This window comes from Curtobacterium sp. MCLR17_036, from assembly GCF_003234445.2.
Lineage (GTDB): Bacteria > Actinomycetota > Actinomycetes > Actinomycetales > Microbacteriaceae > Curtobacterium.
The window spans coordinates 1-110,750 of record NZ_CP126269.1 but is presented as its reverse complement, the minus strand read 5'-3'; the positions used below and the strand labels follow the sequence as shown (position 1 = coordinate 110,750).

Annotated in this window: 110 protein-coding genes, 6 tRNA genes and 1 pseudogene (1 of these 117 running past the window's edge); 57 read left to right on the top strand and 60 right to left on the bottom strand. The window is 72.2% G+C overall.

Features of this window, described 5'->3' with window-relative positions; genetic code table 11:
• The 7 genes from DEI99_RS00580 to tilS form a co-directional block, all read right to left on the bottom strand.
• Positions 1 to 159, bottom strand: the beginning of a protein-coding gene (locus DEI99_RS00580; RefSeq protein WP_111042511.1) for a DUF3180 domain-containing protein. Its footprint begins 333 nt before the window's first position; the window shows 159 of its 492 coding nt (coding positions 1–159); the start codon lies at positions 157 to 159; the stop codon falls past the left edge of the window.
• A complete protein-coding gene (gene folK / locus DEI99_RS00575; RefSeq protein WP_111042512.1) occupies positions 156 to 707 on the bottom strand; it encodes a 2-amino-4-hydroxy-6-hydroxymethyldihydropteridine diphosphokinase in 552 nt (183 codons plus the stop codon). The genes DEI99_RS00580 and folK overlap by 4 nt, the downstream gene beginning before the upstream one ends.
• Complete coding sequence (gene folB, locus DEI99_RS00570) at positions 704 to 1,093, bottom strand: dihydroneopterin aldolase (RefSeq protein ID WP_111042513.1); 390 nt, start codon at positions 1,091 to 1,093, stop codon at positions 704 to 706. The genes folK and folB overlap by 4 nt, the downstream gene beginning before the upstream one ends.
• A complete protein-coding gene (folP, locus tag DEI99_RS00565; protein ID WP_111042514.1) occupies positions 1,090 to 1,983 on the bottom strand; it encodes a dihydropteroate synthase in 894 nt (297 codons plus the stop codon). Before folP ends, folB begins: the two co-directional genes overlap by 4 nt.
• Positions 1,984 to 1,992: 9 nt before the next feature.
• Positions 1,993 to 3,978, bottom strand: coding sequence for an ATP-dependent zinc metalloprotease FtsH (ftsH, locus tag DEI99_RS00560; RefSeq protein ID WP_071258178.1), 1,986 nt, complete (start codon positions 3,976 to 3,978; stop codon positions 1,993 to 1,995).
• Positions 3,979 to 4,133: 155 nt separating this feature from the next.
• A complete protein-coding gene (gene hpt, locus DEI99_RS00555) occupies positions 4,134 to 4,685 on the bottom strand; it encodes a hypoxanthine phosphoribosyltransferase (protein WP_017887686.1) in 552 nt (183 codons plus the stop codon).
• Between the two features lie 9 nt (positions 4,686 to 4,694).
• Positions 4,695 to 5,714: a tRNA lysidine(34) synthetase TilS gene (gene tilS, locus DEI99_RS00550; protein ID WP_111042515.1), complete on the bottom strand. Its 1,020-nt coding sequence runs from the start codon at positions 5,712 to 5,714 to the stop codon at positions 4,695 to 4,697.
• A 64-nt stretch (positions 5,715 to 5,778) separates the two neighbouring features.
• Between tilS and DEI99_RS00545 the strand changes: the two genes are divergently transcribed.
• Positions 5,779 to 6,270, top strand: coding sequence for an inorganic diphosphatase (locus DEI99_RS00545; protein WP_111042516.1), 492 nt, complete (start codon positions 5,779 to 5,781; stop codon positions 6,268 to 6,270).
• A 153-nt stretch (positions 6,271 to 6,423) separates the two neighbouring features.
• On the opposite strand, the gene DEI99_RS00540 is transcribed toward DEI99_RS00545, so the two are convergent.
• Positions 6,424 to 7,884, bottom strand: a complete 1,461-nt coding sequence (locus tag DEI99_RS00540) for a C40 family peptidase (protein ID WP_111042517.1) — start codon at positions 7,882 to 7,884, stop codon at positions 6,424 to 6,426.
• A 34-nt stretch (positions 7,885 to 7,918) separates the two neighbouring features.
• Complete coding sequence (locus DEI99_RS00535) at positions 7,919 to 9,196, bottom strand: peptidoglycan DD-metalloendopeptidase family protein (protein ID WP_111042518.1); 1,278 nt, start codon at positions 9,194 to 9,196, stop codon at positions 7,919 to 7,921.
• A 258-nt stretch (positions 9,197 to 9,454) separates the two neighbouring features.
• Between DEI99_RS00535 and DEI99_RS00530 the strand changes: the two genes are divergently transcribed.
• The 3 genes from DEI99_RS00530 to DEI99_RS00520 all read left to right on the top strand — a co-directional run bounded on the left by DEI99_RS00530 (position 9,455) and on the right by DEI99_RS00520 (position 9,731).
• Positions 9,455 to 9,527, top strand: a tRNA-Glu gene (locus tag DEI99_RS00530).
• Positions 9,528 to 9,580: 53 nt separating this feature from the next.
• Positions 9,581 to 9,657 (top strand) — tRNA-Asp (locus DEI99_RS00525).
• Position 9,658: 1 nt separating this feature from the next.
• Positions 9,659 to 9,731, top strand: a tRNA-Phe gene (locus DEI99_RS00520).
• Between the two features lie 170 nt (positions 9,732 to 9,901).
• On the opposite strand, the gene DEI99_RS00515 is transcribed toward DEI99_RS00520, so the two are convergent.
• Entirely contained in the window at positions 9,902 to 10,912 is a 1,011-nt protein-coding gene (locus DEI99_RS00515; RefSeq protein ID WP_071258221.1) for an aldo/keto reductase family protein, read from the bottom strand.
• A gap of 480 nt (positions 10,913 to 11,392) precedes the next feature.
• On the opposite strand from DEI99_RS00515, the gene DEI99_RS00510 reads away from it, so the two are divergent.
• Positions 11,393 to 12,385 carry an NAD-dependent epimerase/dehydratase family protein gene (locus DEI99_RS00510; protein ID WP_111042519.1) on the top strand — a complete coding sequence of 331 codons (993 nt, stop codon included), beginning with the start codon at positions 11,393 to 11,395 and terminating at the stop codon, positions 12,383 to 12,385.
• Between the two features lie 102 nt (positions 12,386 to 12,487).
• Here DEI99_RS00510 and rocD read toward each other — a convergent pair whose 3' ends face one another.
• Together rocD and ddaH are read right to left on the bottom strand one after the other, a co-directional pair.
• Positions 12,488 to 13,717, bottom strand: coding sequence for an ornithine--oxo-acid transaminase (gene rocD, locus DEI99_RS00505; RefSeq protein WP_111042520.1), 1,230 nt, complete (start codon positions 13,715 to 13,717; stop codon positions 12,488 to 12,490).
• Entirely contained in the window at positions 13,717 to 14,619 is a 903-nt protein-coding gene (gene ddaH / locus DEI99_RS00500) for a dimethylargininase (RefSeq protein ID WP_111042521.1), read from the bottom strand. The genes rocD and ddaH overlap by 1 nt, the downstream gene beginning before the upstream one ends.
• 234 nt (positions 14,620 to 14,853) lie before the next feature.
• Between ddaH and DEI99_RS00495 the strand changes: the two genes are divergently transcribed.
• The 7 genes from DEI99_RS00495 to DEI99_RS00465 all read left to right on the top strand — a co-directional run bounded on the left by DEI99_RS00495 (position 14,854) and on the right by DEI99_RS00465 (position 18,995).
• Positions 14,854 to 15,291 carry an Lrp/AsnC family transcriptional regulator gene (locus tag DEI99_RS00495; protein WP_071258236.1) on the top strand — a complete coding sequence of 146 codons (438 nt, stop codon included), beginning with the start codon at positions 14,854 to 14,856 and terminating at the stop codon, positions 15,289 to 15,291.
• 10 nt (positions 15,292 to 15,301) lie between these two features.
• Positions 15,302 to 15,685 carry a hypothetical protein gene (locus DEI99_RS00490; RefSeq protein WP_146247162.1) on the top strand — a complete coding sequence of 128 codons (384 nt, stop codon included), beginning with the start codon at positions 15,302 to 15,304 and terminating at the stop codon, positions 15,683 to 15,685.
• Positions 15,686 to 15,688: 3 nt separating this feature from the next.
• Positions 15,689 to 16,519: a nitroreductase family protein gene (locus DEI99_RS00485; protein WP_111042523.1), complete on the top strand. Its 831-nt coding sequence runs from the start codon at positions 15,689 to 15,691 to the stop codon at positions 16,517 to 16,519.
• On the top strand, positions 16,516 to 17,277 hold the full coding sequence (locus DEI99_RS00480) for a YqjF family protein (protein ID WP_111042524.1): 762 nt from the start codon (positions 16,516 to 16,518) through the stop codon (positions 17,275 to 17,277). The genes DEI99_RS00485 and DEI99_RS00480 overlap by 4 nt, the downstream gene beginning before the upstream one ends.
• Positions 17,278 to 17,340: 63 nt before the next feature.
• A complete protein-coding gene (locus DEI99_RS00475) occupies positions 17,341 to 18,336 on the top strand; it encodes an SDR family oxidoreductase (protein WP_258369520.1) in 996 nt (331 codons plus the stop codon).
• Positions 18,333 to 18,674 carry a hypothetical protein gene (locus DEI99_RS00470; RefSeq protein WP_111042526.1) on the top strand — a complete coding sequence of 114 codons (342 nt, stop codon included), beginning with the start codon at positions 18,333 to 18,335 and terminating at the stop codon, positions 18,672 to 18,674. Before DEI99_RS00475 ends, DEI99_RS00470 begins: the two co-directional genes overlap by 4 nt.
• A gap of 123 nt (positions 18,675 to 18,797) precedes the next feature.
• On the top strand, positions 18,798 to 18,995 hold the full coding sequence (locus DEI99_RS00465; protein WP_111042527.1) for a hypothetical protein: 198 nt from the start codon (positions 18,798 to 18,800) through the stop codon (positions 18,993 to 18,995).
• A gap of 139 nt (positions 18,996 to 19,134) precedes the next feature.
• Here DEI99_RS00465 and DEI99_RS00460 read toward each other — a convergent pair whose 3' ends face one another.
• Positions 19,135 to 22,704 (bottom strand): proline dehydrogenase family protein, encoded by a 3,570-nt coding sequence (locus tag DEI99_RS00460; protein WP_111042528.1) that lies wholly within the window; start codon positions 22,702 to 22,704, stop codon positions 19,135 to 19,137.
• A 128-nt stretch (positions 22,705 to 22,832) separates the two neighbouring features.
• Here DEI99_RS00460 and DEI99_RS00455 point away from each other — a divergent pair, with 128 nt between their 5' ends.
• Positions 22,833 to 23,309, top strand: coding sequence for a MarR family winged helix-turn-helix transcriptional regulator (locus DEI99_RS00455; RefSeq protein ID WP_111042529.1), 477 nt, complete (start codon positions 22,833 to 22,835; stop codon positions 23,307 to 23,309).
• Positions 23,310 to 23,363: 54 nt separating this feature from the next.
• On the opposite strand, the gene DEI99_RS00450 is transcribed toward DEI99_RS00455, so the two are convergent.
• Complete coding sequence (locus DEI99_RS00450) at positions 23,364 to 24,218, bottom strand: NAD(P)H-binding protein (RefSeq protein ID WP_111042530.1); 855 nt, start codon at positions 24,216 to 24,218, stop codon at positions 23,364 to 23,366.
• 86 nt (positions 24,219 to 24,304) lie between these two features.
• Between DEI99_RS00450 and DEI99_RS00445 the strand changes: the two genes are divergently transcribed.
• The 5 genes from DEI99_RS00445 (at position 24,305) to DEI99_RS00425 (ending at position 29,453) form a co-directional block, all read left to right on the top strand.
• Entirely contained in the window at positions 24,305 to 25,063 is a 759-nt protein-coding gene (locus DEI99_RS00445; protein ID WP_220037168.1) for a TetR/AcrR family transcriptional regulator, read from the top strand.
• Positions 25,064 to 25,200: 137 nt separating this feature from the next.
• Entirely contained in the window at positions 25,201 to 25,920 is a 720-nt protein-coding gene (locus DEI99_RS00440) for a GntR family transcriptional regulator (RefSeq protein WP_111042533.1), read from the top strand.
• Complete coding sequence (locus DEI99_RS00435; RefSeq protein WP_111042532.1) at positions 25,917 to 26,918, top strand: ADP-ribosylglycohydrolase family protein; 1,002 nt, start codon at positions 25,917 to 25,919, stop codon at positions 26,916 to 26,918. Before DEI99_RS00440 ends, DEI99_RS00435 begins: the two co-directional genes overlap by 4 nt.
• A 70-nt stretch (positions 26,919 to 26,988) precedes the next feature.
• Positions 26,989 to 28,515 (top strand): purine-cytosine permease family protein, encoded by a 1,527-nt coding sequence (locus DEI99_RS00430; RefSeq protein WP_284180906.1) that lies wholly within the window; start codon positions 26,989 to 26,991, stop codon positions 28,513 to 28,515.
• Positions 28,515 to 29,453 carry a PfkB family carbohydrate kinase gene (locus tag DEI99_RS00425; protein ID WP_284180905.1) on the top strand — a complete coding sequence of 313 codons (939 nt, stop codon included), beginning with the start codon at positions 28,515 to 28,517 and terminating at the stop codon, positions 29,451 to 29,453. Before DEI99_RS00430 ends, DEI99_RS00425 begins: the two co-directional genes overlap by 1 nt.
• Here the strand turns inward: DEI99_RS00425 and DEI99_RS00420 are convergent.
• The 4 genes from DEI99_RS00420 to DEI99_RS00405 form a co-directional block, all read right to left on the bottom strand.
• Entirely contained in the window at positions 29,443 to 30,147 is a 705-nt protein-coding gene (locus DEI99_RS00420) for an alpha/beta hydrolase (RefSeq protein ID WP_284180904.1), read from the bottom strand. The genes DEI99_RS00425 and DEI99_RS00420 overlap by 11 nt on opposite strands.
• A 102-nt stretch (positions 30,148 to 30,249) precedes the next feature.
• Positions 30,250 to 31,548, bottom strand: coding sequence for an LCP family protein (locus tag DEI99_RS00415; RefSeq protein ID WP_284180903.1), 1,299 nt, complete (start codon positions 31,546 to 31,548; stop codon positions 30,250 to 30,252).
• 89 nt (positions 31,549 to 31,637) lie between these two features.
• Positions 31,638 to 32,363, bottom strand: coding sequence for a tyrosine-protein phosphatase (locus tag DEI99_RS00410; RefSeq protein WP_284180902.1), 726 nt, complete (start codon positions 32,361 to 32,363; stop codon positions 31,638 to 31,640).
• Between the two features lie 50 nt (positions 32,364 to 32,413).
• Complete coding sequence (locus tag DEI99_RS00405) at positions 32,414 to 32,620, bottom strand: hypothetical protein (protein WP_284180901.1); 207 nt, start codon at positions 32,618 to 32,620, stop codon at positions 32,414 to 32,416.
• Positions 32,621 to 32,819: 199 nt separating this feature from the next.
• On the opposite strand from DEI99_RS00405, the gene DEI99_RS00400 reads away from it, so the two are divergent.
• Positions 32,820 to 33,677 carry an NAD-dependent epimerase/dehydratase family protein gene (locus tag DEI99_RS00400; RefSeq protein ID WP_111043096.1) on the top strand — a complete coding sequence of 286 codons (858 nt, stop codon included), beginning with the start codon at positions 32,820 to 32,822 and terminating at the stop codon, positions 33,675 to 33,677.
• Positions 33,678 to 33,705: 28 nt separating this feature from the next.
• Here the strand turns inward: DEI99_RS00400 and DEI99_RS00395 are convergent, their stop codons facing one another.
• Entirely contained in the window at positions 33,706 to 34,686 is a 981-nt protein-coding gene (locus tag DEI99_RS00395) for a DNA-3-methyladenine glycosylase family protein (protein ID WP_181434549.1), read from the bottom strand.
• A 71-nt stretch (positions 34,687 to 34,757) separates the two neighbouring features.
• Here DEI99_RS00395 and DEI99_RS00390 point away from each other — a divergent pair, with 71 nt between their 5' ends.
• The 6 genes from DEI99_RS00390 to DEI99_RS00365 all read left to right on the top strand — a co-directional run bounded on the left by DEI99_RS00390 (position 34,758) and on the right by DEI99_RS00365 (position 40,652).
• Positions 34,758 to 35,786 (top strand): 6-phosphofructokinase, encoded by a 1,029-nt coding sequence (locus tag DEI99_RS00390; protein WP_071258299.1) that lies wholly within the window; start codon positions 34,758 to 34,760, stop codon positions 35,784 to 35,786.
• Between the two features lie 119 nt (positions 35,787 to 35,905).
• Positions 35,906 to 36,880, top strand: a complete 975-nt coding sequence (locus DEI99_RS00385) for an MDR family oxidoreductase (RefSeq protein ID WP_111043097.1) — start codon at positions 35,906 to 35,908, stop codon at positions 36,878 to 36,880.
• A gap of 82 nt (positions 36,881 to 36,962) precedes the next feature.
• A complete protein-coding gene (locus DEI99_RS00380; RefSeq protein WP_111043098.1) occupies positions 36,963 to 37,631 on the top strand; it encodes a GntR family transcriptional regulator in 669 nt (222 codons plus the stop codon).
• Between the two features lie 5 nt (positions 37,632 to 37,636).
• On the top strand, positions 37,637 to 38,950 hold the full coding sequence (locus tag DEI99_RS00375) for a GntR family transcriptional regulator (RefSeq protein ID WP_111043099.1): 1,314 nt from the start codon (positions 37,637 to 37,639) through the stop codon (positions 38,948 to 38,950).
• The gene (locus tag DEI99_RS00370) at positions 38,947 to 39,732 is read left to right on the top strand and encodes an ABC transporter ATP-binding protein (RefSeq protein WP_111043100.1); all 786 of its coding nucleotides are present in this window, start codon (positions 38,947 to 38,949) and stop codon (positions 39,730 to 39,732) included. Before DEI99_RS00375 ends, DEI99_RS00370 begins: the two co-directional genes overlap by 4 nt.
• A gap of 152 nt (positions 39,733 to 39,884) precedes the next feature.
• On the top strand, positions 39,885 to 40,652 hold the full coding sequence (locus DEI99_RS00365; protein ID WP_181434550.1) for a hypothetical protein: 768 nt from the start codon (positions 39,885 to 39,887) through the stop codon (positions 40,650 to 40,652).
• An 81-nt stretch (positions 40,653 to 40,733) separates the two neighbouring features.
• On the opposite strand, the gene hemL is transcribed toward DEI99_RS00365, so the two are convergent.
• The 11 genes from hemL to hemE form a co-directional block, all read right to left on the bottom strand.
• A complete protein-coding gene (gene hemL / locus DEI99_RS00360) occupies positions 40,734 to 42,065 on the bottom strand; it encodes a glutamate-1-semialdehyde 2,1-aminomutase (protein ID WP_111043101.1) in 1,332 nt (443 codons plus the stop codon).
• Positions 42,062 to 43,117: a porphobilinogen synthase gene (gene hemB, locus DEI99_RS00355; protein WP_284180900.1), complete on the bottom strand. Its 1,056-nt coding sequence runs from the start codon at positions 43,115 to 43,117 to the stop codon at positions 42,062 to 42,064. Before hemB ends, hemL begins: the two co-directional genes overlap by 4 nt.
• On the bottom strand, positions 43,114 to 43,893 hold the full coding sequence (locus tag DEI99_RS00350) for a uroporphyrinogen-III synthase (protein WP_284180899.1): 780 nt from the start codon (positions 43,891 to 43,893) through the stop codon (positions 43,114 to 43,116). Before DEI99_RS00350 ends, hemB begins: the two co-directional genes overlap by 4 nt.
• Positions 43,894 to 43,947: 54 nt before the next feature.
• Entirely contained in the window at positions 43,948 to 44,976 is a 1,029-nt protein-coding gene (gene hemC, locus DEI99_RS00345) for a hydroxymethylbilane synthase (RefSeq protein WP_111042919.1), read from the bottom strand.
• On the bottom strand, positions 44,973 to 46,208 hold the full coding sequence (locus tag DEI99_RS00340) for a ferrochelatase (RefSeq protein ID WP_181434531.1): 1,236 nt from the start codon (positions 46,206 to 46,208) through the stop codon (positions 44,973 to 44,975). The genes hemC and DEI99_RS00340 overlap by 4 nt, the downstream gene beginning before the upstream one ends.
• A complete protein-coding gene (gene hemQ, locus DEI99_RS00335; protein ID WP_111042918.1) occupies positions 46,205 to 46,948 on the bottom strand; it encodes a hydrogen peroxide-dependent heme synthase in 744 nt (247 codons plus the stop codon). The genes DEI99_RS00340 and hemQ overlap by 4 nt, the downstream gene beginning before the upstream one ends.
• Positions 46,949 to 47,018: 70 nt before the next feature.
• Entirely contained in the window at positions 47,019 to 47,249 is a 231-nt protein-coding gene (locus DEI99_RS00330; RefSeq protein ID WP_111042917.1) for a DUF3618 domain-containing protein, read from the bottom strand.
• A 32-nt stretch (positions 47,250 to 47,281) separates the two neighbouring features.
• A complete protein-coding gene (locus tag DEI99_RS00325; RefSeq protein WP_071258368.1) occupies positions 47,282 to 47,740 on the bottom strand; it encodes a phage holin family protein in 459 nt (152 codons plus the stop codon).
• Positions 47,737 to 47,991 (bottom strand): hypothetical protein, encoded by a 255-nt coding sequence (locus tag DEI99_RS00320; RefSeq protein ID WP_071258371.1) that lies wholly within the window; start codon positions 47,989 to 47,991, stop codon positions 47,737 to 47,739. Before DEI99_RS00320 ends, DEI99_RS00325 begins: the two co-directional genes overlap by 4 nt.
• 99 nt (positions 47,992 to 48,090) lie before the next feature.
• On the bottom strand, positions 48,091 to 49,428 hold the full coding sequence (locus DEI99_RS00315; protein ID WP_111042916.1) for a protoporphyrinogen/coproporphyrinogen oxidase: 1,338 nt from the start codon (positions 49,426 to 49,428) through the stop codon (positions 48,091 to 48,093).
• Complete coding sequence (hemE, locus tag DEI99_RS00310) at positions 49,425 to 50,549, bottom strand: uroporphyrinogen decarboxylase (protein WP_284180898.1); 1,125 nt, start codon at positions 50,547 to 50,549, stop codon at positions 49,425 to 49,427. Before hemE ends, DEI99_RS00315 begins: the two co-directional genes overlap by 4 nt.
• 38 nt (positions 50,550 to 50,587) lie before the next feature.
• On the opposite strand from hemE, the gene DEI99_RS00305 reads away from it, so the two are divergent.
• A complete protein-coding gene (locus DEI99_RS00305) occupies positions 50,588 to 51,910 on the top strand; it encodes a glutamyl-tRNA reductase (RefSeq protein ID WP_111042914.1) in 1,323 nt (440 codons plus the stop codon).
• Between the two features lie 17 nt (positions 51,911 to 51,927).
• The gene (locus DEI99_RS00300) at positions 51,928 to 52,338 is read left to right on the top strand and encodes an NUDIX hydrolase (protein WP_258369624.1); all 411 of its coding nucleotides are present in this window, start codon (positions 51,928 to 51,930) and stop codon (positions 52,336 to 52,338) included.
• Positions 52,339 to 52,341: 3 nt separating this feature from the next.
• Here DEI99_RS00300 and DEI99_RS00295 read toward each other — a convergent pair whose 3' ends face one another.
• Positions 52,342 to 52,617, bottom strand: coding sequence for a hypothetical protein (locus DEI99_RS00295; RefSeq protein WP_111042913.1), 276 nt, complete (start codon positions 52,615 to 52,617; stop codon positions 52,342 to 52,344).
• 99 nt (positions 52,618 to 52,716) lie between these two features.
• Between DEI99_RS00295 and DEI99_RS00290 the strand changes: the two genes are divergently transcribed.
• Together DEI99_RS00290 and DEI99_RS00285 are read left to right on the top strand one after the other, a co-directional pair.
• Positions 52,717 to 53,406: a DUF4232 domain-containing protein gene (locus DEI99_RS00290; RefSeq protein WP_111042912.1), complete on the top strand. Its 690-nt coding sequence runs from the start codon at positions 52,717 to 52,719 to the stop codon at positions 53,404 to 53,406.
• Between the two features lie 43 nt (positions 53,407 to 53,449).
• A complete protein-coding gene (locus tag DEI99_RS00285) occupies positions 53,450 to 53,869 on the top strand; it encodes a GNAT family N-acetyltransferase (protein WP_258369623.1) in 420 nt (139 codons plus the stop codon).
• Positions 53,870 to 53,876: 7 nt separating this feature from the next.
• Here the strand turns inward: DEI99_RS00285 and DEI99_RS00280 are convergent, their stop codons facing one another.
• Both DEI99_RS00280 and DEI99_RS00275 read right to left on the bottom strand, forming a co-directional pair.
• Positions 53,877 to 54,815: a serine hydrolase gene (locus tag DEI99_RS00280; protein ID WP_111042910.1), complete on the bottom strand. Its 939-nt coding sequence runs from the start codon at positions 54,813 to 54,815 to the stop codon at positions 53,877 to 53,879.
• Entirely contained in the window at positions 54,815 to 56,779 is a 1,965-nt protein-coding gene (locus DEI99_RS00275) for a M13 family metallopeptidase (protein ID WP_111042921.1), read from the bottom strand. The genes DEI99_RS00280 and DEI99_RS00275 overlap by 1 nt, the downstream gene beginning before the upstream one ends.
• Before the next feature lie 80 nt (positions 56,780 to 56,859).
• Here DEI99_RS00275 and DEI99_RS00270 point away from each other — a divergent pair, with 80 nt between their 5' ends.
• The 3 genes from DEI99_RS00270 (at position 56,860) to DEI99_RS00260 (ending at position 60,878) form a co-directional block, all read left to right on the top strand.
• Complete coding sequence (locus tag DEI99_RS00270) at positions 56,860 to 58,197, top strand: uracil-xanthine permease family protein (RefSeq protein WP_111042909.1); 1,338 nt, start codon at positions 56,860 to 56,862, stop codon at positions 58,195 to 58,197.
• Positions 58,198 to 58,332: 135 nt separating this feature from the next.
• On the top strand, positions 58,333 to 59,667 hold the full coding sequence (locus DEI99_RS00265; protein WP_111042908.1) for an MATE family efflux transporter: 1,335 nt from the start codon (positions 58,333 to 58,335) through the stop codon (positions 59,665 to 59,667).
• Positions 59,664 to 60,878 (top strand): lipopolysaccharide biosynthesis protein, encoded by a 1,215-nt coding sequence (locus tag DEI99_RS00260; RefSeq protein ID WP_284180897.1) that lies wholly within the window; start codon positions 59,664 to 59,666, stop codon positions 60,876 to 60,878. The genes DEI99_RS00265 and DEI99_RS00260 overlap by 4 nt, the downstream gene beginning before the upstream one ends.
• Before the next feature lie 88 nt (positions 60,879 to 60,966).
• On the opposite strand, the gene DEI99_RS00255 is transcribed toward DEI99_RS00260, so the two are convergent.
• Together DEI99_RS00255 and DEI99_RS00250 are read right to left on the bottom strand one after the other, a co-directional pair.
• Positions 60,967 to 61,248 carry a hypothetical protein gene (locus tag DEI99_RS00255; RefSeq protein ID WP_111042679.1) on the bottom strand — a complete coding sequence of 94 codons (282 nt, stop codon included), beginning with the start codon at positions 61,246 to 61,248 and terminating at the stop codon, positions 60,967 to 60,969.
• Positions 61,249 to 61,428: 180 nt separating this feature from the next.
• Entirely contained in the window at positions 61,429 to 62,589 is a 1,161-nt protein-coding gene (locus tag DEI99_RS00250; RefSeq protein WP_111042680.1) for a substrate-binding domain-containing protein, read from the bottom strand.
• Between the two features lie 92 nt (positions 62,590 to 62,681).
• Here DEI99_RS00250 and DEI99_RS00245 point away from each other — a divergent pair, with 92 nt between their 5' ends.
• The 4 genes from DEI99_RS00245 to DEI99_RS00230 all read left to right on the top strand — a co-directional run bounded on the left by DEI99_RS00245 (position 62,682) and on the right by DEI99_RS00230 (position 66,824).
• Positions 62,682 to 64,040: an MFS transporter gene (locus DEI99_RS00245; RefSeq protein WP_111042681.1), complete on the top strand. Its 1,359-nt coding sequence runs from the start codon at positions 62,682 to 62,684 to the stop codon at positions 64,038 to 64,040.
• A gap of 9 nt (positions 64,041 to 64,049) precedes the next feature.
• Positions 64,050 to 64,745 (top strand): endonuclease NucS, encoded by a 696-nt coding sequence (gene nucS / locus DEI99_RS00240; protein ID WP_284180896.1) that lies wholly within the window; start codon positions 64,050 to 64,052, stop codon positions 64,743 to 64,745.
• A gap of 166 nt (positions 64,746 to 64,911) precedes the next feature.
• Positions 64,912 to 65,568 (top strand): HAD hydrolase-like protein, encoded by a 657-nt coding sequence (locus tag DEI99_RS00235; protein ID WP_071297586.1) that lies wholly within the window; start codon positions 64,912 to 64,914, stop codon positions 65,566 to 65,568.
• Positions 65,565 to 66,824, top strand: coding sequence for an MFS transporter (locus tag DEI99_RS00230; RefSeq protein ID WP_111042683.1), 1,260 nt, complete (start codon positions 65,565 to 65,567; stop codon positions 66,822 to 66,824). The genes DEI99_RS00235 and DEI99_RS00230 overlap by 4 nt, the downstream gene beginning before the upstream one ends.
• A gap of 118 nt (positions 66,825 to 66,942) precedes the next feature.
• On the opposite strand, the gene DEI99_RS00225 is transcribed toward DEI99_RS00230, so the two are convergent.
• On the bottom strand, positions 66,943 to 67,776 hold the full coding sequence (locus DEI99_RS00225; RefSeq protein ID WP_111042684.1) for an NmrA family NAD(P)-binding protein: 834 nt from the start codon (positions 67,774 to 67,776) through the stop codon (positions 66,943 to 66,945).
• Positions 67,777 to 67,813: 37 nt separating this feature from the next.
• The gene (locus tag DEI99_RS00220; RefSeq protein ID WP_111042685.1) at positions 67,814 to 68,440 is read right to left on the bottom strand and encodes a nucleoside/nucleotide kinase family protein; all 627 of its coding nucleotides are present in this window, start codon (positions 68,438 to 68,440) and stop codon (positions 67,814 to 67,816) included.
• A gap of 72 nt (positions 68,441 to 68,512) precedes the next feature.
• On the opposite strand from DEI99_RS00220, the gene DEI99_RS00215 reads away from it, so the two are divergent.
• Entirely contained in the window at positions 68,513 to 68,719 is a 207-nt protein-coding gene (locus DEI99_RS00215; RefSeq protein WP_258369562.1) for a VOC family protein, read from the top strand.
• 6 nt (positions 68,720 to 68,725) lie between these two features.
• Here the strand turns inward: DEI99_RS00215 and DEI99_RS00210 are convergent, their stop codons facing one another.
• On the bottom strand, positions 68,726 to 69,166 hold the full coding sequence (locus tag DEI99_RS00210) for an NUDIX hydrolase (protein ID WP_111042686.1): 441 nt from the start codon (positions 69,164 to 69,166) through the stop codon (positions 68,726 to 68,728).
• A gap of 91 nt (positions 69,167 to 69,257) precedes the next feature.
• Positions 69,258 to 69,848, bottom strand: a complete 591-nt coding sequence (locus DEI99_RS00205) for a TetR family transcriptional regulator C-terminal domain-containing protein (protein ID WP_181434506.1) — start codon at positions 69,846 to 69,848, stop codon at positions 69,258 to 69,260.
• A gap of 243 nt (positions 69,849 to 70,091) precedes the next feature.
• Here DEI99_RS00205 and DEI99_RS00200 point away from each other — a divergent pair, with 243 nt between their 5' ends.
• A complete protein-coding gene (locus DEI99_RS00200) occupies positions 70,092 to 70,907 on the top strand; it encodes a sugar phosphate isomerase/epimerase family protein (protein ID WP_181434507.1) in 816 nt (271 codons plus the stop codon).
• On the top strand, positions 70,904 to 72,019 hold the full coding sequence (locus DEI99_RS00195) for a Gfo/Idh/MocA family protein (protein ID WP_111042689.1): 1,116 nt from the start codon (positions 70,904 to 70,906) through the stop codon (positions 72,017 to 72,019). The genes DEI99_RS00200 and DEI99_RS00195 overlap by 4 nt, the downstream gene beginning before the upstream one ends.
• Positions 72,020 to 72,082: 63 nt before the next feature.
• Here DEI99_RS00195 and DEI99_RS00190 read toward each other — a convergent pair whose 3' ends face one another.
• From DEI99_RS00190 to DEI99_RS00180, 3 genes are all read right to left on the bottom strand, one after another.
• Entirely contained in the window at positions 72,083 to 72,724 is a 642-nt protein-coding gene (locus DEI99_RS00190) for a TetR/AcrR family transcriptional regulator (RefSeq protein WP_111042690.1), read from the bottom strand.
• 95 nt (positions 72,725 to 72,819) lie between these two features.
• Positions 72,820 to 73,374 carry a MarR family winged helix-turn-helix transcriptional regulator gene (locus DEI99_RS00185; RefSeq protein ID WP_111042691.1) on the bottom strand — a complete coding sequence of 185 codons (555 nt, stop codon included), beginning with the start codon at positions 73,372 to 73,374 and terminating at the stop codon, positions 72,820 to 72,822.
• An 18-nt stretch (positions 73,375 to 73,392) separates the two neighbouring features.
• Entirely contained in the window at positions 73,393 to 73,575 is a 183-nt protein-coding gene (locus DEI99_RS00180) for a hypothetical protein (RefSeq protein WP_111042692.1), read from the bottom strand.
• Positions 73,576 to 73,725: 150 nt separating this feature from the next.
• Here DEI99_RS00180 and DEI99_RS00175 point away from each other — a divergent pair, with 150 nt between their 5' ends.
• The 4 genes from DEI99_RS00175 to DEI99_RS00160 all read left to right on the top strand — a co-directional run bounded on the left by DEI99_RS00175 (position 73,726) and on the right by DEI99_RS00160 (position 77,402).
• Positions 73,726 to 74,412 carry an SDR family NAD(P)-dependent oxidoreductase gene (locus tag DEI99_RS00175; protein WP_111042693.1) on the top strand — a complete coding sequence of 229 codons (687 nt, stop codon included), beginning with the start codon at positions 73,726 to 73,728 and terminating at the stop codon, positions 74,410 to 74,412.
• A gap of 260 nt (positions 74,413 to 74,672) precedes the next feature.
• Positions 74,673 to 75,884: a sensor histidine kinase gene (locus tag DEI99_RS00170; RefSeq protein WP_111042694.1), complete on the top strand. Its 1,212-nt coding sequence runs from the start codon at positions 74,673 to 74,675 to the stop codon at positions 75,882 to 75,884.
• Positions 75,881 to 76,552: a response regulator gene (locus DEI99_RS00165; RefSeq protein ID WP_111042695.1), complete on the top strand. Its 672-nt coding sequence runs from the start codon at positions 75,881 to 75,883 to the stop codon at positions 76,550 to 76,552. The genes DEI99_RS00170 and DEI99_RS00165 overlap by 4 nt, the downstream gene beginning before the upstream one ends.
• 94 nt (positions 76,553 to 76,646) lie before the next feature.
• Entirely contained in the window at positions 76,647 to 77,402 is a 756-nt protein-coding gene (locus tag DEI99_RS00160; protein WP_111042696.1) for an SDR family NAD(P)-dependent oxidoreductase, read from the top strand.
• A 12-nt stretch (positions 77,403 to 77,414) separates the two neighbouring features.
• Here DEI99_RS00160 and DEI99_RS00155 read toward each other — a convergent pair whose 3' ends face one another.
• Positions 77,415 to 78,425: a matrixin family metalloprotease gene (locus DEI99_RS00155; protein ID WP_111042697.1), complete on the bottom strand. Its 1,011-nt coding sequence runs from the start codon at positions 78,423 to 78,425 to the stop codon at positions 77,415 to 77,417.
• A 128-nt stretch (positions 78,426 to 78,553) separates the two neighbouring features.
• Between DEI99_RS00155 and DEI99_RS00150 the strand changes: the two genes are divergently transcribed.
• Positions 78,554 to 79,438, top strand: a complete 885-nt coding sequence (locus DEI99_RS00150; RefSeq protein WP_220037174.1) for a phosphotransferase — start codon at positions 78,554 to 78,556, stop codon at positions 79,436 to 79,438.
• A 17-nt stretch (positions 79,439 to 79,455) separates the two neighbouring features.
• Here DEI99_RS00150 and DEI99_RS00145 read toward each other — a convergent pair whose 3' ends face one another.
• A complete protein-coding gene (locus DEI99_RS00145) occupies positions 79,456 to 80,394 on the bottom strand; it encodes an SDR family oxidoreductase (protein WP_111042698.1) in 939 nt (312 codons plus the stop codon).
• 126 nt (positions 80,395 to 80,520) lie between these two features.
• On the opposite strand from DEI99_RS00145, the gene DEI99_RS00140 reads away from it, so the two are divergent.
• Positions 80,521 to 81,366, top strand: a complete 846-nt coding sequence (locus DEI99_RS00140; RefSeq protein WP_111042699.1) for a helix-turn-helix transcriptional regulator — start codon at positions 80,521 to 80,523, stop codon at positions 81,364 to 81,366.
• A gap of 28 nt (positions 81,367 to 81,394) precedes the next feature.
• Here the strand turns inward: DEI99_RS00140 and DEI99_RS00135 are convergent, their stop codons facing one another.
• Positions 81,395 to 82,213: an SDR family oxidoreductase gene (locus DEI99_RS00135; RefSeq protein ID WP_111042700.1), complete on the bottom strand. Its 819-nt coding sequence runs from the start codon at positions 82,211 to 82,213 to the stop codon at positions 81,395 to 81,397.
• Between the two features lie 374 nt (positions 82,214 to 82,587).
• Between DEI99_RS00135 and DEI99_RS00130 the strand changes: the two genes are divergently transcribed.
• From DEI99_RS00130 to DEI99_RS17195, 3 genes are read left to right on the top strand one after another with little or no spacing between them, the layout of a single operon-like run.
• Positions 82,588 to 84,354 carry a pectate lyase-like domain-containing protein gene (locus DEI99_RS00130; protein ID WP_111042702.1) on the top strand — a complete coding sequence of 589 codons (1,767 nt, stop codon included), beginning with the start codon at positions 82,588 to 82,590 and terminating at the stop codon, positions 84,352 to 84,354.
• A gap of 14 nt (positions 84,355 to 84,368) precedes the next feature.
• On the top strand, positions 84,369 to 85,016 hold the full coding sequence (locus tag DEI99_RS00125) for a glycoside hydrolase family 16 protein (protein WP_349774918.1): 648 nt from the start codon (positions 84,369 to 84,371) through the stop codon (positions 85,014 to 85,016).
• A 12-nt stretch (positions 85,017 to 85,028) separates the two neighbouring features.
• On the top strand, positions 85,029 to 85,208 hold the full coding sequence (locus tag DEI99_RS17195; protein ID WP_349774917.1) for a glycoside hydrolase family 16 protein: 180 nt from the start codon (positions 85,029 to 85,031) through the stop codon (positions 85,206 to 85,208).
• A 78-nt stretch (positions 85,209 to 85,286) separates the two neighbouring features.
• On the opposite strand, the gene DEI99_RS00120 is transcribed toward DEI99_RS17195, so the two are convergent.
• A complete protein-coding gene (locus DEI99_RS00120; RefSeq protein WP_181434508.1) occupies positions 85,287 to 85,445 on the bottom strand; it encodes a hypothetical protein in 159 nt (52 codons plus the stop codon).
• A 213-nt stretch (positions 85,446 to 85,658) separates the two neighbouring features.
• Positions 85,659 to 85,745 (bottom strand) — tRNA-Leu (locus DEI99_RS00115).
• Between the two features lie 86 nt (positions 85,746 to 85,831).
• Here DEI99_RS00115 and DEI99_RS00110 point away from each other — a divergent pair.
• From DEI99_RS00110 to pknB, 7 genes are all read left to right on the top strand, one after another.
• On the top strand, positions 85,832 to 86,512 hold the full coding sequence (locus DEI99_RS00110) for an FHA domain-containing protein (RefSeq protein WP_111042704.1): 681 nt from the start codon (positions 85,832 to 85,834) through the stop codon (positions 86,510 to 86,512).
• Positions 86,509 to 87,060, top strand: a complete 552-nt coding sequence (locus DEI99_RS00105) for an FHA domain-containing protein FhaB/FipA (RefSeq protein WP_284180895.1) — start codon at positions 86,509 to 86,511, stop codon at positions 87,058 to 87,060. The genes DEI99_RS00110 and DEI99_RS00105 overlap by 4 nt, the downstream gene beginning before the upstream one ends.
• 6 nt (positions 87,061 to 87,066) lie before the next feature.
• On the top strand, positions 87,067 to 88,431 hold the full coding sequence (locus DEI99_RS00100) for a Stp1/IreP family PP2C-type Ser/Thr phosphatase (RefSeq protein WP_111041740.1): 1,365 nt from the start codon (positions 87,067 to 87,069) through the stop codon (positions 88,429 to 88,431).
• Positions 88,428 to 89,858, top strand: coding sequence for an FtsW/RodA/SpoVE family cell cycle protein (locus DEI99_RS00095; protein ID WP_111041741.1), 1,431 nt, complete (start codon positions 88,428 to 88,430; stop codon positions 89,856 to 89,858). The genes DEI99_RS00100 and DEI99_RS00095 overlap by 4 nt, the downstream gene beginning before the upstream one ends.
• Positions 89,855 to 91,309, top strand: a complete 1,455-nt coding sequence (locus tag DEI99_RS00090; RefSeq protein ID WP_071258555.1) for a peptidoglycan D,D-transpeptidase FtsI family protein — start codon at positions 89,855 to 89,857, stop codon at positions 91,307 to 91,309. The genes DEI99_RS00095 and DEI99_RS00090 overlap by 4 nt, the downstream gene beginning before the upstream one ends.
• The gene (locus DEI99_RS00085; protein WP_111041742.1) at positions 91,306 to 93,084 is read left to right on the top strand and encodes a protein kinase domain-containing protein; all 1,779 of its coding nucleotides are present in this window, start codon (positions 91,306 to 91,308) and stop codon (positions 93,082 to 93,084) included. The genes DEI99_RS00090 and DEI99_RS00085 overlap by 4 nt, the downstream gene beginning before the upstream one ends.
• A gap of 120 nt (positions 93,085 to 93,204) precedes the next feature.
• Positions 93,205 to 95,040, top strand: a complete 1,836-nt coding sequence (gene pknB, locus DEI99_RS00080) for a Stk1 family PASTA domain-containing Ser/Thr kinase (protein ID WP_258369391.1) — start codon at positions 93,205 to 93,207, stop codon at positions 95,038 to 95,040.
• A gap of 137 nt (positions 95,041 to 95,177) precedes the next feature.
• Here pknB and DEI99_RS00075 read toward each other — a convergent pair whose 3' ends face one another.
• Positions 95,178 to 95,822, bottom strand: coding sequence for an anthranilate synthase component II (locus DEI99_RS00075; RefSeq protein WP_071297568.1), 645 nt, complete (start codon positions 95,820 to 95,822; stop codon positions 95,178 to 95,180).
• A gap of 80 nt (positions 95,823 to 95,902) precedes the next feature.
• On the opposite strand from DEI99_RS00075, the gene DEI99_RS00070 reads away from it, so the two are divergent.
• Positions 95,903 to 96,157, top strand: coding sequence for a cell division protein CrgA (locus DEI99_RS00070; RefSeq protein WP_071258594.1), 255 nt, complete (start codon positions 95,903 to 95,905; stop codon positions 96,155 to 96,157).
• A 530-nt stretch (positions 96,158 to 96,687) separates the two neighbouring features.
• Here DEI99_RS00070 and DEI99_RS00065 read toward each other — a convergent pair.
• Both DEI99_RS00065 and DEI99_RS00060 read right to left on the bottom strand, forming a co-directional pair.
• Positions 96,688 to 97,542 (bottom strand): rhomboid family intramembrane serine protease, encoded by an 855-nt coding sequence (locus DEI99_RS00065; RefSeq protein ID WP_111041744.1) that lies wholly within the window; start codon positions 97,540 to 97,542, stop codon positions 96,688 to 96,690.
• Positions 97,543 to 97,549: 7 nt separating this feature from the next.
• The gene (locus DEI99_RS00060; protein WP_071258603.1) at positions 97,550 to 98,089 is read right to left on the bottom strand and encodes a peptidylprolyl isomerase; all 540 of its coding nucleotides are present in this window, start codon (positions 98,087 to 98,089) and stop codon (positions 97,550 to 97,552) included.
• 116 nt (positions 98,090 to 98,205) lie between these two features.
• Between DEI99_RS00060 and DEI99_RS00055 the strand changes: the two genes are divergently transcribed.
• Positions 98,206 to 98,778 (top strand): hypothetical protein, encoded by a 573-nt coding sequence (locus DEI99_RS00055; RefSeq protein ID WP_111041745.1) that lies wholly within the window; start codon positions 98,206 to 98,208, stop codon positions 98,776 to 98,778.
• A 474-nt stretch (positions 98,779 to 99,252) separates the two neighbouring features.
• On the opposite strand, the gene DEI99_RS00050 is transcribed toward DEI99_RS00055, so the two are convergent.
• From DEI99_RS00050 to dnaA, 10 genes and pseudogenes are all read right to left on the bottom strand, one after another.
• Positions 99,253 to 99,325 (bottom strand) — tRNA-Ala (locus tag DEI99_RS00050).
• A gap of 32 nt (positions 99,326 to 99,357) precedes the next feature.
• Positions 99,358 to 99,434 (bottom strand) — tRNA-Ile (locus tag DEI99_RS00045).
• A 75-nt stretch (positions 99,435 to 99,509) separates the two neighbouring features.
• Complete coding sequence (locus DEI99_RS00040) at positions 99,510 to 99,917, bottom strand: DUF3566 domain-containing protein (RefSeq protein WP_071258606.1); 408 nt, start codon at positions 99,915 to 99,917, stop codon at positions 99,510 to 99,512.
• Positions 99,910 to 102,582: a DNA gyrase subunit A gene (gene gyrA / locus DEI99_RS00035; protein ID WP_071297566.1), complete on the bottom strand. Its 2,673-nt coding sequence runs from the start codon at positions 102,580 to 102,582 to the stop codon at positions 99,910 to 99,912. The genes DEI99_RS00040 and gyrA overlap by 8 nt, the downstream gene beginning before the upstream one ends.
• 114 nt (positions 102,583 to 102,696) lie before the next feature.
• Positions 102,697 to 104,700, bottom strand: coding sequence for a DNA topoisomerase (ATP-hydrolyzing) subunit B (gyrB, locus tag DEI99_RS00030; RefSeq protein WP_111041746.1), 2,004 nt, complete (start codon positions 104,698 to 104,700; stop codon positions 102,697 to 102,699).
• 133 nt (positions 104,701 to 104,833) lie between these two features.
• A complete protein-coding gene (locus tag DEI99_RS00025) occupies positions 104,834 to 105,334 on the bottom strand; it encodes a DciA family protein (RefSeq protein WP_111041747.1) in 501 nt (166 codons plus the stop codon).
• 254 nt (positions 105,335 to 105,588) lie between these two features.
• Positions 105,589 to 106,752: pseudogene (recF, locus tag DEI99_RS00020) on the bottom strand (DNA replication/repair protein RecF); the annotation flags it as partial.
• Positions 106,753 to 106,783: 31 nt separating this feature from the next.
• Complete coding sequence (gnd, locus tag DEI99_RS00015) at positions 106,784 to 107,671, bottom strand: phosphogluconate dehydrogenase (NAD(+)-dependent, decarboxylating) (protein ID WP_111041748.1); 888 nt, start codon at positions 107,669 to 107,671, stop codon at positions 106,784 to 106,786.
• A 71-nt stretch (positions 107,672 to 107,742) separates the two neighbouring features.
• The gene (dnaN, locus tag DEI99_RS00010) at positions 107,743 to 108,888 is read right to left on the bottom strand and encodes a DNA polymerase III subunit beta (RefSeq protein WP_111041749.1); all 1,146 of its coding nucleotides are present in this window, start codon (positions 108,886 to 108,888) and stop codon (positions 107,743 to 107,745) included.
• A 407-nt stretch (positions 108,889 to 109,295) separates the two neighbouring features.
• Complete coding sequence (gene dnaA, locus DEI99_RS00005; protein WP_071260312.1) at positions 109,296 to 110,750, bottom strand: chromosomal replication initiator protein DnaA; 1,455 nt, start codon at positions 110,748 to 110,750, stop codon at positions 109,296 to 109,298.

The following is a 110,750-nucleotide window of genomic DNA, read 5'->3' as shown; positions in this document are numbered from 1 at the left end:
CACGACGGCGACGCCGATGAACGCGAGCGTGACGCCGAGCGGCACGGCGAGCAGGAGCGTCGGCGCCTGGCGCGAGGCGAGCACGGCGTCGATCGCGTACCCGGCGACGCCGGTGACCACGGCGAGGGCGAGCAGGGTGGAGAGTCGGGTCGGCTTCATGCGCTGGTCACGTTCCGTTCCGGTGCGGAGGCCCGGGTCGGCTCGGCGAGCAGGCGCGGCTCGTCGACGCGCTCGGTGTCGTCCCCCAGTGCGGCGAGCAGGTCGGCCACCGGCCCGGCACCGGGCAGGACGGCCGCGGGGTCGGCGTCGAGCCACGGCGCGAGCACGAACGCCCGTTCGGCGGCCCGCGGGTGCGGCACCGTGAGGGTCGCCGTGTCGATCCGGAGGTCGTCGACGGCCACGACGTCGAGGTCGAGCGTGCGGTCGCCCCAGCGGACGTCGCGGGTGCGGCCGTGGGCGTCCTCGATGCCGTGCAGGGCGTCGAGGAACGCCTGCGGCTCGAGGTCGGTGTCGACGATCACCACGGCGTTGCGGTAGCGGGGCTTCGCGTCGTCCGGGCCGTCCAGCGTGACGGCGACGGACTCGACCTCGTGGCTCGACGCCACCGGGCGCACGCCGGGCAGTGCGGCGACGGCCTCGGCAGCGGCGCGCAGGGTGCTGCCCCGGTCGCCGAGGTTGGCGCCGAGAGCGACCACGACGCGGCTCACGCCGCCCCCTCGACCGGCGCGTCGATGCCGCGGGTGCGGCGGATGGTGATCGACACGTCGGTGAACGGGACGGTGATCGGCGCCTGCGGCTTGTGCACCGTGACCTCGGTCGCCAGGGCGGCGCGGTGGGTCAGGACGACGGCGGCGATGCGCTCGGCCAGCGTCTCGATGAGGTCGACCGGGTCGCGCTCGACCTCGGCGACGACCTGCTCTGCGAGGACCCCGTAGTGCACGGTGGCGTCGAGGTCGTCGCTGCCGGAGGCGGCTCGGGCGTCGAGCTCCACGGCGACGTCGACGACGAAGTCCTGGCCGTCGGCGCGTTCGTGGTCGAAGACGCCGTGGTTGCCGCGGGCGCGGACCCCGACGAGGCGGATGGTGTCGTTCACGAGCGAGCTGCCCTCCAGGCGTCCCAGACGTCGAGCACGGCACGGGTCGGTGCCGGGTCGTGCACGCGCACCCCCCACGCGCCCCGTTCCGCGGCGAGCAGGCTGATGGCGGCGGTGGCGAGGTCGCGCTCGCGCGGAGCGGCTCCCTCGGGGCTCCCGACTCCGTCGAGGAACCGCTTGCGCGACGCGGCGACGAGCACCGGCAGGCCGATCGAGGCGAACCGCTCGTAGCCGGCCAGGATCTCCCAGTTCTGCGCGCCCTGCTTCGCGAAGCCGAGGCCCGGGTCGATGACGACCTGCTCCTGGCGGACCCCGAGGACGATGAGCTCGGCGACGCGCATCTCGACCTCGCGCCGGACCTCGTCCACCGCGTGCGTGTACTCGGCGTTCCGGTACATCCGGTCGCTGTGCCCGCGCCAGTGCATCACGACGAACCGGGTACCGGTGTCCCGGACCACGCGGACCATGTCCGGGTCGGCGAGTCCGCCGGAGACGTCGTTCACGATCGCTGCGCCGGCCTCGACCGCGCGTTCGGCGGTGGCGGCGTTCATCGTGTCGATGCTCACCGGGATGCCCTCGGCCACGAGCTGCCGCACGACCGGCAGCACGCGTTCCTGCTCGACCGCCAGCGGGACCCGTTCGGAGCCCGGACGGGTGGACTCGCCACCGACGTCGACGATGTCGGCACCGGCGGCGACGAGGTCACGGGCGTGGGCGACCGCGGCGTCGTACGCCTGGTGCAGCCCGCCGTCGCTGAACGAGTCGGGGGTGACGTTGAGGATGCCCATCACCCGGGTGCCCGCCGCGCTCGGCACCCGGGTCGCGGGTGCCGAGCGCGGACGGCTCACCTCGGCGAGCCGACGTGCACGTCGCGTCGGGAGGTCGGACATGCCGGCCGCCTAGGCGGGTGCGATGCCCGGGTTGCCGAACGGACGGTGACGCGGGGCCTTCGACGGCTCGCGGTCATCCGGCTCGACGGCGGTGTTCGCGGCCTTGCCGGAGGCGATGGCGGGCAGGTCGCTCACCGGGCGCTTGTCGCTGGAGAGCCACTGCGGGCGCTCCGGCAGCTTGCGGACGTCCTTGAAGATCTCGACGAGCTCGGGGGCGTCGAGCGTCTCCTTCTCGAGGAGCTCACCCGCCAGGCGGTCGAGGATGTCGCGGTTGTCGTTGAGCACCTGGTAGGCCTCGTCGTGCGCGGCCTCGAGCAGGGCACGGGTCTCGGCGTCGACCGTCTCGGCGATGTTCTCCGAGTAGTCGCGACCGGTCCCGCCGCTCATGTCGCGGCCGACGAACGGCTCGCTCGACCCGGAACCGAGCTTGACGGACCCGACCGCACGGCTCATGCCGTACTCGGTGACCATCTTGCGTGCGGTGCCGGTGGCCTTCTCGATGTCGTTCGAGGCGCCCGTCGTCGGGTCGTGGAAGACGATCTCCTCTGCGACGCGACCACCCATGGCGTAGGTGAGCTGGTCGAGCAGCTCGTTGCGGGTGACCGAGTACTTGTCCTCGAGCGGGAGCACCATCGTGTAGCCGAGCGCACGGCCTCGCGGCAGGATCGTGATCTTCGTGACCGGGTCGGTGTGGCGCATGGCCGCGGCCGCCAGGGCGTGTCCGCCCTCGTGGTAGGCCGTGATGAGGCGTTCCTGATCGGACATGATCCGGGTGCGGCGCTGCGGGCCGGCCATCACGCGGTCGACGGCCTCGTCGAGGGCGCGGTTGTCGATGAGCTGCGCGTTCGAACGGGCGGTCAGCAGCGCGCCCTCGTTGAGGACGTTCGCCAGGTCGGCACCGGTGAAGCCCGGCGTCTTGCGGGCGAGCAGCTCGAGGTCGACGCTCGCGGCGAGCGGCTTGCCCTTCGCGTGCACCTCGAGGATCTGCTTGCGGCCGGCCAGGCTCGGCGCGTCGACGCCGATCTGGCGGTCGAAGCGGCCCGGGCGGAGCAGGGCGGGGTCGAGCACGTCGGGACGGTTCGTCGCGGCGATGAGGATGACGTTCGTCTTGCCGTCGAAGCCGTCCATCTCGACGAGCAGCTGGTTGAGCGTCTGCTCGCGCTCGTCGTTGCCGCCGCCGATGCCGGCGCCGCGGTGGCGGCCGACGGCGTCGATCTCGTCGATGAAGACGATGGCCGGCGAGTTCGCCTTGGCCTGCTCGAAGAGGTCACGGACACGGCTCGCACCGACACCGACGAACATCTCGACGAAGTCCGAACCGGAGATCGAGTAGAACGGGACGCCTGCCTCGCCGGCGACGGCGCGCGCGAGCAGGGTCTTGCCGGTGCCGGGAGGGCCGTACAGCAGCACGCCCTTCGGGATCTTCGCGCCGACGGCCTGGAACTTGGCCGGCTCCTTGAGGAACTCCTTGATCTCCTGGAGCTCCTCGATCGCCTCGTCCGAGCCGGCGACGTCCGAGAAGGAGACCTGCGGGTTCTCCTTGTTGTTCATCTTCGCCTTGGACTTGCCGAACTGCATGACCTTCGAGCCGCCGCCCTGGGCGCTCGAGAGCAGGAACCAGAACAGGGCGCCGATGATCAGGAAGGGCAGCAGGATGCTGATGAGCGACAGGAACCAGTTGCCCTGGGACACGTGGTCGTTGTAGCCCTTGGGCAGGTCGGCGTCGTTGACGGCGGTGACGACCTCGTCGCCGCGCGGCGTGGAGTAGTAGAACTGCTCCTGCTTGTCGCCGTCCTTCAGGGTGAGGTCGACGCGCTGCTCGGTCGAGTTGATGACTGCGGACGAGACCTTGCCGTCGGCGAGCTGCTCGAGCCCCTTCTGGGTCTCGATCTGCGACGTGCCGGCCTGGCTGAGCAGACTCCAGCCGATGAAGATGCCCGCCAGCGCGATCAGCACGTAGAGGTACGGGCCGCGGAAGATGCGCTTGAAGTTCATGTGATCCGGGCTGAGATGCCCGACACCTTTCTCTGCCGAAGTTGCGTGCTGATCAGCATACGGCTGCGATTCTGTGGCGAGAATGGGTGTCCTCTGCGGGCGAACTCACCGTTCGGCGAGTGTCCTCGGCGCGAGACCGCGCGGCCCGGACCCGCTCAGCTGTAGACGTGCGGGGCGAGGACGCCGACGCCGCGCAGGTTCCGGTAGCGCTCGTCGTAGTCGAGGCCGTACCCCACCACGAAGGCGTCCGGGATGTCGAAGCCGACGTACTTCACGTCGACCTCGACCTTGGCGGCCTCGGGCTTGCGCAGCAGCGCGACGATCTCGACGCTGGCGGCCCCACGGGACTGCAGGTTCTGCTTGAGCCACGACAGGGTCAGCCCCGAGTCGATGATGTCCTCGACGATGAGGACGTCGCGCCCGTGCAGGTCGGTGTCGAGGTCCTTGAGGATCCGCACCACACCCGACGACTTCGTGCCGGAGCCGTACGACGACACCGCCATCCAGTCCATCCGCGCCTGCATCTTCAGGTGTCGCGAGAAGTCCGCCATCACCATGACGGCCCCCTTGAGGACCCCGACGAGCAGCGGGTCACGCCCCGCGTAGTCGGCGTCGACGACCGCCGCGAGCTCGGCGAGCTTCTCGTCGATCTGCTCGGGGGTGAAGAGCACTTCGGACAGGTCTGCCTGGACGTCGGAGAGTTCCACCGCTCCAGCCTAACCGGCGCTGAACGCGATGCGGTCGCCGATCCGCGCCGCACGGACGCCCGGCAGGTCGATCGGGCCCTGGCCGCTCCAGTCCGTCACGAGCCGGCAGACCTCGAGCGTCTGCACGCGGGACAGCGTCACCCCGAACTCGCTCCGCACCGCGAGCCGGACCAGCCGCTGCCGCAGCGCCGGCGGGTTCGCGGCGAGTCCCGGCACGGACAGCGAGATGCCCGCCTCGGAGTGCTCGGCCAGGTCCTCGGCGATCTCCTCGGCGAAGTGGTCGAGCGCCGCGGCGTCCTCGCGCAGCTGGTCGGCCGTCCGGGCGAGCGCCTCGGGCACCCCGGCGCCGAGCTCCCGTTCGAGCACCGGCATGAGCGCCTGCCGCACCCGCACCCGGGCGAACGCCGGGTCGTCGTTCTGCGGGTCCTGCCAGGGCGCGAGGCCCGCGGCGGCGCACGCCTGCCGGGTGGTGTGGCGCCGCACCGCGAGCAGCGGCCGGCCGTAGGCCGGGCCCTCCGCGCGCCGGACGAGCGGCTGCATGCCGGACAGGCTGTCCGGCCCGCTGCCGCGCAGCAGGCCCAGCAGCACCGTCTCGGCCTGGTCGTCGAGCGTGTGCCCGAACAGCACGAGGGGTGCGCCGACGGCGGACGTGACGTCCGCGACGGCCGCGTGGCGGGCCTCCCGGGCGGCGCCTTCCGGACCGCCGTCGGAGCCGACGGCGACCCGACGGACCGTCACGGGGTCGAGTCCCAGCTCGGCGGCCTGTCGGGAGGCACGGGTCGCCACCGCCTCGGAGCCCGCCTGGAGCGCGTGGTCGACGACCACCGCTCCGGACCGGAGCCCCTGCTTCGACGCCTCGAACGCGGTCGCCGCGGCGAGCGCGAGCGAGTCCGGTCCGCCGCTCAGCGCGACGAGCACCAGGTCGCCGTCGGCGACGACACCCTGGGCACGGGCGTCGGCGAGCAGCGTGCGCACCGCTCGACGGGTGTCGGCGACCGCGGGGTCCAGCCGGGGGCGCGGAGAGTTCACCCGGTAACGTTAGCCGCGCTTTCGGAACCACCGACAGCCCGTTCGACAAACCAGGAGTGCAGACATGGCCGCGTACGACGTCGTCGTCGAGATCCCCAAGGGCAGCCGCAACAAGTACGAGGTGGACCACGAGACCGGTCGCGTCTACCTCGACCGCGTGCTGTTCACGTCGTTCGTCTACCCGACCGACTACGGCTTCTTCGAGAAGACCCTGGCCGACGACGGCGACCCCGTGGACGCGCTGCTGCTGCTCGAGTTCCCGACGTTCCCCGGCGTGGGCGTCAAGGTCCGTCCGGTCGGCGTCTTCAAGATGAGCGACGAGGCCGGCAAGGACGAGAAGGTCCTCGTGGTCCCCGCGAAGGACCCGCGCTGGGCGCACATCCAGGACATCTCGGACGTGCCGGAGCAGACCAAGGCCGAGATCGCGCACTTCTTCGAGCGATACAAGGACCTCGAGCCGAACAAGTGGGTCAAGGCCGAGGGCTGGGGCGACGCCGCCGAGGCCGAGGCGATCGTGCAGGCCGGCCAGGCCGCGTACGTGCCCGGTTCGCACTGACGGAACGTTCGGGTTCGGCCGGCCGGCCTCGTGCGGCCGGCCTCGCCCGCCCGGACAGCTGATCGCGCCCCCGTGCGGTCGTTGCACCCCGACTCTTCGGGGCGCGGTGACCGTGCGGGGGCGCGTTCATGTGCGGCTGCTCGCGCAGGTGCCTCAGAGGGAGCCGCTCGGACGGGCGACGTAGGGCAGGAGCTCGTTCGGCAGCCAGACGGCGCGCTCGACCACGCCCACCCCGGGCCGCGCGGCCTCGACCATCATGCCGTTGCCGGTGTAGATCGAGTCGTGGTAACCGCCTGAAGCAGTTCCGGTGTGCGAGTAGAAGAGGATGTCGCCGGGCTGGCGCTGCGACAGCGGCACGAGCCGTCCGATCGAGGCGAAGTGGTTGTACTGCCAGACCACGTTGTGCCCGCCGGTCGGGATGCCCTGCGAGCCGTAGGCCATCATCACGAGACCGGAGCAGTCCCAGGTGTTCGGCCCGGCGCCGTTCAGCACGTACGGCTTGCCGAGCTGGGCCCGCGCGTAGGCGATGGCGCCGGCGGCTTTCGACGGGCCGCTCGGGACGGTGGGCGTCGGAGCGGGGGCGGGGGCCGGAGCGGGCTTCGGCTTGCTCGGTGCTGGTGCCGGAGCCGGTGCCGGTGCCGGGTTCGCGGGGGCGGGCTTCGCCGGCTTCGGCTTGCTCGGCTTGCTCGGCGCTGGCTGCGCGGGAGCCGGGTTCGCCGGGGTGTTCGTCGAGGGGGTGCTCGTGGACGGCGTGCTCGTCGACGGGTCGGAACTGCCGGTGGATGCGCCCGGGCGGGTGCCCGTCGCTCGTCCGTCACCGTCACCGTCGCGTGCGGTCTGCGCCGCCAGGGCGATCTCGGCGGCCTTCGCCTGCTGCGCCGTCCAGTACGCGGTCTCCGTCGCGACGCTCGTGCCCTTGAGGTAGGCGAGCTGGCGCAGGACCTCGTCCTGCTGCTCCTGCTGCTCCTGCACCCGGGCCTGCGCGTCGGCGGACACGTCGTTCGCCGTGGTGAGCGCGCTCTCGGACGTCTTGGTCGCCGCGCGGAGCGCCGTGGTGGCGGCGTCCTGCTGGTCGGCGAGGGAGTCGACGGTGTTCTGGTCGGCCCGCGCCTCGGCGAGGACGGTCGCCGACCGCTCGGACAGGTGCGACATCGTGCCGACGCGGTAGAGCAGGTCCTCGGAGTCGGACCCGTCGACGAGCATCGCGGTGGACAGGTCGCCGCCGCCGGTGCGCGACAGCTCGACCACGAGGCCGGCGACCTGCCCGGCGGAGTCGTCGGCCTTCGCCTTCGCGCGCTTCGACTGCGCGGCGAGGTCGTCGAGGGTGTCCTGCGCCTGCTGCTGCTGCGACACCGCCATGGCGTACGCCTGTCCCGCCTGCTGCTCCACGACACCGGCGCGGTCGGCGGCCTCCTGCAGCGACGTGAGCCGCGAGCTCAGCTCGTCGACGGTCTGCTGGGCGTCGGCGGCGTCCGACTTGGCGGCCTTCACGTCGTCCCACGAGGGACCCGACGGGGCAGCCTGGGCCGGACCGGCGACGACGAGCGACAGCCCGAGGCCGAGCACGGCGACGGTCGCGATCCCGCAGGACAGGGAGCGGGCGGACAGGTTCATGACGTGGGCCGGGGCCTTCCGACGGCGCTGATGCTCAAACCGAGATCCCCCGCGCTGCCATGAAGGGGACCGGGTCGACGGCGGCGCCGTTGATCCGGGTCTCGAAGTGCAGGTGGCAGCCGGTCGACCAGCCGGTCGAGCCGATCTTCGCGATCTGCTGCCCGGCGGTGACGTGCTGCCCGCTCGTGACGAGGATGCCCCCGTCGACGACGTGCCCGTAGGCCGTCGAGATGCCGCCGCCGTTGTCCAGCACGACCTCGTTGCCGTAGCCGCCGCCGTTCCCGGCGAAGGTCACGGTGCCGTCGTGCGCCGCGTAGATCGGCGCGTAGCAGGCGGGGGCCAGGTCCACCCCGGCGTGCAGTGCCGTGTAGTGCGTGTACGGGTCGACGCGGTACCCGTAGCCGCTCGTCTGGAAGCCGCCGGACGGCCGAACCCAGCCGGCCGAGTTCGCCGTGCCACCACCGGTGCCGCCCTGGCTCGTCGCCGCGGCCTTCGCCGCCGCCCGGGCCGCCGCGGCCGCGATGCGCTCCTGCCGCGCCTTCTCGGCGGCCACGCCCCGCTTGTACGCCGACTCGACACCGTGCTGCTTCGTCGTGAGCGCGGTGAGCTGCGCCTCGAGCCGGGTCTCGTTGTCGTTCTGCGCGTCGACGGCTGTCTGTGCCGCGTCCGCCGCACCCTGCGCTTCCTGCATCGTCGACTGCGCGGCGTCCGCGAGGTCGCCGAGGGCGTCCTTCGCGGAGTCGGCCTTGTCCGCCTGGGCCTGGGCCGTGCCGCGGTCCTGCGTGGCCTGCGAGTAGATGCCGTCGGCCTGCTCGCTGAGCTTCGACATCGCGCCGAGCTCGTACAGCAGGTCGCCGGAGTTCGACGGGTGGGTGAGGATGTCCGTCGTCACGTCGTTGGCGCTCGCCCGCCCGAGCTGCGCGGCGAGCTGGCCCGCCTGCTCCTCGGACTGGGTCGCCGTCTTCGCCGCGTCGTCGGCCTGCGCCTGCAGCTTGTGCTGCGCGAGCGCCGCGGCGTCGTACTTGGTCTGTGCGGCCTGGTAGGCCTCACCGGCGGCCTGCGCGGCCTTCTGCTTCGCGGCGGCCTCGGACTGCAGCGACGAGATGAGCGACTTGATCTCGGAGACCTTGGCCTGCTGGGCGCTCGTCGACTTCTTCGCCTGCTGCACCTCGCTCCACGACGGGTACGACGCAGCGCTGGCCGACGCCGTGGGCGCCAGCGCGGCGAGCGTGCCGGCCGTGAGCACGACGGCGGCCGCAGCGGCGACGAGGCGGCTGCGGGAGCGGAGGGAGGTCTGGGCTGAGGTCGACATGTATCTCGATTTCGTAACAGCGCGGCAAGGCTCACGCACGTAACACTGTTAACAGAGGCAACAGTAACAACAGGAGGCGCAGGGTCGACAGCCCCTCGGACGAGGGATGCCGACCGCCGACGATGCTCGCACCACGGCCTCCGACGAGCCTGCGGCGACGGCGCGACACGCCGGGGATCACGGGCGAACGGGCCTCGATTTGTGAAACCCGCGGGGCATCCGTATGCTTGTCCATCGGTAGCGCGATGCACTGCTTGCGGCCCTATCGTTTAGTGGCCTAGGACACCGCCCTTTCACGGCGGCAGCACGGGTTCGAATCCCGTTGGGGTCACTCTCCGAGTGAGCGAGCAAGCAGTACTGAACAACACCACAGCAATTCAACATGGCCCTGTAGCGCAGCTGGTTAGCGTGCCGCCCTGTCACGGCGGAGGTCGCGGGTTCAAGTCCCGTCAGGGTCGCCACGGCTGGATAGCTCAGTTGGTAGAGCGTTCGACTGAAAATCGAAAGGTCCACGGATCGATGCCGTGTCCAGCCACCGGTGAAGGCCCCCTGCTTCGGCAGGGGGCCTTTTCGGTTGTCCGAGGGGTGTTTCTTCCGGGGTCTTCGGCGGCGGCGGTTCGCTTCCGCCCCGCACAACGGACGTCACCCCGAACCACGCGAGTGTGCGGTTCGGGGTGACTCCGGTCGTGCGGACCGGTCGATCGATCAGGCCTCGCGGGTCTTCGGGCTGCTGTCGTTCGTCTTGGCCGGGTCGCGCTCGACCACGGAGCCGAGCACGTCGTCGATCCGGGTCAGCAACTCGGCCGGGATCGTCACACCGGCGGCGCCGGCGTTGTCGTGCACCTGCTCCGGACGCGAGGCGCCGATGATCGCACTCGCGACGTTCTCGTTCTGCAGCACCCACGCGACGGCGAGCTGCGCCATCGACAGGTCGAGCTCGTCGGCGATCGGCTTGAGCTCCTGGACGGCCGAGAGCACCTCGTCGTTCATGAAGCGCTCGATCATCTTCGCGCCGCCCTTGTCGTCCGTGGCCCGCGAGCCCTCGGGCAGGGGCTGACCCGGCTGGTACTTGCCGGTGAGCACGCCCTGGGCGATCGGCGACCAGACGATCTGCGAGATGCCGAGCTCCTTCGAGGTCGGCACCACCTCGTCCTCGATGACGCGCCACAGCGCCGAGTACTGCGGCTGGTTCGAGATGAGCTGGAAGCCGAGGTCCTTCGCCAGCGCCGCACCCGCACGGAGCTGGTCGGCGGTCCACTCGCTCACGCCGACGTACAGGACCTTGCCCTGCCGCACGATGTCGGCGAAGGCCTGCATGGTCTCTTCGAGGGGGGTCTCGTGGTCGAACCGGTGCGCCTGGTACAGGTCGACGTAGTCCGTCTGCAGCCGCTCGAGCGAACCGTCGATCGACTCGAGGATGTGCTTGCGGGACAGCCCGGTGTCGTTGTGCCCCTTCGGCCCGGTCGGACCGAACACCTTCGTGGCGATCTCGAGGGACTGGCGCCGCTCCCCCTTGAGCGCCTCGCCCAGGACGGTCTCGGCGCCGGTGTTGGCGTAGACGTCGGCGGTGTCGAACGTCGAGATGCCGACCTCGAGCGCGGCCTTGACGCAGGCGATCGCCGCGTCGTTCTCGACCTGTGAGGCGTGGGTGAGCCAGTTGCCGTAGGTGATCTCAGAGACCTTGAGGCCCGAGTTGCCGAGGTAGCGGTACTCCATGTGCGTGTCACTCCTGTCGTGGCCGCGTCGGTGCGGCTCGACCCGTGACGGTAGTCCTCGGGTCGGTGCCAGAGCACAGCGGCCGACGTCGTCCACACGACGAAACCCCGGCGATGTGGCCTGAGCCAGGGATCGTTCCGGGGTCTTCGCTGTCCATCCTCGCATGTCTCCGTCGGCGCGTGCGATTGCGGACGAGCGCGGCGCACAGGCACTTGCATGAACCAGACCCCTCAGTCACTCGTCCAGCTGCTGTCCGACGAGGTGCCGTCTGCGCTGATCCAAGCCGTGGTCTTCACAGGCGTCTCGATCGCCGCAGACTTCGTCCGTGGTCGATGGCTCCGTGAGCGGTCCGGTCACGGAGGCAGGATGCCCCTGCGCCGCGCTGTCCGATCGGGCCACGTTCGCGCCCGGTCCGTCGGGGAGGTGCAGGATCGAGGGAGTGCGGCACGGAGCGGTGCCGCCAGGAGCGAGGGAGCACCCATGACCGGAGCGAGCGTGTTGTTCATCGGCGGGAGCGGCGTCATCAGCGCCGCCTGCGTGCGGGAAGCCGTCGAGCAGGGGTTCGACGTGACCGTGCTCAACCGGGGGACCACCGGGGGCAGGCCGATCCCGGAGGGTGTGACGCGCCTCCAGGCCGACGTGTCGGACCGCGGCGCACTGGCGGACGTGCTCGGCGACCAGCGCTTCGACGTGGTCGTGAACTGGATCGCCTTCACGCCGGACCAGGTGCAGGCGGACGTCGACTTCTTCGCGGGGCGGACGCGGCAGTACGTGTTCATCAGCTCGGCCTCGGCGTACCAGACGCCGGCGACGCACCTGCCGATCACGGAGTCGACGCCGCTGAAGAACCCGTACTGGCAGTACTCGCGCGACAAGATCGCGTGCGAGGAGCTGCTGGTGCAGGCGTACCGGGAGCAGGACTTCCCGGTGACGATCGTGCGGCCGTCGCACACCTACGACGAGACGAAGCTGCCGCTGACCGGCGGCTGGACCGCGGTGGCGCGGATGCGCGCGGGCAAGCCGGTCATCATCACCGGTGACGGGACCTCGTTGTGGACCCTGACGCACAGCCGCGACTTCGCGGTCGGGTTCACTGGGCTGCTCGACAACGCTTCGGCAGTCGGGGAGGCCTTCACGATCACGAGCGACGAGGCGCCGACGTGGAACGCCATCGCGCACGAGATCGCGGCGGCGGCCGGGGTCGAGGACCTGCGGATCGTGCACGTGCCGGCGGACGCCATCAACGCGGTGGACCCGGAGTGGGGCGCGGCGCTGCTCGGCGACAAGGCGAACAGCTCGGTGTTCGACAACAGCAAGGTCCGGTCGCTCGTGCCGTGGTACCGGCCGCGCACGACCTACCGGCAGGGGGTGCGCGAGGTCATCGCCTGGTACGAGGCCCACCCCGAGGAGCAGGTCGTGGACGAGCGGCTCGACGGCTTGATGGACGAGCTGGCGGCGCGCTGGGCGGTGTGAGGCGCGGGGCGGCGGCCGCACGGCCGCGGCGTTTGGTGAGCAGAAATGGTCGGGTCGCCCGAGGGCACCCGACCATTTCTGCTCACGAAGCGAGCGCGGAGCTCAGGCTCGGTCGCGCAGGACCTCGCCGAGCACGTCGATCGCGAAGCGGATCTCGTCGTCGGTGACGACGAGGGGCGGCGCGAAGCGGATCGTCGACCCGTGGGTGTCCTTCACCAGGAGTCCGCGGTCGGCGAGGTCCTTCGCGATCGCCTTGCCGGTGCCGAGTGCGGGGTCGATGTCGATCCCGGCCCAGAGTCCGGCCACGCGGTGCGACACGACGCCGTGCCCGACGAGCTCGTCGAGCAGGCCGCGCAGCAGCGGTTCGCCCTCGAGGGCCCGCTGCTGGAACGTGCCCTCACCGAGCATCGCCACGACCTCGGCGCCGACGGCTGCGGCGAGGGGGTTGCCGCCGAAGGTGGACCCGTGCTCGCCGGGGCGCAGGACGCCGAGGACGTCGCGCGAGCCCACCACCGCAGACACCGGCACGATGCCGCCGCCCAGGGCCTTGCCGAGCGTGATGAGGTCGGGCCGGACGCCGACACGCTGCACCGCGAGCGTGTGCCCGGTGCGACCGAGGCCAGACTGGATCTCGTCCGCGATGAACAGCGCACCGAACTCGTCGCAGACCTGCCGGACGGACGGCAGGTACGACTCCGGGGGGATGACCACGCCGCCCTCGCCCTGGATCGGCTCGAGCAGCACGGCGACGACGGTCTCGTCCATCGCCGCGCGCAGAGCAGCGGCGTCGCCGTAGGGCACCGTGCGGAAGCCCGGCGTGTACGGGCCGAAGTCGTCGCGGGCCGAGGGGTCGTCGGAGAACGAGATGATCGTCGTGGTGCGGCCGTGGAAGTTCCCGGACGCGACGATGATCGTCGCCCGCTCGGCCGGCACGCCCTTGACCCGGTAGCCCCAGGCGCGGGACACCTTGATCGCGGACTCGACGGCCTCGGCGCCGGTGTTCATCGGCAGGACCATCTCGGTCCCCGTCAACGCCGCCAGTGCTGCCGCGAACGGCCCGAGCTGGTCGTTCACGAACGCGCGGCTGGTCAGCGTCACGCGGTCGAGCTGCGCCCGTGCGGCGGCGAGCAGCCGCGGGTTGCCGTGGCCGAAGTTCACCGCCGAGTACGCGGCGAGGCCGTCCAGGTACTGCTTGCCGTCGACGTCGGTGACGGTCGCTCCGGCACCCGACGCGATGACGACGGGCAGCGGGCTGTAGTTGTGCGCGAGGGCGCGGTCCTCGACGGCGAGCGCCGCCGCGGTGTTGACCCCGAGCGACGCTGCCGCCGACATCAGCTGACCCCGAGGGAACGCGCGACCGAGGTGCCGGTGCCGACCGGGTGCAGGTCGAGGGTGCAGCACTTCACGCCGCCGCCGCCGAGCAGCAGCTCGGACAGGTCGACGCCGATCGGGTTGTAGCCCTTCTCACGCAGCTGCGACGCGAACGTGGTCGCGCGGGCGGCGATCACGACGTTGTACCCGTCGGAGTACGAGTTCAGGCCGAGGATCGCGGCGTCCTCTTCCGTCGCGATGATCGCGTCGGGGAAGCGCTCGCGCAGGATCGCCAGCGACGGCTCGTCGAAGGCGCTCTCGAGGTAGGCGATGTTCGACGTCCCGTCCGCCGCGGGCTCGGGGTCGAGCACGGCGATGGCGGTGTCGAGGTGGTAGAAGCTCGGGTTGATGAGCTTGAGGGTGACGACCTCGCGGCCGTAGATCGTCGCGAGCTCGTCGTGCGAGGTGCTGTCCGACCGGAAGCCGGTGCCGGCGAAGATGGTGTCCCCGATGAGCAGGAAGTCACCCTCGCCCTCGTTGGTCTGCTCCGGCTCGGCGACGGTCAGGCCGGCCTGGCGGAACCAGTCCATGTACGCCGGGCCCTCGGGCTGGCGCTCGGGGTACTGGAACTTCGCGCCGTAGGCGATGCCGTCGAGGACGAACCCGCCGTTGGCTGCGTAGACCATGTCCGGCAGGCCGTCGATGGGGTCGATGTACGAGATGTCGAAGCCGAGCTGCTCGTAGACGGCGACGAGCGACTCCCACTGCTCGACGGCCTTCGACGTGTCGGTCGGCTCCTCCGGGTGCATCCACGGGTTGATCCGGTAGCTCACCGTGTAGAAGTCCGGCTTGCACATCAGGATCGTGCGCTTCGTGGCGACACGGGCCGGAGCGGTGGGAGTGGCGGGTGCGGTGTTCGACATCAGTCCTCCGAGGACCGGGGTCCGAGCCTGCCAGGAACCACCACTGAAAGTTGCTCCGGCGAGATGCAGGCTCACTCGCCGTAGCGGACCAGGTCGACGCCGCTCCGATCCTCGCACAGACCGTCCGAGCCGTGCAGTGCTCCGTGCCGAACCGCGTGGCACCCGTTCGGGTGACGCACGATTCGTGCGTGGAACCCGTCGGGCTCGCAACGACCCCGCGTACGATGGGAGTCGATGGACACACTCGATCACCGCATCCTGGACCAGCTCCGGGACAATGCCCGTGCCGGCTACGGCGACATCGGGTCGGTGGTCGGACTCTCCGCGTCGGCCGTCAAGCGCCGGGTGGACCGACTCGTGGGCGACGGGGTGATCCAGGGCTTCACGATCAAGGTGGACCCGGCGGTCGAGGACCGCGGCACCGAGGCCTGGGTCGAGCTCTACTGCCGCGGCACCGTCTCGCCCGACGAGCTGCGGGCGCTGCTCGACACCGTCCCCGAGGTCGTCGACGCCGGCACGGTGACCGGCAGCGCCGACGCCGTCGTGCACATGCGCTCGAAGGACCTGTCCGCGCTGGAGGAGGCGCTCGACCGCGTCCGCCTCGCGCCCCAGGTCGACCACACGCGCTCGGCGATCGTGCTCTCCAAGCTCGTCAGTCGCGAATCCGCGTAACGTCCCACGCATGGGACGGATGACGACGGCCAGGAGGCCCGGATCACCGCCCACGGGATCGCGTCCCGCCCGTCGGCTGGTCGCCGCTGCGAGCGTCGCGTACCTCGTGAACTGCCTCTGGGGCACCGCGGTCGCCGTGCGGCTCATCCGCACGAAGAAGCTCCGCGTCGTGCACCACGGGCTGTTCGTCGTGACCGCGACCCTGACCGGCGTCGCCGCGACCACCCCCGTGTGGACGCGCGACCGGACCGCGCTGTTCCTGCTGCCGGCACTCGCGCCCCTGGCGGTCGCTCCGCGCACGGACCCGCGCTCCCGAGCACACTGGAAGGTCGCGGTCGCGGCTGCACCGTCCTACCTGGCAGCGGTGCTCGCCGGCCGACGACGAGAGAGGTGAGCGGTGGAGCTGTTCGAGGCCATCCGACGACGACGCACGACGAACGGGGCGTTCCTGCCCGATCCGGTGTCCGAGGAGCACCAGCGGCTGCTCATGGAGCTCGCCGGCCGGGCGCCGTCGCAGTTGAACAGCCAGCCGTGGCGGTTCGTGGTGATCGAGGAGCGCGACACGATCGACCGGGTCGCGGAGATCAGCGGGCGGTCGATGACCAGCACGATGGCCGAGGGGACGTTCTTCGAGCGGTACAAGCCGTACTTCCGGTTCTCGCAGGCCGAGATGGACTCCCGGCGCGACGGCATGCTGTTCGACAAGCTGCCCGCACCGCTCCGGCCCTTCACGAAGCAGGTGTTCACCAAGCGTGGGCAGGTGCTCATGAACGCGCTGCGGGTGCCGCAGACGCTGGGTGCGGAGAACCGGAAGCTCGTCGCCGGGTCGCCGCTGCTGCTCGGCGTGCTGCTCGACCGTGACGAGTACCGCAAGGAGGCACGGAACGCGTTCTACTCGGTGTTCAGCATGGGCGCCGCGATGGAGAACGTCTGGCTCGCCACCACCGAGCTCGGCCTCGGGATCCAGTTCGTGTCGTTCCCGATGGAGATCGAGGAGGCGTGGGCCGAGGTCGAGTCCCTGCTCGAGGTCCCGCCGGAGCTCGAGCTGATGGCCGTGTACCGGATCGGGTACCTGCCACCCGAGCGTCGGCGCCCCGCGATCGACTGGGTGTCGAACGAGCGGAAGCGACCGTCGCAGTACGTGTTCCGCGGCACGTGCGCGACCCCGCAGACCGGGTGGGACGACCTGCCCGTCGTGAGCACCGACCCGGAGGCGACCACCCCGTGACCGACACCCGACCCGCTGACGGCACCCCGGGCCTCCAACCCGTCGCCCCCGGCCTGACCGGCCGCCCCTGGATCTCGCAGGACTGGCTCGACGTCGTCTTCGTGCACTGGCGCGTCGACGTGTCGGCGGTGGCCCCGCTGCTGCCGGCCGGCACCCGACCCGACACGATGGCGCTCGACGGGACCGACGACGGGGTGACCACCTGGGTGGGCCTCATCGCGTTCCGGTTCGAGGACACCCGGTTCCCGCCGTTCTCGACCGGGAGCATCGGCGACTTCGTCGAGCTGAACGTCCGCGTCTACACGGTCGACGAGCAGGGGCAGCGCGGCGTCGTGTTCCTGTCGCTCGACGCCGGCAAGCTCCTGCCGACCCTCGGCGCACGCGTCGCGACCGGCCTGCCCTACCGGTGGGCCGTGGCCGAGTCGCGGAGCGGTGACGACCGCGTCGGGTACGCGATGCGGCGGCACGGCACCCACCTGCGGTCGATGGTCGACGTCCGTGTCGGCGACCCGATCGCCGAACCGACGACGCTCGAGACGTTCCTGACGGCACGGTGGGGCATGCACGTCCGTCGGGGCGGGCGCACCCGGTTCTGGCCGAACGAGCACGAGCCGTGGCCGTTGCACCGCGCCTCGGTGGTGTCGATGCGGGACGACCTGGTCGGGGCGGCCGGGCTGCCGTTCGGGCTCACCGAACTCGAACCGGACTCGGTGCTCTACTCGCCGGGGGTCACGACGCGGTTCGGTCGGGGGCGCTGACCGCGCGCTGCTCGGGGGACACCCGCTGAGTGGGCGGCACGGAGCGGTGGGTACAAGGGAGCCATGACTCGAGTGGCAGTGGTGACCGGTGGATCCGCAGGACTGGGACGGGCGACCGTCCGCGAGCTGGCCGCCCGGGGGTGGGACGTCGCGGTCCTGGCCCGGGGGAAGGACGGCGTCGACGCCGCCGTCGCCGAGGTCGAGGCGGCCGGCCGCCGCGGGCTCGCCCTGGTGGCGGACGTCTCGGACCGGGACGCCGTCGAGGCGGCGGCCGACCGGGTCGAGCAGGAGCTCGGTCCGATCGACCTGTGGGTGAACGGCGTGATGGTCGGGGTCTTCGGCCGGTTCATGGACACGGCGCCGGAGGACTTCGAGCGCGCACTGCACGTCACGTACCTCGGCTTCGTGAACGGCACCAGGGCCGCGCTCTCGCGGATGGTGCCGCGCAACCGCGGCCAGGTCGTCCAGGTCGGCTCGGCGCTGGGCTTCCGGGGCATCCCCCTGCAGTCGGCCTACTGCGGCGCGAAGCACGCCATCGTCGGGTTCACCGAGTCGGTCGTCTCGGAGCTCCTGCAGCAGGGCAGCAAGGTGAAGGTGTCGCGGGTCGACATGCCGGCGCTCAACACCATCCAGTTCAGCTGGGTGAAGTCGAAGCTGCCGCACCACCCGCAGCCGGTCGCGCCCATCTACCAGCCCGAGGTCGGTGCGCGGGCGATCGCCGCCGTCGCGGAGCACCCGCGCCCCCGCACCTGGGTCGGCGAGTCGACGGTGTACACGATCATCGGCAACCGGATCGGCGGCCGCTTCGCCGACTGGTACGCGGCGAAGACCCTGGTGTCCGGGCAGCAGGCCGAGGCGAAGGACGGCGAGGAGATCGGCGTCAACCTGTACGAACCCGTCCCCGGCGACCACGGTGCGCACGGGGTGTTCGACGAGAGCGCGCACGCCTGGTCGCCGCAGACCTGGTGGGTCGAGCACCGCCGGCTCGGCCGGTCGATCGTCGGCACGGTCCTCGGCACGGCCGGAGCCGTGGCACTCGTGGCGGGACGACGACGATGACCCGGCGTCGCGGGGACACGACCGCGTCGACGGTCGTCGAGGTCGGTCGGGCGGTGCTCGGGGTCTGGCACCTCGGGCGTGCGCTGCGCGGGCGCGACCAACGGGTGCTGCACGCGGTGCTCGGCGTGCGGCAGCTCGCGCAGGCCGGCGTCGTCGCACGCGCCGGTGGACCGGACGCGCACACGGCCAGCGCCGTCGTCGACGCCCTGCACGGCACGACGATGGTGCCGCTCGCCCTGCTCGACCCCCGCCGCCGTCGGTTCGCCGTCGAGCAGCTGTGGATCGCGGCGGTGCTGACGATCGCCGAGGTCGGGGTCGTCGGGCGCGGACGACGCTGAGGTCGCACTTCCGCCCGCGTCGCCGACGCCGTCACGGGCCGGAGTGCGATCTCAGCACCGCGGCCGTCACCCGCTGCCCGCCCGCCGGGCGGTGCGCAGCGTCTTCGGCGTAGCGTCCGGGGCATGAGCGACAACGAACAGACCGAGCCCGTCATGGACGGCGCCAACGAGGCCACGAACCACGAGAAGCTGCAGGGCCTCATCGAGCAGGTCGACCACGACCACCACGGCGAGGGCGCCGGCGCGATGGCCGACCACCTGCGCGACCGCATGGACGAGACGGGTGTGGAGTCCGAGGACGGCGGCGACGTCGAGGACTGAGTCCTCCGGGGCGCGGGCGCTGCTGCGCGCGGCCGATCGTGAGCAGAAGGGGTCGGGTCGCCGTCGGGCACTCGACCCTTTCTGCTCACCAAGTGCGGCCCCGCCTGCCCCAGACCGGACCCGACCCGGCCGGGCGCCGCTACACCCGCAGCTCGGCGAAGTCGCTGTCGACGTCGCCGAAGCGGTGCGCGGTGATCGTCACCGTCTGCTCCCGCAGGTAGGGCAGCATCTCGATCAGACCGGCCTCGACCACGGGGGCGTCGTGGACGGCGACGTCGATGCTCGCCCCGAGGGCTTCCTCGAGGGCTGACGCGTCGCCGCCGATCAGGCGGATGCGGGCTCCGGGTCCCCCGAACGCCGTGGGCGCCGGACGGTCCTGCCCCTGCGACAGCACGGCCTCGAGCGCGTCGACCAGGGCGTCCTCGCCGGTCGACCAGTCCGGCCGGAACACCGCTCCGGACGATGCCCGGGCGTGGAAGTCCTGGTCGGACTCCACCAGGTGGTCCACGACGTGCAGCGGTGACCGACTCGACGCGAGCAGCTGCGTCAACGGCCCCGGCAGCGGGCGCGCGGTGCTCAGCAGCACGTGGGCGCGGGCGGCCGTGGCGGCGGCGAGGCTGCGCACCAGGTCACCCATCGAGGCGTCCTCGGCCTGGCGGACGACGACGGACTGCGGCCGGTAGCGCAGGACGTTCCGCTGCACGACGAGCCCGGCCGGGTCGTGCGACCGACCGTACTGGTCCTCGCGCGCGCGGACGTCGCTCAGGGCGCCGGCGCGCACCTGGTCGAACTCCTCGAACGACAGGCCGCTCCGAGCCGCCTCGATCAGGGCGGTCACGCGCGGCGGCAGCCCGTGCAGCTGGATGCTCTTGTGCACGGTGCGGGGCACCGGCTCCCAGCGGCCGAGCGTCGCGACGTACATCGGGCCGCCGGCCTTCGTGCCGGTGCCCACCGACGAGCGCTTCCAGCCGCCGAACGGCTGCCGACCGACGACGACGCCGGTGGTCGCGCTGTTCACGAACAGGTTGCCGGCGCGGACCTGGGCGAGCCAGTCGGCGACCTCCTCGGCGTCGAGCGAGTGGATGCCCGCGGACAGCCCGTGGTCGGTGCCGTCCTGGATCGCGACGGCCTGCTCGAGCGTCTCGGCGCGCATGATCCCGAGCACCGGGCCCGGGTACTCGGTCTGGTGGAAGTCGCTGCCGGGCCGGACCCCGTCGCGGATGCCGGGCGACCAGAGCCGACCGGAGTCGTCGAGCGGCGTCGGCTGCACCAGCCAGGACTCCCCCGGGCCGAGCTCCGTCAGGCCCCGGCGCGCCGCCCCCGCGGGTTCCGAGGTGACCGGGCCGACCTGTGCGCCGGGGTCGTCGGGCCACGCGACCCGGAGCGTGCGGGTGGCGTCGACGAGCTGCCGACGGAAGCGCTCGCTCTCGCCGACGGAGCCCACGAGCACCACGAGCGACGCCGTCGCGCACGGCTGCCCGGCGTGCCCGAAGGCGGACCGCACGACGTCCTGCACGGCCAGGTCGAGGTCGGCGCTCGGCGTGACGACGATCGCGTTCTTGCCGCCCGTCTCCGCGGTGAGCGGGAGGCCCGCACGCCACCAGCGGAACGAGCGCGCGGTCTCGGCGGACCCCGTCAGGATGATGCGGTCGACGGCCGGGTGGCCGATGAGGTCGCGGCCGAGTTCGTCCTCGTCGATGTCGACGAGCTGCAGCAACGAGTGCGGGACGCCGGCGTCCCAGAGGACGTCGGCGAGCAGGGCACCGCTCCGACGTGCCTGCGGAGCGGGCTTCAGCACCACACCGCTGCCCGCGGCGAGCGCCGCCAGGACACCGCCCGCGGGGACCGCGACGGGCGAGCTCTGCGGCGGGACGACGACCGTCAGGCGCGGCGGGACGAACCGGGCGCCCTGGACGTCACCGAGCCGTCGGGCGCTCTCGGCGTACCGGTGTGCGGCGTCGACGGCCGCGGTGACCTCGGCGTCGGCCTCGGTGAAGGTGGCGCCGGTCTCCGAGACCGTGACCTCGATGAGGTCGGCACGCCGGGTCTCGAGCTCGTGGCCGATGAGGTCGAGCAGCTCGGCCCGGTCGCCCGGGTCCTGCCGACCCCAGTTCACGCCGGCCTGGGCGGTTCGCGCCGTGATGCGTTCGAGCTGCGAGCGGTCGGTGACCCGTGCACCGCGGATGGTCTGTGCGCCGAGCTGCGAGCGCGGGACCCGACGGAGCACGTCGTGCGCCCAGGAGCGGTTCGCGGCGACGGACGGGTCGGTGTCGGGCGCGTTCCGGAAGGCGTCGCGCAGGACGGGCTCGCCGAGGGCGCGGTGGCGGTCCTGGGTGCGGTGCGTCGGCACGACGGGCTCGTCGAGTGCGGCGACGGACGCCAGGTACCGACCGTGCTCGCGGTCGAAGACGCTCGCGTCGCGGTCGATCTCGGTCGCGGCGGCGGCGAACCCCTCGGGGTTCGCGCTCTCCTGCAGCCGACGGGCCAGGTAGGCGGTCGCGGAGTCGGGGTCGTCCGGGTGCACGACCGGGGTGTACAGCACGACGGAGCCGACGTCGGCGCGGACGGCGTCGACGTGCCCGGCCGCGGTGCCGAGGAGCATCTCGACGTCGACCGCGTCGGTGACACCGCGGCGCTGCGCGAGGGTCCACGCCGTCGCCAGGTCGAACAGGTTCTGACCGGCGACGCCGATCCGGACGGCGTCCGTGCGCTCCGGGGTGAGCGCGGCGTCGAGCAGCCGCAGGTGGGCGGTGTCGGTCTCGCGCTTGCTGCCCCACGTGGCGAGCGGCCACCCGTGCAGGACGGCGTCGACGTGCTCGGTGGCGAGGTACGCGCCCTTGACGAGCCGCACGGTGACCGGCGCTCCGCCCGCTGCACGACGCTGCTGCGCCCATGCGGTCACCGCGTCGAGCGCACCGGCGGCGTCGGGCAGGGCGGTCTGCAGCGTCACGCCCGCCGGCAGCGAGACGAACTCGTCGCGGTCGAGCAGGGTCCGGAACACCGCGAGCATGCGGTCGAGGTCGCCGGACGCCTCGGCGTCGAGGGTGATCGTCTTCGCCGGACGGCCGGCAGCCATCGGGGCCGCCGCCAGTCGGTAGAGCGGCAGGAGCCGCTCCACGGCGCGCTCGACCGCCTGGTCGAGGCCCCACGGGGACGTCGGCGGCAGCACCGAGCTGAGCTTGACGGACACGCGGTCGACGTCGTCGCGGGCGAGCAGGTCCGTGATCCGCTGCAGGCGTCGGTCGGCCTCGGCCGCGCCCTGGACGGCCTCGCCCAGCAGGCTGAGGTCGAGCCGCGTACCCGGGCCGCCGAGCCTGGCGAGCGCCTGGCCGGTCTTCGCCGGGGCGGCGTCGACGACCAGGTGCCCGGTCATCCGACGCAGGATCCGGCGCGCGGTCGGGACCACGGCCCACGGAGCCATGGTCGCGAAGCCGCCGCCGAGCGTCACCGCACCGCGCAGGTACCAGGCGAGGAAGTCGGGGACGTCGCGGCTGGCCCGCTCGAGGTTGCGAGCGGCCACCTTGGGGTCCTCGGGGCGGACGACCTTGTCGACGAAGTCACGGGCGAAGTCGAGACCGCGCTCGTCGCGCAGGGTCCGGGCGAGACGCACGGCGCCGGGGTCAGGCTTCACGCCGGCGGACGCCGCCAGCCACCGACGGACCAGCGCAACGGCGTCGTCGGTGCAGTCCTGGAGGCGGGCGCTCGGCATGGACCGATCGTATGCCGCACCCCCGACGCCACCTCGGAGCGCGCCGAGCGTCAGCCAGGAGTCATCCGGACGGATGAAACCCGTGCAGCGACGGCCCCGGACCACGGCCGGTCGGTACGCTGGGCCGCATGTCGACGCAGGGCAACGACGGCCACGACTGGGCCACGTGGGACGCCTTCCACGACGCCTGGCGCCGGCTCGACCGGGCCCTCGACCGCGCGGTGCAGTCGGGTGCCGGCATCTCCGTCCCGGAGTTCGAGATCCTGATCGGCCTGCACCGCGACCCGGAGCACCGGCTCCGCGTCCGGGACATCGCGAGCGGCATCGGGTGGGAGAAGTCGCGCGTCAGCCACCAGGTCACGCGCATGGTCTCCCGCGGACTGGTGGAGCGCGCCGACTGCCCGACCGACGGCCGTGGCAGCTGGGTCGTGATGACGACCGACGGTCGCCGCGCGGTGCTCGCCGGCATCCGCGCGCACACGGCGGCGCTGGAGGACCTGTTCTGGAGGCCCGTGGGGACCGACGCGGACACGCTGCGGTCCGTCAGCGGCCGGGTGGACGACGCGATCGGTCCGGACGAGCACGAGACGGAGCGCGCCGGCTGACGCCGGCCATCCCGGAGCCGGCCCCCGCCGCGCGGCTCCCGCTGACGCCTCCGCTCAGGCAGCGAGGTCGGCGAGCACCTGCTCGGCCGTCCGCGGCGCGTGCCCGAGCAGCTCCGTGAGGACCGGGTCGGTGCCCGCGAACCAGCCCTGACCGGCGGCCTGGTACATGCCGAGCAGGAAGCGCACCATCGGTTCCTGCTGCCCGGCGGCGACGGCGCGGTCCACCCACTCGTCCTCGTCGACCACCTCGAGACCGACGGTGGTGCCGGTGATCGCGGACGCCGACCGTGCGAGCTCCGCGAAGGTCGGCGCCTGCTCGGCGGTGATCGTGACGGGACCGTCGATCGGCTCGTCACGCAGCAGGATCGCCGCGGCACCGGCAGCGGCGTCCTCGCGGTCGGTCCACGACACCGGGCCGTCCGCCGGCACGGTGACGACGCCGGTCTGCTGCCACGGTCCCATCAGCCACTGCAGGCTGTGGGCGTAGAAGCCGTTCCGCAGCGAGGTCCAGGGCAGGCCCGACGCCGCGAGCAGCTCCTCGGTGGCCGCGTGGTGCTGCGCCGGCACGAAGGGCGACGCGGCTCCGGCGCCCTGGTGGCTCGTGTAGAGCACACGCCCCACCCCGACGGCCGCCGCTGCCTGCACGGCGTTCCGGTGCTGCGTGACCGTGTCGCCGTGCGGGTCGTTCGAGGACACGAGCAGCAGCTGGTCGGCGCCCTCGAACGCCGCCCGGAGCCCGTCGGGGTCGTCGTAGCTGCCGGTGCGGACCGTGACGCCGCGGTCCGCGAACCGGGACGCCCGCGCTGGGTCGCGGGTGACGACGGTCAGCTCCGAGGCCGGCAGTCGTCGGAGCAGGTGGTCGGCGGTCGCGCCGTTGAGGGCGCCCGTCGCGCCGGTGATCGTGATCATGGGTCCGACCTCTCTGTTATCAGTGGTAACACCTGGACAGTATCATCGGAAAAGCGATGGTAGCAACGGGTTGTTATCGTTGTTCCGTGACCGAGCCGATCGCACCTCCCGCCGCCGACGTCCGCCTGCGCGTGGTGGAGGCCGCCGCCGCCCTGCTGCACGACGACGGCGCGGCCGCGGTGACGACCCGGGCGGTCGCGCAGCGCGCCGGGGTGCAGGCACCCACGATCTACCGGCTCTTCGGGGACAAGGACGGCCTGCTCGACGCCGTCGCCGAGCACACGATGGCCTCGTTCACCGTCACGAAGGCCGCTGCCGTGCAGACCTCGGCCGACGACGACCCCGTGACCGACCTGCGGACCGGGTGGGACGCGACGATCGGGTTCGGGCTCGCCAACCCCGACCTCTTCGTCATCATGAGCGACCCCCGACGCGGTCGGGGGTCACCGGCCGTCGCCGTCGGGCTCGAGCTCCTCGCAGCCCGACTCCGCCGCGTCGCGGCAGCCGGCAGGCTCGCGGTCCCCGAGCACGAGGCGATCCGGCTCGTGCACGCCGCCGGCACCGGAGCCGTCCTCGCCCTGCTCGACGAGCCGGAGGACGAACGGGACACGCACCTCGCCGACGTGGTCCTGGAGACCGTGCTCGCCCGCATCCTCACGCCGGGCCCGTCGGACGGCGCCGGGGACGACTCGTCGGCGCTGCGAGCCGCGGCGGTGACCCTGGCGGCGGCCGCACCGGACCTCGACGTCCTGTCGCCGGGGGAACGCGCGGTGCTCGGCGAGTGGCTCGGTCGCATCGTCGACCACCCGAGCGGCGGGGCAGCAGGGCGGACGCCGACGCCCTGAACGCGTGCGGGCGCCTCCGCGGTGCGTCCCTGCGGGCCGGAGGCGACCCGTCGGGGCCGAGCCGGGCCTCCTGTCCGGGGCTGCACCGCGACGGGCGCGCGCGACTGGACAGGTCTTGTACATGTATGCTCGTCGTCATGCCCGTCTCATCGAAGCGACGCCTCGTCGCCGACGCCCTGCGCGACGCGATCGCGACCGGGCGGCTGCTGCCCGGGCAGCGCCTGCCCGGTGAGCACGAGCTCGCCGAACGGTTCGCCGTCAGTCGCGGCACCGTCCGCGCCGCACTCGCCGACCTGGCCGACGAGGAGTACATCGCGACGCACGGCGGCGTCGGGTCCGTCGTGACCTTCGACGGCGCGGCCCTCGACCCCCGCGGCGGCTGGGCCCGTTCCATCGCCGCCACCGGCGTGCAGGTCGCCACCCGCGTGCTCCGCATCGCCCGCATCGAGGACGTCGACCTCGCCGAGCGCGTCGGCGCCGACTCGGCGGCGTTCATCGCCGTCGACCGGGTCCGCCACGTCGTCGGCGGCACGCCGGTCTCGCTCGAGCGCAGCCGGGTGCCGCGCACCGGCGCGCTCGACCGCGCGGTGGACGACGGTCTCGTCGACGACTCCCTGAGCGCCACCCTGGCGGCGGCCGGTCTCGTGCCGGCGATCGCCGAGCAGTGGGTCGACGTGACCCCGCTCGACGCCGAGGACGCCGCCGTGCTCGGACAGCCGGTCGGCGCCACCTTCCTGCACAGCCGACGGATCTCGCGCACGGTCCACAACGGCTTCGTCGAGCAGGTCGACAGCCTCCTCGCACCGGACCGGTTCCGGCTGCACATGCGATTCGGAACGACGGAGCAAGCACGATGACCACCACCACGCACGCACTCGCCGCCCTGCACGGCCTGGCGATCGGCGACGCCCTCGGGATGCCGACCCAGTCGCTGACCCTCGCGCAGATCCGGCAGGACCACGGCGTGATCACCGACTTCGTCGACGCCGGGCCGCACCAGCGCATCGCCGCCGGCATGCCCGCCGGCAGCATCACGGACGACACCGAGCAGGCGGTCCTGGTCGGCGAGCTGCTCGTCGAGGGCGGCGGCCGACTCGACCCGGTGCGCTTCGCCGAGGCGATCATCGCCTGGGAGCGCACGATGGAGGCGAAGGGCTCCCTCGACCTGCTCGGACCGAGCACGAAGACCGCCGTCGAGCGGATCCTGGCGGGCGTGCCCGCGGCCGAGGCCGGGTCCACCGGCACGACGAACGGCGCCGCGATGCGGATCGCCCCCGTCGGGATCGCCACCCGTGCGACGGACCTCGACGCCCTCGTCGACGCCGTGCAGGACTCCTGCCGGGTCACCCACGACACCGGGCTCGGCATCGCGGGGGCCAGCGCCGTCGCCGCCGCGGTCAGCGTCGGCCTCGACGGGGCGACCCGCGCGGAGGCCCTGGACGCTGCGGTCGCGGCTGCTGCCATCGGCGCGACCCGCGGCCACTGGGTCGCCGGTGCCGACATCGCCGAGAAGACCCGCTGGGCGCGGGCGTACCTGCCGACGGTGCCGGCCGACGACCGGATCGACGTCGTCGCGCAGGTGATCGGCACCTCGGTCGCCTCGCAGGAGTCCGTCGTCGCCGCCCTGGCACTCGTCTCGCTCGACCTCGACCCGTGGGAGACCGTCGGCATCGCGGCGAGCATCGGCGGCGACACCGACACCATCGCCGCGATGGCCGGGGCCGTCCTCGGCGCCGTGCACGGCCCGGACGCCTGGCCCGACCACGCCGTGCGCACGGTCGTCGAGGTCAACGGACTCGAGCTGCCGCCGCTCGTCGACGGCCTGCTCGCCATCCGCGCCGGTGCGGACCACTAGTCCGCGCCCCACAGTCCCCTCCCCCACCCCACTCCCGCACCCCATCCCACTTCCGAGGACGCAAGAGGACATGAGCACGACACCCGACCCCACGACACCCGCGTCGACCGCGACCACCGCGACCACCGCTCGGAGCGAGGGCACGCTGACCACCATCGAGCAGCGCGGCATCGAGCCCGTCCCCGCCGAGGAGCGCACCGGTCGCCCCGGCGCCCTGTTCTGGGTGTGGTTCGCCGCGAACATCTCGATCCTCGGGCTCCCCCTCGGGGCCACGCTCGTCGCGTTCCAGCGGCTCACCATCTGGCAGGCGCTGCTCGTCGCGGTCATCGGCGCCGCCGGGTCCTTCGCCGTCGTCGGCGTCATCTCGATCGCCGGGCGTCGTGGCGGGGCACCCGGCCTGACGCTGTCCCGAGCCGTGTTCGGCGTGCGGGGCAACATCGGCCCGACGCTCGTGTCCCTGCTGTCGCGACTCGGCTGGGAGACGGTGAACACCACCACCGCCGCGTTCGTGCTGCTGTCGCTCTTCACGATCGTGTTCGGCACCGACGGCGACGCCAAGCGCATCCCCGTGCTCACCGTCGTGGCGATCCTGGTGTTCGTGCTCTGCACCGTCCTGGTCTCCGGGCTCGGGCACGCCGCCATCGTCGCCATCCAGCGGTGGGCGACGTGGGTGTTCGGCGCCCTCAACGTCTTCGTCGCGGTCTTCCTGGTGATCCGCGTCGACTGGGACACCGTGACGAGCGCCCCGGCGGGACCGGTCAGCGCGATGGTGATCGGCATCGGCACCATCGCCGCGGGCACCGGCATCGGCTGGGCGACCGCCGGCGCGGACATCGCCCGCTACAGCAAGGTCTCGGTCCGGGGCAGCCGGCTCGTCCTCGCCAGCGCCGTCGGCGCGGGCACGCCGCTCGTCGTCCTCGTCGGCCTCGGTGCGCTGCTGTCCGCCGGTGACCCCACCCTCGCCGAGGCCGGTGACCCGGTCGCTGCGATCCGCGACCTGCTGCCGAGCTGGATGGCCGTGCCGTACCTCGTCGCCGCGTTCGGCGGCCTGCTGCTGTCGAACCACCTGTCCGTGTACTCCGCCAGCCTGACCACCCTGACCCTCGGCGTGAAGGTGCCCCGGGTGTGGGCGGTCGCGGTCGACGTCGTCATCACGTTCCTCGGCGCCGTCTACTTCATGCTCATCGCGGACGGCTTCTACGCGCCGTTCATCACGTTCATCTCCGTCCTCGCCGTCCCGATCACCGCCTGGCTCGGCGTCTTCATCGCGGACATGCTCCGCCGCCGCTGGTACGACCCGGTGGCGCTGCTCGACCTGCGCCCCGGCTCGGGCTACTGGTACCGCGGCGGCTTCGCCTGGGGCGCGTTCACCGCCTGGGCGGTCGCCATCGTGGTCGGCTTCCTGTTCACCGTCGTGTCGGTCGGCGACGCGGACCCGGTGTTCGTCGGCCCGCTGTCCGGCAGCTGGATCGGTGCGAACGGCCTCGGCTGGGTCGTGACCTTCGTCGTCGCCGCCGGGGCGTACCTGGCGTTCGGCGGTGCGCGCGGCACCCTCGAGGAGCCGACCGTCGTCCGCGACACCACGTCGGCCCGCTGATGCCCCGGCTCGTCTCCGTCGGCAACGTCATCGTCGACATCGTGATGCGCATCGACGCGGTCCCCGAACCCGGCGGCGACACGATCGCCGAGGGGTCCGAGATCACGGCCGGCGGCGGCCTCAACACCATGGTCGCCGCCCGCCGCGACGGCATGGAGGTGGTGTTCGCCGGACAGTACGGCACCGGACCGTTCGCCGACGTCGTGCGCGCGGCCCTCGCCGCCGAGGACGTCGACGTCGTCCAGCCCGGGCTGCCCGACGTCGACAGCGGCTACTGCGTCGCCCTGGTCGACGCCACCACGGAACGCACCTTCGTCACGAGCGTCGGCGCCGAGGGCCGCCTGACCGCCGCCGACCTGGACCGCGTCGCGGTCCGCGACGACGACGTCGTCTTCGTCTCCGGGTACGGGCTCGCCCACCCGTCGAACGCGGACGCGATCGTCGCGTGGCTCGGGCGCCTGCCGGAGCCGACGACGGTCGTCCTCGACCCGTCGCCGCTCGTCGACACGCTCCGTCCCGACGTGCTCGCCGCCGTCCTGCGGCGTGCGGACGTCGTCAGCACGAACGGCCGGGAGGCACGGCTCATGTCCGCCACGTCGCCCGACCTGGCCGACGCGGCGGTCCGGATCGCGGAGCGCTCCCGCGGGGCGGCCGTGGTCCGCGACGGCGCCGCGGGCTGCTGGGTGGCCGGCCCCGGACGGCGCACCGAGCTCGTGGAGGGCTTCCGGGTGGCGGCCGTCGACACGAACGGCGCCGGCGACGCCCACGACGGGGTGCTCGCCGCGGCGCTCTCGCGTGGCGACGACCTCGTCACGGCGGCGCGACGGGCGAACGCGGCGGCGGCCATCGCCGTCACCCGACGCGGGCCGGCGACCGCACCGACCACGGCCGAGATCGACGCGCTGCTGCAGGGCGCGGGCGGCCCGCTCAGCGGCTGAGGACGGCCTCGAGCTCGGCGACCACCAGGTCCGGGCGGGAGACGAACGGGTGGTGCCCGGTCGCGACGTCCACCGACCGGCTCGCCCGCTCGGCGTGGGCGCGTTGCAGCCCCACCGTGGTGCTCCGGTCCTCGGTGCAGACCAGGTACGTCGAGTCGACGCCCTGCCAGCCCGCGGCGGTCGTCGGCGTCACGAAGGAACCGACCGCCTGGGTGGTCACCCGGTCCCACGCCGCGCACTGCGTCTGCTCGTCGGCGTCCTGCAGGAACCGGGCCCCGAACGTCCCTGCGTCGAACCCGACGAGTCCGAGCATCCCCCCGTCGGCCGGCTCGACGCGCACCGGGTCCGGTTCGTCGGCCATGATCGCGCCCTGCGCCTGGCCAACGTCGGGCAGGTAGGACGACACCAGGAGCAGGTGCGCCACGGCGGGGTGGTGCCCGGCCTCGGCGACGACGGTCCCGCCGTACGAGTGCCCGACGACGATCGTCCCGTCGCCCCGGTCGAGCTCCCGCCGCAGGGCCGCGGCATCGGCCGTCAGGCCGCCGGACGCCTCGTCCGCGGTCGTCTCACCGCAGGACGGCAGCGCCACGGCTCGGCTCGCGATGCCGGTGCGCTCCCGCAGCAGCTCGGCCGTCGGCCCCCACCACCACGCGCCGTCGCGCACCAGGGCCCCGTGTACGAAGACGACGTCCATGCGGTGCTCCCTGCGTCGGTGGTGGGTCGCCGCCCACCGTAGCCCCGCTCCGGGCTGCGCGACCCGACGCCCGTGGTCGCGGTCCTCACGACGGGAGACCGGTCAATCGGTGCCCTTCGAACACGTCTGCTCGGCGGCGCTCTGCCCGGTGATCGTGGAGGGCAGCGCCGTCGGCTTCGGGGTCGCGGCGGTCCCCGGCGAGCGCGACGCCTGGCCCGCTGCCCGGCTGCTGCTCGGCGACGGGGCGTCGGCGGATCGCTCCGCGGCGGGCGCACGGGACGCCGACGGCGCCTGCACCGCGCCTCGGCCGATGGCACCGGAGGCGACCCGGGTGCGCTGGTCCTGCTGCAGTGCCACGTTCAGGCTGTGCGCCGCGGCCTGGTCGACCACGACGCGGTTGCTGTCCTCCGGGTCGGCATCGGTCGGGTACTGCACCAGGAGCATGTGGGCGGTGTCCGTGTTGCGGACGGCAGCCGCGAGGGCGACGAGGGTGCGGGTGTCGTTCAGCCCCTCCGACAGGGCCATGTTCGAGGTCGCAGCCTTCGCGAACCGGTACAGGGTGATCGGGTTGCGGAGCGCGCCGTCGCTGGTGAGCTTGCGCAGCATCGCGGAGAGGAACACCTGCTGGTTGCTGATGCGGGCGATGTCGCTGCCGTCGTCGACGCCGTGGCGCGTCCGCAGGAACCCGAGCGCCTCCTTGCCCTGCAGCGGGACCTCGCCGGCCGGCAGGTTGAGGAAGCTGCCGTCGTGGATCGGCTTCGCGATGCAGACGGTGACGCCGCCGAGGGCGTTGCTCATGGCGGTGACGCCGTCGAAGGTGATGAGTCCCGCGTACGGGATGCTCAGCCCGGTCAGGTTCTCGACGGTCTGCACGACGCAGGCGACGCCGCCGTTCGGGCCGCCCCGGAGGAGCGCTGAGTTGAACATCGCCTTGCTCTCGGCCGGGCTCGACGTGCCGGCGTCCGGGTCCGCGCAGGACGGGATCGGCACCATCGCGTCGCGGGGGAAGGACACCACCGTCACCTGGGAGTGGTCCTCGCTGAGGTGCACGAGCATCGTGACGTCGTTGCGTGCTCCGTCGGCGTCCTGTTCCTCCGCCCGCTGCCCGACACGGGTGTCCGACCCGATCAGCAGGATGTTCGCGCCGCCCTTGATCGCGTTGATGTCCTGGCTCCGCGCCTGCCCCTCGTCCGACGGACTGAGCGAGATGGTCGTGATGTCGTCCTTGACGTCCCGCGCGGCGATGGCACCGACGCTGCCGACACTGACGACCGCGACCACGGCGGACGTGCCGATCAGCCCCGCGAGCGTCGCGAGTGGTCGTCGCCGCCGCAGCTTGCCGTGCCGCGCGATCCCCCGCGCGCTCCGCCGTCCACCTGGTCGTCGGCCCTCGTCGGTCATGACTGCTCCCCCTCCGGAGTCTCCTCGACGCTAGTGGACCTGCGACGAACGCTCACCTGGGATGTGCTGGGGGTTCCTTCAGGGTCGGTTCACGGGGCTGTCAGGCGCTCGCGCAGACGGGTGCGCAGGGCGTCGTCGGCCCCGATGACCGCGAAGGCGCCGTCGACGTCGGCGGCGACGTCCTCGACGATCGGGGCGGTCTGCGCGATCCACCGGTCCACCTCGTCCTGCCCCCACGTGGCCTGCCGGTCGTGGGTCGGCGCGTGCGAGTTCGCTCCCGCCATCGCCCGGACCGACTCCGCGTGGTCCGCGGCGACCGCCTCGGGCGCCACGCCGGCGTTGGCGAGGAGCAGGGCGCTGACCATGCCGGTGCGGTCCCGGCCGGCACTGCAGTGCACGAGCACGCCGGACGGGGCGTCGGCGATCGCGGTGAGCGCGCCGAGGACGAGCTGCGGCAGGATGCGGAAGTTGTGCCGCCAGTACTCCGGCGAGTCGAGGATCGGGAAGCAGACCTCGCGGAACTCCGGGTCGTCCTGGTCCTCGGTCGGGGCGTTCACGATCCGCACGCCCTCGGAAGCTCCGGCTGCGACGACCGGGTCCCCGTCACGGGCGCCGACCTCGTACGCGCACCGGAGGTCGACGACCCCGGCGAGACCCCAGCCGCGGGCGTCCCGCCAGCCCTGCTCGGTGAGGAACTCGCGACGCGGTCCCCGCGCGATCCGGCCCGGCACGGTCGCCCCCGTCGGCGAGGCGGACGTCGGCAGCCCGCCGAGGTCACGCGCGTTCAGGTAGCCGTCCCAGTCGAGGTTCCGCATCGGGCCACCCTAGGTCACCCGCTGTCCGGCACCGGGCCGGCACCGGGGCGTCACCGTGCCACGATGCCCACCACCGCGAGGAAGGGGAACGCGCCGGCCGCTGCGGACAGTGCGGCGAACCAGATCGCGGGAGTCCTGCCCCGCAGCCCGCGCAGGCCGACCGCCGCGACGAGCGCCCCGACCGCGAACGGGAACGTGCCGAGGGTGGCGAAGAACGGCCACGACACCGGCGCCCAGGACGCCGCGCTCTCGCCCACAGCCCCGACCGAGACCACCGAGCCGGCGACGACGAGCCCGACTCGACGACCGGCGGCAGGCCGATCGCCACGTCACGGGCCACTCGGCGGTGCCGCTGCCCCCCCCCGCCCCCGCTGCCCCACGCGCCGAGGGTAGCGGTCACCGGTGGGCGGTACCCGTCGTGACCGCGCCCCCAGCCGCCCGTGCCAGGGTCGATCCGTGCTGAACACCTCCACCGTCGTCATCGCCGGCTGCGGCGACCTCGGAGCCGAGGCCGGCCTGCGGTTCGCCGGACAGGGCCACCGCGTGCTCGGGCTCCGTCGCCGCGCCGAGCTGGTCCCCGCCCCGATCACCGGACGGAGCGTCGACCTGCGCCACGAGGTCCCGGACGTCCCCGCCGACACCAGCGTCGTCGTCGTGGCGTTCGCGGCCGGCTCGCGGGACGTCGACGAGTACCGGGCGACCTACGTCGACGGTCTGCGGAACGTGCTCGACGGCATCGACGCGTCGGCGGCCGACCCCCGCCTGCTCGTCGTGTCGTCGACGGCGGTGTACGACGTCGACGACGGCAGCGTCGTCACCGAGGACACCCCCGCGCACGCCGGGACCCCGACCGCCGGGGTGCTCGTCGAGGCCGAGGCGCTCCTGCGCGAGCGCGCTCCTGGTGCCGTGCTCGTCCGGCTCTCCGGCGTCTACGGGCCCGGCCGCGAGCGCCTGGTCGACCAGGTCCGCTCGGGCTCGGCGCGGCTCGCCCCCGGCACCTCGCCGCACACGAACCGCATCCACCGCGACGACGCCGCCGCCGCGTTGGTGCAACTGGCGGGCCTGCCCGACCCCGCGCCGCTCTACCTCGGCACGGACGACGAACCGGTCCGCCTGGACGACGTGCTGCGGTTCCTCGCCGACGAGCTCGGGGTCCGGCAACCGGTGGTCGGCGACGGCGGGGCACGGCAGGCCGGCGGCGACAAGCGGCTGTCGAACGCGCTGCTCCGGTCGACCGGGTGGACGCCGCGGTTCCCGACGTTCCGCGAGGGCTACCGCGCCGTGCTCGCGGGCGAGGGCACCCGCCACCCGTAGTCGTCCGACACCGGCACGGGCACCGGCCTCAGTGGAACCGGTGGTCCTGGATCGTGAGTCGCGGACCGAACGCCGGCTTGCGGAATCCCGAGCCGCCGATGAGCCGGACGATGCGCTCCCGGTGCCCAGACCACGGTTCGAGCAGCTCGAGCATGCCGTCGTCGTCGACCGGCGCCCCGGTCAACGCCCACCCGACCAGTGCCGGCACGTGGAAGTCGCCGACGCTCGGCGAGTCCGGGTCGCCGTGGGATCGCTGCGCGGTCTCGGCGGCGGTCCACCGGCCGATCCCGGGCACCGACTGCAGCCGCGCGGACACGACCGCGCCGCCCCGGCCGAGGGCGAGCGTCCGCTCGAGCGCCGGCGCGACCCGCACCGCGCGCATGACGGTGGCGGAGCGCCCGGGCTCGATGCCGGCGCGGTGCCACTCCCAGCTCGGGATCGTCGCCCACTCCTCGGCGGTCGGCGGCACGGCCATGCCGTCGGGCGCGGGACCGGGAGCGGGGGTGCCGTGGCGCCGGAGCAGGTACCGCCAGGCGCGCCAGGCCTGCCGCGAGGTCACCTTCTGCTCCATGATCGCCGGCACGAGCATCGCGACGACGGTGTTCGTGCGGAGCAGGCGGAGCCCGGGCTGCCGGTGGCGGGCGGCCGCCAGGAACGCGTGCCCCGAGACGTCGAGGTCCGACCAGTCGTCGCCGCGTCCGAGCAGGTCCGGGGCGTGCTCGACCGCCCACGCGGACCCGGCGCCCCACGCGGACACCGCGATCGTGCCGCCGGCCTGCCGGATCGCCACGGACGCCGGGCCCCGCGGCGTGCGGAGCGCGAGCCAGACGACGGGCCCGACCACCTGGAAGGCGGGGTCGCCGGTGCCGCGCTGCAGGGGCCGCAGGGTCGACGCGACGTCCACCGGGCCTCCCGGCCGGTACACGGTGTCGACGCGGGTCGCGTCGTCGGACGCACCGCCAGGCGACTGGGCGGACGCACCGGACGGGGCACAAGCGAGCAGGGACACACCGGGATGGTAATCCGCAACCACCGTCAGTCATGATGGGGACGTCCCCGCACCCGACGACGGAGTTCCCCATGCGCATCGGCATCCTCACCTCCGGAGGCGACTGCCCCGGCCTGAACGCGGTCATCCGCGCGATCGTCCTGAAGGGCATCGCCATCTACGGACACGACTTCGTCGGCTTCCGGGACGGCTGGCGCGGCGTCGTCGACGGCGACATCGTCCCGCTCGGTCGCAAGGACATCCAGGGCATCGCGAAGCAGGGCGGCACCATCCTCGGCACGAGCCGCACCAACCCCTTCGAGGGCGAGCACGGCGGGGTCGAGAACATCGAGCGCACCCTGGAGCGGCACGGCATCGACGCCATCGTCGCGATCGGCGGCGAGGGCACCCTGGCCGCGGCGAAACGCCTGACCGATGCGGGGCTCAAGATCGTCGGCGTGCCGAAGACCGTGGACAACGACCTCGGCGCCACCGACTACACGTTCGGCTTCGACACCGCCGTCGCGATCGCGACCGAGGCGATGGACCGCCTGCGCACCACCGGCGACTCCCACTCGCGCTGCATGGTCGCCGAGGTGATGGGGCGGCACGTCGGGTGGATCGCCCTGCACTCCGGCATGGCCGCCGGCGCGCACGCCATCCTCATCCCGGAGCAGAAGACGAGCATGGAGCAGATCGCGAAGTGGGTGCGCGCCGCCTACGACCGTGGTCGCGCCCCGCTCGTCGTGGTCGCCGAGGGCTTCGTGCCGGACCACGAGGACAACGCGCACACCGAGCGCGGCCTGGACGCCTTCGGTCGTCCGCGGCTCGGCGGCATCGGCGAGCGCCTCGCGCCGCTCATCGAGGAGATGACGGGCATCGAGACCCGCGCGACGACCCTGGGCCACATCCAGCGCGGCGGGACGCCGACCGCGTACGACCGCGTGCTGTCGACGCGGCTCGGCCTGGCCGCCATCGACTCGGTGGTCGAGGAGCGCTGGGGCCGGATGGTCGCCCTGAAGGGCACGGACATCGTGCACGTGTCGTTCGACGAGGCGCTCGGCGAGCTGAAGACGGTGCCGCAGGCGCGCTTCGACGAAGCCGCCATCATGTTCGGATGAACACTGCCGGGTGAACACTGCCGGGTGAACACTGCCGGGTGAACACTGCCGGCTGAGCACCGCAGGCTCGGCACGGCGCGCCGTCACCCGGCCGGGAGGCCCGGGGTAGCGTCCGGCGCATGACCCGCGCCGTCCTCGTGTCCAGTGCAGCCCCGCCCACCGTCACCGACGTCGACCTGCCCGAGCCGACCGAGGGCGAGGCCCTCGTCGACGTCTCGTACTCGAGCGTCAACTACAAGGACGGGCTGGCCCTCGCCGGGGACCCCGGGGTCGCCCGACTCGACCCGCTCGTGCCGGGCATCGACGTCGTCGGCACCGTCTCGGCGCTCGGGCCCGGGGTGCACGACGTCGCGATCGGCGACCGGGTGGTGGTGACCGGCGCCGGTCTCGGCGAGCGCCGGCACGGCGGGTGGGCGCGGCGGGCGGTCGTGCCGTCGGGGTCCGCGGTCGTGCTGCCGGACACGATCGACGACGCCTTCGCGGCCGCCATCGGCACGGCGGGCTTCACGGCGATGCTCAGCGTGCTCGCGCTCGAGCGGTTCGTCGCGCCGGAGGAAGGACCCGTGCTCGTGACGGGCGCGTCCGGGGGCGTGGGGACCGTGGCGATCGCGCTGCTCACGGCACGGGGGTACCGGGTGACCGCGTCGACCGGCCGACCGGCGAACGCGGAGTCCCTGCGGCGGCTCGGCGCGGTCGACGTCGTCGACCGCGCGACCCTGTCCGAGCCGGGCCGGCCGATGCAACGCACGGTGTGGGCGGGGGCGGTCGACAGCGTCGGCGGCACGACGCTCGCGAACGTGCTCGCCTCGACGCAGTACGGCGGCGCTGTGACCGCGTGCGGGCTGGCGCAGGACGCCGCCCTGTCGACGACGGTGCTGCCGTTCATCCTGCGCGGGGTGTCGCTGCTCGGCATCGACTCGGTGCAGGCCCCGATCGCGCTGCGGCGTCGGGCGTGGGAGCGTCTGGCGACCGACCTCGACTCGGGCCTGCTCGCCGGGGTGACCCGCACCGTCTCGCCGGCCGAGGCGATCACGATCGGAGCCGAGGTCGTGGCCGGGCGCGTGCACGGACGCACGGTCGTCGCGATGCGCTGAACCGGTGTGCCAGCATTTCACAAACGCTTGCCATTTGACACGTTAGGATTCCAGCGTCGAGTCCCAGGCACGAGGAGATGGCATGCCGGTCCCCAAGTCGACGGTGGAGAACTCACCGCGGAAGCTGTTGCGCGACGTCGTCTACGAGAAGATGCTCGCCGCCCTGCGCGACGGCACCCTGCAGCACGGTGAACGCCTCAACGACGACGAGCTGGTCCAGTGGCTCGGCGTCAGTCGCACGCCCATCCGCGAGGCCATCGCGAAGCTCGTCGACATCGGCCTGGTCGAGATGGAGGCGAACCGCTACACGCGCGTCGCCACCCCGACCTTCGACGACTGGGTGACCGCCACCCGCGCCATGACCGGGTTCTTCGAGCTCAGCCTGCGCTGGGGCGTGCCCGAGTACGCCGACGAGGACGTGGAGGCCCTCGCCACGCTGCTCGACAAGGCGGACGCAGCACGCAAGGTGCGGGACTACGGCTTCAGCGGCGCCGTCACCGACGTCATCGAGTTCGCCGTCGCGCACTCCGGCAACCCGCTCGTGCAGAACGCGGCGGTCGGGGCGATCGAACGCGTGCGCTTCACGCTCAACCCGACCCCGCCGTTCGAACAGTACGGCTCCGAAGCGTTCTTCTCGATCCTGCGCGACGCGCTGGACGAGCGCGACGGCGAGACCGCCGCCGAGGCCGGGCGTGCCCTGACCCGCAACTTCGAGCAGCACATCGAGGCGGTCCGCGCCGACCGCGGCTGACCCCGGTGGACGGCGAGTGGGGTGACCCGTGGGCGTCGCGCAACGACGACGCCTACGCCGCCCTGCTCGCCCACGTCCGCTCGGGGCCGCCCGGCCCGGTGACGGTCGACGTCGACCACCTCGGGTGGGACTGGGGCATGCCGGCCGCCCGGGTGCGATCGGCAGCGCTGCGCCTCGAGGACCTCGGCATCGTGACCCGTGGGGCCGGCGGCTCGTGGGAGTACGCAGTACTGTCCGACGCGGACCTGTCGGACGCCTTCGACGCGTGGGTCGCGCTGTTCGGTCCGGCCGTCCGCGCCACGACCACCGTGCTCACCCCCGACCTGCGCGACGAGCTCGACCGGCTCGTGGCCGCCGCCGAACGGACCGCGGCGCTCCGGCTCCCCGACTTCCCGACCGCGTTCTCCGCGTCGGTGCAGTTCTGGTTCAGCCGGTGCCCGGACACGCTCCTCCGGGACCTCGGTACCCGCGCCTACGAACGCCTGCGGTGGGCCCGGGTGCCGACCGTGCCGTGGTCGGTGCACGACCTGCACGGATGGTCGCGCACGGTCGCGAGGGCGGCGGCCACCGGCGATCCGGACGATGCGACCGCCGCTGCCGAGCGCATGGAGGGCCTGATCGAGACCCACCGTCGACACCTCGGGATCGTGCGCACGACCGACCGGGAGCCGCTCCCTGCCGGACTCCACCCGAGCGTGCTCGACCGTGTCCTCCTCCGTCACCTGCGATCAGGAGCGCTGCCGACGGGTTCGACCCACACCGTCGCGGGACTGGTCGCGCTGACGGGCGCCCGGCCGGACGACGTGCTCGACACCCTCCGGTGGCTGGTCGACCTGGGCCTCGTCGTCGACGCCCCGGGCGGCGTCCGCGTCGCTGCGCCGTCGATCGACACCTGGCGGGAGGCGATGGAACTGCTCACCGGCGTCTTCGGGAACGCCGCCCTCCACGTGCTCCCCGACCTGCGGGGGGCTGCGCTCGAGGAGTTCCTCCGCCTGGTCGACCGCGCGCGGGACGACGGCCACGTGCGGGACCACCGCTACACCGAGAGCGCCTTCGCCGTCACCCGGTTCCTGTCCGAACAGACCGAGAACCGGTGGGTCCGCGAGGCCCTGCGCCTCGCGATGGCCCGGCTCGCCTACGCGCTGCCGGAGGCACCGCCGTTCCGCCAGTGGGAGACCGACGCCCTGTGGATGGCACTCGAGGCGGCAGCCGGCCGCGGAGACGTCCGGGCAGCCAGGGCCGCGGGCCGCGAGTTCACCGACGTCGCCCGGGCCCACATCGATGACGTCACCGCGCGGTACGGCACGATGGGGACGTGACCGACGTCCTCATCCACGCCACCGGGGTCCGCGTCACGCGCTCCGGCCGCGACCTGCTGCACGACATCGACCTGACCGTCCGACGCGGCGAGCACTGGGCGCTGCTCGGCCCGAACGGCGCCGGCAAGTCCACGCTGCTCGCCGTGCTCGGCGCGACCGCGCACCCGACCGCCGGGCACGTCGAGGTGCTCGGCAGCCGGCTCGGCCGCACCGACGTCCGGGAGCTCCGACAGCGCATCGGGCACGTCGACCCCCGCCACCGGATGCTCTCGCCGCTCACCGTGTTCGAGACCGTCCTGACCGGCCTGACCGGGACGACGGACCTCATGCTGCGGTGGGAGCCGTCCGCCGAGCAGCTCGCACGGGCCGAGCAGCACGTGGCGGACGTCGGGCTGGCCGCTCGTCGCGACGCCCGCTGGCCGGTGCTCTCGCAGGGCGAGCGCGGTCGGGCCCTCATCGCACGTGCGCTCATGGCGGAGCCGCAGCTCCTGCTGCTCGACGAACCCGCGACCGGTCTCGACGTCGCGGCGCGCGAGCACCTGCTCGAGACGGTCGACGCGCTCCGCCAGCGGCACCCCGAGCTCGGCAGCGTCATGGTGACCCACCACCTCGAGGACCTGCCCGCGTCGACGTCGCACGCCGTGCTGCTGCGCGACGGTGCCGCGGTGGCACAGGGCACGTCGGACGAGGTCATCACGTCGTCGGCGGTGTCGCACGCGTTCGACTTCCCGCTCGCCATCGTGCGCTCCGAGGGGCGCTGGGCCGCCCGCCGCGCCTCCTAGGGCCGCGGGCCCCCGGCTGCCGGCGCCCCAGCGGAGCACGTGCGTCGGCTGCGTGCTTGAATGGGCCTTCAGGTGTCCGCGGCCCGTGTCGGGGAGGGCTCCGGCACCGCAGCAGGTGCGTCGCCGCGGGCCGCGATCCAGGGGGAACCACCATGTCGAACACGCCGCCGTCCCACCCGGGGTCGGACCCGCAGCCGGACCCGCAGCAGCAGCCCGGGCACGGACAGCAGCAGCCCGGGTACGGACAGCAGCCCGGTGCGCAGCAGCCCGGCTACGGACAGCAGCCGGACGGGCAGCAGCCCGGCGCGCAGCAGCCCGGCTACGGACAGCAGCAGCCCGGCCAGTACCCGGACCAGCAGCCGGCGTACGGCCAGCAGCCGGGTCAGCAGCCGGCGTACGGCCAGCAGCCGGGTCAGCAGCCCGGCTACGGCCAGCAGCCCGGACAGCCGCCGTACGGACCGGGTGTCGGCGCTGCGCCGTACGCCCCGCCGCCCAAGCAGTCGCGGGGCAAGCGGGTCCTCATCTCGGTCCTCGGCGTCGTCGTGTTCCTGGCCGTCGGGTTCGGCGTCCGCCAGGGGTTGCACGCGGCGTTCGACGACTCCACCGAGGAGACCGTGTCGAAGGCCGTCGCGCAGATCCGCGAGGACACGAAGCTGCCGCAGCAGGTCGACTCGGTCACCACCTGGACCGGTGTCGAGGCCGAGGGCACCGCGATCCACTACGACTACACGGTGTCGTCGAGCGTCGACCCCGCATCGCTCAGCGAGAGCGCGCTCCGCGACTCGCTCGGGGACACGGTCTGCACGAACAGCGACACGAAGAAGCTGTTCGACGAGGACATCGACGTGCGCTTCAGCTACTCGTTCGAGGGCTCGTCGAAGAAGCTCGACGTGTCCTTCACGAAGTCCGACTGCGACTGAACGACGACGCCCCCGTGACCGACGGAGACATCGGGCACGGAGACGTCGGTCACGGGGGCGTCCGCTTGTTCAGATCCGCGGCTACGCCGTGGCGGCGGCAGCGGCCTTCGCGGCCGCCGGCAGCGCGTCGAGCACGCGGCCCACGGCGCGGTCGTCGTGCGCAGCCGTGACGAACCACGCCTCGAACACGCTCGGCGGCAGGGTGACCCCGGCGTCGAGCATGGCGTGGAAGAACGGCGCGTAGCGGAACACGTCCTGCGCCCGCACGTCGTCGTAGTTCCGCGGTGCCTGCTCGGTGAACGCGAACGAGAACAGGTTGCCGGCGTGCTGCACGGTGTGGGCCACACCCTCGGCCGACAGTGCCTCGCTCGTCGCGGTGGCGATGGTCGAGGCCGTGCGGTCGAGGTGCTCGTAGACCTCGGCGGTGGCGGCGCGGAGCGTCGCGGTGCCGGCGGCGACGGCGAGCGGGTTCCCGGACAGCGTGCCCGCCTGGTACACCGGGCCGAGCGGGGCGAGGAAGTCCATGACCTCGCGCCGACCGCCGAGCGCGGCGAGCGGCATGCCGCCGCCGATGACCTTGCCGAACGTGATGATGTCGGGCTTCCACCCGGCGCCGTCGGGGACGACCGTCGACGCCTCGAGGCCCCACCAGCCGGCGGGGCCGACGCGGAACCCGGTCAGGACCTCGTCGACGATGAGCAGTGCGCCGTGCGACTGCGTGATCTGCGCCAGCGCCCGGTTGAAGCCGCGCTCCGGGGCGAGCACGCCCATGTTCGCGGCGGCGGACTCGACGATGACGGCGGCGATGCGCTCGGAGTGCTCGTCGAACGCCCGGCGCACCGCGTCGAGGTCGTTGTAGGGCAGCACGAGCGTCTGCGCGGCGGTCTCGGCGGTGATGCCCGCGCTGCCCGGCATCGCCAGGGTCGCGACGCCCGAGCCGGCCTCGGCGAGCAGGGAGTCCGAGTGGCCGTGGTAGTGCCCGGCGAACTTCACGAGCAGGTCGCGGCCGGTGTAGCCGCGGGCCAGGCGGATCGCGGTCATCGTGGCCTCGGTGCCGGTCGACACCATGCGGAGCTTCTCGATCGGGCCGTCGCCGTCCACCGACACCCGCTGCTTCACGAGCTCGGCGAGCTCGGTCTCGCCCGGGGTCGACGCCCCGAAGGACAGTCCGCGCGCGGCGGCCTGCTGCACGGCCTCGACCGTGCCGGGGTGCGCGTGCCCGAGGATCGCGGGGCCCCACGACGCGACGAGGTCGACGTACTCGCGACCCTCGGCGTCGGTGACGTAGGCGCCCTTCGCCGACACGAGGAAGCGCGGGGTGCCGCCGACCGAGCCGTAGGCACGGACCGGTGAGTTCACGCCGCCGGGGATCGCGTTCTTCGCGCGGCCGAACAGCTGGTCGTTCGAGGTCATTCGGGGGCCTTCCCGGTCGGTGCGATGCCGGCGACGGCGGCGGTGGTGCCCGAGGTGCGGAGGCCCGCTTCCTCGTTGAGCTTCCGCGCGACGTCGACGGCGAAGTAGGTCAGGATCGCGTCGGCACCGGCACGCTTGATGCCGACGAGCGACTCCATGGCTGCGGCGTCGCGGTCGATCCAGCCGTTCTGCGCGGCTGCGGTGATCATCGCGTACTCGCCGGAGATCTGGTACGCCCAGACCGGCACGGGCGAGGTCGCCGCGGTCTCGGCGAGCACGTCGAGGTAGCTCATCGCGGGCTTCACCATCACGATGTCGGCCCCCTCGTCGACGTCGAGCGCGACCTCGCGGAGGCCCTGACGACCGTTCGCGGCGTCGATCTGGTACGTCCGGCGGTCGCCGACGAGCGACGACGAGACGGCTTCGCGGAAGGGGCCGTAGAACGCCGACGCGTACTTGGCGGCGTAGGCGAGCAGCGCGGTGCCGCTGTGCCCGGCGCCGTCGAGGGCGTCGCGCGCGGCGGCGATCTGGCCGTCCATCATGCCGCTCATGCAGACGAGCTCGGCGCCGGCCTCGGCCTGGGCGACCGCCATGTCGCGGTAGCGCAGCAGGGTGGCGTCGTTGTCGACGGAGCCGTCGGACGCCAGGACCCCGCAGTGCCCGTGGTCGGTGAACTCGTCGAGGCACAGGTCGGACTGCACGACCAACGCGTCGCCGACCTCTTCCCTCGCCACGCGGATCGCCACGTTGAGGATGCCGTCCGGGTCGGTGGCGCCGGAGCCCTCGGCGTCCTTCGTGGTCGGGACGCCGAACAGGTTCACGCCGCCGACCCCGACCTCTGCAGCCGACACGAGGGCGCGGCGGAACGAGTCGAGGGAGTGCTGCTGCACGCCCGGCATGCTCGAGATGTCGACGGCGTCGGTCGCGCCCTCGCGGATGAACATCGGCAGCACGAGCTCGGCGGGGTGGAGCCGGGTCTCGGCCACCAGCCGTCGCATCGCGGGGGTGGCGCGGAGTCGACGGGGGCGGACCTGGGGGAAACGACCGGTCACGGGTGACCTTCCTGGTGTGGGGTGGTGGGGTTCAGGGCCTCGACGACGGCGTCGAGCAGGGCTTCTGCGGACCGCGTGGGTCCGACGACGTGGACCGGCAGCCCGGCCGCGCGCGCATCGGCGGCGGTCCCGGGGCCGATGCAGGCCACGAGGGTGTGCGGGGCGAGCGGGGTCATCCGGCGGGCGATCTCGCGGGCGACGCTGCCGCTCGTCACGAGCACCGCGTCGGGCGCCGCGTCGAGGACGACCGGCTCGTCGCCGGTCCCCACGGTACGGTACGCCACCACGTCGTCGACGTCGATGCCGCGGGCACGGAGCCCGTCGACCAGGGTGGGTGCGGCGATCTCCGACCGCGGGAACAGGACCGTGCCGTCGGTGTCCGGGAACGCCGCGACGAGGCCGGCAGCCGACGTCTCCGCCGGAATCAGGTCGACGACCCAGCCCGCAGCACGCGCGGCCCGCGCGGTCGGCGCACCGACCGCGGCCACCCGGACACCGGCCGGGAGGCCCGCCACGCGTCCGGCGAGCGCCCGCACGGCCGTCGCGCTGGTCACCACCACCCACGCGTACCCGGCCACGCGGGTCCGCGCCCCGACCGCGGGTGGTGATCCGGGCCTCCCCACCGTGTCGGCCAGGCGGCGGACCGCCGCGTCGAACGCGGACGGGTCCGACGGCGGCGCATCGGTGATGAGCGGGACGACCACGGGGGCGAGCCCGCGGTCGCGCGCCTCGTCGGCGACGCGCGCACCCCACGCACCGCCGCGCGGGACGAGCACGACCGGGGGTCGCGCCGCGTTCCGGACGGTGGTGGTGGGGTGCGTGGTGACCGCCTACTCCGCCGGGGTCGCCAGGCCGGGGCCCGCGGTGTACGGCCCGTCCGTGGTGTCCTCGGCGACCGTGGTCGCCAGGTCGGCGAGGTCGGCCGCGCCGTTCTCGAGCAGCTCGGCGGCGACACGGCCGCCGACCTCGAGCGCCTCGTCGAGGCGGTCCTGCGCGGAACCGTCGAGCACCGCCGCGTGCGACGCGGTGCGGTACTCGCTGCCGTCGGGACGGTAGACCGTCGCCGAGACGAGGAGCATCTCGGCGTCCACGACCGCGGTCGCACCGATCGGTGCGGAGCAGCCGGCCTCGAGCTTGGCGAGGACCTCGCGCTCGGCCGTCACGGTCAGGCGGGTCGGTGCGTGCTCGATCTTGCGGAGCGCGGCGAGCAGCCCACGGTCGGTCTCGTCCGACCGGATCTCGACGGCCAGGGCACCCTGTCCGGGCGCGCTCGGCCAGAATCCGAGGTCGAGCAGCTCCGTCGCCTCGGACAGGCGGTCGATGCGCCCGAGTCCGGCGGCGGCGAGCACCACGGCGTCGAGGTCGTCCTGCACCCGGCCGAGCCGCGTGTCGATGTTGCCGCGGATGTCCACGACGTCGAGGTCGGGACGCTGCGCGCGGAGCTGAGCGACGCGACGCGGCGAACCGGTGCCGACCTTCGCACCCTCGGGCAGGGTGTCGACGGTGGCGCCGTTCCGGGCGACCAGGACGTCGCGGGCGTCTGCGCGCTTCGGCACGGCACCGATGGTCAGGCCCGGGTACGGCGCGGTCGGCAGGTCCTTCAGGGAGTGCACGAGCACGTCGACCTCGCCGGCGACCAGCGCTTCACGCAGCGCGCTGGCGAAGACGCCGGTGCCGCCGAGCGACGCCAGGGACGCACGGTTCGTGTCGCCCTCGCTCGTGACGGTGACCAGCTCGACCGGGCGGCCGGCCGCCTTCGCCAGGCGGTCGGCGACGTCCTGCGACTGGGCGACGGCGAGCCGGCTGGCACGCGTGCCGAGCCGGATCGGCGCCGGACCGTCCGTCGTGGCGTCGGTCACGGGGCGACGCCGGCGGCGGCGGGCTTGAACCCGGCGCGGACGTTCTCGCAGCAGCCCGGACGGCACACGTCGTACCAGGGGCCGATGTCGGTCAGGTGCGGACGCTCGGCGGTCGGCGTGCCGTTGACGCGCTCGAGCACCAGGTCGACGAGCCCGGACACGTAGGCCGGGTCGACGCCGGGCGTCTGGGTGCGGAGCGACCAGAAGCCGAGCTCACCCGCGGTCTCGGTGGCTTCCTCGTCGAGGTCCCACATGACCTCCATGTGGTCGCTGACGAAGCCGAGCGGGACGATCAGCACGGCACGGGTCGGGCCGCCCTTGAGGTCCTCGTTCATGTAGTCGTTGATGTCGGGCTCGAGCCACGGCTGCGTCGGGGGGCCGGAGCGCGACTGGTAGACGAGCTTCCAGGCGGGCTTCGACGTGCCCTGCAGGTGCGCGTGCTCGGGCTGCTCGAGCAGCTCGGCCCAGGCCTGGTCGAGGACGACCTGGCCGACGGCGAGGTGCTGGGCCTCGTACGCGCCGTGGTCGTCGAAGTGACGGTAGTCCGGACCGGACTTGGCGGCGTCGGTCGAGGGGATCGAGTGCGTCGAGAACAGTACGTGCAGCTCGGTGGCGACGTCGAGGCCCTCGTTCTCGGCGATCGCGCGGGCCAGGCCGTCGCGGACGCCGTCGACGAACGGACGGATGAAGCCCGGGTGGTCGAAGAACTGGCGGACCTTGTCGACCTGGATCGTGTCGATCAGACCGGTCTCGGTCAGCACGCGGGCGTAGTCCTCGCGGTACTGGCGGCAGCTCGAGAACGACGAGTAGGCGCTCGTGGCGATCGCGATGAGCTTCGTGTAGCCCTTGTCAGCGGCCTCGGTGAAGGCGCCCTCGAGGTAGGGCTCCCAGTTGCGGTTGCCCCAGAGCACGGGCATGTCGATGCCGCGCGACGCGAGCTCGGCTTCGAGGGCCGCCTTGAGCGCGCGGTTCTGCGCGTTGATCGGGCTGACGCCGCCGAAGTGGCGGTAGTGGTGCGCGACCTCTTCGAGGCGCTCGTCGGGGATGCCACGGCCGCGGGTCACGTTGCGCAGGAACGGGATGACGTCGTCCTGGCCCTCGGGGCCACCGAAGCCGGCGAGCAGGATCGCGTCGTACGCGGTCGGGACCTCGACGTGCTCCGGACCCGACGCGGCCGCAGGGGTGGCGGCGAGGACGGGCTGGCCGTTCGTGATCATGCTGGTGTCGGTCATGACAGCACCTCCGGGAGTTCGGCGGTCGTCACGCGACGACCCGTGAAGAAGGGGACCTCTTCGCGCACGTGCATGCGCGCCTCGGTGTACCGCAGGTCGCGCATGAGGTCGACGAGGTCCACCAGGTCGGGGCTCTCGAGCGGCAGGATCCACTCGTAGTCGCTCAGGGCGAAGGTCGCGATGGTGTTCGTGAGGACGCGGCGGTACTTCGCACCGGCGACGCCGTGGTCGCGGAGCATCGTCGAGCGCTCGTCCTCGGGCAGCAGGTACCACTCGTAGGAGCGGACGAACGGGTACACCGTGATCCACGCCTCGGGGTCCTTGCCGCGCAGGAAGGCGGGGGTGTGCCGCTTGTTGAACTCGGCCTCGCGGTGCATGGCCATCGCGTGCCACACCGGCTCGGCGTCCTGGAACAGCCCGGTGCGTCGGAGCTCGCGCAGCACGGCCTGGATCGCCTGGGCGTCGTCGCCGTGCAGCCACACCATGACGTCGGCGTCGGCACGGAAGCCGGAGACGTCGTAGAAGCCGCGGATGGTCACACCGCGGTCGGCGGCGGACGCGATCACGGCGTCGAGCTCGGCCACGGCGTCGTCACCGACGCGGTGGACCGGGCCGAGCGGCCGACGGAAGACGGCCCAGAGGGCGTACGCGGTCAGCAGGTTCGGGTCGATCCCGGTGGCGGGGTCGACCGCAGGAGAGGAGTCGTGCTCGTGCGCGGATGCGGGCGCGGTGGAACTCATGGATCCGTTGTCCTATCGGTTGCCAGGGGTGATGGCCGCCCCGACCGGGTGGACCGCGCTCGGAGCCGGTCTACCGCCGTCGGAGCACCATCACGACGATACCCCCGACCACCGCCACTCCGGCTGCGAGGCCGGCCAGGTACGGGACGGGCTGCTCGTCGATCCCTCGCTTGACCTTCGCGGCCGCGATGCCGAGCTGCTTCGGCACGTTGAGCTTGTCCTCGATCGCGTCGAGGGTGTCGAACAACTGCGCGCGGGTCGCGGCGACGCGGTCGGCCAGGTCGTCGTGCGAGTCGGTCACGGTTCCTCCGTCGGTGGGGCGGCTGTCGGGGCTCAGAACCGGCCGCCGACGTCCGGCTTGCGGCTGCCGTACTGCGTCGGCGGGGTCGGCTTCTTGCCCAGCCCCTTCACCGCGTTGATGTCGTTCTTGACGCTGTCGATCGTGCGCTTCGGCGTGATCGGCAGGCCCTTCTTCAGGCGCTTCCAGCCGAGCAGTCCGAGGACCGCGGCGACGATCAGCATGACGACGGCGATGACGATCGCGGCCAGCCAGGCCGGCATCACGGTCGCCAGGCCCATCACGGCGGCGGTCAGCAGCACGCCGATCGCGTAGAGCACGATGACGAGCGCGCCGACCAGCAGACCGGCAGCGAGCCCGAAGATCTTCGCCTTCGCGAGCATCTCGGCCTTGAGCAGGTCGATCTCGCCCTTGACCAGGCCCTTGACGAGCTTGGGGACGTCCCCGACCAGGCCGAACAGCGAACGCGACCGGCGATCGCGGGTGTCGGTCATGAGGTGGTGGAGTCCTTCTTCTGACCGACCTTGCGGACGGCCTTCTTCGTGGTCTCACCGATGAACTCGGCGACGTCCGGGGTCTTGTCGGCGACGAAGTCCTCAGCGACGTGCACGCCCTTCTGGACGCCGTTGCTGTTCCAGATCTTGCCGCTGACGGTCTTGATCTGCTCGTACCGCGCCCGTCCGGCTCGCGATCCCAGGACGTACCCGAGTGCTGCGCCGGCGACGAACAGGAGCTTTCCTCGCATGTGCGATTCCTCCGTTGGGTCAGTGTGCGTGGTCATGCGCCGAACGGAATACGTCCCGCGCTCTCGCCAACAGTAGCCCTCGGTCGCCGGGTGGTCCGCTCAGGATTCCAGGATGCGCCCAGCTGCGGCCCGTGCGGCGCCGACGATGCCGGCCAGACCCCGGCCGGACGATGCCTCACCGATGCCGACGACGCCCTCCGCCAGACCCGCGGCGGTCAGGTCGGGCCCGTGCCACCGGACGCGCGCCGCCCCGACGACGCGGTCGGCCGCCAGCGGCACACCGAGCAGCGTGGACGCGTCGTCGAGCGCGCGGCTGCCGACGGGTCCGGACGGGTCGACCGGGAGGCTCGTGGCGACGTCCGCCGCGTCGGCCCCGTCCACCGGACCGGTCGCGACCGGCGTCGCGTAGCTGAGGCGCAGCACGTGGCGGCCACCCGCTGCCTCGGCCAACCACGGCCACTTCACCGTCGCGTGCGTGAGCGCCTTCGCCCCGACCTGCGCGGCGTCGGGGTGCACGAGCATGCCGGTCCCCCGCGGCGCCGCGTCGAGCTCGGTCTGGTCGACGACGAGCGTGACGAGCTCGATGCCCGTGCGGTCGGCCGGGTCGGTGCGCTCCGGGTCCGGCACGGACGCCAGGGTGTGCTGCGCCGGCAGTCGCTCGACGACGCCGTCGGCGGAGACGACCTCGACCGCGTGCGCCTCGATGCGCGTCGCACGGGTGTGCAGTCGGACGTCGACGCGGTACGTCTCCATGTCGGCCACGAGTTCGTCGACCAGCCGGACGATGCCGCCGCGGATGCCCTGCACCGGCGTTCCGGCGGCCGCGCGGGCGCGCAGCGCGACCACGGCCCGCGCCAGGGAGCCCTCGCGCAGCAGCGCGGCGCGCAGGCCGGGTGACACCCGGTCGGGGTCGAGCTGGTCCGGGTGGGTGGAGTGCACGCCGCCGGCGATCGGCACGACCAGGTCGTCGAGCACGCGCTCGCCCATGCGCCGGCGCACGAGCTCGCCGAGCGACGACGCCTTCGCCCCCACCGGGGCGGGCAGCAGCGAGTCCATCTGGGCGCGCAGACCGCCCGCCTGCCCGACGACGGCCAGCACGTCGGCCGCCATCGGGGTGCTCGGGATGCCGAGCAGCCCGGTCGCGGGGATCGGTGCCGTGCGACCGTCGCGGGTCATCAGCCAGGCGCCGCGCGGGTCCGGGGTGACGACGTCGCCGCCGAGGCCGAGTTCGATCGCCAGGCCGCCGACGGCGTCGGTCCTGGTGGCGAACGAGTCGGCCGCCATGTCGAGGTCGAGCCCGCCGACGGTGTGCCGTCGGATCATCCCGCCCAGGACACCGGCCGCCTCGACCAGGACGACGTGCGCCCCGCCCTTCGCCAGGTCGCGCGCCGTGACGAGCCCGGCGACGCCACCGCCGACCACGACGACGTCGGTCATGCGGTGGCTCCGGTCGCCCCGTCGGTGCCGTCGCCGAGCGAGTGGACGAGCTCGACGACGCGGGTCAGCACGGTCGGGTCGGTCTCCGGCGGCACGCCGTGCCCGAGGTTCACGACGTGCGCACGGGCCGTACCGCCGCGGCGGACGACGTCGCGCACGTGGTCCTCGAGCACCTGCCACGGTGCCGCGAGCATCGCCGGGTCGATGTTGCCCTGCACCGTGACGCCGGTGCCGACGCGGCGGACGGCCTCGTCGAGGGGCAGTCGCCAGTCGACCCCGACCGCGTCGACCGCGACGGAGTCCGTGCCGAGCGTCGTCATGTCCGCGAGGACCTCGCCGCTGCCGACGCCGAAGTGCGTGCGCGGGACCCCGAGGTCGGCGACGTGCGCCAGCGCCCGGGCCGAGTGCGGTGCCACCGAGCGCACGTAGTCGGCGCGGGAGAGCGAACCCACCCACGAGTCGAAGAGCTGCGCGGCCGAGGCCCCGGCGAGCACCTGCGCGCGCAGGAAGGCGCCGGACACCTCGGCGGCCCAGGCGAGCAGGCGCGACCAGGTCTCCGGGTCGGCGTGCATGAGGGTGCGGGCACGGATGTGGTCCTTCGAGGGACCCCCCTCGACCAGGTACGCGGCGAGGGTGAACGGCGCCCCCGCGAAGCCGATCAGCGGGGTGTCCCCGAGCTGCTCCACCGTGCGGGCGACGGCCTGCTCGATCGGGGCGAGCGCCGCGGGGTCGAGCGTCTCGAGGGCGTCCACGTCCGCAGCGGTGCGGATCGGCGACGCGAGCACCGGGCCGCGACCGGGCACGATCTCGACGTCGACGCCGGCGAGCTTGATCGGCACGACGATGTCGCTGAAGAAGATGCCGGCGTCGACCCCGTGCCGACGGACCGGCTGCAGGGTGATCTCCGACGCCATCTCCGGGTCGAGGCACGCGTCGAGCATGGCCGTGCCGACCCGCAGCTCGCGGTACTCCGGCAGCGAACGGCCCGCCTGGCGCATGAACCACACCGGGAGGCCCTCGGGGCGGTCGCCGCGCAGCGCACGGACGAGCCGCGAGCCGCTCGTGCGCCCGTCGGCGAGGGGGTGCGAGGCGGGAAGGGCGTCGGTCGGTGCTTCGGTCACCGGATGATTCTCCCATCGACGGCGTTACCATTGTCTCCGTGCTCATCTGTCTCACGGCGTCGCATCGCAACGCCAGCTTCGATCTCCTGGAGCGACTGAGCATCGGTGCACCGGCTGCGGCCGGCCGACTCGTGACGGACTCGGACGTCCTCGACGGGGCCGTCGTCCTCGCCACCTGCAACCGCTTCGAGGCCTACCTCGACATCGCCGGCGACGACCGTGACTCCGCCGTCGCCGCGACCGTCGACGCCGTCTCGGCGGCCAGCGACCTCGACGCCTCCGAGGTCCTCGAGTCGGTGAACGTGCTCGGTGGCAAGGACGTGGTCCAGCACCTCTTCGCGGTCTCCAGCGGACTCGAGTCCGTCGTCGTCGGCGAGACCGAGATCTCCGGCCAGGTCCGTCGCTCCCTCGAGGACGCCCGCACCAACGGGACGACCACCTCGGCGCTCGAGCGGCTCTTCCAGGAGGCCGCGCACACCTCGCGCGGCGTGAAGACCCGCACGCGCATCGGTGCAGCCGGCCGGTCGCTCGTCCGCCTCGGCCTCGAGCTCGCGTCGTCGCGCATCACCGACTGGGCGCACACCCGCGTGCTGCTCGTCGGCACTGGCAGCTACGCCGCCACCACGATCGCCGCCCTGCGCGACCGCGGGGCCGAGACCATCCAGGTGTTCTCGCCGTCGGGCCGCGCCCCGTGGTTCGCCGCCAAGCACGACCTCGTCGCCGCTCGCGACCTGCGCGGGGCGATCGCCGCGAGCGACGTCGTCATCACCTGCACCTCGAGCGAGGTCCCGGTCGTCGCGCCGGACGACCTCGACGACGGCGTCCGCCGGATCGTCATCGACCTCGGCCTGCCGCGCAACGTCGACCCGGCCGCCGCCGACGTCGACGGCGTCGAGCTGCTCGACCTCGAGACCATCAGCATCCACGCCCCGATCGCCGAGCTGAACGCCGAGTCCGAGGCCCGCGCGATGGTCGACGACGCGGTGTCCCGGTTCCGCACGCAGGCGCTCGAGCAGTCGACCACCCCGGCCCTCGTCGCCTTCCGCACCCACGTCTTCGACATCCTCGACGACGAGATCGACCGGGCGAAGCGCCGCGGCGGCGCGGACGGCGAGTCGGCCGAGCACACCGAGCGGGCGCTCCGGCACCTGGTCGGCGTGCTGCTGCACCGTCCGTCGGTCCGTGCCCGCGAGCTCGGCCGTGCCGGGCGTGGCGACGAGTTCGTCGCGGCGATCGACTCGCTCTTCGGCGTGCGCCCCGAGCCGCAGGCCCAGCTGCCGACGCCCGTCGTGCCGCTCGCCGAGCGCACCGCGCCCGAGCGCCCCACGACGGACCGCAGCGACCAGGCGGACGCGAGCTGAGCCTCCCGTCCGACCCGGTGACCCTGCGCGTGAGTGCGCTGGTCCTGGTGCGCGACCGACGCGTGCTCATGGTGCGCGCACGCGGACGCGACGTGCTCTACCTGCCTGGCGGCAAGGCGGAGCCGCACGAGACCGACGTCGAGGCCGCCGTGCGTGAGGCCTTCGAGGAGACCGGTCTGCGGTGCACCCCCGACGACCTCGAGGAGTTCGGCGTGGTGCTCGAACCCGCGCACGGGCAGGCCCCCGGCACGATGGTCGCGATGACCCTGTTCACGGTCCGACCAGGAGGCCCGCTCGACACCGCCACGCCCGTCGCCTCCGCAGAGGTCGACGAGGTCGAGTGGGTCACCTCGGCCGATGCCGACCGCTGTCCGCCGGCGGGCGTGGAGACGCTCCGCCGCCTGGTGGCGGCGGAGCGCATCGACTAGCCGTCAGGCGTGGTCCTTGTCGACGTAGTGGCCGGTCTCGCCGTCCTGCGTCGGCTCGGCCTCGCCGGGGATGTCCGACTCGACGTACTCGCCGTCCGGGCCGCTCGAGTCCGGTCGCACCTCGCCGGGGATGTCGCTCGAGACGAACTCCCCCGCCGGCTCGGTGGACGCCACGTGGTGCTCGCCCGGGATCTCGCTGTCGGTGAACGCGCCGGCGGTGGGTTCGACCCCGTCCGCCCGGCCGTCCTCGCCGCGTGCTTGCTCGTGCTTGCCGGTCATGTCCGACCTCCAGTGCTCGGTTGTCCTGCCGGGGAGTGAACACGCGGTCCCTGGACGCCGACCGAACCGCGAGCGCCCGGTGGTGGTTGCCTGTGGTCCATGCACCGCAGCAGCCGATCGAAGTCCCTGCTCGCCGTCACCGGTCTCGTCGCGATCGGGGCGCTGGCGGGCTGCGCCTCCGGCGGGACCCCCACCGCCACGGACACCGTGACCGTGCCCGCCCCGTCGTCGTCCTCGTCCTCGTCCTCGTCCTCGGACGCTGCGTCCGGGGTGCCCTCGACGGGGACCACCTCGTCGTCCGCTCCGGGATCGTCGTCGGCGTCGACTCCCGCCGGGACCGCCGACGCCGGTCGGTGTGCCGCGTCGTCGCTCGCGGCGTCGATCGAACCGGGCAGCGGCGGTGCGGCCGGCAGCGTCATCGTGCACCTGGCCCTCCGGAACACCGGTTCGACGGCCTGCACGCTGCAGGGCTGGCCCGGAGTCTCGTTCGTCGGGGGCGGGAACGGCACCCAGATCGGTGCCGCCGCCGCGCAGGAGAAGAGCTCGCCGCACCCGACCGTGACCCTCGCCCCGGGCAAGACCGCCGTCGCGCCGCTCAAGATCACCCGCGCCGAGGACTACCGGAAGGCGGACTGCTCCCCGAGGACCCCGGACGGCTTCCGTGTCTACCCGCCCGGGTCGAAGCAGTCCCTGTTCGTGAAGACGTCGGACTGGACCGCGTGCTCGTCCGCCGACGCGGGCCTGTTGGCCGTGCAGGCGCTCGTCCCCGAGGGCCAGGCGACGTCGTAGCGGCGGTGGGGGCGGTGGCCCGGGTTCGGGCACCATGGGTACCGTGACCTGCACGATCGAGCACGAGCGCCCGGGGACCGACGAGCTCACGGCGCTGTACGACGCCGTCGGCTGGACGACCTACACGGCGGACCCGGCGGCACTGGGTGCCGCGGTCGCCGGCTCGCACACCGTCCTGACCGCCCGCGGCGACGACGGGCGGCTGCTCGGCCTGCTGCGGACGATCTCGGACGGCGTCACCGTCGTGTACGTGCAGGACGTGCTCGTCGTGCCGGACGCCCACCGGAGCGGTATCGGCGGGGCTCTGCTCGACGAGGCCCTGCGCCGGTACGCCGGCGTGCGGCAGACGGTCCTGCTCACCGACGCCGAGGACGGCCAGCGGGCCTTCTACGAGTCGCGCGGCTTCGTCGAGGTGCACGACGTCGAGCCGGCACCGCTGCGGTCGTTCGTGCTGCTGCGCTGAACGCGGCTCAGCGACGCGCGGGTGCGTGCACGGCCTCGAGCACCTCGGTGCCCATGGTGCGCAGCGCCTCGACGACAGCGAGGCGTCGCTGCAGCGAGACGTCGTCGAAGGTCACCGTGACGGCGTAGCTCACCGACGACCCCGGCCCCCGCAGGATCCCGGCCTCGGCGCGCACGCCGGTGCTCGACCCCGTCACCGCGACCGCCTGCAGCCCGTGGTCGAGCGCCCGGTGCGACAGCGGGTCGAGTCCGAAGGAGCCGGCGACCAGGCTGAGGTCGCTCGCCAGCGACAGCCAGCCGAGCACCCGGTTCGAGACGGCCTCGTCGACGACCTCGCCGAGGGCCAGGCCGCGCATCACCCACGCCAGCTCCCCGGTCGGCGCGACCGAGGTGTCCGGGGCGTCGTCCGGTCCGCGGCGGTCGCGCACCCGGTCGATGAGCGCCGTCCGCTCGAAGCCCAGGGAGTCGGCGCGCTCGCGCACGGCGTCGATGCCGACGGTGGAGAGCAGGGCGTTCGTCGCCCAGGCGTCGCCGGTGGCGCCGACCAGGGTCGCCAGGTCGGGCACCTGCATCGTCGGCTCCTGCAGGAACTGCCACAGGCCGGCGCCGGTCGCGGTGTCCCTTGCCATGCGCTGCAGCCGGTCGCCGTGCAGTCGGCCGTCCTCGAGCCGGGCGGCGACCTCGACCAGCAGGAGCACGCGGCCCAGGCTCGCGACCGGCTGGACGAGGGTGTCGTCCACCGAGAGCAGCGACCTGCCCGACGACGTGTCGATGACGGAGGCGCTCACGGAGGCACCGTCGACCGCGAGCGCGCCGAGCGCCTCGGTCGTCGCCACGAAGCGGTCGGTGCCCCCGCCGCGGTGCTTGCCGCGGTCGCGTCCGCCGCCCGCCGCCCGGCCGTCCGGTCGCCGACGGCGGGACGACCGAGCCGCGTCCGGCTCCGCCATCACCAGATGGCGACGCGCTCGGCGGGGTCGAGGTACATCGCGTCCCGCTCCGTCACGCCGAACGTGTCGTACCAGACGTCGATGTTGCGGACCACCTGGTTGCAGCGGAACTCGTTCGGCGAGTGCGGGTCGATCGAGAGCAGGCGGGCTGCCTCTTCCGGACGGATCGCCATCCGCCAGGCCTGCGCCCAGCTCAGGAAGAAGCGCTCGGCGCCGGTCATCCCGTCGACGACGGGCGGCTCCTGCCCGTCGAGCGACAGCAGGTACGCCTTCCACGCGATCGACAGGCCGCCGAGGTCGCCGATGTTCTCACCGATCGTCAGGGCGCCGTTGACGTGCCCGTCCGGCACCTCGGTCGGCACGAGGGCGTCGTACTGCGCGATGAGGGCCTTCGTGCGTTCCTCGAACGCGGCGCGGTCCGCCTCGGTCCACCAGTTCTCGAGCTTGCCGTCGCCGTCGTACTGCGACCCCTGGTCGTCGAAGCCGTGGCCGATCTCGTGGCCGATGACGGCCCCGATCGCGCCGTAGTTCGCGGCCGCGTCGCGGTTCGCGTCGAAGAACGGGAACTGCAGGATCGCCGCCGGGAACACGATCTCGTTGAAGCCCGGGTTGTAGTACGCGTTGATCGTCTGCGGGGTCATGAACCACTCGTCGCGGTCGATCGGCTTGCCGATCTTGCCGAGCTCGCGGTCGACCTGGAACGACGCCACGGCGCGGACGTTGGCGACCAGGTCGTCGGCGGTCACGGGGAGCGCCGAGTAGTCGCGCCACTGCACCGGGTAGCCGATCTTCGGCGTGAACTTGTCGAGCTTGTCGAGCGCGCGGGCCCGGGTCTCGTCGGTCATCCAGTCGAGCGCCGTGATGCTCTGCCGGTACGCCTCGACCAGGTGGGCGACGAGGTCGTCCATCGTCGCCTTCGAGGTCTCGTCGAAGTGCTCCTGCACGTAGATCCGGCCGACGGCCTCGCCCATCGCGCCCTCGACCAGCGAGACGCCGCGCTTCCAGCGCTCGCGCTGCTTCGGCGCCCCGGTGAGCGCGGTGCCGTAGAACGAGAAGTTCGTGGCCGAGAAGGCGCTCGTCAGGTACGCGGCCGAGCCGCGGATGACCTGCCAACGGAGCCAGTCCTTCCACGCCTCGAGCGGCTGCTCGCGCAGCAGGGCGGCCAGACCGGTGACGAACGAGGGTTCGCGCACGACGACGGTCTCGAAGGCCCCGGCCGGTGCGTCGATGGCCTGCCACCAGGTCTGCAGGTCGATGCCCTCGGCGAGCGCCGCGACCTCGGACCAGGGCAGCTTGTTGTAGGTCTTCTGGCTGTCGCGGGTGGTCACGTTGTCCCAGTGCACCGCGGCGAGCGCGGTCTCGAGGGCGATGACGTGCTCGGTGCGGTCGGCGCCGTCCTCGAACCCGGCGAGCGGGAACATCGCGGCGACGAACTCGCGGTACTTCGTGCGGATGTCGGCGAAGCGTTCCTCGCGGTAGTACGACTCATCGGGCAGCCCGAGGCCGGACTGCTCGAGGAAGACGACGTAGGACTCGGGGTCGCCCGGGTCGTTGTCGACGAAGAGCTGCAGGAAGCTCGGCAAACCGAGCCGCTCGAAACGCCCGACGGCGGCGACGACCTCGGGCACGGACGTGATGGCGGTGATCTCGGCGAGCAGCGGCTCGATCGGCGCCGTGGCGAGTTCCTCGAGCCGGGCCTCGTCGGTGAACGAGGTGAACAGGTCGCCGACCTTGCGCTCCTCGGTGCCGGGGGCCGCCTGCTGCGAGCGCTCGATGATGGCGCGGACCGCGAGTTCGGCCGCCTCGGCGAGGACGGTGAACGAGCCGTAGCGCGCCTTGTCGTCGGGGATCGGCGTCGCGTCGACCCACGAGCCGTTCACGTGGCGGTACAGGTCGTCCTGGGGGCGCACAGCGGGGTCGAGTTCGTCAGTGTGGATGCCGGAGGCACGTGCGACGTCGGTCATGCGCTCCACGATAGCCATGCCCCCACGGGAGCAGGCAGGAACGGGTCGTCGATGTGCACGGCTGCCGGTACGGTCATCGCATGGGACTTCCGTGGAAGCTGCACGGGGACGGCAAGACCGTCTCCTCGACGACCATCGTCGCACCGGACGAACGGCTCACCTGGGGGCGCACGATCGGCCTCGGCGTGCAGCACGTCGTCGCGATGTTCGGCGCCACGTTCCTCGTGCCGCTCATCACCGGCTTCCCGCCGGCCACCACGCTGCTCTTCAGCGGCATCGGCACGATCCTGTTCCTGCTCATCACCGGCAACCGGCTGCCGAGCTACCTCGGCTCGTCGTTCGCGTTCCTCGCCCCGATCGGTGCCGCGACGAAGATCGGCGGCATCCCGCTGGCGCTGTCCGGCATCATCGTCGTCGGCGCGCTCCTGGCGGTCGTCGGCCTCGTCGTGCACCTGGCCGGTGCCGGGTGGATCGACCGGCTGATGCCCCCCGTGGTGTCCGGCGCGATCGTCGCCCTCATCGGCTTCAACCTGGCGCCGTCCGCCCGGACGAACTTCGCCGAGGCGCCGGTGACCGCGCTCGTGACGCTCGCGGTCATCGTCCTGGTCACGGTGCTGTTCAAGGGCCTGATCGGGCGGTTGTCCATCGTGATCGGCGTCGTCGTCGGCTACCTCGTGGCACTCGCCGCCGGCCAGGTCGACCTGTCGCGGGTCGCCGACGCGAAGTGGTTCGGCCTGCCCGACTTCCACGCTCCGGCGTTCGACCCGGACCAGCTCGCCGTGTACCTGGCGTTCATCCCGGTCGTCCTCGCCCTGGTCGCCGAGAACGTCGGCCACGTGAAGGGCGTCGGACAGCTCACCGGCCGTGACCTCACGCCGCTCACCGGTCGCGCGCTCGTCGCGGACGGCGTCTCGACCGTGCTCGCGGGCCTCGGCGGCGGTTCGGCGACCACCACGTACGGCGAGAACATCGGCGTGATGGCGGCCACCCGCGTCTTCTCCACCGCGGCGTACTGGGTGGCGGCGATCGTCGCCGTGCTGCTCGGCCTGTCCCCGAAGGTCGGCGAGGTCATCTCTTCGGTGCCGCACGGCGTGCTCGGCGGCGCCACCACCGCCCTCTACGGGCTCATCGGCATCATCGGCATCCGGATCTGGGTCGAGAACCGCGTCGACTTCGCCAAGCCGAAGAACCAGCTGACCGCGGGCATCGCGCTCATCATGGGCATCGCGGACTTCACGTTCGACTTCGGCCAGGCGTCCTTCGGCGGGATCATCGTCGGCACCGTCGCAGCGATCGTCGTCTTCCACGTCATGGACCTGATCGGTCGCGCACGCGGCACCGACGAGGCCACCCCCGTGGCCTCGGACCAGGCGCACGCCGCCACGGGCGGCGTGCCCGCCGAACCGCGCCGCGACTGACGCAGGTGCACAGCCGGTCCGGGCCACGTGCCTGACGACGTGGGACCGCCGGACGGGAGGCCCGTGGCGACGCCGCCACGGGCCTCCCGTCCGGCACGGCACCCGTCCACGGCGCGGGACGGCCAGAATGGGCCGGTGCCCCGACCGACGCGACCCGCTGCGACCACCGAGCGACGCGCGGTCGACCGCGACATCGTGCGGCTCGCGGTGCCCGCGCTCGGCGCGCTCGTCGTCGAGCCGCTGTTCCTGCTGACCGACACCGCGCTCGTCGGCCACCTCGGCGCGACACCGCTGGCGGCCGTCGGGCTCGCGAGTGCCGTGCTGTCGACGGTGACCGGGCTGCTCGTGTTCCTGGCGTACTCGACGACGCCGGCGGTGGCGCGGGCGCTCGGCGGTGGCGACCGTCGCGGCGCCGTGCACGCGGGCATCGACGGGATGTGGCTCGCGCTCGTGCTCGGCGTGGTGCTGGCGCTGGTCGGGTGGCCGCTCGCCGGGCCGCTCGTCGACCTGTTCGGTGCCTCGGCCGAGGTGTCCGCTGCAGCGACCGGCTACCTGACCGTGTCGCTCGTCGGCCTGCCCGGCATCCTGGTCGTGACGGCCTTGACCGGGCTGCTGCGCGGGCTGCAGGACACCCGGACCCCGCTCGTCGTCGCAACCGTCGGGTTCGTCGCGAACGGGCTGCTGAACGCCCTGCTCATCTACGGGGCCGGCTGGGGCGTCGAGGGCTCCGCCGCCGGCACGGTCATCGTGCAGTGGGCGATGGCCGTCGTCTACGTCCGCATCGCGGTGCGGGCCGCACGGTCGTCGGGAGCGCCGCTCCGGCCGGGTGCCTCGGGCGTCGCGCGGGCACTGCGGTCGGGCGCGTGGCTGTTCCTGCGGACCGCGTCACTGCGGATCGCGATGCTCGCGACCGTCGGGGCCGCGGCCGGGCTCGGGACCACGGGGCTGGCGACCACGCAGGTCGGGCTGACCGTGTTCTCCACCCTGGCGTTCGCGCTCGACGCCCTGGCGATCGCCGGGCAGGCGCTCGTCGGGCACGGACTCGGTGCACGCGACCCGGAGCGGGTGCGGCTCGTGACGCGGCGGCTCGTGCTGCTCGGGATCGCCGGCGGGGTGCTCCTCGGCCTGCTGACCCTGGCCGTGAGCGGGCTGCTCGGACCGGTGTTCTCGGACTCGCAGGCGGTGCGCACCGCGCTGCCCGTCGTCCTGGTGCTCATCGCCGTCGGGATGCCCGTCGCCGGCTACGTCTTCGTGCTCGACGGTGTGCTGATCGGCGCCGGGGACGCGCGGTACCTGGCCGTCGCCGGCGGCGTCAACCTGGTCGTGTACCTGCCGCTGCTGTGGTGGGCGGGCGGGACCCTCGCGGGGCTGTGGGCGGCGTTCGCCCTCGGGTACATCGGGGTCCGGGCGGTGACGCTCGGACTGCGGGCGCACCGTCGCGGGTGGGTCGAACAGGCGCTGGCGCGGTGAGCGGGTCCGCTGCTGCGTCGTCGTCCGTGGCGTCGTCGGCCGTGCTCGCCACCGTCGGCATCGGGGTGCAGGGTGTCGCGAAGCTGCTCGTGACCGTCGTCGTCGGGCGGGTGTTCGGCACCGAGACCCTCGGGCAGACCACCGCCCTGCTGTCGCTCTCGGTGTTCGTCGCGCTGCTCTGGCCGAACGCGTCGGGCAACACCGCCTCGCGGTTCCTGGCGATCGCGCTGCGGGGACGCCGGTCGGACGCCGCGGTGAACCGGCTGCTCGGGATGTCGATGCTGGTGTCGAGCGTGGTGCTCGCCGCGGTCACCGTGCCGGTCGCGCTCGCCTGGGGCAACGGCCCCGGGACGGTGCTCGGCGGTGCCGCGGTCGTCGTCGGCTACGGGCTCTACTGCCACGCGCGCGGCGCACAGCTCGGGTACGGGCGGGCGCCCCGGATCGCGCTCTGGGACTCCGTGACGAGCGTACTGGCACTCGCGTTGCTCGTGGTGGCGTGCGTCGCGCGGCTCGAGCCCTTCGTGCTGCTCCCCCTGGCGATCGGGTACACGGTGTTCGCGATCGCGTGCTGGCCGCGGGGCAACGGCCTGTCGGGTCCCGCGGAGCCGACGGCCGGGGTGCTCGGGTTCGCGGCGTGGAACGTGCTGGCGGTGGTGACCTCGAACGGGTTGCTGCAGCTGACGATGATCTCGGCACAGGTGACGTCATCGGCCCACGACGCCGGCGTCTACGCGGCGGCGTTCACCCTGGCGACGCCGGCCTCGATGCTCGGGCAGGCGCTGGGGCAGGTGCTCGTGCCGGCGTTCGCGCACCGGACGGACGGCGGGTCGCTGCGGTCCCGCGGCGCGGTGCTGCTCGTCGGCGGGTTCGCCGCCGCCTCGGCCGTGGTGTTCGGGCTGGTCGGGTTGCTCGCCGGGTGGTTCCTGCCGATCGTCTACCCCGCCGAGGGCACGGCTGCCGTGGCTGACCTGCGGTACCTGATGGTCGCGGTGTGGGTGTTCACCGTCGGGCTCGTGCCGGCCGCGCTGCTGCTCGCCTCGGGGCGGTCACGACAGGTCGCCCTGGCGTCCGTCGCCGGGTTCGTCGTGGGCGCCGGGCTCATGGCGGTGCTCGGACCGGTCGCGGGAGTGGCCGGGGGGACGACGGGGTTCCTCGTGGGGAGTGCGGTCAACCTGGTCGCGGTGGTGGGGCTCGGGGTGCGGCGGGGCTGACCGCTGCGCATGAGCAGCGTTCGCGCGATGCGACGTCCGGCGCCCCCCGATGAGGATCGATGCGGACCAGGTGTCCGAGGACTCGTCCTCAGTGGCGTGCTGCTCGAAGTTCCCGCTCGAGACGCAGCCGCCGCCGGTTGAGCCGAGCCAGTCCGGGGAGGCCCGTGACCAACGTCCACGTCTGACGCGTCATGCTCGGGAGTCCTTGCGCTCGCAACTCGGCCGACACCTGCTGCTGCGCGGCACCGTCGCTGTTCTTGACGAGCATCCGAGCGCGCTCCATCTCGGGGTCGTTGAGGGGATGCGCTGCGATCCGGGCCTGGACGCCGCGGTGCCGGGCGCGGAGTGCGGCTTCGGTCTTCGTTCGCATGGAATTACCTTCCTGTGGTGGACACGGCCAGCAGCAACAGTACGAAGACCGACGATCGGCCGCCTCAACCGAACGGTTGATGGAGAACCCGGTGACCAGTGGTCTCGGCGGCGAGGGCGCTGGACGTCTCGGGGTCCCGCCCGTGTGCGACGAGGAAGATGCCGGTGACGTCCTCAGCGATCAGGCGGTGCGTGCGGCGGTCGCGGCGGTCGCGGCGGACGGTGTGGGCGGCGGCCCCGTCGTGTCCCCCACCCGCAACGTCGACGTGAACGACGCCGGCTCCGGCTCCGCCCCCTCGAGCATGGCGAGGGCAGCGCGCGCGGCGGCCTGACCTTTCTGCACGAAGGGCTGGACGAGGGTCGTCAGCTGCCGGATCGGCGATCGGTGCAGCAGGCTGTCGTCGACCGTGATGCCGTCGAAGCCGACGACGCTGACGTCCTCCGGCACCCGGAGTCCGGCGTCGAGGGCCGCCGCGATGACGCCGACGGCGAGCAGGTCGCTCTGCGCGACGACGGCAGTCGGGCGGGGGCCGTCGGCCGCGAACAGGGCGGTGCCGGCGAGGCGCCCCTCCTCGACCGCACTGCCGGCGGCCTCGATCGCGACGGCCGACGGGAAGACCTCGCGCACCCCGCGGAGCCGTTCGAGCGTGGTGAACGCGGTGCCCGAGGACAGCCGGTCGTCGGCGATCGGTCCGCGGCGACGCGCCGCGTCGAGGGGCAGGGTCACCACCGTGACGGCGGCGTGCCCGAGGTCCTGCAGGTAGGCGGCGGCCCGGCGTGAGGCATCGCGGTTGTCGAGCTGCACGGGGACGGCGCCCTCGATGTCGTCCGCCTCGATCGCGACGACGGGGATCTGGCGTCGGCGCAGCACGGCGACGGCGGGGTCGATCCGGACGTTGCAGCCGACGAGCACGACGGCGTCCATCGGGGCGTCGACCAGCGGGCCGGTCCCCTGCTCGTCGTCGAGGGGGCTGCGGACGAGCAGCAGCGAAGCACCCGCCTCGCCGGCGACCTCGGCGATGCCGTCGAGCGTCAGGACGTTGACCGGGTCGCGGAACGCGTCGCTCAGGCGTTCGTCCATCACGACGCCGATGACGCCGGAGCGTCCGCGGCGCAGGGACCGGGCACGGGGATCGGGGCCGCCGTAGCCGAGCTCGGCCGCGGCGGCGAGCACGCGGGCCTTGGCGTCCTCGGACACCGGGCCGAGGCCGCTGAAGGCGAGCGACGCGGTGGACGGCGCCACCCCGGCGGCGCGGGCGACCGCCGCGAGCGTCGGGCGCGACCGACGAGCAGCGCCGCCGCCCGAGGGCGACGCGCCGGGTCCTGTTGCCGGTTCGTCCATCGCCCGTTAGCGTATCCGGAACGAGCGGTCGAATCGATTCGACCGATGCAGGACACGCAGCAGAACCCGCACCGCAGCACGATGGGACCACCATGACGACGACGTCCACCCGCACCACCCCGAGCACCAGGGCCTGGATCACCGCGGTGTTCGTGACGTTCACCCTGTCCGGGCTCGACATCGCGACGTGGCTCGGCCGGATCCCGAGCGTGCGCGACTCCCTCGGCGCCAGCACGCTCGAGATGGGCCTGCTCGTGCTCGGCATGGCGGTCGGCTCGATCGGCGGGCTGACGTTCGCCGGGCACATCGTCGCGAAGCTCGGCGCACGCCGGGGCGTGCAGGTCGCCGCCGTCTGCCTGCTCGTCGGCATGGTCGCCGCCGGGGTCGCGGTGACGCTCGGCTGGGGCTTCGCCGCCATCTGGATCGCGCTCATCGCCTTCGGGTTCGGCAACGGCCTGGTCGACGTGTCGATGAACGTGTCCGGCGCGGCCGCCGAGAAGGCCGGTGGGCGGACGATCATGCCCCTGTTCCACGCGGCGTTCAGCCTCGGCACACTGGCCGGCGCGGGGCTCGCGGCCGTGACGGAGCGCTTCGCGGTGCCGGTCGTCTGGCACTTCACGGTCCTGGTCGTCCTGACGAGCATCGCGATGTTCGTCGCCGTGCGCGGGTTCCAGGACGAGCACCGGTTCGAGGAGCCGGTCTCCACCGACACGAGCCCGATCGCCGCGCCGCTCACCCGCTGGCAGGTCTGGGCGCAGCCCTCCACCATCCTGATCGGCGTCATCGTGCTCGGCATGGCGCTGGCCGAGGGGTCGGCGAACGACTGGCTGCCCCTCGCCATGATCGACGGCCACGGGCTCGACAACGCCGCGGGTGCCGCCGTGCTCACGGTCTTCCTCGCCGCGATGACCGCCGGCCGGGTCGCCGGCAGCCCCCTCATCGACAAGTTCGGACGCGTCCCGGTCCTGCGCACGAGCGCGGCGGTCGCGGTGGTGGGGCTCGGCATGCTCATCTTCATCGACAGCGTGCCGATCGCGATCGTCGGCGTGGTGCTCTGGGGCCTCGGCGCGAGCCTCGGCTTCCCGATGGGCATGTCCGCCGCTGCGGACGACCCGCGCACCGCGGCCGCGCGCGTCAGCGCCGTCGCGACGATCGGGTACGTGGCGTTCCTCGCCGGCCCGCCCCTCATCGGGTTCCTCGGCGAGCACGTCGGCCTGCTCGGTGCGCTCCTGGTGGTCTTCGTGTTCATCATCGCGGCGGGACTGGCCTCGGGCGCCGCCCGCGAGCGCGGCGCCGCCGCCCGGCCGACCCGCGGCGGTGGCGACGGACACGGCGGGGGCGGGGCGGGCCTCCCGACCGACAGCGCCGGAGCGACGGACAGCGCCGAAGCGACCAGCAGCACGGAACCGACCAGCAGCACGACGACCGGGCCGACCCGCGACGCCCGTTAGGCTCTCCGCGTGCGTCTCGTCATCGCCCGCTGCTCCGTCGACTACGCCGGACGGCTCTCAGCCCACCTGCCGCTCGCGACCCGTCTGCTCATGCTCAAGGCCGACGGCTCCCTGCTCGTGCACTCCGACGGCGGCAGCTACAAGCCGCTGAACTGGATGAGCCCGCCGTGCTCGATCGAGATCACCGAGCCCGACGACGACCAGTCGGCCGCCGGGATCACGCAGGTGTGGACGGTGACGCAGAAGAAGACGCAGGACAAGCTCATCGTGTCCCTGTACGAGGTGGTCGCCGACGAGACCCACGACCTCGGCGTCGACCCCGGGCTGGTGAAGGACGGCGTCGAGGCGCACCTGCAGCAGCTCCTGTCCGAGCAGATCGAGCTGCTCGGCGACGGCCACACCCTGGTGCGTCGCGAGTACATGACCGCCATCGGACCGGTGGACATCCTGGCGCGGGACGACGCCGGGGCGAGCGTCGCGGTCGAGATGAAGCGGAACGCCAACATCGACGCGGTGGAGCAGCTCACCCGCTACCTCGAGCTCATGAACCGCGACCCGCACCTGCGCCCGGTGCAGGGCGTGCTCGCGGCGCAGACGGTCGCACCGCAGGCTCGCACCCTCGCCGAGGACCGCGGCATCCGCGTCCTCGTGCTCGACTACGACGCGATGCGCGGCATCGAGGGCGGGCACACCCGCCTGTTCTGACCGCGGGCCGATCCCCGGGAACCAGGTTCCGGACACGGAACCGCGCAACAGCGTGGTTCGGTGTCCGGAACCTGGTTCCCCAGGCCGCGGGCCAGCGACGGACGGGAGGCACGGGCCGCGCCCGCCACGTCGGTCGCCGCCACCGCCCGGCTAGGGTGGGCAGGACATGACCAGCCCGTTCTCCGCCATCCTGTTCGACCTCGACGGCACCATCAGCGACTCCGCGCCGGGCATCCTCGAGAGCCTGACGCACACCTTCCGCACCGTCGGGGTCCCGGTGCCGGACCACGACACCCTGATGTCGTTCGTCGGTCCGCCGATCATGGACACGTTCCGGGTCGCGATGGGCATGGACGCCGAGCAGGCCGAGCGCACCCTCGCGGTGTACCGCGAGCACTACTTCTCGCACGGCGCCCTCGACTCGGCGATGTTCCCGGGCATCGACGTGGTGCTCCGCACCCTGCACGACGCCGGACTGCCGATCTCCACGGCGACGAGCAAGCCGGAGACCCCGGCGACGTACATCCTGGAGCACTACGGGCTCACCGGGGACATCGACATCATCACCGGCGCGAGCGACGACGAGGTCCGGTCGAGCAAGGCCGACGTCGTCGAGGAGGCGCTCCGCCGCCTCGACGCCCACGGCTTCGACGTCTCGCGCCCCGTGCTCGTCGGCGACCGGAAGCACGACGTCGAGGGCGCCACGGTGCACGGCGTCCCCGTGGTCTTCGCTGAGTGGGGCTACGGCTCCCCCGACGAGGCCGCCGGCACCGTCGCGAGCGCGGCCACCCCGCTCGACCTGCTGCCGATCCTGCTGCCGTGACCGGCCGCGTCGCGAAGGGGCTGCGCGGTGCCGCGTGGGCGCTGCCCGCCGCCATCGTCCTGGTCGCGCTGAACTTCCGCGGCCCGATCGTGGCCCCGGCACCGGTGATCGGCGACATCCGGGTGGACCTCGGCCTGACCGCCACGATCGCCGGGCTGCTCACGACGATCCCGGTGCTCTGCTTCGCGCTGGCCACCCCGTTCGCGAGCTGGGTGATCGCGAAGGCGGACCCGGAGCGGGCGGTGTCGCTGTCCCTGGTCATCGTGCTGGTCGGCACCGTGGTGCGCTCGCTCCCGTCCGCGGCGGCGCTGCTCGTCGGTACCGCCGTGATCGGCATCGGCATCACGATCGGCAACGTCGTCGTACCGGTGGTCATCCGGCGGGACACCTCGCCGGAGCGGGTCGGGCTCGTCACCGGCGTGTACACGTCGGCGCTCAACGTCGGGTCGATGACCACCTCGCTCGGCACCGCGCCCCTGGCCGCGCTGTGGGGCTGGCCCGTCGCGATCGCCGCGTGGGCGGTCTTCGTGCTCGTCGCCGGCGTCGCGTGGACCACCGCGGTGGGTGCCCGGGCCGCGTGGCGCCGCCCGGCGCCCACCGCCGCCGCGGAGCCGCTGCCCGTCACCGGTCCGATCGACCAGGTGCTCGACACCGGGGCGGTCCGGACCGCGCGGGCGGCACCGGCCGAACCGGTCCGTCCGGCACGACGATGGATCACCTGGGGGCTCACGCTCGCGTTCGGCGGCCAGGCGTTCTCGTACTACGCCCTGACCGCGTGGATCCCGACCCTGCTGCACGACGAGATCGGGTTCTCGAAGGCGTCCTCGGGCGCGAGCTCGTCGGTGTTCCAGATCCTGGCCGTGGTCGGGGCGCTCGGGGTGCCGCTGCTCGCGACGCGGTGGCGACCGCGTGCGATCATCGCGCTCGTCGGGATCCTGTGGTTGGCGATGCCGCTCGGACTGCTCTTCGCCCCGCAGCTCTGGCTGCTGTGGTCGGTGCTCGGCGGTGCGGCCCAGGGCGGTGGCATCACGGTGATCTTCATCGTGATCGTGCGGATCGTGTCGAGCGACGCCGACGCCCGACGGATGTCCGCGTTCGTGCAGGGCGGCGGGTACCTGATCGGGTCGGCCGGGCCGCTCGTCGCCGGGGCGCTGCACGGTGCGACCGGGGACTGGACGGTCCCGCTGCTCGTCGTGCTCGCGTCGGTGCTCACCCTCGGGGTCGCCGGCACGATCGCCGCCCGCCGCGTGGCGTGACGGGCTCCGGGCGCGAGGGGCACCGGGCGGCCCACTTCCTGAGCAGGAACGGTCGAGTGGCCACGCGGGACCCGACACCTCCTGCTCACGGAGCGGGGCAGGTGCGCCACCCCGCGCGTCAGTCGGCCGTCAGGACCTCGCGCAGGGACACCGGACGCCGACCGGTCACCCGTTCGACGTCGCCGGAGACGTGCGACAGGGCGCCCTCGGCGATCGCCGTGTAGGTGCTCACCCACGCATCGGCCTGCCACGGCTCGGGCTGCCACCGAGCCCGCGAGGCGTAGGCCTCGTCCACGGTCTCCGGGTGGTAGGACACCGGGCGGCCCCGGACCTCGGACACGGTGGCCGCCGCCTCGGCAAGGGTGATCGCCGCGGGGCCGGTCAGCTCGTACGTGCGGTCGAGGTGCGCCGCCGGGTCACGGAGCACGGCAGTCGCGGCGCGTGCCACGTCGGCACGGGCCACCGCGGCCATCGCCCCGTCGCCAGCCGGGCCCCGGATCACGCCGTCCTCGCCGACCAGGTCCTCGACGAAGTCCAGGTAGAACGAGTCCCGCAGGAACGTGTGGCCGACATCGGTGGCCCGGATCGCCGCCTCGGTCGCCCAGTGGTCGCGACCCAGGGTGAAGGTGGCGTCGGCCGCCGCGCCGACGAACGACGTGTACACGACGTGTCGCACCCCGGCCGTCGCGGCGGCGGCCACGAAGGTGCGGTGCTGCTCGAGGCGGTCCTGCGCCTCGGCGCCGGAGACCATGAGGAGCACGTCGACGCCCTCGAGCGCCGCGCGGGCCGCCTCAGCGTCGGCGTAGGTCGCGACGGCGACCTCGGTGCCGGGCAGCTGCGGGGCACGCCCGGCGTCGCGCACGATCATCCGGAACGGGACGCCGTCCGCGGCGAGCGCGCGGGCGACCGCACCTCCGATGTTGCCGGTCGCGCCGGTGATGGCGATGGTCATGGTCGCTCCTTCGGTCGGGGTCGGGTCGGTCGCCCGGTCACGTCCACACCGTCCGGGAGGCACGGTGCACCGTGGGCGCGACCCTCGCCGCGTTCACGCCGTCGACCTCCACCGCCCAGGTGCGGGCCGCGTCGTGGTCGCGACCGTGCCGCATGTGGCGTCCGACGAGCCGGTCCACCCGGACGGCGTCGTCGACGACGCAGAACCAGGTCTCGGTCAGCAGGCCGCCGAGCGCGGGCCAGGGCTCGGCGTCGTCGAGCAGGTAGTTGCCCTCGGTGACCACGAGCCGGGTCGCGGCGGGGACGGCGATGCTGCCGGCGACGGGTTCGTCGACGCGACGGTCGAAGTCGGGCGCCCACACGACGGGCTCGGTGGGGTCCGCCAGCCGACGCACGAGCGCGACGTAGCCGTCAGCGTCGAAGGTGTCGACGGCGCCCTTGCGGTCGTGCCGACCGAGGGCGTCGAGCGCCGCGTTCGACAGGTGGAAGCCGTCCATCGGCACCTGCACCGCGGTGCCGGCGCCGAGGCGCTCGTCGACCGCGCCCACGATCCGGCGGGCGAGCGTCGACTTGCCGGCGCCCGGGGCCCCGGCGATGCCGAGCACCGTGCGGCGGCGGCCTCGGGCGAGCTCGACGGCGCGTTCGACGGCGTCGTCGGGGCGCATGCCGGGTCGGTCCACGGCATCATCCTGGCAGAGCGCGCCGACGTGCGGTCGCGGTGGTTCACTTCCTGCACGGTGCTCGACCTGCCCGTGCCGGACGTCGACGCCGCGGTGGCCGAGCTCACCGCGGCGGGCGTCACGTTCCTGCGGTACGAGGGGCTGACCGACGAGCACGGCGTCAACCGGCGGGGCGGGCCGCTCATCGCGTGGTTCACCGACCCGTCGGGCAACGTCCTCAGCGTCCTCGAGCAGGAGCAGCAGGAGCAGCCGCAGTCGCAGTAGCGCGCGTCAGCGGGCCAGCGCACCCGCCCAGCCGAGGGCGATCGGCACGAGCAGCCCGTGCCGGTGGTGCGGCAGGCCGGCGATCGGGATCCAGCGCGCCTCGTCGGTCGACCCGTCGACCTCGTCACGCAGGTCCCCGCCGACGACGGTCACCCGGAACACGACCTGCACGGCCTTCATCGGCCGGCCGTTGGCGTGCATCCGGCGTTCCGCGGGCACGACGTGGTGGCGGATCCCGAGCAGGGCGCCGACCTCGGACTCGTAGCCGGTCTCCTCGCGGACCTCGCGCACGACCCCCTGTTCGACGGTCTCGTCGAACTCGACGCCGCCGCCCGGCAGCGACCACGTACCGGCGTCCGGCCAGCGCAGCCGTGCCAGGAGCACGCGGTCGTGGTCGGTGATCACGCCGTAGGCGGCGAGCCGCGTGTCGTAGTCCGTGTACTCCATCAGCCGACCCTGTCAGGGACGTGCGCCGACGTCGGTGTGCCGCGCCGCGCCTCCCGACCGTCTCGCGGACACGTCCCGGGGACGGTGACCGTCAGACGGCGACGCGCGCCTCGGCCCAGCCGACGCGCATCCGGGTGACGGCACGGTCGAAGCCGGCCAGGGGTTCCGCGTCCTCGCGGAGCAGGGACTGCAGCTGCAGGCCCTCGTAGAGGGCCATGAGCTGCTCCGCGGCGTGCCGGGGCGACGCGCCGCGGGGCTCGCGGCCGGCGACGACGTCCCGCACCAGGGCGAGGGTGACGTCCTCGAAGGACTGGGTGTACTGCGCGTGGAACCAGCCGGCGGCCGGGTGACCGGGGTTCGACGCGGCACTGAGCACGGCGATCCGGAGCCGGACGAGCGCCGGTTCGGCGAGGCCGGCCTCCAACAACGCACGCAGGTAGGCGACGGCTCCGTCGCGCTCGGCGACGGCCCAGGCCGCACGGCGGCTGCCGTTCAGCCACCGGTCGGTGACCGCGACGACGAGCAGCTCCCACGTCGGGTAGACGCGGTGCAGCTCCGCGACCGCGACGTCGGCGCGCACCGCGACCTCGTCCGGCCCGACGCGGTGGAAGTCGGTGGCGCGGTACGCCTCGACGGCGGCGGCGACGATCCGTGCGCGGAGTTCGGTGTCGGGCGTCGGCATGGACACGATTGTGCGCGGCGGGTCCGGCAGGCGCGACCCGCCAGTCCGGGGGGTGCGGCGGAGCGGATCGACCCCGCAGCGGCCCGGACGGGCCCGGTGCCGACGGGCCGACGAAGCGCCGCGCAGCAAAACTACACACCGGGTGGTTTTTGGGGTAGCGTCGGTGACGATCTCGCCGTGGAGCATCGCTCCTCGTCGGGTCGCGACACCGCCAGGCAGTCAGGACCGAAGGAGCCTCCCGCAATGCCCACCACCTCTGTGCAGCTCTACTCGCTGCGCGACGCCATCGCCGAAGACCTCGACAAGGCGATCGCCCGTGTCGCCGAGATCGGGTACGAGAACGTCGAGCCGTACGCGTTCGTCGAGCGCGCCACCGACCTCGAGCGTGCCTTCGCGGCCACCGGCCTGCGCGCCCCGTCCGGTCACGTCGCCGTGATCGACGCCGAGGACACCGCGCCGATCTGGGACGCCGCCGAGCGCCTCGGCATCCGCACCGTCATCGACCCCTTCATCCCGACCGACCGCTGGCAGACCGCCGACGACGTCGCGAAGATCGCCGAGCGCGTCAACGAGCTGACCGCCGAGGCCGCCGCGCGCGGCCTGCAGTTCGGGTACCACAACCACCAGTGGGAGTTCACGAACAAGGTCGACGGCCGCACCGTCTACGAGCTCTTCGTGTCGCAGCTGTCGCCGGAGACCGTCCTCGAGGTCGACACCTTCTGGGCGACCGTCGGCGGCGCGGACGCCCCCGCCGTCCTGCGGTCCCTCGGCGACCGCGTCGTCGCGATCCACGTCAAGGACGGCAAGGTCGACGGTGACATCCGCACCGCACTGCCGTCGTCCGAGAGCGCACTGATCGTTCCCGAGGCCCTGCAGCGCGCCTTCGAGAACCAGACCCCGGCCGGCCAGGGCGACGTCGACGTGGCGGGCATCCTCGCCGCGGCGCCGCAGGCCATCCGCGTCGTCGAGTTCGACGCGTACAAGGGCGACGTCTTCGAGGGGATCACCGAGTCCCTCACCTGGCTCCGCGCCAACGACCACGCCGGGGACGCCGCGTGAGCCGCGTCGGGATCGGCATCATCGGTGCCGGCAACATCTCCACGCAGTACCTCGAGAACCTGACGCAGTTCGCCGACGTCGAGGTCCGGTTCGTCGCCGACGTCCTGCTCGACCGGGCCGCCGCCCAGGCTGCGGCCTACGGGGTCGCGGCGTCCGGCACCGTCGAGGAGCTCCTGGCCCGTGACGACATCAGCATCGTCATCAACCTGACGATCCCGGCGGCGCACGCCGAGGTCGACCAGCAGATCGTCGACGCCGGCAAGCACGTCTGGAGCGAGAAGCCGATCGCCACCGACCACGAGTCGGCCGCCGCGGTGCTCGCGTCGGCGCAGGCGAAGGGGCTGCGGGTCGCGACCGCGCCGGACACCGTGCTCGGCGCGGGCATCCAGACGGCGCTCCGCGCCATCGCCCGCGGCGACATCGGCGAGCCGCTGTCCGCGACGACGCTGTTCCACGTGCCCGGACCCGAGGCGTGGCACCCGAACCCGGACTTCCTGTTCGCGAAGGGTGCCGGCCCCCTGTTCGACATGGGCCCGTACTACGTCACCACCCTGGTGCACGCGTTCGGCACCGCATCGCGGGTGCAGGCCGTGTCCTCGAAGTCGCTCGACCGCCGCACGATCGCGTCCGGTGACCGTGCCGGCGAGACGTTCCCCGTCGAGGTCCCGACCCACCACGCCGCGCTCATCGAGTTCGCCGGCGGGCAGTCCGCCCAGTCGACGTTCTCGTTCCAGCACGCCCTGCCCCGCATGGGCTTCGTCGAGATCAACGGCACCCTCGGCACGATCTCGCTGCCGGACCCGAACACCTTCGAGGGCTCGTCACAGCTGTGGCGCTACGGCCAGGACGAGCCGGAGACCCTCGAGGCCGTCGGTTCCACCTGGGGCCGCGGCACCGGCGTCGTCGAGCTCGCCCGCGCGATCGCCGAGGACCGCCCCGAGCGCGCCTCGGGTGCGGTCGCGCTGCACGTCCTCGACGTGCTGCTCGGCATCCGCGACGCGGCCGAGTCGGGTTCCGCGGTCGAGATCACGTCGAGCGTGGAAGCGATCCCGCCGCTGCCCGAGGACTTCGACCCCGCGGCCGCGGTCCTGACGGCAGGCGTCGACGCGTAGGCACCGCACTGCACGAACAGGAACGGTCGGGCACCCTGTCGGGGGCCCGACCGTTCCTGTTCGTCACGACGGCGACGCGGGCGCCGACGGAGCGGGTGGCACCGGCGGCACCAGCGACTCGAGCAGGCGCAGCACCCGCTCGCTGTCGACGGCCTCCGGGTCGAGCAGCCACTGCACCTGCAGCCCGTCCGAGGCGGCGATGCTCAGGGAGGCCAGGTCGACGGGGTCGAGGTCCGCGCGGATGCGCCCCCGGGCCTGGTCGGCCTCGATGAGGGCGGCGAGGTCGGCCCGGAGCCCGGTGAAGCGCTGTCGCATGAACTCCCGGGTCGCCGGGTGGCCCTCCTGCACGGCGTCGGCGCCGAGCGTCGTGTACAGCTGCACGAGCCCCGGCACGGCTCGGTTGCGCAGGGCGCTGTCCCGCATGTCCCCGATCGCGGACAGCAGGCGGTCGGGAGCCTGCTGCTCCCGCACCTCGTGCTCGCGGTAGACGGCGAGCAGCAGTTCGTCCCGGCTCGGGAAGTAGTGGCGGAGTGCGGCGTGCGTGATCCCGAGGGCGTCGGCGACGGACCGCAGCGACGACGCGTCGACGCCCTGTTCGGCGACCATGCGGATCATCTCGTCGAGGATCTGCGCCCGGCGCTCGGCACCCTTGCGGTAGCCGCCCCGCCGCGGCGGGGCCGCGTCGTCGTCGTCGGCGTGCGTCATGCACCCAACTTACCGCTGGAAGGTTTTCCCGCCACCGTCGGACGGGAGGCCCGTGCCGGCGCCGCCACGGGCCTCCCGTCCGGCAGCCGGTCGCGTCAGCCCTGTGGGTCGGGTCGGTCCTGCTCGTCGACCGTGTACTCGTCGACCGGTGCCGGCGTACCGGCGGCGAGCGCCTCGACGACCCGGGACAGGGAGCGCGCGAGGACCTCGTTGTCGGCGTCGGACAGCTCGTCGACGGCCCCGACCACGGCCTCGTGGAAGCGGGCGTACGAGGCGTCGATCTTCGCGGCGGCGTGGTCGGTGGGTAAGAGCAGCTGCGCGCGGCGGTCGCTCGGGTGGGCGGTGCGCAGCAGCAGCCCCTTCTCGACGAGGGCGTCGACGATCTTCGTCACCGAGGCGTTCGACACGGCGAGCATCACGGCGAGGTCCTTCGGCCCCATCGTCCGGCCGTCCCGGTGCGCCTGGAGCAGGTAGCGGACCGCCAGGAACTCGTTCTTCGTCAGGTCGCTCTCGATGCGAGCCGACTCGATCTGTTGCTCCTCGGCGTGCTGCAGCTGGAGCAGGGCGTCGACGGCGGTCCTCGCGGCCTGGCTCCGGGGCTCGCGCGTGTAGAGGTGGGCGTGCTCTCGGCGGACGACGGTCAGCGGCATGTGCGCACGTGCTCCTGGTCAGGCGGTGGGGACGGCGAAGAAGTCACCGTAGGACGGCTCGGCGTGGCCGGCGAGCAGCGACGGGTCGGCGATGCGGCGCTCGACGTAGGCGTCGATCACGGCGGGGTCGGTCAGGCCGACGCGGGTGTGGCTGCTCCCGATCCGTGCGACCCGAGGCATCCCGGAGTACGTGCTGTGCATGTGTGGTCCCGCCCTTCTGCCGTGCGTCCCCTGCGGACGAGGTGACTCTTTCACAAGGTGAACGTTCTTCGCAACGAAACAGTTGTCGGCATGCACGTTTCGCGAAGTGAACGACCTGCGCCGGGCTCCGGACGGGCCTACGGTGGCGGCATGGACCTCGAACTGCAGCACCGCGTCGCCCTCGTCGTCGGCGGCAGGGGGTACGTCGGCGCTGCGGTCGCCGACCGCCTCCGGACCGAGGGTGCGACCGTCGTCGTCGCCTCGCGCTCCGCGGGGGACGACGACGCCTCGGTCACGATGGACACCGCCTCGCAGGCGTCCGTCGACGCGGCGGTGGCGACCGTCCTCGAGCGGTACGGGCGCATCGACGTCCTCGTGGTCACCGCCGCGCCGAGTGCCGGGACGCTCGACCCGGCGAAGCGGTCCGACCCCGCGCAGGTGCTCGACGCGATCGACGGCAAGGCGATCGGGTTCCTCCGGGTCGCCGCCGCGGTGCTGCCCGGCCAGCGGGAGGCCGGCCACGGCCGGGTCGTCGTGGTGAGCGGGCAGAACGCCTACCTGTCGGGCAACATCACCGCCTCGTTGCGGAACGCGGCCGTCGGTGTGATCGCGAAGAACCTCGCCGACGAGACCGCGGGAACCGGGGTGACGGTGAACGTCGTCAACCCCGGCACGGTGACGGACACCCCGACCGCCGCGGTGCGACCGGGTGCCGGCGGCGAGTCGAGCCCCGAGCAGATCGCCGACCTCGTGGCGTTCCTGTCGTCGCCGCGGTCGGTGGTGTCCGGCGAGTCGATCTCGATCGCGCACCGGGTGCTCGGCACCGTCACGTACTGACCCCGTGGCCGAGACCCGGCCCTGCCGGTTCACCCTGCGGGACGAACGCCCTTCCGCCCCTGGCCCGATGCCGTCGTGCCCGCGGTCCGTCAGGCTCGACGGCATGGACACCTCCACGAAGCACACGATCGCCACGCTGCTGCTCTGCGCCGCCATCGTCGTCGTGACCGTCGTCACGCTCGTCGCCGTGTCGCCCACGCCGTGACCCCGGGGAGCGCCGCCGGCACGCTGCCGTGCGGGCCCCGTGCGAAGATCGTGCCGTGACCGAACGGGGCAGGTTCATCCGGCCGCTCGCCACGCGTTCGATCGCCGTCGACGTGGCCTGGGCGGGCCTCGCGGCGTTCGTCTTCCTGCTCCCGATCGACCTCGCACTCGAACAGGCCAGCCTGGCCGCGGTGCTGACGGCATCGGCCGCGATCGCCCTGCGGCGGATCTCACCGTCGGCGTCGATGTTCATGATGGTCGCGCTCGGCATCGTCCAGGTCGGCGGCAGCGAGCGCCCCTCGCTCGTCGACCTCGCGATGTTCGTCGTCATCGGTACCGTCGCGGTGGTCGGCACCCGCACCGAGGTCATCGTCGCCGGCGTCCTCGCCTTCCTCGCCGGGGTCGGGGCGACGTTCTACCTCGCGGCGACCGGCTTCCGCTTCCTCGTGCTCATCAACGGCCCGCGCGACCAGGCGTTCCTGGCGCTGGCCGCACCCGTGACCGCGCTCCTCGGGGTGTGGGCGGGCGGGCTCGCCCTCCGCGCGTTCCGGTCCCGCGACCGCGAGTCGGAACGCCGGGCCGACGCCGAGGCCGCCGCGTCCCGCGCCGAGGCCGTCGCCACCCGGGCCGAGGCGACGGCCACCCGCGCGATCGACGTCGCCGAGTCGGAGCGCATCCGCGTCGACATCGCCCGCGACGTGCACGACGTCGTCGGGCACTCGCTCGCGGTGATCATCGCGCAGGCCGACTCGGTGCCGTTCCTCGACGACGAGGCACGCATCCGCGAGGTGAGCGCCACCATCGCGAGCACCGCCCGCAGCTCGCTCGTCGAGGTCCGGCAGGTCCTCGGCCAGATCGACGGGTCGTCGACGACCACCGACCCGGGGTCGCTCGACGCGATCGTGCAGGGCATCCGCGAGGCCGGCGTCCACGTCGACCACGCCGTCCGCGGCACCCCGGTCGTCCTCGGTCCGGAGCCCGGCACCGCCGCGCGCCGGGTGCTGCAGGAGATGCTCACGAACGCGCTCCGCCACGGTGCCCCCGGCGCCACCGTGGTCGTGCGCGAGACCTGGCGCGGAGCCGACCTGGTGTTCGAGGTCGAGAACCCCGTGGGCGACGGCTCGACCGGCGGCTCCGGCCGCGGCACGGCCGGCATGGAGTCCCGACTCACCGCACTCGGCGGGTCCTTCGACGCCGCCGTGCTCGACGGCGTGTTCACCGCACGCGCCCGCATCCCGTACGACGTCCAAGGGGGACCAGTCCGATGACCGAACCGATCAGGATCCTGCTCACCGACGACCAGGCGCTGTTCCGCGCAGGGTTGCGGGTGGTGCTCGACGCCCAGGACGACATGCAGGTGGTGGGTGAGGCGTCGGACGGGGCCGAGGCACTCGCCCTCATCCCGGAGCTCCGCCCCGACGTGGTGCTGCTCGACATGCGGATGGCGGGCGTGGACGGCGTCGAGACGGTGCGGCGGCTGTTCTCCGGCGCCGTCGAGGGGCCGCTCCCCCGTGTCGTCGTGCTCACCACCTTCGGGCTCGACCCGGCGGCGGCGACCGCGATCCGACTCGGCGCGAGCGGTTTCCTGCTGAAGGACACCACCCCGACGTTCCTGTTCGCCGCCGTGCGGGCGGTGCACGAGGGCAGCTCGGTGATCGCGCCGAACGACCTGGCGCAGCTGTTCGGCGCCGACGTCGCGCGCGCCCCGGCCCCGCAGCCGCCGGAGTTCGCGACCCTGACCGAGCGGGAGCGCGTCGTGTTCGGCTGGGCGTCCCGCGGCCTGTCGAACGCCGAGATCGCGACGAAGGAGTTCGTCACCGAGTCCACGGTGAAGACGCAGATCTCGAGCATCCTCGGCAAGCTCGCGCTGCGCGACCGGGTGCAGCTCGTCGTGTACGCCCACGACCACGGGCTCGCCGGCGCCCGGGGCGACTGACCGCGGACACGGCAGCGCGCACCCGGCGGGAGCGGGTACCGTCCCGGGCACCGACCGAACGATGCCCGGCCCGCCGGGCAGAGAGGGGCGATCGATGACGATCGACCAGACGACGACCGTGGCACGCGACCTGACGGACCGGACGGTGGTGGTGACCGGCGCGGCCGGCGGCATCGGCCTGCAGGTGGTCCGGCGCCTGCACGCCGCCGGTGCGGACGTGGTCGCGGTGGACCTGCGCGAGCCGTCCGACCTGCCCGACGGCGTGACGTCGGACACGGTCGACATCACCGACCCCGAGTCGCTCCGGGCACTCGCGGAACGCGTCGGCGCCGAGCACCCGGGGCGCATCGACCTCGTCAACGCGGCGGGCATAGTCGAGGACGACGTCGCCGCAGCGGAGATGTCCGCCGACCAGTTCCGCGGCGTCCTCGACGTCAACCTCGTCGGGGTGTTCCTGACGTGCCAGGCGTTCCACGACGTCATGGACGGCCGCGGTGAGGCGGCCATCGTGAGCATCGCGTCGATGTCCGGCAACCGGGTCGTCAACCACCCGCAGAAACAGGTCGCGTACAACGTCTCGAAGGCCGGTGTCGCCGCGCTCACCAGGACGCTCGCCGTCGAGTGGGGGCCGCAGGGCATCCGTGTGAACTGCGTCTCACCCGGCTACGTCGACACGCCGCTCCTGGCGAAGAAGCGCCACCAGTTCGACGAGTGGATGCGGGACATCGTGCCGGGCAGGTTCGCGCGGCCCGAGGAGGTCGCGGCGTCGATCCACTTCCTGCTGAGCGACGCGGCCTCGTACTGTCACGGCACCGAGCTGCTCATGGACGGCGGCTACTCGCTGCGCTGACCGGCGCGGGACTCAGCGGCGGGAGAGCGCCGCGAGTCCCCGCAGGTCCCCGAGGCCGAGTGTCCGCTGCGCCGTGTCGCACACCGTCGACGAGGGCTTCATGACGAGACCGGACCGCTGCGCGGTGTGCCCGAGCCCGACGGAGTGGCCCCACTCGTGCGTGGCGATCCCGCGCAGGTCGTACCGGGAGCCCGAGCACGTGGCGGTCGACGACCAGAGCTGCTTCGTCGAGTAGCGCTGGTCGGTCTCGAACGCGACGCCGTCCGTCCACGACCAGGTGCAGGTGAGCGCGAGCGTCAGACCGGGCAGCGGACCCCAGCCGACGACGCTCGTGCCGCTCGACGCGCCGCACCCGCCGCGGTCGGTGACGGCGGCGGCCTGCTTCGCGGTGCCGAGGTACCGCTGGGTCACCGACGAGCGGACGGTCTCGCCGCACGCCCCGACCTTCCCGGTCCAGGCCTGCGCCCCGGCCTGCACGGCGTCGGGCTTCGCGACCCGCGCCCCCGACGGGTTGTACCGCCAGTCGATCGTGGACTCCCAGTGCGCACCGGTCAGCGTGTACGCGGTGCTCCCGCAGCTCGCGGTCGTGCCGACGTGGCGTCCGGGTCCGGTGGTGGCGAGGCCGACGGCGCGCGTCCGCTGCTGCACGGCCGCCCGTTCCTGGCGGACGGCGGTCGGCGACCCCCGCCAGACGTCGTCCACCATGACGGCGACACCCGCCCGACCGCGGTTCACGACGACGACGTCGTCGTGGTCGTGGTCGCTGGCCGACACCGGCTCCGCGGACACCCGGACACCCGCCGACGGAACCACGAACGTCCGGCCGTCGTCGAGCGTCAGGGTCCCGCCGTCGACGCTGCAGCCGGTGCCGAGCACCCGGACCGACAGGTCCTCGTCGTGGCAGGGGGTCCCCGCTCGCAGTATGCCGACGTCCCACGTCGCCGCGGTGCCCGGCACGGCGACGAGCGCCGTCAGCACGAACCCGAGCACGACGGCGCCCACGGTGGTGGTCGAAGCGCGCATGGTGTCCCTTCCGGCGCGGGAGCCCCCAGCCCGGTGGCGGAGGACTGGAACAGTGTGCGGAGCGGCCGTGGACCCGACAAGACCCCCGAACGGCCGGTCCGCGGCCGGAGGTCGGGTACGGTGCCGTGGTGCAGTGGGAGCGGACACGGTGGGAGCGGACACCGTGGGGGCGGACCGGACTCGACGACCGGCAGGCGTCGTTCGTCCGCGCCGTGCTCCCGGGGGCCGAGGTGGTCGGCGACGACTCCTGGGGCCTCCTCGACACGATCGTCCTGCACGTCGTCGCCGAGGGGCGTGCCTACACGGTCAAGGCCTGCGGTCCGGACAACACGCACTTCCCCCGGGAACTCGAGGCGCACCGGCACTGGACGGCTCCCCTGCTCGCGACCGGGGACACCAACGCGCTCGTCGCGGTCGACCCCGAGCACCGCGTGCTCGTGGTCACGCGCGTCCCGGGGCACCTGGCTCTGGACACCCCCGACGCCACCGACCCGGACGTGCACCGGCAGGCGGGCGTGCTGCTGCGCCAGCTGCACGACCAGGGCACCAGGCACGACCCCGACCACCGGGTCCGCGAACACGCGAAGGCGCTGGCGGCGCTCGACGCCCCGCACCGCATCGCCCCGGGGACGGTCGACCGGGTCCGCGCGGTCCTCGGCGAGCGCCCCGGCGGCGGTGTCGTCGAGCCGCTCGTCCCGACGCACGGCGACTGGCACCCCCGCAACTGGGTCGTCGACGACGGGCACCTGCGGGCGATCGACTTCGGGCGCTTCGCCTGGCGACCGGCGACGGCGGACCTCACCCGGCTCGCGGTGCACCACTGGCAGCACGACCCCGTGCTCGAGGCCGCGTTCCTGGCGGGCTACGGCCGCGATCCGCGCGACCCGGAGCAGTGGCGTCTGCTGCAGCTCCGCGAGGCCGTCGGTACCGCGGTCTGGGCGTACGCGGTGGGCGACGAGGACTTCGAGGCGCAGGGGCACGACATGCTCCGCGACGCCCTCGCGGCCTTCTGACGCGCAGCCGGCACCGGTCACCCGGCGAGCCGCACCCCGGTGAGCTCGGCGGTGACGTCCCACAGGCGCGCCGCGTCGGCGTCCCGTCGCATCGGTGCCCACGGCTCCTGCCGCCCGGCGGGACCGCCGACGCCACCGGGTCCGGTCGGCCCGACGAACGCGTCGGCGAGGTCCTCGCGCGTGGCCGCGAGCACGGCCGGGTCGGCGGCGGTCTCGGGCGTCCCCACCAGCAGCCCGTGCGCCGACAGCCACCGGATGAGTCGCACCTGCGGGGTGTCCCGCGTGCGGCCCAACTCGGAGCGTGCGGCGAGGAGCGAGGTGGGTGCGACGCCGGGGTGGCTCACGGCGCTCGTGATGCCCCACCCGCCGGCGCGGCTGCGCCGACCGAGCTCGAAGGCGAAGAGGGCGCCCGCGAGCTTCGACTGCCCGTACGCCCGCCCACCGTGGTACCGCCGCTCGAACTGCAGGTCGTCCCAGTGCACGGACGCCCCGCGCGCCGCGACGCTCGACTGCACCACCACCCGGCCACCGGCGGCGCGGAGCAGCGGCAGCACCCCACCGACGAGCGCGGCGTGCCCGAGGTGGTTCGTGCCGAACTGCAGCTCGAACCCGTCCGCGGTCGTCGCCCGCTCGGGCGGCGTCATCACGCCGGCGTTGGCGACGAGCACGTCGATCGGTGCTCCGTCCGCCCGCAGCCGGTCGGTGAGCGCGGCGACCGAGGCGAGGGACGACAGGTCGGCGTCCTCGAGCACGAGCGCGGCGTCGGGTTGGCGGTCGCGCACCCGGGTGATCGCCGCAGCCCCCTTCTCGCGGTTGCGCACCGGCAGGACGACCTCGGCGCCGGCGGCGGCGAAGCGTCCGGCGAGCACGAGGCCGATGCCGTCGCTGCCGCCGGTCACCAGGACACGGTGACCGGTCAGGTCGGGGACGGACGGGTGGTCGTGGTGCTGCGGCATGGTCTGGTCCTCTCGCGGTCGGGCGCCGCGCTCGGTGCCCCACGCCGATGCTCGCCGGACCGCCGCCGCCGAGCCACGGCCTGACGATCCGTGGCTCCGGGGACCGCGTCGCGAGAGGATGTGCCCATGATCGATCGACCGGGCCTGGCGGAGTTCCTGCGCGGCCGTCGGGCAGCGCTGCAGCCGGAGGACGTCGGGCTGCCGCGCGGGCAGCGCCGCCGCACCGACGGCCTGCGCCGCGAAGAGGCCGCGATGCTCGCCAACATGTCCGTCGACTACTACGCGCGGCTCGAGCGTGAGCGGGGTCCGCAGCCCTCGGACCAGATGCTCGCCTCGATCGCCCAGGGGCTCCGCCTGAGCCTCGACGAGCGCGACCACCTGTTCCGGCTCGCCGGGCACCAGCCGCCGGCCGCGGGTCCCGGGGGCGACCACGTCGACCCGGGGATGATGCGGATCCTCGACCAGCTCGCCGAGACCCCGGCCGAGGTCGTCTCCGAGCTCGGCGAGACGCTGCAGCAGACCCCGCTGGCGGCGGCGATCACCGGGGACGCCCGCGAGCGCCGCGGCGACGCCAGGAGCGCGGGGTTCCGGTGGTTCACCGACCCCGCCGAGCGCGACCGCCGCCCGGCCGACGAGCACGACTTCACGTCGCGCATGTACGCCGCGGGGCTCCGCGACGTGATCGCCCGGCGTGGACCACGGTCACGGGCCGCGCAGCTGGCCGACCGCCTGCTCGAGCAGAGCGAGGAGTTCCGCACCGTGTGGGCGGCGCACGAGGTCGGCGTCCGTCCGGAGGCGGTCAAGCGGTACCTCCACCCGGAGGTGGGCGAGCTGACCCTGCACTGCCAGGTCCTGCAGGACGTCCGCCGCTCGCACACGCTGCTCGTGCACACGGCCGAGCCGGGGAGCGTGAGCGCCGAACGCCTGCGCCTGCTCGGCGTGATCGGCGCCGACGCCCACCGCGTCCGCTGACCCGGCCGCGACCGCGGCCCCGGCGGCGTCAGGCCCCGTGCGCCTCCTCGGACACCGGCTGCCACGCACGCCACGTGGCGAGCCGGGACTCGTAGTCCCGCTCCGCGATGCCGAGCGGCGCCTTGCCGAAGAACACGCGCAGCGGCGGCTCCTCGGCGTCGACGACCCGCAGGATCGCCGACCGCGTCGCCTCGGGCTTGCCCGGGTCGGCGGCCGACGGACGCTTCGAGGCGGCTTCGCGGACGTCGGCGTAGGCCGGGATCTCCTCGCTGCGCTTCGCCGAGGGGCCGGACCAGTCGGTCGAGTACCCGCCCGGCTCGACGAGCGTGACCGAGATGCCGAAGCCGGCGACCTCCTGCGCGAGCGACTGGGACAGCCCCTCGAGCGCCCACTTCGACGCGTGGTAGGCGCCGACGGTCGGGAACGCGCTGATCCCGCCGATGCTCGACACCTGCACGATGTGCCCGGAGCCCTGCTCGCGCATGACCGGGAGCGCCGCCTGGGTGACCCAGAGCGCGCCGAACAGGTTCGTCTCGAGCTGGGCGCGGACCTCGTCCTCGGTGAGCTCCTCGACCATGCCGAAGTGGCCGAAGCCGGCGTTGTTGACGACGACGTCGAGCGAGCCGAAGTGCTCGGCGGCACGCTGCACCGCGGCGAAGTCGGCGTCGCGGTCGGTGACGTCGAGCTGCAGCGCGAGGAACGTGTCCGGGTACTGCGTGACGAGCTCCTGCACGTCCTCGGGGTTCCGGGCCGTGCCGGCGACGGAGTCGCCGCGCTCCAGGGCGGCCTCCGCCCACTCGCGGCCGAAGCCCTTGGACGCTCCGGTGATGAACCAGGTCTTGCTCATGTGTCCTCCTCGGTCTGCCGTCGGACCACCGACGCCGTCTGACGCCGGACGACCGACGTGGTCTGCCGTCGGACAGCCAACGCCGCGACGTCCAGGACGATCCGCAGGATCCCGGTCCGGCGTGCGGCAAGCGGACACCACGGGCCGCACGCACCGGGCGCCGGGCGCCGGGCCTCCACGGTCGGGGCGCGGCGAACTCCAGGTCGACGTCGTCCGGGTCCTGCACGGACAGGACCAGCAGGCTGCACCCCCCCGTCCGGGGGACGGACTGGTCCGCCGATGCGCCGACTGCCTGAGCCGACGGACAGGTCTACCGTCTGTTGCGTGCGGCAACGGAGCCGTACGCGGACGAATCGAGCATCATGCAACGACGGATGAGCACGCTCCTCGCGATGGCCGTGAGCGTCGGGATCGTCGGGGTCGTGGCCCCGGCGGGCCCGGCCCAGGCGGTGACCACGAGCGACACCCCGGACTTCGGGAGCAGCGTCACGATCTACGATCCATCGGTACCGGCGTCGACCATCCAGGCCGACGTCGACGCCGCGTTCAACGCCCAACTCCGCAACCCGAGCGCACAGTTCGGGCAGCAGCGGCACGCCTTCCTGTTCAAGCCCGGCTCCTACGGGCGCGTCTGGGCGAACCTCGGCTTCTACACCTCGGTGGTGGGACTCGGGAAGAACCCCGACGACGTCACGATCAACGGCGCCGTCAACGTCGACTCCGGCTGGAACGCCGGCGACGAGAAGAACGCGACGCAGAACTTCTGGCGCTCGGTCGAGAACCTGGCGATCGTGCCGGAGGGCGGCACGGACCGCTGGGCGGTGTCGCAGGCCGCGCCGATGCGCCGCGTGCACGTCAAGGGCAACCTGACGATGGGGCCGTCGAACCAGGACGGTGGCCAGGGCTACTCGTCCGGCGGCTACATCGCCGACTCGAAGGTCGACGGCACGGTGACCTCCGGGTCGCAGCAGCAGTGGTACACCCGCAACTCCACGATCGGCTCGTGGCAGGGCGGCAACTGGAACATGACGTTCTCGGGTGTGCAGGGCGCCCCCGCGAACGACTTCTCGAAGAGCTACACGACGCTGGCCACCACGCCGACCACGCGTGAGAAGCCGTACCTGTACGTCGACTCGTCGAACAAGTACCACGTGTTCGTCCCGTCGCTGAAGCAGAACTCGACCGGCGTCACGTGGCCGAACACCGGCGGCACCGACATCCCGATGCGGAACTTCTACGTCGCCCACCCGGGTGACTCGGCGGCGACGATCAACAGCGCGCTGTCGCAGGGGCTCAACCTGTTCTTCACGCCGGGCACCTACCAGCTCGACGCCCCCATCGCCGTCACCCGTGCCGACACCGTCGTCACCGGCATCGGCTTCCCGACCCTCGTGCCGACGAAGGGCAACGCGGTCCTGACATCGACCGACGTCGCCGGGGTGAACGTCTCGAACCTCGTCGTCGACGCCGGCACGCAGAACAGCGCCCAGCTCGTCCGGCTCGGCACGAGCGGTTCGCACGTCGACCACGCCGCCGACCCGCAGAGCATCCAGGACGTGTTCTTCCGCGTCGGCTCGAGCATCCAGGGCAAGGCCACCACGACGCTGCAGGTCAACGCCGACGACACCCTCGTCGACCACATCTGGGCCTGGCGCGCCGACCACGGTGGTGCGGCCACGGGCTGGACGGTGAACACCGGCGCGACCGGTGTCGAGGTCAACGGCAACGACGTCCTGGCCACCGGCCTCTTCGTCGAGCACTACCAGAAGTACGAAGTGCAGTGGAACGGCAACAACGGCCGGACGATCTTCTTCCAGAACGAGATGCCGTACGACGTGCCGGACAACGCCTCGTGGCAGAGCCCGACCGGTGCCGGCTACGCGGCGTACAAGGTCGCGTCGAACGTCACGAACCACGAGGTCTGGGGCGGCGGCGTCTACTGCTTCTTCAACACGAACCCGTCGGTGCACGCCGACCGGGCGTTCGAGTTCCCGCAGACGGCCGGCGTGAAGGCGCACGGGCTCGTCACGGTCTCCCTCGGGGACACCGGGACCATCTCGAGCGTCGTGAACGGCGTCGGCGGTGCCGTCCCGACCCCCGCGGGCAACACCGCTCCGAACCGACTCGCCTCGTACAACTGATCCCGGGAGGGACGATGACGAACACCAGCAGCAGGACGCGACGTCTCGTCGCACTCACGGTCGCCGGCGCGGCGGCCCTCGCACTCGGCGTCACCCCGGCTCTGCAGGCGGCGTCGCCGGCGAGCGCCGCCGCGGGCGACGTCGTGTGGTCCCAGGACTTCGACGGCCCGGCGGGCAGCGCCCCGGACCGGTCGGCGTGGACCAACGAGACCGGTGTCGGCGGGTGGGGCAACAACGAGCTCGAGAACTACACCGACTCGCGCGACAACTCGGCGCTCGACGGCCAGGGCAACCTGGTCATCACGGCGAAGCGCGAGTCGGACGGCTCGTACACGAGTGCCCGCCTCACCACGCAGGGCAAGTACACGCCGCAGTACGGCCGGGTCGAGGCCCGCATCCAGATCCCACGCGGGCAGGGCATCTGGCCCGCGTTCTGGATGCTCGGCGCCGACCTGCCCCAGGTGGGCTGGCCGAACTCGGGTGAGGTCGACGTGATGGAGAACGTCGGGTACGAGCCCGCGACGGTGCACGGCACCGTCCACGGCCCCGGGTACTCCGGCGGCGCCGGGCTCACGTCGTCGTACCAGCACCCCCAGGGCTGGTCGTTCGCGGACACCTTCCACACCTTCGCGGTCGACTGGAAGCCTGGGTCGGTCACCTGATCCGTCGACGGCGTGGCGTACAAGACGGTGACCCCGGCCGACACCCGCGGCAACCCGTGGGTGTTCGACAAGCCGTTCTTCATCGTGCTGAACCTGGCGGTGGGCGGCAACTGGCCCGGCTACCCGGACGGGTCGACGCAGTTCCCGCAGCAGATGAAGGTCGACTACGTCCGCGTGATCGACAACTCCTGACCGCATACGGTCCACGGAACGGGACAGGAGGCGCGGTGCCGTCGGGCACCGCGCCTCCTGTCCGTCGGTCGGTCGCCGCTACTGCGGGTCGGCGGGCTCGCCGCCGGAGTCCGTGTCGCTGTCCTGCGCGGGGTCCTTGGTCGCGTCGCCCGTCGGCGACCCGTCCGGCAGGTCCTCGGTGTACTGCTGCTGTGCCTCGGTGGGGTCGCTCGAACCGTCCGGTGTCGTGTCGCTCATGCGGCGCACGCTACGCGGACCCGCACGACCGCCGTTCAGCAGGCCGTCCGGTCGGGCGGCGAGCGGGCGGTCGAGACCAGCCACACGGCGGACGGGAGGCACGGCGCGGCGCCGCCACGGGCCTCCCGTTCGGAACGGGTCGCGTCCTCGACGCGAGTCGGCCTTGAACGGAGAAGGCCCCCGGATTCCTCCGGGGGCCTTCTTCGTTCTGCCTGGTGCGCGAGGGGGGACTTGAACCCCCACGCCGTTTCCAGCACACGGACCTGAACCGTGCGCGTCTACCAATTCCGCCACTCGCGCCAGCCCCGAAACACTATCACGCACAGACGGCGCCCGACGCCAACCACTACCATGCAGTGGTCAGACGACCGAGACACTGGAGACGCATGGGCCTGTTGGACAACTTCGAGCGGGGGTTGGAGCGTGCCGTCAACGGCGCCTTCGCGAAGACCTTCCGCTCCGGTGTGCAACCCGTCGAGATCTCCAGCGCACTCCGTCGCGAGCTCGACACGAAGGCCGCGGTGGTCTCCCGCGAGCGGATCCTCGTGCCGAACGAGTTCACGGTCCGCCTCGCCCCGCCGGACTTCACCCGGATGCACGACGTCGGCCAGCCGCTCGTCGACGAGCTCACGCAACTCGCCCACCAGCACGCCGTCGCCCAGAACTACTCGTTCTCCGGGCCCGTCACGATCCGGCTGCAGCAGGACGGCACCCTGTCGACCGGCATCCTGCAGATCGACTCCACGACGGTGCAGCGCGACGTCGCATGGATCGCCGTGCTCGACATCGGTTCCCAGCGGCACCGGCTGCAGCGCGGCCGCACGGTGATCGGCCGCGGCAGCGACGCCGACATCACGATCGCCGACACCGGGACGAGCCGGAAGCACGTCGAGGTGGTCTGGGACGGCAAGCACGCGCAGGCCACCGACCTCGGCTCGACGAACGGCTCGAAGCTGAACGGGCAGCACTTCCAGCAGGCGATCGTGGAGCCGGACTCCACCATCGAGATCGGTCGTACCCGTATGGTGTTCCGGGTGATCCCCGAGAACGACGGAGGTAGTCGATGACAACAGGGCTGACCCTGCTCGTCCTGCGCTTCGCGTTCCTCGCGGTGCTCTGGCTGTTCGTCTTCGTGATCGTCTTCGCGCTCCGCAGCGACCTCTTCGGTCAGCGCGTGCGCACGATCCCCACCGACCCCAAGGCCGCCCCGTCGGGGCCGACCACCCCCACCATCCCCGCGGCAGCCGCTCCCGGCCCCGTCTCCAGCGGTGCGTTCACCGACCTGATCGGCCAGCCCGGCACCGCGCAGCAGTCGTCCGCGCCGGCCGCGACCCGCCTCGTCATCACCGAGGGCGCCCGTGAGGGCATGGAGATGCCGCTCGGCGGCGGGCCGATCACGATCGGCCGCTCCAGCGAGTCGAACGTCGTCATCCGCGACGACTACACGTCCACCAACCACGCCCGCCTCGACCTGCGGGCCGACGGCTGGCTCCTGACGGACCTCGAGTCCACGAACGGCACCTTCGTCAACGGTCAGCAGGTGAGCGCTCCCGTCATCGTGCCGGAGCGCACGCCGATCACGATCGGGACGACGACGTTCGAGCTGCGGCGGTAACCCGGCATGACCGCTCGGACGCTGAGCGCCGCTGTGTCCCACGTCGGGCGCATCCGCGCGAACAACCAGGACTCCGGCTACGCCGGCGCCCACCTGTTCGCGGTCGCCGACGGCATGGGCGGGCACGCCGGCGGCGACGTCGCCTCGGCCATCGCCATCCGGCGCATCCGTGAGGTCGACCGCGAGTTCCCCTCGGCGCACGACGCCGAGTTCGCCCTGCAGTCGGCCCTCATCGCGGCCAACCAGCTCATCACCGAGACGGTGTTCGAGCACCAGGAGCTCACCGGGATGGGCACCACCGTCTCCGCGATGATCCGGGTCGGGGACCAGATCGCGATCGCACACATCGGCGACTCCCGCATCTACCGGCTCCGCGACGGCGAGCTGCAGCAGATCACCTCGGACCACACCTTCGTGCAGCGCCTCGTCGACAGCGGCCGCATCACGCCGGAGGAAGCCGCCGTGCACCCCCGCCGCTCCGTCCTCATGCGCGTGCTCGGCGACGTCGACGCCGCGCCCGAGGTCGACACGGCGATCATGGACATCCAGCCGGGCGACCGCTGGCTGCTCTGCTCGGACGGACTCTCGTCCTACCTCGCCGAGGAGCGCATCCGTCACGCGCTCGCCTCGACGATGGACGCCAACCAGGTGACGCAGCGCCTCGTCAAGGAGACGCTCGACCACGGCGCACCGGACAACGTCACCGTCGTCGTCATGGACGTCACCGCCGAGGACGTCGACGACGAGGACGACGCCGCGACCACCGTCGGCTCGGCCGCCGCACCGCTGACCTTCGAGGCGTCGACCGGCCGCAAGCCGATCCGCCTCCCCACGATCCTGCTGCACCCGCTCAAGGTCACCACCGCCCCCGAGGACTCGCACTTCGAGCCGGAGTCCGACCAGTTCTTCGCCGAGCTCATCGCGGAGGACCGCCGGCGGCGCATCCGACGTCGGGTCTCGTGGACCGTCGCCCTCGTGCTCGCCGTCGCCGTCCTGGTCGGCGCGGTCTTCGTCGGTTGGCGGATCACGCAGGACCACTACTACGTCGGCACCGACCGCGGGACCGTCGCCATCTACAAGGGCGTCCAGCAGTCGATCGGCCCGATCGCGTTGTCCGACGTCTACGAGGACACCGACATCACGGTGTCGTCGCTGCCCGACTACACCCGCGAGAACGTCCGCTCCACGATCAACGCCCAGTCGCTCACCGACGCCCGCGACATCGTCGACCGCCTGCGGAAGGCAGCCGAGACCGGCCAGGACCAGGCCGGCACCGGTGGTGACGGGAACCAGACGGCGTCGCCCACCCCCACGTCCTCGCCGACGTCGACCCGCACCCCGCGGCCGACCTCGACCCGGAGCCCGCGATGAGCGCCGCGACCGCGCAGTCCTTCACGCAGGCGATCACGATCAAGCTCCGCGAACCGGCACGCGCCCGCAACCTCGAGCTCGTGCTCCTGGTCATCGCGTGCGGCATCTGCGCCGGCGCCATGGTGCTCGTGCAGCTCGGCACCAAGGGCGAGCTGTTCGACACGTCCGTGCTCTGGGTCGGTGCGGGGATCCTCGGACTCGGACTCGTGATGCACGTCGTGCTCCGGGTCGTGGCGAAGAACGCCGACCCGTTCATCCTGCCGATCGCCCTCGTGCTCAACGGCATCGGCATCGCCGAGATCTACCGCATCGACGTGCACAACGGCCTGTCCGGCTGGGACGCCATCGGCGTCAAGCAGATCGTCTGGACGATGCTCGCGATGGTCCTCGCGATCGCCACCCTGCTCCTCGTCCGGAACCACCGGTTCCTGCAGCGGTACCGCTACATCTTCATGGCGCTGACGATCGTCCTGCTGCTCCTGCCGATGCTGCCCGGCATCGGGACGAACATCGGTGGCGCCCGGGTCTGGATCAGGATCGGCCCGTTCTCGTTCCAGCCCGGTGAGCTCGCGAAGATCACCATGGCGCTGTTCTTCGCCGGCTACCTCGTCACCGCACGCGACTCGCTGTCGATCGTCGGCAAGAAGTTCGCCGGCATGACGTTCCCCCGTGCCCGCGACCTCGGTCCGATCCTGGTGATGTGGGGCGCCGCGATGGCCGTGCTGGTGTTCCAGCGCGACCTCGGCACCGCGCTGCTGTACTTCGGCCTGTTCCTCGTCATGATCTACGTCGCCACGGCCCGACTGAGCTGGGTGCTCATCGGCCTGACGCTGTTCATCGGCGGTGCCCTCGTCGCGCAGAGCGTCCTCGAGTACGTGCACGGCCGGTTCGAGCAGTGGCTCGACCCGTTCGACCAGGAGATCTTCGCCCGGCAGACGCAGGGCAGCTACCAGCTCGTGCAGGGCCTGTTCGGCTTCGCGAACGGCGGGATCACCGGCACCGGGCTCGGCCAGGGCCGGCCCTACATCACGCCGGTCGCCAACGCCGACTACATCGTCGCCTCGCTCGGCGAGGAACTCGGGTTGATCGGTGTCTTCGCGATCCTCGCGCTCTTCATCGTGCTGGCCTCGCGCGGCCTCCGCGTCGGCTTCATGGCGCAGGACGACTTCGGCAAGCTGCTCGGCGTCGGCTTCGGGTTCATCATCGCCCTGCAGGTGTTCGTCGTCGTCGGCGGCATCACCCGGATCATCCCGGTGACGGGTCTGACCACGCCGTTCATGGCAGCCGGTGGTTCCTCCCTCATCGCGAACTGGATCATCGCCGCGATGCTGCTGCGCCTGACCGATTCCATCCCAGCCGAACAACGCGTCCAGCAGGGCGCGATCCCCGCCGCGAGCGGGCGGACCAGGAAGGAGCGTCGTCGATGAACCGGCAGCTCCGCGGTGTCTCGACCGTCATCGTGCTCATGTTCGTCGCGCTCTTCGTGTCGACGACGTCCATCCAGTTCTTCTCGGCCGAGCAGCTCCGCGCCGACTCCCGCAACTCCCGAACCATCCTGGCCAGTTACTCGACCAAGCGCGGAGCGATCCTCGTCGACGGCAGCCCGATCGCCGAGTCGACCCCGGTCGACGACCAGTACCAGTACCAGCGCAAGTACACGAACGGTGCGCTGTACTCGGCCGTCACCGGCTACTTCACGATCGGCCAGGGCAACACCGGCATCGAGAGCGCCGAGAACACCGTGCTCTCCGGCAACTCGGACGCCTCGTTCTTCCAGAACCTCAACTCGATCCTCACCGGCCAGGACGTCCAGGGCGACAACGTCAACCTGACCATCGACCCGGACGTGCAGCAGGCCGCCTACGACGCCCTCGGTGACAACACGGGCGCCGTGGTCGCGATCCAGCCGAAGACCGGCAAGATCCTCGCCATGGTGTCGAAGCCGGCGTACGACCCGAACGCGCTCACCTCGCACGACACTGCGAAGGTCAAGGAGCAGTACGACGCCCTGCTCGGCGCCGAGACCGCCCCGCTGCAGAACCGCGCCATCGGCGGCGACCTGTACACGCCCGGATCGGTCTTCAAGCTCGTCGTCGCGTCCGCCGCCCTCAAGGACGGCAAGTACGACCTCGACTCCGAGTTCCCGAACCCGTCGCGGCTGCAGCTGCCCGGCACGAGCACGTACATCAACAACGCCGAGGGCGGCACCTGCGGCGGCGGCGACAAGGTGAAGCTGCGGACCGCCATCCAGTACTCGTGCAACATCCCGTTCGCCGAGCTCGGCCAGAAGCTCGGGTACGACGCCATCAAGAGCATGGCCGACGAGTACGGCTTCGGCGACGCGATCGAGGTCCCGATGCGCGCGACGGCCAGTCAGTACCCGGACGTCGACTCGACCGCCACCCTCATGCTCAGCGCCTTCGGTCAGGCGAGCGTCCGCGTCTCGCCGCTGCAGATGGCCATGGTCTCGGCCGGCATCGCGAACGGCGGCACGGTGATGCAGCCGTCCCTGGTGGACTCGATCACCACGAGCGACCTGAAGACGGTCGAGTCCTTCTCGCCGAGGCAGTACAGTGATCCGCTGTCGTCCTCCGAGTCGGCCGACCTGACCGAGGCGATGCAGAGCGTCGTCAGCGGCGGGACCGGGACCAATGCGAAGATCGACGGTGTCGACGTCGCCGGGAAGACGGGCACCGCCGAAGGCGGCACGGGTGCCCCCTACACACTCTGGTTCACGGGGTTCGCGCCCGCCAAGGACCCCGAGGTGGCCGTCGCGGTCGTCGTCGGGAACGGCGGCGGGCTCGGGCAGTCCGGAGTCGGCAACACGGTCGCGGCCCCGGTCGCGAAGAAAGTCATGGAGGCGGTGCTGAACAAATGAGACCCACCAGCGGACTCACCTTCGGTGGGCGGTACCAGCTCTCGTCCCGGGTCGCCATCGGCGGCATGGGAGAGGTGTGGCAGGCGACCGACCTCGTCATCGGCCGGACCGTCGCACTCAAGATCCTCAAGGACGAGTACCTCGGTGACCCCGGGTTCCTCGAGCGCTTCCGCGCCGAGGCCCGGCACGCTGCCCTCGTCAACCACGAGGGCATCGCCAACGTCTTCGACTACGGCGAGGAGGACGGCAGCGCCTACCTGGTGATGGAGCTCGTCCCCGGCGAAGCGCTCTCGACCATGATCGAGCGCGAGCACACGCTGCCGGTCGACAAGGTGCTCGACATCGTGGCGCAGACCGCGAACGCCCTGCAGGCCGCCCACGCCGTCGGCCTCGTCCACCGCGACATCAAGCCCGGCAACCTGCTCATCACGCCGGACGGCCGCGTCAAGATCACCGACTTCGGCATCGCCCGGATCGCCGACCAGGTCCCGCTCACCGCGACCGGCCAGGTCATGGGCACCGTGCAGTACCTGTCGCCCGAGCAGGCGAGCGGCCACCCCGCCTCGCCCTCGACCGACATCTACTCGCTCGGCATCGTCGCGTACGAGGCACTGGCCGGCCGTCGCCCCTTCACGGGCGAGTCGCAGGTCGCGATCGCGATGGCGCACATCAACGAGCAGCCGCCGGCACTGCCCGGCGACATCCCGGCGCCCGTCTCCGCCCTCGTGCTGTCCTGCATCGCGAAGAAGCCCGCGGACCGTCCCGCGACCGCGGCGAACCTCGCCCGTGCCGCGCAGGCGCTCCGCCGTGGCGACGTCGCGGCCGCCACGGTGGCCGTGCCGGCGATCGCCCAGGACGGCACGGTGGCGTTCAACCCGCCGCCCGCCCAGGGGAACGACGCCGCCACCGCGCTCATCGGCACCCAGGCGGGCGCGATGGTCGGCGGCCCAGGGACCCCCCGGTCGCCCGTCACCGACGACGCAGAGGAACCGAGGAAGAAGCGCGCCTGGATCTGGTGGCTCGTCGGCATCGTGGTCCTGCTCGCCATCGCCGGCGGCATCGCCTACGCGGTGACGAGCTCGGAACCGGAGCCGGAGCCCACCCGGTCGTCGGCGGCGTCCCGTCCGCCCAAGCCGACGCCCACGCCGTCGGAGACCCCGTCCCAGACGCCCGTCGACACCCGGATCACGGTGAACGCCGCCGACTACACCGGCCAGAACGCCCAGGACGTCGCGAACCAGCTGCGCGCCAAGGGCCTGCAGGCCGACGTGGTCGACGGTTCGAACGCCACCTCGACCGACCAGGTCGGCACCGTCGAGTCGCTCGGTCCGGAGGGCAGCCTCGAACCCGGCACGACGGTCACCATCAAGGCCTTCGGCGAGGTACTGACCGCCGAGACGCCCGAGCGGGCGAACGGCGGCGACGTCAGCGCCTCCGGCCGCACGACCTTCAGCTGGCCCTCGTACGACAAGTGCCCCGCCGGGTACACCGACGTGACCTACACGTACACGATCGACAACGGCACGGTCCCGTCGACCGGCAGCAGCTCCGGCACGACGTCGGGCACGGCCGTGACGGTCGCCGCGGCCCAGCCCGGCACGGTGACCCTGTCGTACAAGGTGACCTGCAAGTCGCCGCAGTCGAGCACCACCGTGGTCTCGGAGTCGTCGCCGGGAGCCCAGGTCGAGTGGACCCAGGCGACCGAGGAGCCGACTCCGACGGACCCCGAGGAGGGCACCAACCCCAGCCAGGGCGGCCCGATGGACGGCAACTGACCGACCCCCGTTCGGGGCTGTTGACACTGTTCGGTAACGGTTCGGCCGACCCCTCGGTGGCCAGGGTTCGACCAGGTTCGGCTGCCGTACACTGGCTCGGACCGACAGACGGAGGAGTACGTGCCAGAAGGTGTGACCGCGGGGATCACGCTCCTCGCCAACCGCTACGAGATCGGTGACGTCATCGGTCGTGGCGGCATGGCCACGGTGCACCTGGGCAACGACACCCGCCTCGGGCGCAAGGTCGCGGTGAAGCTGTTGAAGCCGAGCCTGGCGAACGACCCCGCGTTCCGCACCCGCTTCCGGCAAGAGGCCCAGGCGGCCGCGCGCATGGCGCACCCGACCGTCGTCCGCGTGTACGACGCCGGCGAGGAGACCGTCCGCGAGTCCTCGGGCGCCGAGGTGCAGGTCCCCTTCATCGTCATGGAGTACGTCGAGGGCCGTCCGGTCTCCGACATCATCGCCGAGGGAGCGGTCGCGCCGGCCGAGGCCGTGCGCATCACCGAGGGCATCCTCACCGCGCTCGAGTACTCCCACCGCGCCGGTGTCGTGCACCGCGACATCAAGCCCGCCAACGTCATGGTCACGCACAGCGGCCAGGTCAAGGTCATGGACTTCGGCATCGCCCGGGCCATCACCGACACCTCGGCCACCGTCGCGCAGACCACCTCGATCCTCGGGACGGCGTCGTACTTCTCGCCCGAGCAGGCCCGCGGCGAGACCGTCGACGCCCGCACCGACCTGTACTCGACCGGCGTGGTCCTGTTCGAGCTGCTGACCGGGCGTGCGCCGTTCCAGGGCGACACCCCGGTGGCCGTCGCCTACCAGCACGTCAGCGAGCAGCCCGTCGCACCGTCGACCATCTCGCCCGAGGTGTCGCCCGCGCTCGACGCCGTGACCCTGCACGCGCTCGTGAAGGACCGGACGCGCCGGTTCCAGAACGCCGCCGAGTTCCGCACGGACCTGCAGCAGGCCGCTGCCGGTCGGATCCCCACCTCGACCAAGAAGCTCCAGCAGAACGCCGCGAACGACGCGTCCACGATGCTGTTCGGCGTGGACCCCCGGACCACGACCAACGCCGCGTCCGCCTTCCGCGAGCTCGACGACGACACGGCGGAGCACCGGCCCCAGCGCACGCAGAACCGTCCGCCGGTCGCGTGGATCTGGGTCGGCATCCTGCTCACCGTCGCGGTCATCGTGGCGGTCGTCTTCTTCGTCGCGAACCTGCAGCCCGGCAAGCCGCCGGTCTCCTCGTCGGTGAGCGTGCCGAGCGTGGCCGGCCAGACCTTCGACGGGGCGAAGGCCGCACTCGCGAAGCAGGAGCTCACCGCCGTCCGCGTCGAGGAGAACTCCGACGACGTCGACAAGGGCCGGGTCATCCGCACCGACCCCGGCTCGGGCGTCAACGTCGGACGGCGCACCAACGTCGACGTCGTCATCTCGATCGGACCGGAACGGATCGCCGTGCCGTCCGTCGACGGGCAGTCACAGGCCGACGCCGAGCAGGCGCTGACGGCGGCCGGGTTCCGCGTCGGAGCCATCACGAGCGACTACTCGAAGGACTCGCCCGCGGGCACGGTCCTGAGCGCCGACCCCGGATCCGGCACGATGCACAGCAAGGGCCTCGTGATCGACCTGACGGTGTCGAACGGCAAGGTCCAGTTGACCGACGTCCGGCAGAAGCCGTTCCCCGACGCCCAGAGCGAGCTGCAGCAGCTCGGGCTGACGGTGAACCCGGCGCCGGACACCTCGTGCGCGGGCAACCTGGTCACCCAGCAGGACACCCCGGCGGGCGACGTGCCGCAGGGCAGCTCCGTGACGCTGACCTACTGCGCGGCACCGAACGAGCCGGCGCAGACGCCCACCTCGGACAGCGGGTCGGGCAACGACCGGGGGCCGGGGAACGGGCAGGGCAACAACAACGGTCCCGGCGACCGTGGCGGCGACGACGACTGACCCGACCACCCGCGGGACGATGTCCGCTCGTCGGACGCAGGGCGGGCCTCCCGACCGGAACCCGCCTGACCGGGTCCCGACGGTGACACGGAGCGGCGACCGAGCCTGACGCAGGCCGGTGCCGTCCCGCCGGGGCGTCAGCCCCGGTGTGCGGCGATCAGCGGACCGAGTCCGTCCGCCCGCTCGACGGCACCGTCGAGGCCGGCCGTCTCGAGCCAGTTGCCGACCATGCGGTAACCACCCTCGGTGAGGACCGACTCGGGGTGGAACTGCACGCCGTAGACCGGGTGGTCCCGGTGCTGCACGCCCATGATGACGCCGCCACCGGTGCGGGCCGTGACGGTGAGCTCCTCCGGGACGGTGCCGTCCACGATGGCGAGCGAGTGGTACCGCGTGGCGGTGAAGGGGTGCGGGACCCCGGCGAACAGCACGCTGTCGTCGTGGTCGACCTGCGACGTCTTGCCGTGCATGAGTTCCTCGGCGTGCGTGACCGTGGCACCGAGCGCCTCCGCGATGGCCTGGTGGCCGAGGCACACCCCGAGCAACGGCGTCTCGGCCTCGATCGCGGCGTGGACGGTCGCGATGGAGACCCCGGCGTCCGCCGGCGTGCCCGGGCCCGGGGAGAGCAGGACACCGTCGTACTCGGCGAGGCGGTCGGCGATCTCGGACTCCGGGAACGCGTCGTTCCGCACCACGTCGGTCTCCGCTCCGAGCTGCTGGACGTACCCGTTCAGCGTGTAGACGAAGCTGTCGTAGTTGTCGACGACGAGGATCCTGGTCATGGTCGATCACCGTACTCGTGGGGGAATGTGTGGTCCGTCCGCGGATGGACCACGGACGCCGTCACGGTAGGATACCGGCCATGGCCAAGGACAAGGACCGCACCAAGCCCGCCCGGAGGACCCGAGCCGACTCGGTCGACACCGCGGGGGACGCCCCCAACCCGGTGTGGTTCAAGCCGGTCATGTTCGGCTTCATGCTGCTCGGACTCATCTGGGTCATCGTCTTCTACATCTCGAACGCGATGCTGCCCGTCCCGAGCCTCGGCTCGTGGAACATCCTCATCGGCTTCGGCATCATGTTCATCGGCTTCCTCATGACCACTCGGTGGCGCTGACACCGAGCAACACACCTCCCGACGCCCGTCGCACCGAAAGGTGCGGCGGGCGTCGTCGTTCTCCACAGCTTCACGGGGGCTCGTCCGCCAGATCCCGTGCCGAACGGCGGGTTGTCCTCATCTGTCCACAGTTGTGCACACTGTCCACAGCTCCCTCCACACCCGGGCCCGGGAGTTATCCACACCTGATTCCACAGTGGGGATAATCACACCGGTGTAACTCACCGGGTTGTCCCCAGGTGTGGATAACTTTGCTGGGACGTGTGGAAAGCGCGTCCGACGTGCCGCTGACCACCCGGCAGGCCGTCTCCTGCGGCGGCGTCGACGAGCGCCGCAGCCGCGCTGATGCGGCGCGCAACCGCTGTCCGCGGTGCCGTGCTGGTGCCGGTGCCGGTGCCGGTGCCGGTGCCGGTGCCGACCGACGCCCGGTGCGCGCTGCGGTGCCGACGGACGCCCGTACACGACGAACGCCCCGCCGCATGGAGCGACGGGGCGTTCGAGGGGCTCGCGGTGTGCGGCTCGGTGGCTGGTCAGCCGACGGTGACGGCGTACCCCACGACGGTGAGGGCCACCGCGACCACGGCAGCACCGACGAGCAGTGCGATCTGCAACGAACGCTGGCGGACGTTCCGGGTCTGCGCGAAGACGAACCCGACGAGGAAGCCGCCGATGATGCCACCGACGTGCGCCTGCCACGAGATGTTCGTGCCCGGGATGAACCCGACGACCAGGTTCAACCCCATGATCACGAGGAGCTGCACCGCGTTCTGCCCGAGACTGCGCTGCAGGACGAAGAACGCCGCGAACAGCCCGAAGATCGCGCCGGAAGCACCGACGACCCACGTACCGGGAGCCAGGAACGTGACGAGCATCGTGCCGAAGACCCCGGTGATGAAGTACAGCGCGACGAACCGCCAGGTGCCGAGCATGTTCTCGAGGATCCGACCGAAGATCCACAGCGCCCACATGTTGAACAGGATGTGGAGGAAGCCCGAGTGCACGAACAGCACCGTCACCGCCCGCCACGGCTGCACCGGCAGCAGCAGCGAGTTGTAGGCGAGCAGGTTCGTCAAGGCGCCGCGACTGAGCTCGTCGAACAGCCAGACGAGCACCGAGATCGCCACGAGGACGACGGTGCCCTTCTGGTCGAGCATGGCGAAGCGCCGTCGGGCGACCGTCAGGCCGCTCGGGCCTCCGGACGCCCGACGGTTCGCCGCGAACTGTGCGCGCTGTTCACGCACGCACTCCGGGCAGTGCACCCCGACCGCCGCCGGCGTCTGGCACTCCGGGCAGATCGTCCGCCCGCACCGCTGGCAGAGCACGAAGCTCTGCCGGTCGGGGTGCCGGTAGCAGGTGTTGTTCGGGTTGTACGCCTGGTCGGTCACGTGCGGATCAGACGTCCTCGACGTCGATGCTCTGGATGACGACGTCCTCGAGGGGCTTGTCGCGGCCGTCGGTGGCCACGCCCTCGATCCCGTCGACGACCGCGCGGGACTCGTCGTCCGCGACCTCGCCGAAGATGGTGTGCTTGCCCTGCAGCCACGGCGTCGCCACCGTGGTGATGAAGAACTGCGAGCCGTTCGTGCCACGGCCGCCCTGGATGCCGGCGTTCGCCATGGCGAAGATGTAGGGGTTCTGGAACGTGAGCTCGGGCGAGATCTCGTCGTCGAAGCGGTAGCCCGGGCCACCGATGCCCTGACCGAGGGGGTCGCCACCCTGGATCATGAAGTCCTTGATGATGCGGTGGAAGATGACGCCGTCGTACAGCTTGTCGGTCGAGACCTTGCCCGTGCCCGGGTGGGTCCACTCCTGCTGGCCCGTGGCGAGGTCGACGAAGTTCTTGACGGTCTTCGGAGCGTGGTTGCCGAACAGGTTGACGCGGATGTCGCCCTTGTTGGTGTGGATCGTTGCGACAGCGGTGTGCAGAGACATGTTCCGATTCTCGCATGTACTCCTGACATGCAGACGGATCCCACAGCGGAGGTTCCGTGACCTGTCAGGGAGTGTGGTGGCAGGATGGGGTCACGCCGATCCGATGGAGGAACCAGATGACGACGATCGAGATCCCGCGCAAGCGTCGGAAGCAGATCAAGAAGCTCAAGGGCCAGACCGCCACGCTCCTCGGAGAGCAGCGCAAGGTCCTCGAGCACGCGAACGCGATCCTGGCCGAGGCCCGGTCGAACGCAGCAGACGCAGCCCGCAAGGACATCGCCCCCCGCGTGCAGAACGCGATTGACAACGGCATCCGCCCGGCCGTCGCGACGGGGGTGCACGCAGCGACCTCGGCAGCGCAGAGTGCATCGCACCGCTTCCAGTCGGAGGTCGTGCCCGGCCTGGTCTCGACCGCCGGTTCGGTGCTGAGCATCGGTGACCTCGCGAAGGACCCGCGGGTGAAGAAGATCGTGAAGAACGCCCAGAAGAAGGGCAAGCAGGCCAAGAAGGCCGCGGGCAAGTACGTCCCGCAGCAGAAGAAGGGCCTCGGCTTCGGTGGCGTCGCGCTCATCGTCGTCGGCGTGGTCGCCGTCGCCGGCGCCGCGTACGCCGCGTACCAGACGCTCCGTGCGGACGACGACCTCTGGGTCGCCGACGACGCGGACTCGGCGGAGAAGCCCGCCGCCTGACCTCCCGGTTCGTACGAAGGGCCCCGGCACTGCGCCGGGGCCCTTCGTCGTCCCCGGGTACTGGCGTTCGTGCACCCGCCCGCCGCGTGCTCCGAACGCACCCGTCCATCTGCCTGGAGGCACGCGGCGGCCCGCCACCGCGCCTCCCGTCCGCCACGCGGCCGCGCCGGACACGCAGCGCGCCACGGGAACGCCGCCGAGCGGTCGCAAGCTGTCGCTCAGACAGCACGCAAACGACAGTTCCAGCCACCTCGGTGAACCACAGGCGGCATGTCGTGACCACTCGCCGAAGACGATGCGGAGTGGCGAGTGCCGGACTCAGCCACCGCGGAGCGGCGCGTCGCCGAAGGCGCGCGGACGAACACGGCGACCGAACCACCCGCGACGATCGCGCCGCAGGGGCCGCGGCGCGCACGGGCACAGAACGAAGCCCCTGGGCAGACGACGGAGTCCGCAACCAGGGGCTGATGCGAGTGGAGCCTGGGAGAATCGAACTCCCGACATCCTGCTTGCAAAGCAGGCGCTCTACCAACTGAGCTAAGGCCCCTGGACACCTGTGGTGCAGGTGCTGGAGGGAAGTGGTGGGGCTACAAGGACTTGAACCTTGGACCTCTTCGTTATCAGCGAAGCGCTCTAACCGCCTGAGCTATAGCCCCTCAGACCGGATGAAAGCCTACCGCACGATCCCGCCGGAACGAAATCGAGCACTGGCGCCATCCGGCCCGGGTGTGTCAGTTGTTCGTGAAGCCGACGAGCAGGCCGCCGGTGATCCGCACACTGAGGTTGTAGAGCACGCTCACGATCGCGCCGAGCACGGTGCCGACGACCACGTTGAGGATGCCCACGACGATGGAGAACCCGAGGACCTGGCCCAGCGAGAACTGGTCCATGATCGAGTAGCTGTTCTGCCCGGTGACGTCCTTGAGCAGGGCGTCGACCTGCGTGAACACGCCCGTCTGGTTGAGGATGACCCACACCAGGGCGGTGGCGACCACGATCACGATGCTGCCCGCGAGGGCGATGAGGAAGCTCAGCTTCACCATCGACCAGAAGTCGAGGTAGACCAGCCGCAGGCGGACCTGGCGGGTGCCGACGGGACGCTTCGCCTTCTTCTGGAGCTTCTCGGCGACACTACTCATTGCTTGACTGGTCCTCTCCGGCCTCGTCGTCGACGGGCGCGGGGTTGGTGGGCGCGTTGTCGATGGGGTCAGTGGGTTCCGGCGCCGCTTCGGCCGGGCTGACCGTCTCGACCGGGCCCGCTGGCTCGATCTCGGCGTCGTCCTGGTCGACCAGGTTCCGCTCGGTGTTCTGGGCCACGGCGATGATCCGGTCGTTCTCCGCGAACCTCGCGAAGACCACGCCCATCGTGTCTCGGCCCTTGGCGGGGACCTCGGCCACGGCAGACCTTACCACCTTGCCCGATTGCAGCACGACGAGCACCTCGTCGTCCTCGCCGACGATGAGCGCGCCCACCAGGTCGCCCCGGTCGAGCGCCAGCTTGGCCACCTTGATACCGAGACCGCCACGGCCCTGCACCCGGTACTGGTCGACGGAGGTGCGCTTGGCGTAGCCGCCCTCGGTCATCACCCAGACGAACCCGTCGTCGGACACGACCCGGGCCGCGAGCAGCGAGTCGCCGTCGCGGAAGGACATGCCCTTCACGCCGGAGGTCGACCGACCCATGGGACGCAGGGTGTCGTTCGTCGCGGTGAAGCGGAGCGACATGCCCTGGCGGGAGACGAGCAGCAGGTCGTCGTGCTCGTCGACGAGCAACGCCTGCCGGAGCTTGTCGCCGTCGCGCAGGTTGATCGCGATGATGCCGCCGGTGCGGTTCGTGTCGTACTCGGTGAGCGCGGTCTTCTTCACCAGGCCGTGCTCGGTGGCGAGGACCAGGTACTGCGCGACCTCGTAGTCGCGGATGTCGAGCACCTGCTGGATCTGCTCGTCGGGCTGCATGGCGAGCAGGTTCGCGACGTGCTGGCCCTTCGCGTCGCGGCCGGCCTCCTGCAGCTCGTACGCCTTCGCGCGGTAGACGCGGCCCTGGTCGGTGAGGAACAGCAGCCAGTGGTGCGTCGTCGTGACGAAGAAGTGCTCGACGATGTCGTCGGCGCGGAGCTGGGCGCCACGGACGCCGCGGCCACCGCGGTGCTGAGACCGGTACTGGTCACTGCGGGTGCGCTTGACGTAGCCGCCGCGGGTGATGGTGACGACCATCTCCTCTTCGGGGATGAGGTCCTCGATGGACATGTCGCCGTCGTAGCCGAGCATGATCTCGGTCCGGCGGTCGTCGCCGAAGCGGTCGACGATCTCCTCGAGCTCGTCGCGGATGATCGTGCGCTGCCGGGTCTCGGACGCCAGGATGTCCTGGAAGTCGGCGATCTTGCGCTCGAGTTCCTCGGCCTCGTCGTGGATCTTCTGCCGCTCGAGGGCAGCGAGACGACGGAGCTGCAGCTCGAGGATCGCGCGCGCCTGGATCTCGTCGACGGACAGCAGGTCCATCAGGCCGGTCCGGGCCTCTTCGACGTCGGGCGAGCGCCGGATGAGGGCGATGACCTCGTCGAGGGCGTCGAGCGCCGCCAGGTAGCCGCGCAGGATGTGCGCCCGCTTCTCGGCCTCGCGCAGACGGAACTGCGTGCGGCGCACGATGACGTCGATCTGGTGGGCGACCCACGCCGAGATGAAGCCGTCGAGCGGCAGGGTGCGCGGCACGCCGTCGACGATCGCGAGCATGTTCGCGCCGAAGTTCTCCTGCAGCTGCGTGTGCTTGTACAGGTTGTTCAGCACGACCTTGGCCACGGCGTCGCGCTTCAGCACGATGACCAGGCGCTGGCCGGTGCGCCCGGAGGTCTCGTCGCGGATGTCGGCGACACCCGCGAGCTTGCCGTCCTTGACGAGTTCGGCGATCTTGATCGCCAGGTTGTCCGGGTTCACCTGGTACGGCAGTTCGGTGACGACGAGGCAGGTGCGGCCCTGGATCTCCTCGACCGCGACGACGGCGCGCATCGTGATCGACCCGCGACCCGTGCGGTAGGCGTCCTGGATGCCCTTCGTGCCGAGCACCTGCGCGCCGGTCGGGAAGTCCGGGCCCTTGATGCGCTGCATGAGCGCGGCGAGGAGCTCTTCACGCGTGGCGTCGGGGTTGTCGAGCGACCACTTGGCGCCCTCGGCGACCTCGCGCAGGTTGTGCGGCGGGATGTTCGTCGCCATGCCGACCGCGATGCCGACCGAACCGTTGACGAGCAGGTTCGGGAACCGGGCCGGCAGGATCGCCGGCTCCTGCGTGCGGCCGTCGTAGTTGTCCTGGAAGTCGACGGTGTCCTCGTCGATGTCCCGGACCATCTCGAGCGCGAGCGGCGCCATCTTCGTCTCGGTGTACCGCGGGGCGGCGGCGCCGTCGTTGCCGGGCGAGCCGAAGTTGCCCTGCCCGAGCGCGAGCGGGTAGCGGAGCGACCACGGCTGCACCAGGCGGACCAGGGCGTCGTAGATCGCCGAGTCACCGTGCGGGTGGAACTGGCCCATGACGTCGCCGACGACACGGGAGCACTTCGAGAACGCGCGGTCCGGGCGGTACCCGCCGTCGAACATGGCGTAGATCACGCGGCGGTGCACCGGCTTGAGGCCGTCGCGGACCTCCGGCAGGGCACGGCCGACGATCACCGACATCGCGTAGTCGAGGTACGACCGCTGCATCTCGAGCTGCAGGTCGACCTGCGAGATGCGGTCACCGGAGACGACGATGTCCCCGCTGTCGCCGTGGACGATCTCGGGCTGCTCGTCGGCGCCGTTCTCGTTGTCGTCAGCCATGTGGCTTCGTTCCCTTTCTGGACAGCCCGGAGGCTGTGGTTCCGTTGGTCGCGCCGGGCGCGACCACAGGTGGTCAGGACTGGTCGACGCGGCTCACGCCGCGCCTCCTGGCCGTTAGATGTCGAGGAAGCGCACGTCCTTGGCGTTCTGCTGGATGAACTGGCGACGCGACTCGACGTCCTCGCCCATCAGCGTCGAGAAGACGCTGTCCACCGCGGCGGCGTCCTCGAGCGTGACCTGCAGGAGCGTCCGGGTGTCCGGGTTCATCGTGGTGTCCCAGAGCTCCTTGTAGTCCATCTCGCCGAGGCCCTTGTAGCGCTGGATCCCGTTGTCCTTCGGGATCCGCTTACCGGCTGCCAGGCCGGCCTGCATGAGGGCATCGCGCTCCCGGTCGCTGAAGACGTACTCGTGCGCCGAGTTCGACCACTTCAGGCGGTACAGCGGCGGCTGCGCGAGGTACACGTAGCCGCGCTCGATGAGCGGCCGCATGTAGCGGAACAGCAGCGTGAGCAGCAGCGTCGTGATGTGCTGGCCGTCGACGTCGGCATCGGCCATCAGCACGATCTTGTGGTACCGGGCCTTGTCCGGGTCGAAGTCCTCGCCGATGCCGGCGCCGAACGCCGTGATCATCGACTGGATCTCCTGGTTCGCGAGGGCGCGGTCGAGCCGGGCCTTCTCGACGTTGAGGATCTTGCCGCGCAGGGGCAGGATCGCCTGCGTCATCGGGTTGCGGCCCTGCACGGCGGAACCGCCGGCGGAGTCGCCCTCGACCATGAAGATCTCCGACAGGGTCGGGTCCTTCGACTGGCAGTCCTTCAGCTTGCCGGGCATGCCACCCGACTCGAGCAGGCCCTTGCGCCGCGTGGTCTCGCGCGCCTTGCGGGCGGCGAGCCGGGCCTGCGAGGCCTGGATCGCCTTGCGCACGACGTCGCGCGCCTGGGTCGGGTTGCTCTCGAACCAGTGCGTGAGCTCGCTGCCGACGACGCGCTGCACGAAGCCCTTCGCCTCGGTGTTCCCGAGCTTGGTCTTCGTCTGGCCCTCGAACTGCGGCTCGCCGAGCTTCACGGAGATGACGGCCGTCAGGCCCTCGCGGATGTCGTCACCCGTGAGGTTGTCGTCCTTCTCCTTGATGATCTTCGCCTCGCGCGCGTACTTGTTCACCAGGTACGTCAGCGCGGCACGGAAGCCCTCTTCGTGGGTCCCGCCCTCGTGCGTGTTGATCGTGTTCGCGAACGTGTGGACGCTCTCCTGGTACGAGGTGTTCCACTGCATCGCGACCTCGAGCGCGATCTTGCGCTCCGGGTCCTCGGCCTCGAACCCGATGACGTCGGGGTGGACGAGGTCGGCCTTCTTCTGCGAGTTGATGTACTCGACGTAGTCGGCGAGCCCGCGCTCGTAGTGGAAGGAGTCCTTGCGGGCCTCTTCCCCCTCTTCCGGGGTGCGCTCGTCCAGCAGGTTGATCCGCAGGCCCTTGTTCAGGAACGCCATCTGCTGGAACCGGGTGCGCAGGGTCTCGTAGTCGAACTCGACGGTCTCGAAGATGTCGGCGTTCGGCCAGAAGGTGATCGTGGTGCCGTGGTCGTCGGACGCTTCGTCCTGCGAGACCGGGGCGACGGGGACACCGTCGGTGTAGCTCTGGCGCCACACGTGCCCCTGGCGGCGGACCTCGACGTCGAGTTCGCTCGACAGCGCGTTCACGACCGAGGAACCCACGCCGTGCAGGCCACCGGAGACCGCGTACCCGCCGCCGCCGAACTTGCCGCCCGCGTGCAGGACGGTCAGCACGACCTGCAGCGTCGAGACGCCCTCGGCAGCGTGGACGTCCACCGGGATGCCGCGGCCGTTGTCGACGACGCGGACGCCGCCGTCCTCGCGGATGGTGACGTCGATCGTGTCGCAGTAGCCGGCGAGGGCCTCGTCGACGGAGTTGTCGACGATCTCCTGGACCAGGTGGTGCAGACCGCGCGGGCCCGTCGAGCCGATGTACATGCCGGGGCGCTTGCGCACGGCCTCGAGCCCCTCGAGCACCTGGATCTGGTCCGCGCCGTAGGATGGTTCGCTCTGCGGGGTCTCCGCGTCGAGCGGGTTCTGCGGTTCGTCTTCAGATCCTGATGCCATGTCGAGCGTGCTCCTGCCTGCGCGCGGAACGCCCGCGCACTGCACCTCCCAGTCTACCGCAGGGACCCCCCTTCCGAGGCGTCATCCGGCCCTCAGACGGGCTTTTTTGGCACCGCAGGATGATTTCGTCTGGTCACCCGTAGGTGTCGCGGGGGCCGCGCCCCTGGACCGTCCTGGGACCGCGTTTCCAGGTGGGGGCGTCCGGCCCCGAAACCCGGATCGACTCGACCCCGGCCTCCGGGTGCCGCTCGGCGATGGTCGTCGTGACGGATGCGCGCATGAGTCGGAGCTGTGTCGCCCACGCGGTCGAGTCGCAGCGGATGACGAGTGCACCGTCCTCGATCGTCACCGGGGTGGAGTGCTTCGCGAGCTCGTCACCCACGACGCTCGGCCAGTCCACGAAGAGCTCCGAGCGGGCGAGCGGCTCAGTCCAGCCGAGCTCCTGCGCGAGCGAGCCGACGACGTCGCCGAGGCCCCTCGGCTCACGACCCCGCCCGTACGGCACGGTGTCCGCGTCGAACTCGCGCGCGCGCCGCCGACGGGCGTCGGTACCGCGCTTCGACGGGTCGCCGAACACGGCACGGAGGTGCCGGTAGACCCGTGCGGGTTCGGTCGGCTTCCAGGGGCGGGGCATCAGGAGCCGGTTCCCGGTGCGGCCGCGTCCGGGGTCGGGGTCGGGCCGGCGGTGCCGACGGTGCCGGCCGCGTCCGGCGTGCCGGCCGCATGCGCGGTCGGGGTCGGGTTCGCATCCGCGGTCGAGGTCGCATGCGCGGTCGGGGTCGCGTCCGCGGTGCTGGCCGCGTCCGCGGTCGGGGTCGTCGCGTCGGTCGCGTCCGCCGTCGGGGTCGCGTCGTGCTCCGGACGGGAGGCGCGATCCGCGTCCGCCTCGTCGGTCACGATCGTGCCCGCCTCGATGCGCACCGTGTGCGCCGCCAACTGGCCGGGCACGTCACCGAAGACGGCGGCCGTGATGAGCACCTGCTCGTAGTCGGCGACCGCGTTCCCCAGCCGCTCCCGCCGCGACTCGTCGAGTTCGGCGAAGACGTCGTCGAGGATGATGATCGGGTCGCCCAGGCTCGACTCGGCCCGCAGGATCGAGGCACTCGCCAGCTGGATCGCGAGCGCGAACGACCACGACTCACCGTGACTGGCGTACCCGCGGGCTGGCAACCCGTTCAACTGGAAGAGCACGTCGTCCCGGTGAGGCCCGACGAGGGTGAGCCCGCGGTCGAGTTCGTCCCGCCGCCGCCGCTCGAGCGCCGCGGCGAACGCCTCGGCCGCAGCCTGGACGGACACCGGTTCGTCGGGGGTCCCGAGCACCGGGTCGGTGGCGGCCGCCGACTCGGGGTCCCCGCCACGGATCGACAGCACGCCCGCGATCGACGCGTCGTGGTGCTCGCCCGCGACGGTGGCGTAGGCCTCGGCCACGAAGGGCGCGAGCCGCCGCGTCAGGTGGTCGCGCGCCGCGACGATCTCGGCGCCGAGCCCGACCAACCGGTCGTCCCACACGTCGAGCGTCGACAGTGCGTTGGCCTTCGCGCCCGTCGCCCGGGCCGACTTGAGCAGCGTGTTCCGCTGCCGCAACGTGCGGTCGTAGTCCGCGAGCACGCCCTGCATCCGCGGGGCGATCTGCCCGAGCAGCTCGTCGAGCATCCGGCGACGACCGGCCGGTTCGCCACGCACGAGTGCGAGGTCCTCCGGGGCGAAGAGCACGCTCGTGCAGTAGCGCGGCAGCTCACGCGGCTTGATCGCCGACCGGTTCACCTGGGCACGGTTCGCGCCGGTGCGGTTGATCTGCACCTCGGCCAGGATGCTGCGCTCCTCGTGCGCGAGCCGCGCGCGGACGATCGCCGCGTCGCAGCCCTGGCGCACGAGCGCCGCGTCGGTGGGGACGCGGTGCGAACCGAGGGTGGAGAGGTACCCGATCGCCTCGACCAGGTTGGTCTTGCCCTGTCCGTTCCGCCCGACGAACAGGTTCGGCCCGCGTGCGAGGTCGACGTCCGCCTCCCGGTAGTTCCGGAAGTCGGTCAGTTGGAGGTGGTCGACGTGCACGCGGGCCGAGGCCGGGTTTCCCCGGGAAGTCCTAGGACTTCTTGACGGCGTGACCGCCGAACTGGTTGCGGAGCGCCGCGACGGCCTTCATCGTCGGGGACTGGCTGCCCTGACGCGAGACGAAGCGGGCGAACATCGCCGCGGACAGCGCCGGCATCGGGACGGCGAGCTCGATCCCTTCTTCGAGGGTCCAGCGACCCTCGCCCGAGTCGTCGACGTAGCCCTCGAGCTCGTCGAGCTTCGGGTCCTCGTTGATCGCGAGCACGAGCAGGTCGAGCAGCCAGGACCGCACGACGGTGCCGCGCTGCCAGCCGGCGAAGACCGCGGGGACGTCGTGGATGATGTCCTTGGCCTCGAGGAGCTCGTAGCCCTCGCCGTACGCCTGCATGATCGCGTACTCGATGCCGTTGTGGACCATCTTCGCGTAGTGACCCGCGCCGACGCCGCCGGCGTGCGAGAAGCCCTCTTCGCGGGGGCCCTCGGGACGGAGCGCGTCGAAGACCGGCATCGCGAACTCGACGTCCTCGACGGCACCGCCGACCATGAGGCCGTAGCCGTTGTCCTTGCCCCAGACGCCACCGGAGACACCGGCGTCCATGTAGCGGATGCCCTTGGCGTCGAGCTGCTTCGCGTGCACCTCGTCGTCGAGCCACTTCGAGTTGCCGCCGTCGATGACGAGGTCGCCCTCGCCGAGGACCTCGGCGAGGTCGGAGATCACGTCGTCGGTGATCTTGCCGTGCGGGACCATGACCCACACGAGCTTCTTGCCCTCGGGCAGCGCCGCGGCGAGTGCGCCGAGGTCGGCCACGTCGGAGACGGCGGGGTTCGCGTCGTAACCGGTGACCTCGATCCCAGCGTTGCGGAGACGGGCACGCATGTTGTTGCCCATGCGACCAAGGCCGACAAGACCGATGTGCATGATTTCCTCTTCTGTTCGTCGTCGCGCTGATGCAGCGTGGAGCGCGTCAGCGCAGTGTTCGGCTGTTGCGCTTACCGCAGCAGGAGATTGGGCTGCAGCAGGTACCGGTAACCGTCGGTCGCTGCGGCCTCTTGCGAAGTCTGGCCGGTGATGAGCACCGGGCCCGGCTTGTTGGGGTTCTCCGTCTTGGTGAAGGAGATGCGGACGAACTCGGAGTGCACCGCGTTCAGCCCGTCCAGGAGGAAGGCGGGCTTCAACGAGACCACCGTTTCCTCTCCGGTCAGCAACGCACTGATCGACTCTGACGCCTGCGCTTGTTCGGATCCGATCGCCTCGAGCGTGAGCCCGTCGACCGAGAAGGAGAACCGGAGGGCGGCTTCGCGCTCCAGGACGAGGGAGACCCGTCGGACGGCCTCGACCAGTTCCGCGGTGTTGATCACCGCGTGGTCGTTGACGGTCTCGGGGAAGAGCCGGCGGACCGGCGGGTAGTTGCCCTTGATGAGCAGCGACGTCACGGTCTTGTCGTCGGCGTGGAACGCGATGAGCTCGCGGTCGGAACTGCCCGAGATCGACACCGACACGGTGGACGCCGAGCCGAAGGTGCGGCCGACCTCCTGCAGGGTGCGCGCCGGGACCAGTGCGTGCAGCGGGTCGGACCCGACGCGGCCGGAGTCCCAGGCGATCGTGCGGACCGCGACGCGGTAGCGGTCGGTCGCGATGAGCGACAGGTCGTTGTCGCCGACCTCGAGCTGCACACCGGTGATGACGGGGGTGACGTCGTCGCGGCTCGCGGCCACGGCCACCTGAGAGACGGCCTCGGAGAACGCGTCGCCGGGGATCACGCCGGTCTGCGGACCGATCTCCGGCAGGGTCGGGTACTCCTCGACCGGCATGGACAGGAGCGTGAAGTGCGCGGAGCCGCAGGCGACCGAGATCTTCGAGTCCTCGGTGGTGAACGTCACCGGGGCGTTCGGCAGGCGGCTCGCGATGTCGTTCAGCAGGCGACCCGAGACCAGGACCGTGCCCGGGTCGTCGATCTGCGCCGTGATCGAGGTCTGCGCCGAGACCTCGTAGTCGAACGACGAGAGCGTGAGCCGGTCGCCGTCCGCGTGGATGAGGACACCCGACAGGATCGGGAGGGTCGTGCGCTGTGGGAGGAGCTTCACCGCGAAGGAGACGGCTTCGGAGAAGACGTCCCGGTTGACCTCGAACTTCACAGCTGGAACCCCTGTCGATCGGCTTGGACTGTCCGGCCGCCCCATTGTGGCACAGGCGGACGGAGCCCGGATTTCTTGTCATCCCGCCGTCCACAAGGTTGTCCCGCGGAGATGGATCGTTAACCAGGAGTAATGGTGTTAACGCCTGTGCACACTGTGGATAACCCTGTGCATGCCGCTCCGGCGTTGGGAACTACACGGTTGTGACTTGTTGACGGCCTGTGAGCGCTGTCTGGATGACGAATGCTCGTCTATCCACTTCCATCCCCAGTTTCCACAAGTGCCCCCTCAGCTGTGAACAACCGGGCGGCGTGTCCTCCACAGTTATCCACAGGCTTTCCACACTGTGAAGAGTCCGGCCATTGGAACCGTCTCAGATGGTGGACGGGGCCGCGACGGGGCCGATCTCAGCGGTACCGGCGGTCCTGCTTGATGCGGCTCGTGAGCTCGGTGACCTGGTTGTAGATCGACCGACGCTCCTTCATCAGCTCGGTGATCTTCTTGTTCGCGTACATCACCGTCGTGTGGTCGCGGTTGCCGAACAGCTGCCCGATCTTCGGCAGCGACAGGCTCGTCAGCTCACGGCACAGGTACATCGCGATCTGTCGCGCGGTGGCGATCGCCTGCGACCGCGAGGAGCCGTAGAGGTCGTCGACTGAGAGCTTGAAGTACTCGGCGGTGTGGTTGATGATGTCCGTCGGCGCGACGACGTTGTCCTCGTCGAGGGTGATGAGGTCCTTGAGGACGGTCTGCACGAGCGCCATGTCGACGGCCGTCCGGTTCAGGCTCGCGAACGCGGTGACGCGGATGAGCGTGCCCTCGAGCTCGCGGATGTTGCTCGACACCTTGGAGGCCATGAACTCGAGGATGTCGTCGGGCACCTGCAGGTGGTCGGACTGCGCCTTCTTGCGGAGGATCGCGATGCGGGTCTCGAGCTCGGGTGCCTGCACGTCGGTGATGAGGCCCCACTCGAACCGCGAGCGCATGCGGTCCTCGAAGCCGGTCAGGTGCTTCGGTGCGACGTCCGACGTGATGACGACCTGCTTGTTGTGGTCGTGCAGCGTGTTGAACGTGTGGAAGAAGGCCTCCTGCGTGGAGTCCTTCCCCTGCAGGAACTGGATGTCGTCGATGAGCAAAATGTCGATGTCGCGGTACCGCTGCTGGAACTGGTTCGAGCGGTTGTTCGCGATCGAGTTGATGAAGTCGTTGGTGAACTCCTCGCTCGACACGTACCGGACGCGGATCCCCGGGTAGAGGCTCTCGGCGTAGTGGCCGATGGCGTGGAGCAGGTGGGTCTTGCCGAGGCCGGAGTCGCCGTAGATGAAGAGCGGGTTGTAGGCCTTCGCCGGCGCCTCGGCCACCGCGACCGCTGCGGCGTGGGCGAACCGGTTCGACGACCCGATGACGAAGTTGTCGAAGTTGTACTTCGGGTTGAGCCGGGACTCCGGTCGTCCGCTCGTCCCCGGGGAGTCGATCTGGCTCGGCACGAACGGCGCCTCGATGTACTGGCGCGGGGCGGCGCTCTGCTCGACGATCTCCTGCACGGGTTCGGCGTACTCCGGCACGTTCGGGTCGACGCGGGGCTCCGAGGCCATGTCCGGGTTGACGGTGATCGCGAAGTTCGCGACCGAGTCGTCGCCGATGCGGGTCACGGCCTCGGTGATCGGGATCCGGATGCGCTGCTCGAGCATGCCGCGGGTGAGGTCGTTCGGCACCTCGAGGTAGAGGGTGCCGGCGAGGACGCCCTTCGGCTCGACAAGGTTGAGGAAGCCGTGCAGCTGCGGCGTGATGCGGGGGTCCTCGGCGAGGAGTCCGAGTACGGATGACCAGAGGTCCTCGACGGGGTCGGCCGGCATCGTCAT

What these genes read in the sequence shown, in the direction of transcription:
- folP (WP_111042514.1), bottom strand. Translation starts at nt 1,983, where the DNA reads ATGTCCGACCTCCCGACGCGACGTGCACGTCGGCTCGCCGAGGTGAGC.
- ftsH (WP_071258178.1), bottom strand. Translation starts at nt 3,978, where the DNA reads ATGAACTTCAAGCGCATCTTCCGCGGCCCGTACCTCTACGTGCTGATC.
- DEI99_RS00545 (WP_111042516.1), top strand. Translation starts at nt 5,779, where the DNA reads ATGGCCGCGTACGACGTCGTCGTCGAGATCCCCAAGGGCAGCCGCAAC.
- DEI99_RS00540 (WP_111042517.1), bottom strand. Translation starts at nt 7,884, where the DNA reads ATGAACCTGTCCGCCCGCTCCCTGTCCTGCGGGATCGCGACCGTCGCC.
- DEI99_RS00535 (WP_111042518.1), bottom strand. Translation starts at nt 9,196, where the DNA reads ATGTCGACCTCAGCCCAGACCTCCCTCCGCTCCCGCAGCCGCCTCGTC.
- DEI99_RS00515 (WP_071258221.1), bottom strand. Translation starts at nt 10,912, where the DNA reads ATGGAGTACCGCTACCTCGGCAACTCGGGCCTCAAGGTCTCTGAGATC.
- DEI99_RS00510 (WP_111042519.1), top strand. Translation starts at nt 11,393, where the DNA reads ATGACCGGAGCGAGCGTGTTGTTCATCGGCGGGAGCGGCGTCATCAGC.
- rocD (WP_111042520.1), bottom strand. Translation starts at nt 13,717, where the DNA reads ATGTCGGCGGCAGCGTCGCTCGGGGTCAACACCGCGGCGGCGCTCGCC.
- ddaH (WP_111042521.1), bottom strand. Translation starts at nt 14,619, where the DNA reads ATGTCGAACACCGCACCCGCCACTCCCACCGCTCCGGCCCGTGTCGCC.
- DEI99_RS00495 (WP_071258236.1), top strand. Translation starts at nt 14,854, where the DNA reads ATGGACACACTCGATCACCGCATCCTGGACCAGCTCCGGGACAATGCC.
- DEI99_RS00490 (WP_146247162.1), top strand. Translation starts at nt 15,302, where the DNA reads ATGGGACGGATGACGACGGCCAGGAGGCCCGGATCACCGCCCACGGGA.
- DEI99_RS00475 (WP_258369520.1), top strand. Translation starts at nt 17,341, where the DNA reads ATGACTCGAGTGGCAGTGGTGACCGGTGGATCCGCAGGACTGGGACGG.
- DEI99_RS00470 (WP_111042526.1), top strand. Translation starts at nt 18,333, where the DNA reads ATGACCCGGCGTCGCGGGGACACGACCGCGTCGACGGTCGTCGAGGTC.
- DEI99_RS00465 (WP_111042527.1), top strand. Translation starts at nt 18,798, where the DNA reads ATGAGCGACAACGAACAGACCGAGCCCGTCATGGACGGCGCCAACGAG.
- DEI99_RS00460 (WP_111042528.1), bottom strand. Translation starts at nt 22,704, where the DNA reads ATGCCGAGCGCCCGCCTCCAGGACTGCACCGACGACGCCGTTGCGCTG.
- DEI99_RS00455 (WP_111042529.1), top strand. Translation starts at nt 22,833, where the DNA reads ATGTCGACGCAGGGCAACGACGGCCACGACTGGGCCACGTGGGACGCC.
- DEI99_RS00450 (WP_111042530.1), bottom strand. Translation starts at nt 24,218, where the DNA reads ATGATCACGATCACCGGCGCGACGGGCGCCCTCAACGGCGCGACCGCC.
- DEI99_RS00440 (WP_111042533.1), top strand. Translation starts at nt 25,201, where the DNA reads ATGCCCGTCTCATCGAAGCGACGCCTCGTCGCCGACGCCCTGCGCGAC.
- DEI99_RS00435 (WP_111042532.1), top strand. Translation starts at nt 25,917, where the DNA reads ATGACCACCACCACGCACGCACTCGCCGCCCTGCACGGCCTGGCGATC.
- DEI99_RS00430 (WP_284180906.1), top strand. Translation starts at nt 26,989, where the DNA reads ATGAGCACGACACCCGACCCCACGACACCCGCGTCGACCGCGACCACC.
- DEI99_RS00425 (WP_284180905.1), top strand. Translation starts at nt 28,515, where the DNA reads ATGCCCCGGCTCGTCTCCGTCGGCAACGTCATCGTCGACATCGTGATG.
- DEI99_RS00420 (WP_284180904.1), bottom strand. Translation starts at nt 30,147, where the DNA reads ATGGACGTCGTCTTCGTACACGGGGCCCTGGTGCGCGACGGCGCGTGG.
- DEI99_RS00415 (WP_284180903.1), bottom strand. Translation starts at nt 31,548, where the DNA reads ATGACCGACGAGGGCCGACGACCAGGTGGACGGCGGAGCGCGCGGGGG.
- DEI99_RS00410 (WP_284180902.1), bottom strand. Translation starts at nt 32,363, where the DNA reads ATGCGGAACCTCGACTGGGACGGCTACCTGAACGCGCGTGACCTCGGC.
- DEI99_RS00390 (WP_071258299.1), top strand. Translation starts at nt 34,758, where the DNA reads ATGCGCATCGGCATCCTCACCTCCGGAGGCGACTGCCCCGGCCTGAAC.
- DEI99_RS00385 (WP_111043097.1), top strand. Translation starts at nt 35,906, where the DNA reads ATGACCCGCGCCGTCCTCGTGTCCAGTGCAGCCCCGCCCACCGTCACC.
- DEI99_RS00380 (WP_111043098.1), top strand. Translation starts at nt 36,963, where the DNA reads ATGCCGGTCCCCAAGTCGACGGTGGAGAACTCACCGCGGAAGCTGTTG.
- DEI99_RS00365 (WP_181434550.1), top strand. Translation starts at nt 39,885, where the DNA reads ATGTCGAACACGCCGCCGTCCCACCCGGGGTCGGACCCGCAGCCGGAC.
- hemL (WP_111043101.1), bottom strand. Translation starts at nt 42,065, where the DNA reads ATGACCTCGAACGACCAGCTGTTCGGCCGCGCGAAGAACGCGATCCCC.
- DEI99_RS00340 (WP_181434531.1), bottom strand. Translation starts at nt 46,208, where the DNA reads ATGACCGACACCAGCATGATCACGAACGGCCAGCCCGTCCTCGCCGCC.
- hemQ (WP_111042918.1), bottom strand. Translation starts at nt 46,948, where the DNA reads ATGAGTTCCACCGCGCCCGCATCCGCGCACGAGCACGACTCCTCTCCT.
- DEI99_RS00325 (WP_071258368.1), bottom strand. Translation starts at nt 47,740, where the DNA reads ATGACCGACACCCGCGATCGCCGGTCGCGTTCGCTGTTCGGCCTGGTC.
- DEI99_RS00320 (WP_071258371.1), bottom strand. Translation starts at nt 47,991, where the DNA reads ATGCGAGGAAAGCTCCTGTTCGTCGCCGGCGCAGCACTCGGGTACGTC.
- DEI99_RS00315 (WP_111042916.1), bottom strand. Translation starts at nt 49,428, where the DNA reads ATGACCGACGTCGTCGTGGTCGGCGGTGGCGTCGCCGGGCTCGTCACG.
- DEI99_RS00295 (WP_111042913.1), bottom strand. Translation starts at nt 52,617, where the DNA reads ATGACCGGCAAGCACGAGCAAGCACGCGGCGAGGACGGCCGGGCGGAC.
- DEI99_RS00290 (WP_111042912.1), top strand. Translation starts at nt 52,717, where the DNA reads ATGCACCGCAGCAGCCGATCGAAGTCCCTGCTCGCCGTCACCGGTCTC.
- DEI99_RS00280 (WP_111042910.1), bottom strand. Translation starts at nt 54,815, where the DNA reads ATGGCGGAGCCGGACGCGGCTCGGTCGTCCCGCCGTCGGCGACCGGAC.
- DEI99_RS00275 (WP_111042921.1), bottom strand. Translation starts at nt 56,779, where the DNA reads ATGACCGACGTCGCACGTGCCTCCGGCATCCACACTGACGAACTCGAC.
- DEI99_RS00270 (WP_111042909.1), top strand. Translation starts at nt 56,860, where the DNA reads ATGGGACTTCCGTGGAAGCTGCACGGGGACGGCAAGACCGTCTCCTCG.
- DEI99_RS00255 (WP_111042679.1), bottom strand. Translation starts at nt 61,248, where the DNA reads ATGCGAACGAAGACCGAAGCCGCACTCCGCGCCCGGCACCGCGGCGTC.
- DEI99_RS00250 (WP_111042680.1), bottom strand. Translation starts at nt 62,589, where the DNA reads ATGGACGAACCGGCAACAGGACCCGGCGCGTCGCCCTCGGGCGGCGGC.
- DEI99_RS00245 (WP_111042681.1), top strand. Translation starts at nt 62,682, where the DNA reads ATGACGACGACGTCCACCCGCACCACCCCGAGCACCAGGGCCTGGATC.
- DEI99_RS00235 (WP_071297586.1), top strand. Translation starts at nt 64,912, where the DNA reads ATGACCAGCCCGTTCTCCGCCATCCTGTTCGACCTCGACGGCACCATC.
- DEI99_RS00225 (WP_111042684.1), bottom strand. Translation starts at nt 67,776, where the DNA reads ATGACCATCGCCATCACCGGCGCGACCGGCAACATCGGAGGTGCGGTC.
- DEI99_RS00220 (WP_111042685.1), bottom strand. Translation starts at nt 68,440, where the DNA reads ATGCGCCCCGACGACGCCGTCGAACGCGCCGTCGAGCTCGCCCGAGGC.
- DEI99_RS00210 (WP_111042686.1), bottom strand. Translation starts at nt 69,166, where the DNA reads ATGGAGTACACGGACTACGACACGCGGCTCGCCGCCTACGGCGTGATC.
- DEI99_RS00205 (WP_181434506.1), bottom strand. Translation starts at nt 69,848, where the DNA reads ATGCCGACGCCCGACACCGAACTCCGCGCACGGATCGTCGCCGCCGCC.
- DEI99_RS00200 (WP_181434507.1), top strand. Translation starts at nt 70,092, where the DNA reads ATGCCCACCACCTCTGTGCAGCTCTACTCGCTGCGCGACGCCATCGCC.
- DEI99_RS00190 (WP_111042690.1), bottom strand. Translation starts at nt 72,724, where the DNA reads ATGACGCACGCCGACGACGACGACGCGGCCCCGCCGCGGCGGGGCGGC.
- DEI99_RS00185 (WP_111042691.1), bottom strand. Translation starts at nt 73,374, where the DNA reads ATGCCGCTGACCGTCGTCCGCCGAGAGCACGCCCACCTCTACACGCGC.
- DEI99_RS00180 (WP_111042692.1), bottom strand. Translation starts at nt 73,575, where the DNA reads ATGCACAGCACGTACTCCGGGATGCCTCGGGTCGCACGGATCGGGAGC.
- DEI99_RS00175 (WP_111042693.1), top strand. Translation starts at nt 73,726, where the DNA reads ATGGACCTCGAACTGCAGCACCGCGTCGCCCTCGTCGTCGGCGGCAGG.
- DEI99_RS00165 (WP_111042695.1), top strand. Translation starts at nt 75,881, where the DNA reads ATGACCGAACCGATCAGGATCCTGCTCACCGACGACCAGGCGCTGTTC.
- DEI99_RS00160 (WP_111042696.1), top strand. Translation starts at nt 76,647, where the DNA reads ATGACGATCGACCAGACGACGACCGTGGCACGCGACCTGACGGACCGG.
- DEI99_RS00155 (WP_111042697.1), bottom strand. Translation starts at nt 78,425, where the DNA reads ATGCGCGCTTCGACCACCACCGTGGGCGCCGTCGTGCTCGGGTTCGTG.
- DEI99_RS00145 (WP_111042698.1), bottom strand. Translation starts at nt 80,394, where the DNA reads ATGCCGCAGCACCACGACCACCCGTCCGTCCCCGACCTGACCGGTCAC.
- DEI99_RS00140 (WP_111042699.1), top strand. Translation starts at nt 80,521, where the DNA reads ATGATCGATCGACCGGGCCTGGCGGAGTTCCTGCGCGGCCGTCGGGCA.
- DEI99_RS00135 (WP_111042700.1), bottom strand. Translation starts at nt 82,213, where the DNA reads ATGAGCAAGACCTGGTTCATCACCGGAGCGTCCAAGGGCTTCGGCCGC.
- DEI99_RS00130 (WP_111042702.1), top strand. Translation starts at nt 82,588, where the DNA reads ATGAGCACGCTCCTCGCGATGGCCGTGAGCGTCGGGATCGTCGGGGTC.
- DEI99_RS00125 (WP_349774918.1), top strand. Translation starts at nt 84,369, where the DNA reads ATGACGAACACCAGCAGCAGGACGCGACGTCTCGTCGCACTCACGGTC.
- DEI99_RS00120 (WP_181434508.1), bottom strand. Translation starts at nt 85,445, where the DNA reads ATGAGCGACACGACACCGGACGGTTCGAGCGACCCCACCGAGGCACAG.
- DEI99_RS00110 (WP_111042704.1), top strand. Translation starts at nt 85,832, where the DNA reads ATGGGCCTGTTGGACAACTTCGAGCGGGGGTTGGAGCGTGCCGTCAAC.
- DEI99_RS00105 (WP_284180895.1), top strand. Translation starts at nt 86,509, where the DNA reads ATGACAACAGGGCTGACCCTGCTCGTCCTGCGCTTCGCGTTCCTCGCG.
- DEI99_RS00100 (WP_111041740.1), top strand. Translation starts at nt 87,067, where the DNA reads ATGACCGCTCGGACGCTGAGCGCCGCTGTGTCCCACGTCGGGCGCATC.
- DEI99_RS00095 (WP_111041741.1), top strand. Translation starts at nt 88,428, where the DNA reads ATGAGCGCCGCGACCGCGCAGTCCTTCACGCAGGCGATCACGATCAAG.
- DEI99_RS00090 (WP_071258555.1), top strand. Translation starts at nt 89,855, where the DNA reads ATGAACCGGCAGCTCCGCGGTGTCTCGACCGTCATCGTGCTCATGTTC.
- DEI99_RS00085 (WP_111041742.1), top strand. Translation starts at nt 91,306, where the DNA reads ATGAGACCCACCAGCGGACTCACCTTCGGTGGGCGGTACCAGCTCTCG.
- DEI99_RS00075 (WP_071297568.1), bottom strand. Translation starts at nt 95,822, where the DNA reads ATGACCAGGATCCTCGTCGTCGACAACTACGACAGCTTCGTCTACACG.
- DEI99_RS00070 (WP_071258594.1), top strand. Translation starts at nt 95,903, where the DNA reads ATGGCCAAGGACAAGGACCGCACCAAGCCCGCCCGGAGGACCCGAGCC.
- DEI99_RS00060 (WP_071258603.1), bottom strand. Translation starts at nt 98,089, where the DNA reads ATGTCTCTGCACACCGCTGTCGCAACGATCCACACCAACAAGGGCGAC.
- DEI99_RS00055 (WP_111041745.1), top strand. Translation starts at nt 98,206, where the DNA reads ATGACGACGATCGAGATCCCGCGCAAGCGTCGGAAGCAGATCAAGAAG.
- DEI99_RS00040 (WP_071258606.1), bottom strand. Translation starts at nt 99,917, where the DNA reads ATGAGTAGTGTCGCCGAGAAGCTCCAGAAGAAGGCGAAGCGTCCCGTC.
- gyrA (WP_071297566.1), bottom strand. Translation starts at nt 102,582, where the DNA reads ATGGCTGACGACAACGAGAACGGCGCCGACGAGCAGCCCGAGATCGTC.
- gyrB (WP_111041746.1), bottom strand. Translation starts at nt 104,700, where the DNA reads ATGGCATCAGGATCTGAAGACGAACCGCAGAACCCGCTCGACGCGGAG.
- DEI99_RS00025 (WP_111041747.1), bottom strand. Translation starts at nt 105,334, where the DNA reads ATGCCCCGCCCCTGGAAGCCGACCGAACCCGCACGGGTCTACCGGCAC.
- gnd (WP_111041748.1), bottom strand. Translation starts at nt 107,671, where the DNA reads ATGCACATCGGTCTTGTCGGCCTTGGTCGCATGGGCAACAACATGCGT.
- dnaA (WP_071260312.1), bottom strand. Translation starts at nt 110,750, where the DNA reads ATGACGATGCCGGCCGACCCCGTCGAGGACCTCTGGTCATCCGTACTC.